97 protein-coding genes (2 of these 97 only partly in view) are annotated in these 115,343 nt (G+C 47.6%); 34 read left to right on the plus strand and 63 right to left on the minus strand.

What is annotated here, in order from left to right; genetic code table 11:
• The 6 genes from nirB to MHB82_RS22180 all read left to right on the plus strand — a co-directional run.
• On the plus strand, nt 1-463 hold the 3' end of the coding sequence (gene nirB / locus MHB82_RS22155) for a nitrite reductase large subunit NirB (RefSeq protein WP_341175824.1). The gene continues 1,967 nt to the left of window position 1, outside the view; the window shows 463 of its 2,430 coding nt (coding positions 1,968-2,430); its start codon lies beyond the left edge, outside the window; the stop codon is at nt 461-463.
• A 106-nt stretch (nt 464-569) separates the two neighbouring features.
• Nucleotides 570-896: a nitrite reductase small subunit NirD gene (gene nirD / locus MHB82_RS22160; RefSeq protein ID WP_341175825.1), complete on the plus strand. Its 327-nt coding sequence runs from the start codon at nt 570-572 to the stop codon at nt 894-896.
• Nucleotides 897-948: 52 nt separating this feature from the next.
• Complete coding sequence (locus MHB82_RS22165) at nt 949-1,731, plus strand: formate/nitrite transporter family protein (protein WP_110821977.1); 783 nt, start codon at nt 949-951, stop codon at nt 1,729-1,731.
• 261 nt (nt 1,732-1,992) lie between these two features.
• Nucleotides 1,993-2,622, plus strand: a complete 630-nt coding sequence (locus MHB82_RS22170) for a YfbR-like 5'-deoxynucleotidase (protein ID WP_341175826.1) — start codon at nt 1,993-1,995, stop codon at nt 2,620-2,622.
• 130 nt (nt 2,623-2,752) lie between these two features.
• Entirely contained in the window at nt 2,753-3,178 is a 426-nt protein-coding gene (locus tag MHB82_RS22175) for an Rrf2 family transcriptional regulator (RefSeq protein ID WP_341175827.1), read from the plus strand.
• A gap of 114 nt (nt 3,179-3,292) precedes the next feature.
• Complete coding sequence (locus MHB82_RS22180; RefSeq protein WP_341175828.1) at nt 3,293-4,150, plus strand: SDR family oxidoreductase; 858 nt, start codon at nt 3,293-3,295, stop codon at nt 4,148-4,150.
• A gap of 153 nt (nt 4,151-4,303) precedes the next feature.
• Here MHB82_RS22180 and MHB82_RS22185 read toward each other — a convergent pair whose 3' ends face one another.
• The 8 genes from MHB82_RS22185 to MHB82_RS22220 all read right to left on the minus strand — a co-directional run bounded on the left by MHB82_RS22185 (nt 4,304) and on the right by MHB82_RS22220 (nt 16,509).
• Nucleotides 4,304-4,840, minus strand: a complete 537-nt coding sequence (locus tag MHB82_RS22185; protein WP_341175829.1) for an RNA 2'-phosphotransferase — start codon at nt 4,838-4,840, stop codon at nt 4,304-4,306.
• A gap of 32 nt (nt 4,841-4,872) precedes the next feature.
• Nucleotides 4,873-5,313: an Imm48 family immunity protein gene (imm48, locus tag MHB82_RS22190; protein ID WP_110821958.1), complete on the minus strand. Its 441-nt coding sequence runs from the start codon at nt 5,311-5,313 to the stop codon at nt 4,873-4,875.
• A gap of 124 nt (nt 5,314-5,437) precedes the next feature.
• Entirely contained in the window at nt 5,438-6,685 is a 1,248-nt protein-coding gene (locus tag MHB82_RS22195; protein WP_095359554.1) for a transcriptional regulator, read from the minus strand.
• Between the two features lie 172 nt (nt 6,686-6,857).
• Nucleotides 6,858-12,506 carry a S8 family serine peptidase gene (locus MHB82_RS22200; protein ID WP_341175830.1) on the minus strand — a complete coding sequence of 1,883 codons (5,649 nt, stop codon included), beginning with the start codon at nt 12,504-12,506 and terminating at the stop codon, nt 6,858-6,860.
• Nucleotides 12,507-13,019: 513 nt separating this feature from the next.
• Entirely contained in the window at nt 13,020-14,009 is a 990-nt protein-coding gene (locus MHB82_RS22205; RefSeq protein WP_095359556.1) for a serine/threonine protein kinase, read from the minus strand.
• A gap of 297 nt (nt 14,010-14,306) precedes the next feature.
• Entirely contained in the window at nt 14,307-15,176 is an 870-nt protein-coding gene (locus MHB82_RS22210; RefSeq protein ID WP_341175831.1) for an alpha/beta fold hydrolase, read from the minus strand.
• Nucleotides 15,177-15,377: 201 nt separating this feature from the next.
• The gene (rnhA, locus tag MHB82_RS22215) at nt 15,378-16,040 is read right to left on the minus strand and encodes a ribonuclease H (RefSeq protein WP_341175832.1); all 663 of its coding nucleotides are present in this window, start codon (nt 16,038-16,040) and stop codon (nt 15,378-15,380) included.
• A 103-nt stretch (nt 16,041-16,143) separates the two neighbouring features.
• Nucleotides 16,144-16,509 (minus strand): hypothetical protein, encoded by a 366-nt coding sequence (locus MHB82_RS22220; RefSeq protein WP_095359559.1) that lies wholly within the window; start codon nt 16,507-16,509, stop codon nt 16,144-16,146.
• A gap of 214 nt (nt 16,510-16,723) precedes the next feature.
• On the opposite strand from MHB82_RS22220, the gene MHB82_RS22225 reads away from it, so the two are divergent.
• Entirely contained in the window at nt 16,724-17,383 is a 660-nt protein-coding gene (locus MHB82_RS22225; protein WP_110821952.1) for a DUF421 domain-containing protein, read from the plus strand.
• Nucleotides 17,384-17,505: 122 nt separating this feature from the next.
• Here MHB82_RS22225 and MHB82_RS22230 read toward each other — a convergent pair whose 3' ends face one another.
• The gene (locus MHB82_RS22230) at nt 17,506-18,273 is read right to left on the minus strand and encodes an ABC transporter ATP-binding protein (protein WP_127537678.1); all 768 of its coding nucleotides are present in this window, start codon (nt 18,271-18,273) and stop codon (nt 17,506-17,508) included.
• A gap of 2 nt (nt 18,274-18,275) precedes the next feature.
• The gene (locus tag MHB82_RS22235) at nt 18,276-19,385 is read right to left on the minus strand and encodes a FecCD family ABC transporter permease (protein WP_341175833.1); all 1,110 of its coding nucleotides are present in this window, start codon (nt 19,383-19,385) and stop codon (nt 18,276-18,278) included.
• 157 nt (nt 19,386-19,542) lie between these two features.
• Here MHB82_RS22235 and MHB82_RS22240 point away from each other — a divergent pair, with 157 nt between their 5' ends.
• Together MHB82_RS22240 and MHB82_RS22245 are read left to right on the plus strand one after the other, a co-directional pair.
• The gene (locus MHB82_RS22240; RefSeq protein WP_341175834.1) at nt 19,543-19,965 is read left to right on the plus strand and encodes a MarR family winged helix-turn-helix transcriptional regulator; all 423 of its coding nucleotides are present in this window, start codon (nt 19,543-19,545) and stop codon (nt 19,963-19,965) included.
• A 57-nt stretch (nt 19,966-20,022) separates the two neighbouring features.
• The gene (locus MHB82_RS22245) at nt 20,023-20,865 is read left to right on the plus strand and encodes an alpha/beta hydrolase (RefSeq protein WP_341175835.1); all 843 of its coding nucleotides are present in this window, start codon (nt 20,023-20,025) and stop codon (nt 20,863-20,865) included.
• A gap of 32 nt (nt 20,866-20,897) precedes the next feature.
• On the opposite strand, the gene MHB82_RS22250 is transcribed toward MHB82_RS22245, so the two are convergent.
• The 7 genes from MHB82_RS22250 to MHB82_RS22280 all read right to left on the minus strand — a co-directional run bounded on the left by MHB82_RS22250 (nt 20,898) and on the right by MHB82_RS22280 (nt 28,148).
• Entirely contained in the window at nt 20,898-21,491 is a 594-nt protein-coding gene (locus tag MHB82_RS22250; protein ID WP_341175836.1) for a GNAT family N-acetyltransferase, read from the minus strand.
• A 277-nt stretch (nt 21,492-21,768) separates the two neighbouring features.
• The gene (locus tag MHB82_RS22255; protein WP_341175837.1) at nt 21,769-23,130 is read right to left on the minus strand and encodes an amino acid permease; all 1,362 of its coding nucleotides are present in this window, start codon (nt 23,128-23,130) and stop codon (nt 21,769-21,771) included.
• 164 nt (nt 23,131-23,294) lie between these two features.
• The gene (gene sigK, locus MHB82_RS22260; protein WP_095289757.1) at nt 23,295-23,993 is read right to left on the minus strand and encodes an RNA polymerase sporulation sigma factor SigK; all 699 of its coding nucleotides are present in this window, start codon (nt 23,991-23,993) and stop codon (nt 23,295-23,297) included.
• A gap of 202 nt (nt 23,994-24,195) precedes the next feature.
• On the minus strand, nt 24,196-24,375 hold the full coding sequence (locus tag MHB82_RS22265; protein WP_341175838.1) for a hypothetical protein: 180 nt from the start codon (nt 24,373-24,375) through the stop codon (nt 24,196-24,198).
• Nucleotides 24,376-24,578: 203 nt separating this feature from the next.
• A complete protein-coding gene (locus MHB82_RS22270) occupies nt 24,579-25,487 on the minus strand; it encodes an RCC1 domain-containing protein (protein WP_341175839.1) in 909 nt (302 codons plus the stop codon).
• A gap of 435 nt (nt 25,488-25,922) precedes the next feature.
• A complete protein-coding gene (locus MHB82_RS22275) occupies nt 25,923-27,158 on the minus strand; it encodes an MFS transporter (RefSeq protein WP_095359574.1) in 1,236 nt (411 codons plus the stop codon).
• Between the two features lie 60 nt (nt 27,159-27,218).
• On the minus strand, nt 27,219-28,148 hold the full coding sequence (locus MHB82_RS22280) for an ADP-ribosylglycohydrolase family protein (protein ID WP_341175840.1): 930 nt from the start codon (nt 28,146-28,148) through the stop codon (nt 27,219-27,221).
• A gap of 521 nt (nt 28,149-28,669) precedes the next feature.
• On the opposite strand from MHB82_RS22280, the gene MHB82_RS22285 reads away from it, so the two are divergent.
• Together MHB82_RS22285 and MHB82_RS22290 are read left to right on the plus strand one after the other, a co-directional pair.
• Nucleotides 28,670-29,338: an HAD family hydrolase gene (locus MHB82_RS22285; RefSeq protein WP_341175841.1), complete on the plus strand. Its 669-nt coding sequence runs from the start codon at nt 28,670-28,672 to the stop codon at nt 29,336-29,338.
• A 46-nt stretch (nt 29,339-29,384) separates the two neighbouring features.
• Nucleotides 29,385-30,557 carry a mannitol-1-phosphate 5-dehydrogenase gene (locus tag MHB82_RS22290; RefSeq protein ID WP_341175842.1) on the plus strand — a complete coding sequence of 391 codons (1,173 nt, stop codon included), beginning with the start codon at nt 29,385-29,387 and terminating at the stop codon, nt 30,555-30,557.
• Nucleotides 30,558-30,658: 101 nt separating this feature from the next.
• Here MHB82_RS22290 and MHB82_RS22295 read toward each other — a convergent pair whose 3' ends face one another.
• The 3 genes from MHB82_RS22295 to MHB82_RS22305 all read right to left on the minus strand — a co-directional run bounded on the left by MHB82_RS22295 (nt 30,659) and on the right by MHB82_RS22305 (nt 33,291).
• Nucleotides 30,659-31,564, minus strand: coding sequence for a hypothetical protein (locus MHB82_RS22295; protein WP_341175843.1), 906 nt, complete (start codon nt 31,562-31,564; stop codon nt 30,659-30,661).
• A gap of 131 nt (nt 31,565-31,695) precedes the next feature.
• Nucleotides 31,696-32,349, minus strand: coding sequence for a YkyA family protein (locus MHB82_RS22300; RefSeq protein WP_110821934.1), 654 nt, complete (start codon nt 32,347-32,349; stop codon nt 31,696-31,698).
• Nucleotides 32,350-32,388: 39 nt separating this feature from the next.
• Nucleotides 32,389-33,291: a polysaccharide deacetylase family protein gene (locus MHB82_RS22305; protein ID WP_341175844.1), complete on the minus strand. Its 903-nt coding sequence runs from the start codon at nt 33,289-33,291 to the stop codon at nt 32,389-32,391.
• A gap of 222 nt (nt 33,292-33,513) precedes the next feature.
• Between MHB82_RS22305 and MHB82_RS22310 the strand changes: the two genes are divergently transcribed.
• A complete protein-coding gene (locus MHB82_RS22310) occupies nt 33,514-34,458 on the plus strand; it encodes a DMT family transporter (protein ID WP_110821933.1) in 945 nt (314 codons plus the stop codon).
• A 98-nt stretch (nt 34,459-34,556) separates the two neighbouring features.
• Nucleotides 34,557-35,393, plus strand: a complete 837-nt coding sequence (locus tag MHB82_RS22315; RefSeq protein WP_341175845.1) for a sulfurtransferase — start codon at nt 34,557-34,559, stop codon at nt 35,391-35,393.
• A 1,008-nt stretch (nt 35,394-36,401) separates the two neighbouring features.
• On the opposite strand, the gene MHB82_RS22320 is transcribed toward MHB82_RS22315, so the two are convergent.
• The 3 genes from MHB82_RS22320 to MHB82_RS22330 all read right to left on the minus strand — a co-directional run bounded on the left by MHB82_RS22320 (nt 36,402) and on the right by MHB82_RS22330 (nt 38,784).
• The gene (locus MHB82_RS22320; RefSeq protein WP_341175846.1) at nt 36,402-36,941 is read right to left on the minus strand and encodes a DJ-1/PfpI family protein; all 540 of its coding nucleotides are present in this window, start codon (nt 36,939-36,941) and stop codon (nt 36,402-36,404) included.
• A 71-nt stretch (nt 36,942-37,012) separates the two neighbouring features.
• Entirely contained in the window at nt 37,013-37,408 is a 396-nt protein-coding gene (locus MHB82_RS22325) for a hypothetical protein (RefSeq protein WP_341175847.1), read from the minus strand.
• A 473-nt stretch (nt 37,409-37,881) separates the two neighbouring features.
• Complete coding sequence (locus MHB82_RS22330) at nt 37,882-38,784, minus strand: CPBP family intramembrane glutamic endopeptidase (protein WP_341175848.1); 903 nt, start codon at nt 38,782-38,784, stop codon at nt 37,882-37,884.
• 166 nt (nt 38,785-38,950) lie between these two features.
• Between MHB82_RS22330 and MHB82_RS22335 the strand changes: the two genes are divergently transcribed.
• A complete protein-coding gene (locus tag MHB82_RS22335; RefSeq protein WP_341175849.1) occupies nt 38,951-39,502 on the plus strand; it encodes a TetR/AcrR family transcriptional regulator in 552 nt (183 codons plus the stop codon).
• Between the two features lie 263 nt (nt 39,503-39,765).
• Here the strand turns inward: MHB82_RS22335 and MHB82_RS22340 are convergent, their stop codons facing one another.
• The 5 genes from MHB82_RS22340 to MHB82_RS22360 all read right to left on the minus strand — a co-directional run bounded on the left by MHB82_RS22340 (nt 39,766) and on the right by MHB82_RS22360 (nt 46,453).
• Nucleotides 39,766-41,322 (minus strand): glycoside hydrolase family 32 protein, encoded by a 1,557-nt coding sequence (locus MHB82_RS22340; protein WP_341175850.1) that lies wholly within the window; start codon nt 41,320-41,322, stop codon nt 39,766-39,768.
• A gap of 81 nt (nt 41,323-41,403) precedes the next feature.
• Entirely contained in the window at nt 41,404-42,855 is a 1,452-nt protein-coding gene (locus MHB82_RS22345) for a glycoside hydrolase family 68 protein (protein ID WP_341175851.1), read from the minus strand.
• A gap of 239 nt (nt 42,856-43,094) precedes the next feature.
• Complete coding sequence (locus tag MHB82_RS22350) at nt 43,095-43,940, minus strand: transcription antiterminator (RefSeq protein ID WP_341175852.1); 846 nt, start codon at nt 43,938-43,940, stop codon at nt 43,095-43,097.
• 9 nt (nt 43,941-43,949) lie between these two features.
• Nucleotides 43,950-45,497 carry a PTS transporter subunit EIIC gene (locus MHB82_RS22355; protein WP_341175853.1) on the minus strand — a complete coding sequence of 516 codons (1,548 nt, stop codon included), beginning with the start codon at nt 45,495-45,497 and terminating at the stop codon, nt 43,950-43,952.
• Between the two features lie 425 nt (nt 45,498-45,922).
• Nucleotides 45,923-46,453: an NAD(P)H-dependent oxidoreductase gene (locus MHB82_RS22360; RefSeq protein WP_341175854.1), complete on the minus strand. Its 531-nt coding sequence runs from the start codon at nt 46,451-46,453 to the stop codon at nt 45,923-45,925.
• 199 nt (nt 46,454-46,652) lie between these two features.
• Here MHB82_RS22360 and MHB82_RS22365 point away from each other — a divergent pair, with 199 nt between their 5' ends.
• Both MHB82_RS22365 and MHB82_RS22370 read left to right on the plus strand, forming a co-directional pair.
• Nucleotides 46,653-47,063, plus strand: coding sequence for a winged helix-turn-helix transcriptional regulator (locus MHB82_RS22365; RefSeq protein WP_341175855.1), 411 nt, complete (start codon nt 46,653-46,655; stop codon nt 47,061-47,063).
• Nucleotides 47,060-47,779 (plus strand): SDR family NAD(P)-dependent oxidoreductase, encoded by a 720-nt coding sequence (locus MHB82_RS22370; protein ID WP_341175856.1) that lies wholly within the window; start codon nt 47,060-47,062, stop codon nt 47,777-47,779. Before MHB82_RS22365 ends, MHB82_RS22370 begins: the two co-directional genes overlap by 4 nt.
• A 156-nt stretch (nt 47,780-47,935) precedes the next feature.
• On the opposite strand, the gene MHB82_RS22375 is transcribed toward MHB82_RS22370, so the two are convergent.
• The 7 genes from MHB82_RS22375 to MHB82_RS22405 form a co-directional block, all read right to left on the minus strand.
• A complete protein-coding gene (locus MHB82_RS22375) occupies nt 47,936-51,379 on the minus strand; it encodes a glycoside hydrolase family 3 N-terminal domain-containing protein (protein ID WP_341175857.1) in 3,444 nt (1,147 codons plus the stop codon).
• 10 nt (nt 51,380-51,389) lie between these two features.
• Nucleotides 51,390-52,553 (minus strand): N-acetylglucosamine-6-phosphate deacetylase, encoded by a 1,164-nt coding sequence (locus tag MHB82_RS22380; RefSeq protein ID WP_341175858.1) that lies wholly within the window; start codon nt 52,551-52,553, stop codon nt 51,390-51,392.
• A complete protein-coding gene (locus MHB82_RS22385) occupies nt 52,550-53,332 on the minus strand; it encodes a glucosamine-6-phosphate deaminase (RefSeq protein WP_341175859.1) in 783 nt (260 codons plus the stop codon). The genes MHB82_RS22380 and MHB82_RS22385 overlap by 4 nt, the downstream gene beginning before the upstream one ends.
• Nucleotides 53,333-53,337: 5 nt before the next feature.
• Complete coding sequence (locus tag MHB82_RS22390; RefSeq protein ID WP_341175860.1) at nt 53,338-55,647, minus strand: Ig-like domain-containing protein; 2,310 nt, start codon at nt 55,645-55,647, stop codon at nt 53,338-53,340.
• Nucleotides 55,648-55,709: 62 nt separating this feature from the next.
• Complete coding sequence (locus MHB82_RS22395; protein WP_341175861.1) at nt 55,710-57,269, minus strand: extracellular solute-binding protein; 1,560 nt, start codon at nt 57,267-57,269, stop codon at nt 55,710-55,712.
• Nucleotides 57,270-57,313: 44 nt separating this feature from the next.
• The gene (locus MHB82_RS22400) at nt 57,314-58,183 is read right to left on the minus strand and encodes a carbohydrate ABC transporter permease (protein ID WP_341175862.1); all 870 of its coding nucleotides are present in this window, start codon (nt 58,181-58,183) and stop codon (nt 57,314-57,316) included.
• 15 nt (nt 58,184-58,198) lie between these two features.
• Complete coding sequence (locus MHB82_RS22405; protein ID WP_255247937.1) at nt 58,199-59,095, minus strand: ABC transporter permease; 897 nt, start codon at nt 59,093-59,095, stop codon at nt 58,199-58,201.
• Nucleotides 59,096-59,431: 336 nt separating this feature from the next.
• On the opposite strand from MHB82_RS22405, the gene MHB82_RS22410 reads away from it, so the two are divergent.
• Nucleotides 59,432-61,717, plus strand: coding sequence for a helix-turn-helix transcriptional regulator (locus tag MHB82_RS22410; protein WP_341175863.1), 2,286 nt, complete (start codon nt 59,432-59,434; stop codon nt 61,715-61,717).
• A 78-nt stretch (nt 61,718-61,795) separates the two neighbouring features.
• On the opposite strand, the gene MHB82_RS22415 is transcribed toward MHB82_RS22410, so the two are convergent.
• Nucleotides 61,796-62,821, minus strand: coding sequence for a hypothetical protein (locus MHB82_RS22415; RefSeq protein ID WP_341175864.1), 1,026 nt, complete (start codon nt 62,819-62,821; stop codon nt 61,796-61,798).
• 164 nt (nt 62,822-62,985) lie between these two features.
• Between MHB82_RS22415 and MHB82_RS22420 the strand changes: the two genes are divergently transcribed.
• Both MHB82_RS22420 and MHB82_RS22425 read left to right on the plus strand, forming a co-directional pair.
• On the plus strand, nt 62,986-64,158 hold the full coding sequence (locus tag MHB82_RS22420; protein ID WP_095359597.1) for an aminotransferase class I/II-fold pyridoxal phosphate-dependent enzyme: 1,173 nt from the start codon (nt 62,986-62,988) through the stop codon (nt 64,156-64,158).
• A 163-nt stretch (nt 64,159-64,321) separates the two neighbouring features.
• On the plus strand, nt 64,322-66,394 hold the full coding sequence (locus tag MHB82_RS22425) for a methyl-accepting chemotaxis protein (protein ID WP_341175865.1): 2,073 nt from the start codon (nt 64,322-64,324) through the stop codon (nt 66,392-66,394).
• 101 nt (nt 66,395-66,495) lie between these two features.
• Here MHB82_RS22425 and MHB82_RS22430 read toward each other — a convergent pair whose 3' ends face one another.
• The 4 genes from MHB82_RS22430 to MHB82_RS22445 all read right to left on the minus strand — a co-directional run bounded on the left by MHB82_RS22430 (nt 66,496) and on the right by MHB82_RS22445 (nt 71,266).
• Nucleotides 66,496-68,547, minus strand: coding sequence for an iron ABC transporter permease (locus MHB82_RS22430; protein WP_341175866.1), 2,052 nt, complete (start codon nt 68,545-68,547; stop codon nt 66,496-66,498).
• Nucleotides 68,544-69,560, minus strand: coding sequence for an ABC transporter substrate-binding protein (locus MHB82_RS22435; RefSeq protein WP_095359600.1), 1,017 nt, complete (start codon nt 69,558-69,560; stop codon nt 68,544-68,546). The genes MHB82_RS22430 and MHB82_RS22435 overlap by 4 nt, the downstream gene beginning before the upstream one ends.
• 293 nt (nt 69,561-69,853) lie before the next feature.
• A complete protein-coding gene (locus MHB82_RS22440; RefSeq protein WP_341175867.1) occupies nt 69,854-70,396 on the minus strand; it encodes a CueP family metal-binding protein in 543 nt (180 codons plus the stop codon).
• A gap of 225 nt (nt 70,397-70,621) precedes the next feature.
• Nucleotides 70,622-71,266, minus strand: a complete 645-nt coding sequence (locus MHB82_RS22445) for a hypothetical protein (RefSeq protein ID WP_095359602.1) — start codon at nt 71,264-71,266, stop codon at nt 70,622-70,624.
• 155 nt (nt 71,267-71,421) lie between these two features.
• On the opposite strand from MHB82_RS22445, the gene uppS reads away from it, so the two are divergent.
• The gene (gene uppS / locus MHB82_RS22450; RefSeq protein WP_095359603.1) at nt 71,422-72,171 is read left to right on the plus strand and encodes a polyprenyl diphosphate synthase; all 750 of its coding nucleotides are present in this window, start codon (nt 71,422-71,424) and stop codon (nt 72,169-72,171) included.
• A gap of 469 nt (nt 72,172-72,640) precedes the next feature.
• Here the strand turns inward: uppS and MHB82_RS22455 are convergent, their stop codons facing one another.
• The 3 genes from MHB82_RS22455 to hcp all read right to left on the minus strand — a co-directional run bounded on the left by MHB82_RS22455 (nt 72,641) and on the right by hcp (nt 76,530).
• The gene (locus MHB82_RS22455; protein WP_255247914.1) at nt 72,641-73,402 is read right to left on the minus strand and encodes a collagen-like protein; all 762 of its coding nucleotides are present in this window, start codon (nt 73,400-73,402) and stop codon (nt 72,641-72,643) included.
• A gap of 217 nt (nt 73,403-73,619) precedes the next feature.
• Complete coding sequence (locus tag MHB82_RS22460; protein ID WP_341175868.1) at nt 73,620-75,011, minus strand: PTS transporter subunit EIIC; 1,392 nt, start codon at nt 75,009-75,011, stop codon at nt 73,620-73,622.
• A 226-nt stretch (nt 75,012-75,237) separates the two neighbouring features.
• A complete protein-coding gene (hcp, locus tag MHB82_RS22465; RefSeq protein WP_341175869.1) occupies nt 75,238-76,530 on the minus strand; it encodes a hydroxylamine reductase in 1,293 nt (430 codons plus the stop codon).
• A 391-nt stretch (nt 76,531-76,921) separates the two neighbouring features.
• Here hcp and MHB82_RS22470 point away from each other — a divergent pair, with 391 nt between their 5' ends.
• Both MHB82_RS22470 and MHB82_RS22475 read left to right on the plus strand, forming a co-directional pair.
• Complete coding sequence (locus MHB82_RS22470; RefSeq protein ID WP_341175870.1) at nt 76,922-79,573, plus strand: cation-translocating P-type ATPase; 2,652 nt, start codon at nt 76,922-76,924, stop codon at nt 79,571-79,573.
• 240 nt (nt 79,574-79,813) lie between these two features.
• The gene (locus MHB82_RS22475; RefSeq protein ID WP_341175871.1) at nt 79,814-81,160 is read left to right on the plus strand and encodes an MFS transporter; all 1,347 of its coding nucleotides are present in this window, start codon (nt 79,814-79,816) and stop codon (nt 81,158-81,160) included.
• Nucleotides 81,161-81,297: 137 nt separating this feature from the next.
• Here the strand turns inward: MHB82_RS22475 and MHB82_RS22480 are convergent, their stop codons facing one another.
• The gene (locus MHB82_RS22480) at nt 81,298-81,954 is read right to left on the minus strand and encodes a DUF2625 family protein (protein WP_341175872.1); all 657 of its coding nucleotides are present in this window, start codon (nt 81,952-81,954) and stop codon (nt 81,298-81,300) included.
• Nucleotides 81,955-82,295: 341 nt separating this feature from the next.
• Here MHB82_RS22480 and MHB82_RS22485 point away from each other — a divergent pair, with 341 nt between their 5' ends.
• The gene (locus tag MHB82_RS22485) at nt 82,296-83,783 is read left to right on the plus strand and encodes a right-handed parallel beta-helix repeat-containing protein (RefSeq protein ID WP_341175873.1); all 1,488 of its coding nucleotides are present in this window, start codon (nt 82,296-82,298) and stop codon (nt 83,781-83,783) included.
• A gap of 115 nt (nt 83,784-83,898) precedes the next feature.
• On the opposite strand, the gene MHB82_RS22490 is transcribed toward MHB82_RS22485, so the two are convergent.
• Nucleotides 83,899-84,882, minus strand: coding sequence for a sensor domain-containing diguanylate cyclase (locus MHB82_RS22490; RefSeq protein ID WP_095359834.1), 984 nt, complete (start codon nt 84,880-84,882; stop codon nt 83,899-83,901).
• 24 nt (nt 84,883-84,906) lie between these two features.
• Nucleotides 84,907-85,713 (minus strand): alpha/beta fold hydrolase, encoded by an 807-nt coding sequence (locus MHB82_RS22495; protein ID WP_341175874.1) that lies wholly within the window; start codon nt 85,711-85,713, stop codon nt 84,907-84,909.
• 216 nt (nt 85,714-85,929) lie between these two features.
• On the opposite strand from MHB82_RS22495, the gene MHB82_RS22500 reads away from it, so the two are divergent.
• Entirely contained in the window at nt 85,930-87,144 is a 1,215-nt protein-coding gene (locus tag MHB82_RS22500; protein WP_341175875.1) for an MFS transporter, read from the plus strand.
• Nucleotides 87,137-87,700, plus strand: a complete 564-nt coding sequence (locus MHB82_RS22505) for a TetR/AcrR family transcriptional regulator (RefSeq protein WP_095359613.1) — start codon at nt 87,137-87,139, stop codon at nt 87,698-87,700. Before MHB82_RS22500 ends, MHB82_RS22505 begins: the two co-directional genes overlap by 8 nt.
• A 102-nt stretch (nt 87,701-87,802) precedes the next feature.
• On the opposite strand, the gene MHB82_RS22510 is transcribed toward MHB82_RS22505, so the two are convergent.
• Nucleotides 87,803-89,437 (minus strand): DUF1593 domain-containing protein, encoded by a 1,635-nt coding sequence (locus MHB82_RS22510; protein WP_341175876.1) that lies wholly within the window; start codon nt 89,435-89,437, stop codon nt 87,803-87,805.
• Nucleotides 89,438-89,917: 480 nt separating this feature from the next.
• Between MHB82_RS22510 and MHB82_RS22515 the strand changes: the two genes are divergently transcribed.
• Both MHB82_RS22515 and MHB82_RS22520 read left to right on the plus strand, forming a co-directional pair.
• Nucleotides 89,918-90,568 (plus strand): hypothetical protein, encoded by a 651-nt coding sequence (locus MHB82_RS22515; RefSeq protein WP_110821902.1) that lies wholly within the window; start codon nt 89,918-89,920, stop codon nt 90,566-90,568.
• A gap of 109 nt (nt 90,569-90,677) precedes the next feature.
• Nucleotides 90,678-91,232, plus strand: a complete 555-nt coding sequence (locus MHB82_RS22520) for a DUF1697 domain-containing protein (RefSeq protein ID WP_341175877.1) — start codon at nt 90,678-90,680, stop codon at nt 91,230-91,232.
• A 117-nt stretch (nt 91,233-91,349) separates the two neighbouring features.
• Here the strand turns inward: MHB82_RS22520 and MHB82_RS22525 are convergent, their stop codons facing one another.
• Complete coding sequence (locus MHB82_RS22525) at nt 91,350-91,793, minus strand: Hsp20/alpha crystallin family protein (protein WP_095359617.1); 444 nt, start codon at nt 91,791-91,793, stop codon at nt 91,350-91,352.
• A gap of 212 nt (nt 91,794-92,005) precedes the next feature.
• Nucleotides 92,006-92,899: a LysR family transcriptional regulator gene (locus tag MHB82_RS22530; protein WP_110821901.1), complete on the minus strand. Its 894-nt coding sequence runs from the start codon at nt 92,897-92,899 to the stop codon at nt 92,006-92,008.
• A gap of 146 nt (nt 92,900-93,045) precedes the next feature.
• On the opposite strand from MHB82_RS22530, the gene MHB82_RS22535 reads away from it, so the two are divergent.
• Both MHB82_RS22535 and MHB82_RS22540 read left to right on the plus strand, forming a co-directional pair.
• A complete protein-coding gene (locus tag MHB82_RS22535; protein WP_341175878.1) occupies nt 93,046-93,828 on the plus strand; it encodes an SDR family NAD(P)-dependent oxidoreductase in 783 nt (260 codons plus the stop codon).
• A 211-nt stretch (nt 93,829-94,039) separates the two neighbouring features.
• Nucleotides 94,040-95,626 (plus strand): choice-of-anchor I domain-containing protein, encoded by a 1,587-nt coding sequence (locus MHB82_RS22540; protein ID WP_341175879.1) that lies wholly within the window; start codon nt 94,040-94,042, stop codon nt 95,624-95,626.
• 132 nt (nt 95,627-95,758) lie between these two features.
• On the opposite strand, the gene MHB82_RS22545 is transcribed toward MHB82_RS22540, so the two are convergent.
• The 3 genes from MHB82_RS22545 to MHB82_RS22555 form a co-directional block, all read right to left on the minus strand.
• On the minus strand, nt 95,759-97,015 hold the full coding sequence (locus MHB82_RS22545) for an amidohydrolase (RefSeq protein ID WP_341175880.1): 1,257 nt from the start codon (nt 97,013-97,015) through the stop codon (nt 95,759-95,761).
• 56 nt (nt 97,016-97,071) lie between these two features.
• A complete protein-coding gene (locus MHB82_RS22550) occupies nt 97,072-98,586 on the minus strand; it encodes an AbgT family transporter (protein WP_341175881.1) in 1,515 nt (504 codons plus the stop codon).
• A gap of 224 nt (nt 98,587-98,810) precedes the next feature.
• Nucleotides 98,811-100,115 carry a hypothetical protein gene (locus tag MHB82_RS22555; protein WP_341175882.1) on the minus strand — a complete coding sequence of 435 codons (1,305 nt, stop codon included), beginning with the start codon at nt 100,113-100,115 and terminating at the stop codon, nt 98,811-98,813.
• A gap of 237 nt (nt 100,116-100,352) precedes the next feature.
• Between MHB82_RS22555 and MHB82_RS22560 the strand changes: the two genes are divergently transcribed.
• Both MHB82_RS22560 and MHB82_RS22565 read left to right on the plus strand, forming a co-directional pair.
• Nucleotides 100,353-102,005: an alkaline phosphatase gene (locus MHB82_RS22560; protein WP_341175883.1), complete on the plus strand. Its 1,653-nt coding sequence runs from the start codon at nt 100,353-100,355 to the stop codon at nt 102,003-102,005.
• 213 nt (nt 102,006-102,218) lie between these two features.
• Nucleotides 102,219-102,584: a VOC family protein gene (locus MHB82_RS22565; protein WP_341175884.1), complete on the plus strand. Its 366-nt coding sequence runs from the start codon at nt 102,219-102,221 to the stop codon at nt 102,582-102,584.
• Nucleotides 102,585-102,715: 131 nt separating this feature from the next.
• Here MHB82_RS22565 and MHB82_RS22570 read toward each other — a convergent pair whose 3' ends face one another.
• The 9 genes from MHB82_RS22570 to MHB82_RS22610 all read right to left on the minus strand — a co-directional run bounded on the left by MHB82_RS22570 (nt 102,716) and on the right by MHB82_RS22610 (nt 111,502).
• Nucleotides 102,716-103,429 (minus strand): DUF4274 domain-containing protein, encoded by a 714-nt coding sequence (locus tag MHB82_RS22570; protein WP_341175885.1) that lies wholly within the window; start codon nt 103,427-103,429, stop codon nt 102,716-102,718.
• A gap of 138 nt (nt 103,430-103,567) precedes the next feature.
• Nucleotides 103,568-105,112: a methyl-accepting chemotaxis protein gene (locus tag MHB82_RS22575; RefSeq protein ID WP_341175886.1), complete on the minus strand. Its 1,545-nt coding sequence runs from the start codon at nt 105,110-105,112 to the stop codon at nt 103,568-103,570.
• A 317-nt stretch (nt 105,113-105,429) separates the two neighbouring features.
• The gene (locus MHB82_RS22580; protein WP_095359627.1) at nt 105,430-106,572 is read right to left on the minus strand and encodes a DUF4179 domain-containing protein; all 1,143 of its coding nucleotides are present in this window, start codon (nt 106,570-106,572) and stop codon (nt 105,430-105,432) included.
• Entirely contained in the window at nt 106,562-107,110 is a 549-nt protein-coding gene (locus tag MHB82_RS22585; RefSeq protein WP_255247918.1) for an RNA polymerase sigma factor, read from the minus strand. The genes MHB82_RS22580 and MHB82_RS22585 overlap by 11 nt, the downstream gene beginning before the upstream one ends.
• A gap of 371 nt (nt 107,111-107,481) precedes the next feature.
• Nucleotides 107,482-108,003 (minus strand): DUF5412 family protein, encoded by a 522-nt coding sequence (locus tag MHB82_RS22590; RefSeq protein WP_341176681.1) that lies wholly within the window; start codon nt 108,001-108,003, stop codon nt 107,482-107,484.
• A 22-nt stretch (nt 108,004-108,025) separates the two neighbouring features.
• Nucleotides 108,026-108,646, minus strand: coding sequence for an SMI1/KNR4 family protein (locus tag MHB82_RS22595; RefSeq protein ID WP_341175887.1), 621 nt, complete (start codon nt 108,644-108,646; stop codon nt 108,026-108,028).
• A gap of 20 nt (nt 108,647-108,666) precedes the next feature.
• Nucleotides 108,667-109,350 carry a hypothetical protein gene (locus tag MHB82_RS22600; RefSeq protein WP_095359629.1) on the minus strand — a complete coding sequence of 228 codons (684 nt, stop codon included), beginning with the start codon at nt 109,348-109,350 and terminating at the stop codon, nt 108,667-108,669.
• A gap of 71 nt (nt 109,351-109,421) precedes the next feature.
• The gene (locus tag MHB82_RS22605) at nt 109,422-109,886 is read right to left on the minus strand and encodes a DUF6386 family protein (RefSeq protein WP_341175888.1); all 465 of its coding nucleotides are present in this window, start codon (nt 109,884-109,886) and stop codon (nt 109,422-109,424) included.
• A gap of 167 nt (nt 109,887-110,053) precedes the next feature.
• Nucleotides 110,054-111,502, minus strand: coding sequence for a HEAT repeat domain-containing protein (locus MHB82_RS22610; protein WP_341175889.1), 1,449 nt, complete (start codon nt 111,500-111,502; stop codon nt 110,054-110,056).
• 151 nt (nt 111,503-111,653) lie between these two features.
• On the opposite strand from MHB82_RS22610, the gene MHB82_RS22615 reads away from it, so the two are divergent.
• Together MHB82_RS22615 and MHB82_RS22620 are read left to right on the plus strand one after the other, a co-directional pair.
• Complete coding sequence (locus tag MHB82_RS22615; RefSeq protein WP_341175890.1) at nt 111,654-112,118, plus strand: hypothetical protein; 465 nt, start codon at nt 111,654-111,656, stop codon at nt 112,116-112,118.
• A 107-nt stretch (nt 112,119-112,225) separates the two neighbouring features.
• The gene (locus MHB82_RS22620; RefSeq protein WP_095359633.1) at nt 112,226-112,603 is read left to right on the plus strand and encodes a PilZ domain-containing protein; all 378 of its coding nucleotides are present in this window, start codon (nt 112,226-112,228) and stop codon (nt 112,601-112,603) included.
• Here MHB82_RS22620 and MHB82_RS22625 read toward each other — a convergent pair.
• Nucleotides 112,590-113,945, minus strand: a complete 1,356-nt coding sequence (locus MHB82_RS22625; protein WP_095359634.1) for a uracil/xanthine transporter — start codon at nt 113,943-113,945, stop codon at nt 112,590-112,592. The two genes, MHB82_RS22620 and MHB82_RS22625, sit on opposite strands and share 14 nt — an antisense overlap.
• A 50-nt stretch (nt 113,946-113,995) precedes the next feature.
• Complete coding sequence (locus MHB82_RS22630) at nt 113,996-114,589, minus strand: ankyrin repeat domain-containing protein (protein WP_255247919.1); 594 nt, start codon at nt 114,587-114,589, stop codon at nt 113,996-113,998.
• A gap of 170 nt (nt 114,590-114,759) precedes the next feature.
• On the opposite strand from MHB82_RS22630, the gene MHB82_RS22635 reads away from it, so the two are divergent.
• Nucleotides 114,760-115,343 carry the 5' portion of a LysR family transcriptional regulator gene (locus MHB82_RS22635; protein WP_341175891.1) on the plus strand. The gene runs 298 nt beyond the window's last position, so the window shows 584 of its 882 coding nt (coding positions 1-584); it begins with the start codon at nt 114,760-114,762; its stop codon lies off the right edge, out of view.

A 115,343-nucleotide genomic window follows, 5' to 3' on the forward strand; every position in this document is an offset into this window, starting at 1 on the left:
TGAACGCAAATTCGAGCGTCTCGATCTGCCTGCTAAATTCAAAATGGCGGTCAATGGCTGCCCTCGGAACTGTGCGGAGTCGTGTACCAAAGATATCGGGATTGTTGGTAACGATGGAGGCTGGGAATTGTTTATTGGCGGTAATGGCGGTATCAAGGCCAGACTGGCAGATTCCTTATGCAAAGTGAAAACAGATGCAGAGCTCATCGAGCTCTGCGGTGCAATTATTCAATACTACCGGGAAACAGGCAACTATCTGGAGCGTACCTCGGAATGGGTGGAACGTATCGGGCTTGAACAGATTCGTTCGGTTGTGGTGGATAATCCGGAGGAACGCAAAGCACTGATGGAACGTATCGAATTTGCTCTGAGCCATGTGGAAGATCCTTGGAAAAAAGCACTGCGTAACGAAGAAGGCCAAACCAAACTGTTCCAGGGAATTGAAGTTTCGGCTCGCCCTTAAGCTTTAATCCTTAAAACAGTAACGTTCTTTACTGGATTACGTTCTTTACTGGATCAATATGATATTAATTTGCAGGTGAACCTGCCATAGAAAAGGAGCAGTCCAAATGACAACCAAACAATCGGGCACCTATTTTCCGGCGGGAGAGATTGAAGAGTTTCTCCCCCGGATCGGGAGAGTGGTAGAAATTGAAGGCCGACAGCTGGCTGTCTTCCGCGCCTCCGACGGTACCGTATTTGCTGCCGATAACCATAATCCCCACCCCAAGGGTGGTCCACTCGCTGAAGGCATCGTATCCGGACATTATCTCTATGATCCGCTGTACGATTGGAAAATCGACTTAAGTTCGGGTCAAGTGCAAGCACCAGATCAGGGCCAGGTTCAGATGTTTCCGGTGAAACTCGAGAACGGGCAGGTCTGGATTGCTGTATAGCTAGCTCCATGAGCAGGAACGAGAAAGTTGCACAATAATGGAGGAGACCAAGATGTTTACACCAGGTGTTGAAGGAATTATTGAAGCTGCGGTTAAAAAGCGGGATCAGATGAATGCCAGCTTGCCGCGTTACATGGTGGCTGCCTTGATGGCAGGAGCTTACGTTGGGCTTGGAATTATTCTGATCTTTAGTATCGGTGCACCATTGCTTGCAGCCAAGTCACCCTTACAAATGATGCTGATGGGCATGTCCTTCGGGCTCGCCCTCACGCTCGTCATTTTTGCAGGCTCGGAATTATTTACAGGCAACAACATGTTTTTTACCATGAGCACGCTGGCAGGCCGGACCACGGTTCGGGAAACCCTGAAAAACTGGGGACTTGTTTTCCTCGGCAATCTGATCGGGGCCATTCTGCTCAGTCTGCTTATTGTAGGCAGTGGTTTGTTTAAAACAGCTGCACCGGAGCACTTACTGTTTGCCGTATCGGCCAAAAAGATGGCTGCACCCGTTACCGAATTGTTCTTCCGCGGTATTCTCTGTAACTGGCTCGTCTGTCTGGCCATCTGGATGGCGGCCCGTTCCAAAGAGGATATTGCCAAACTGGTACTGATCTGGTGGTGTCTGTACGCGTTTATCGCCAGCGGATATGAGCATAGTGTCGCCAACATGACGCTCTTATCCCTGTCCTGGATGCTGCCCAACCACCCCGATACGATCACGCTGGCAGGTTGGCTGCACAATATGATTCCCGTCACACTGGGCAATATTATTGGTGGTGCGTTGTTTGTCGGTATGGCGTATTGGTTTATTTCCCCGGTTCGGAAGAAAGCGTAATCGGACATCGCACACATTTTCATTCGTCGTGAATCATTAAACATCTAAAAAAGCCACCATGAATCAGCTGAATAAAAGTTCAGTCAACATGGTGGTTTTTTGGTTTGGTCCGTGGATATCCCTTTTGTCTCTTTATCCCTATGCTTATGTCTTTCCCTTTCAAGGTTTATTTTTACCTTTCTCGCATACATCGTTAATCCGTGGTTAACATAATTAAAGTATAGTCGGATCATACTCAACCAACAAAGGATGATAGCTTAGATGGGAATTCATACGTACTTTAGGTCACTGAACGATCTTGAACGCATCATTCGGACGCCTGGCAAGTTCAAATTCGAAGAACACTGTGTATCTGCCCATTCCTGGAAAGTAGTACAATATGCCAAGACACTGGCCGATATTGAAGAACAGCACGGAGTAAGCATCGATTGGAAAAAGTTATACGAAATCACCAGCAGCCATGACTATGGCGAAATCTTCATCGGTGATATTAAGACACCCGTCAAACATTACTCGTTGGAGCTGCGTTCCATGCTGCTCCATGTGGAAGAAGCGATGGTAGAGCATTTTATTAATGAAAATATCCCTGAAGAATTTAAGGACATCTTCCGCAGGCAGCTGCGCGAAGGCAAAGATGATTCCGTAGAAGGCCTGATTCTCGAAGTGGCGGATAAAATGGACCAGGTATATGAAGCCTTTGCGGAACTTCAGCGTGGCAATACGGAGAAAGAATTTATCGTCATGTACCGTTATGCACTGATCAAAATCAAAAATATCGACCTTCACTGTGTACGTTATTTCTTAGACAACATTCTGCCTGACATAATTGAAGAAGGCATTCGCTCCCCGTTCGATATCCGCAAAATCACCGAAGAAGCTTTGTCCCAATAATCAGCGCTGGCCATCTTGGTCCAACTGATCCCAGGACATGGCTTCTTTTCGTTATAGGTGGTGATCTGGAACTTGTATTTGACAACCACACAATTTGTAACTATTATAGTTACAACGGTGGTGATCATCCATGAAACAAATCAGCAGCCGCTTTTCCATTGCGGTTCACACCCTGTCCTTGATCGCTGTTGCACCGCATGAGTGCACTGGGGATTTTATTGCTTCCAGCGTAAATACAAATCCCGTGATTATCCGGCGGATCATGTCCAAGCTGAAACAGGCCCGTTTGATCGAGGTCAGACCGGGCGTCGGCGGTGCTTCCTTATTAAAGGATCCGGCAGACATTACCCTACTGGATGTATATCGAGCACTCGAAGTGGTCCAGAATGGGGAGCTATTCAACTTTCATAAACATCCGAATCCGGATTGTCCGGTGGGCAGTATGATCGAACGTACCTTGCGTGCCGAGCTCATTGAGGCTCAGACAGCGATGGAACAGCGTTTGAACAGCGTAACCATACAGCAGATGATGGATCAGGTTCATGTGTCTGAATAAAAGAAGCTCATAACGAGCTTTTTTTAACCCTTTGGTTGTAATCACATCTGTTATAACGGACTTGATTACATCCAAACTTTTTTTAAAATACTTAAACCATTGGAGGAATATCTCATGAAAATTTTGGTAACTGGCGCAACAGGTCATTTGGGTTCACTGGTCGTAGAAGCTTTGTTAAAAACGGTATCGGCCGGGGATCTGGCTGTAAGTATACGAAACCCTGAGAAAGCGGAAGGACTGCGTGCTCAAGGCGTCGACGTTCGTCATGGTGATTTTGATCAACCGGATACACTTGCCAAAGCTTTCGCTGGTGTGGATCGCCTGCTGCTCATCTCCACAGATGGCGACAATGAGACACGTATCCGCCAACATCAAGCTGCGGTTCATGCTGCCAAGAGTGCAGGTGTTGGATTTATCGCTTATACCAGCGTGGTAAATGCCGAGAATAACACCCTTTCCCTGGCTGAAGTGCACCGTGCCACAGAACAGGCGATCCGCGAATCCGGCATTCCTTATTCCTTCCTGCGTAACAACTGGTATCTGGAAAATGAAGCAGGCAGCGTACAAGCTGCTACCCAAGGTGCCCCATGGGTTCATGCGACCAACGACAGTCAAGTAGGCTGGGCTACGCGCAGCGATTATGCACATGCAGCTGCAGCAGTCCTTACAGGTGAGGGACATGAGAATTCGGTATATGAGTTGTCCGGTAAACTCCGCACGCAAGCTGAACTTGCAGCTATCGTTGGCGAAGTGCTCGGACAGAACATCAATGTGCAAAACGTGGACGATGCCGCTTATGCGGACATCATGAAAGGTGCAGGGCTGCCTGACTTTGTGGTCTCCATGCTGGTTGATATGCAGAGTGCTATCCGTGAAGGCGCACTGGCTGTAGAGAGCGACACATTGGAGAAGCTGCTTGGCCGTCCGGCTCAACCACTGAGCGAAGGTGTTAAAGCAATTTTGGGCAAGTAAAACGTCTTCAAATCCATATCTGCTATTAGAACGAAATTCTTTTAGCTGGATATCCAAAAGGGACACACCAACTAATGTTGATGTGCCCCTTTTTCTGTAACATGTGCTTATAAACAAAATAATAATCTATTGGACTCGCGGGCAATATTCTTGTCAGCGGTCGATATAGCGTGCAGGTATGTGATCAGCGAGCCAGATATTTTCATTTCCATGGTAAAAGAGGATACCCTCTTTGGCTGCCAGCGCGGCATTAATTTTCAGAATTACAGGCTGATCATCACGTCTGCGTCCTACCTGTTCGGCCGTATTCATATCTGCGGACAAGTGCACATACTGCCGCTGCCGCGGCTGCAATCCCTGCTCCATAATCGAAGCCACCGCGCGAGCCGGTGTACCATGATACAGCGTTACCGGCGGGTTCGCAGGGATTTTGGATATCTTCTGCGGAGTGGAGTGACCATATAATGCCCGGATGCGGCCGGAACGGATTTCGTGTCGCTTTTTCTCCGAAGCCTCAATCATCTGCTCCAGATCGGCTTCCGTTACTTCTTTCCACTGCGGACTTTCATGTAGTGCCACGAGTAAGTGCGAGATCTCCACCCAGCCCTCTCCATCCAGCTCCAGCTCATATTCCCAGGGGGCATGCCGCAGAGCATAAGAGAGCTCTTTGCTTAGTTTCATCAAATCCATTACGATCATCTCCCGAATCTAGTAACGCTCTTCTATCTCTCCGGTTGTACCGCAGCCAAAATCTCCTGAATATTGCGAGCCAGTCCTTCATCGTCTTCCTGGTTAAATTGACGGTGGCCATCAATCCCACGATGAATAATCGTGTTCATTACTGGATGCGCCTCCCGGTCCGAGGCCACCCGAATCAGATCGTCGGCAAAGTCCACTGCTTGCTGCTCACTGTAGTTAAATGGCTTGATCAACATACGAATACTCAGTGCATGAGCCTGGGGCTCTCCTAGTTGATCCCGATGAGTAATGCCGTATACAGCCCCAAAGCCGAATGCAGCGATAACCTGCCGCTCCAGCTCTGTTGTCTGCCCCAAAGGCGTGCCAATCAATTCGCAAATCCGGTCCACCATCTGCTCCAGCTCAGAGGCAGCCGCTGCCAGAATGACGTCGTTAATATCTTCTGCATTAATAAAATCAGTCATATTGTAGTTCTCCATTTCTCAGCCATATTTGAGCCATTCTCTCAGACTCTCTGACCACATTGTATCGGAGGTATAGCGCTCGTTTCAAATGCCCTATACTGCGACACTTCTCGCATTTTATATATTACCCTGATATAAGCGTTGTCGTCTGCGTTTCAAAACGATTTTTTGCGAGATGAAGTGCCTTATCCTTCTCACCATGATCCATATAGTACTGGAACAATATTTCTTCATAACGCTCAGCTAGATACTTGGAACCCAGTTCACGATAATAAGGGAGCACTCTTTCTTCTATCATTTGATAATATGCCTTCTCCTGGCCTTGTAAAATAACACATTGGAGTTCCAGTTCCATATAGCTCGCATCTTCCACAAGATCAGATTGACGCAGAGCTTCCAGAGATAGATCCAGCAGTTTATTTGCAGGCATGAGGCTCCCCAGTCTACTCGTTTCTATGTAATTATTGAGTACCATCAAGTATAACGGCTGCTCTTCCGGAATGATATCAAGCGCTTCCCTGTACCAGTAGGCTGCATCTTCATATTGGTTTCTCCGGTTGTATTCATAACCAAGATTGTTTAGCAGCTTGGCTTTCCGGTCAGGAAGACCGCAATCATCACAGATCCGAATCAGATTATCATATCTGCGTTTGGTTTCTGGAAAATCATGATATTCACGAGAATTGAGCTGAACGAGCATGATGGTTTCAGTATCAATGATTCGTACCATATTGAGCGTTTTGCGAAAATGCTGAATGGCCTTCTCCGCGTAATAGTAAGACGTGATATTCGAGTATATCGAGTGATATGCGAGAGACAGGTGATAAAAATATTCATGGTTCGTATACTTGGACTGGTCTATCGAAGTTAGTGTCTGGATGGATTTCGCATAATGTCCTGTGAGGAAATAATAAATCCCCATCAAATGGTGGTAAAAATAATACTCATACGAATGCTCCAATTCATCCGGAATCTCGATTTTGTCTATATGCTTTTCGGCCTCATCTATATTATTCATAAACAAGTAAAATCGAATCCGCAGCAAGTCACAAGATAATCGCAGATCAGGTATACCTGTCAATGGTTCTTCTTCGAGCTTGTCTTTGAGGCGAATAGCCTCGGCAGTTCTCTGCATGATTATTGCCTCCTGCCATGTATCCAGAAGCTCCTTCATTTGATGGTATCTTGTTACTTCCCTTACCATATCAATGTGCAGTCGCTCACAGAGCATGTCCATAATTTCCTGTGAATACTCTGTCATGCCCCGCTCAATTTTGCTCAGATGTGTGACTGAACAGATCCCTTTCACCAGTTCTCCTTGAGTTCGTCTTTTTTTCTCCCGGTAAAATTTAATAATCTTCCCTTCAATCATCACTACACCTCTTTTTGTCCTTCGTTTTATCCCTAATTATAGGGAGCGAATGAGGACTCTACCAGCATATATTATAGGTCGAGGTCATTGCGATAGAGTTTCCGAGGATCATGTAAGGTATCATCATACAGAAAAAGAGGCCCGCTAAAGGGACCTCTTTTTCTAATATTTCTTATTGGATTAGCGAAAGTAAATTGTAAATCGTTTGGGCCGTTTCGGCACGTGTTGCATGATCTTTCGGGTTAAATTCACCTTTTGCAGAACCCTTCATTACACCCAGTTCGGAAGCGTTAGCCACAGCTTCCTCTGCCCACGGTGCAATGTCTGCTGCATCTGAATAGCCCTCAGATGTCTGCTTGGTATCCAATGATTGGGTTTGATATTCATATGCTCTCATCATGAGCACAGCCATTTCTTGTCGCGAGATGGTTTCGGTCGGAGCGAACTTATCTTTGGCTATTCCTTGAATCAAACCTGCTTGGTATGCTGCAGCAACGCTCTCTACATACCAGGCATCCTGACTCACATCGCCAAATGGTAATTCGTTTCCTTTGGCCTGTAAACCAAGGGTTCTTACGATTAAAGCGGCAAATTCAGCACGAGTTGTCTGACCCTTAGGATCAAATGCAGTCTCTGTCTTGCCTGTCAGCACATGCTTGGCTGCAAGAGACTTGATGGCTTCACTTGCCCAATGCGTCGGAGTCACGTCTTCAAACGCTTTGTCGTAAACAAAAGGTCCAAATGTACCCAAATGAGACAATGGGGAGGTCACGGTACCATTTTGTCTATCTACATCCCCGCCAACATAGGTCCAGTTGTCCTTGGATGAAGATTCATTGTACATTCCGATCAGGTTGCTATCCAGATCCTTGTCGTAATGAAGTGTCAACGCAATATCTTCCGGAAGCGTGGACAAGGATAACTTTTCACCGGAAGCCTCCAGGTAAAGTTCGAATTCGTAAGCAGCACCTGCAATTGTCCATGTCAGACCTTGTTTGGCGGCTGGCACGTTCACGTCTTTTTCTTTTATCTCCAGCATAATCTTACCATCGGCAGCACCAGGGCCACCTTTGGTTTGCAGTTCTTTGAATAAGCCAGAAGGAATCGTTAGCGATAATAAGCCTTGCTGAGATAGTGTAAGTGTATTGGAACCTAACAAGTCTCCAGCATTGACAGGCAGCTCAATCTTTTGACCAACCGTGATCGCCACAGTCGCTGTACCGTTTGTCGCAGCTTTCAGATCCTTTTCCGTGATGACCTGATTTTGGCTCAGTTCTGTCTCTGGCTTCGGTGCAGGTGTAGGGGCTGGTGCAGGAGCTGCCCCAGATTCCCCTCCACCACCATTATTACCGGAACCGCCACCGTTATTTCCGGAACCACCATTGTTCATTTCCTGAATCTTGTTCAGGAAGTATCCCAAGTCTTTTTCACCAATTTGCATGACAGGCTTTTGGGTGGAATAGTTAGCGGTTTTTCCAAAGTTATTCGTAATGTAATTTACGTCGACGTCTCCTACATAGCCATCCTGGTCAATATCGGCGATTTCATCCGAAGTATGATAATGTTTCGTTACAAGTTCCATATCATAGATATCGATGACTCCATCTCCATTGATATCGCCGGCATACGTAAAGTCAGACGAATTCAGTTGATTGATACCATAATATTCGCCATTAATCGTCTTGCTCAGGACCACTGCCAGCTTGGAAGGTAAATGACCAGGAACTCGTGTGTAGATGGTCGTCATTTCACCTGTTGCGGGAATGCCATCGATGAGGAACTCACCGTATTTTTGCAGCGTCCCCTCATATTTCTTTCCAGAAGCCGTCTCCGCATAAACTTCAATGCCCATTGCCGAATAGTCATTTGCAAAATCCAGATACTCTCCATTGACCATAAAAGCTTCGGGACGTACATAACCATATGTTCTTGAAGATTTGGAGATCACTTCATAGCTGTCTGTGTTAAACGCGGTTAATGTCAACTTCTCTTCGTTCTCATTCATGCCAACCGTAGTGTATTTCACTTCAAGCAATGGTACGTCGTTTTTCTTGAAATAAAATTCATCCTTCGGTACATCAAAGATAACTTGGAACAAATCAAGATCACCTGTGATTCCTTCAAAGGACCCACCTGAGATGGATGCCTCAAAGCTGATTTCTCTTGGGCTCACTACAGGATCACTGAATTTCACTTCAGCGCCTGTGACATCCAGTAATGCCTGCAGCTCAGGCGTTGGCTCAATCCGGTTAAATTGTTTGTAGTCATACATGGATTCCAGGATAAACGAAATACCGTTTAACTTCTCTACATTGTTCAATTGAATAGTCTGGGTAATCGTATCTCCTTTACGTACTTGTTCTTTGTCATATTTACTGGTCACATAAGGTTTGCCTTCGGAAATAAAGCCATAGCGGTGGTCCTTGACGGGATTGGCCGCTGTACCCACATCCATTCCAAAGAGTCGAAGTTCGTAACCATTATCATATTCTTCCTTCGTGATACCAAAAGATATGTTTCCTTCTTTGGAAACAGGTAAATCACCGGAATAGAACGGACTGCCATTCTCGTAGAAAATGATACGATTGGAAGATTGATCATAAGCCGTGATTCCATTATCAACAAAGGTTTGCACTGTTGAATCGATAGCTGTGCCATCGTACCAGACGCCAAGTCCAGCTTCTCTTTCCGTCAACATACTATCATTGAGCTCGTATACACCAGGCTCTATACCCAGGTCAATCTCAGGGGCTGTATTGTCCACAACGACCAATGTCTCGTATGAATACTGCCTGGATTCAGAATCCGTCCCAATGATTTCAAGTGTGTAGCTGCCCTCAGGGACAAATCGTGCAACGCTCGAGATCTCTCCGTTTTCAATCGGAAATGCGTAACCTTTAAACAAATTCAGGATCATATATTCTATTCCGGGGAGCATAGACTGCGTATTCATTGTACCTACAAAACCGATTTCCTCGCCAGTTTCGCGATCCTTCAGCAACACATCCACAGAATAAATGGGACTGCCCAAAAGAATGGTACTCAGTGTCATCCGGTTCAGGAACTGATGGAATGGGGTATCGTTTGTAACGGCTGGCGGAATCAACTCGACAGAAGTAATGCCCTTCTCGCTAATGCGGATGGCGAAAGGGATCTGAATATGATCCGCGGCATTTTCCGTATCTAGATATACATATCCTTCGTAACGACCGCTTGGCGTGCCCTGTGGTACATCAACAGAGACGGTCATCTCTTCCGTACTTCCTCCACTTACTGTAATGGATTCCGGAAGCCGAACATTTAAATTCATCTCGTTCAACAGCTTGCTGGAAGTCCGATAGGTCTTCGCACTGTTTCCTTTATTCTCGATCTTAACGATGCGGCTGTCCGACAGGATTTCCCCGCCTTCATCTTCTAGGTACGCACTGTCAAATACGATTGAACCTGTAATTTCGTCGATCAGGATGGATTCCTCATTTGAGAAATGAATGGTTTTGTCCTGAACTTTGGCAAATACGGATGTGTGGACTGCACGGTATGGATCTACACGACCTGCACCCACTTCATATACGGAATAATTGCCGTTCAGATTCACCGCCGTATTCATCAGAGCTGTCTTCACATCAAAAGGCGTATAATCTGCGTGTTCCTGCAGCATAAGCGCAGCAATTCCTGCCATATGCGGCGTCGCCATGGAAGTACCTGAAATACGTGCATAGGCAATATCATAATTCTCTCCCGTATGATCATTCACAAAAACTGGGTATGTTGAAAATACAGCTACACCCGGAGCTACGATATCCGGTTTGATATCATTGTTGACTGCAGCTGGACCACGGGAACTGAAATCAGCCAGTTTGTTCCCCTCTGTAACGGTTTGGCCCGTTGTGCCAAAGGTAACCATCACGCCATTTGCATCCTTTAGCTTCTCTCCAAGCTCCTTTTCCATTTGGAATGTTGGAATATATCCGTTCATTTCACCCAAATAGTTGGGGATGGTTCCTTCCACGTTATTGTAAATTAACGCCGCTGCCGCTCCTGCTTTTCTTGCATTGACAATTTTGGCGTCCAGTGCAATCTCGCCCCGAGCGATGAGGGCCACGTTACCTTGAACATCAATACCTTCAAAATCAGAAACGTTTCCAATGCCTGCATACACGAGTTCATAGGTTTTACCCTCAAGTGTATTCAGATCGTCCGCAAAATCCTTACCAAACAAAGGCAGCTCCTTGGTATACGTTGGAGCAGGTGTTTCTTCTGCAGCTGTTGGCACCCCTGCATCTGCTTCAGGTGCAGTTTCTGCTGCTGTTGGCACCTCCGCATCTGCTTCAGGTGCAGCTTCTTCTGCTGCTGTTACCTCCGTTTCTGCTTCAGATGCAGCTTCTTCTGCTGCTGCTGGCACATCCGGATCTGCTTCAGGTGCAGCTTCTTCTGCTGCTGCTGGCACCTCCGGATCTGCTTCAGGTGCAGCTTCTTCTGCTGCCTCTTCCTCATTTGAATTACTGTATACATCCATGGTCACGGTAACTGTAGGAATGGTCAACGGGACATCGGAAGCCCCAACCGTAATGGCCAGTGCACTGGCACCCGGCGTGCCTAATGTGCCCTCGCTTGGCCCATCGTTACCTGCTGCAACCATACTCACGACGCCCTGCAGCATCGCATTATTCAGTGCAATGGACGCAGGGTCCAACGGATCATTCGTTGCAGCACCCAGAGAGAGGTTGATCACATCAAGGTCATCTTGAATAGCCTTGTCAATCCCGGCAATAATGCCACTCATCTCACCACTTCCGCCAGGACCTAGCACGCGGTATACATACAAATCTACGTCTGGCGCTACTCCTTTTACTGCATACCCCACATTATTTTTCGCCTGTCCAGCGATAGTTCCCGATACGTGGGTTCCGTGAGAGGTATAGTAGTCTTCTGCGGGTACTCCCAGCTCCTTATAACCCGAATTTTCCCAATCGGCGTATGTTGTCTCCATCGGGTCAGCATCGTTATCGACAAAATCCCAACCTTTGACCGTAGCCGGATCCACTTGTTTGGGATCTTCACCGTCATGGGCTCGATACCCCTTATATGCCCCCGTTAAATCCGGATGATGATAATCAATTCCCGTATCCAGTACGCCGACCTTAACTCCCTTGCCTGTAATGCCCTCTTCATGAAGTGTATCGATCCCGAGGTACGGCACACTATCAGCCATCCGGGGCTGCATTCCGGCTTCGGATGCAAATTCACTCTGTGTGTCTGCCTCCGGCAGATCAAGAGTCACTTCCTGATCAGCCCATACTTTTTTCACTACACCGGATTTCATTAGATCTTCTACCGCAACACCAGGAATCGTTAAAGCTACACCATTTAGCGCAGTATCATACTCCTGAGTAATCTGGATTGCGGAAGCATCATAAGACAGTCCTCTCTTCTGCTGAAGAGACTTAATATGCTGTTTAAATTGCTGATGGTTTTGTTTCACTCTGCTTGTAGCTGTGAGCTCTGATAATTTCTCATTGTTCAAAGCAGCCCGTTTCAAGGCCACTACAGCGGGTTCGCTTTTAAATTGAACAATCACGTTAACCGAGTCTTCACTCTTCGTATTCACCCTGGAGTCAATAACTTCTCCATCCATGATTTGCAGCTGGTTTAGAGCTTGTCTCTCTTCTGGTGTCAGAGATTGCAGAATGGACTTAGCGCTTGCACTCTGCTCTAGAGGACCATAAGAGGGCGCTGCGTAAGCAGGCATAGAGAACACGGAAGACAACATGACTCCTGCCGCTATAAGACCGGATAACCATCGGGCTGATTTTCGTTTCATTTCATACCTCCTGCGGTAATAGATTAGGATTATCGTATTCCGCAGTGTATGGAATGTAAATTGGGGTAATTGAGTATGTTAATAGACTATAAGCTTGTGATATTCTTCTAAAAAATTTACATATGAATAGACCGAATTATCTAATTTAGCGAGTTTACTTTACAAAACCAGGACTCTACCCTTTTATTTACTATGGGATTAAACAATCAAGTATCTCAAGACCTAAAAACACTTTCGAAAATGAAGCGTATTTTGAATAATAATTTACTTTTTATGCTATTTTTCATCGGATTCCTTATCAAAATTTGCAAAAAGAAATGTAAAAAAGCTCACATCACTGTTCTAAATAGAACGAACATGTAAGCTTTTTTGACTTAATATATTCAAATTTTTCCATTATCCATATTTTAAGCAAAGAAAAATAAGCCGGACCTCTCTTTTCAAAGGGCCTAGCTTATTTATGCACTTACGTTTAGGCTTCAAAGATAAAGATAGGGATCATAAGAGTCTCAATCACGCCGTCTCGTGCTTTTTGCCCGTTTCCAGGTCATAGACTTGAGTATGTTCATTCTCTGCGAGTGTCCATTCCAATGTGCCTGGTTTGCGTAATTTCCACATTAGGGCCTGAACCCGGAGAGATCTTCTCACCCAGGCGAGCGAAGCACAGCGTTTCTCGGAGCGGACCGTCAGTCCCCAGTGAATGACACGGGCAAGCCATGGGTTCACATAGGTGTTGTGGCTGCGAACAGATGGCAATTCATCCTGGAACAGCCGCTTTTTTACGTCTAGTGGAGGCTGTCCACATGTCCAATAGTGAAGAAGGGCTGACAGACTATAGATGTCTGACATCGGCCCCTGACTGGATTTTTCGGAATAGAATTCAAGCGGTGAATATCCGGAAGATGTGAAAATGGCCTGTTTATCCCCAGATTGCATCGGCCAGCGAGCAGCCGAACCGAAATCCAGCAGCTTCGGCGTTCCGTCCTCCATAATCATAATGTTGGAAGGCTTCACATCCCGGTGAAGTATTCCTTGTTTATGAATGTAATCCAGCGTATCGACTAGAGGCAGCAGTGTCCCTTGAATAAATGCGGGGTCCAGTGCATGATCGTTCTCGTGCAAATACTCGTTCAACGTGATCCCGCTGCAGTACTCGGTAATCAGATACCCTGTATCATTTTCTTCAAAATGGTCTATGTACGTAATAATATGAGGATGACTGAGACCGGACAACAATTCTCCTTCAACCAGGAAGGAAGCAAGCAGTTCCTGGTACTGCCCGCCGAAACCGCGCGAAGAACAGTACACTCCCCGCTTGTCCGATTGCCGCGAAGCCAGCCTCTGCGGGAAAAATTCCTTAATGGCTATCTTCGCCCCTGTATTTTTGTCTCTACCTGCATATACAATAGCCAGCTCACTGCTGGCGAGTACCTGTCTAACCTGATATGTATCGTTTAGAATGACATTGCGCTGCAGTGCCATTTTGTAATTGTCTTTTCTCATAACAGACCCTCTTTTCAACCTTGTCGATCGGAAGACTTGCCGCATCTTGCATTACTCTGTCCCAATCAGCAGACGTTTCATCGCCAACCATCTATATAAACCAATCATATCAATTTGAAACACACTTATGTGGAAATAATAAAATAAATTACGATACCTACTCCATACTAGTCTATACCTGATAGAATTACAAAATCTTAGTTAAATCAGAGACTACTTATCTCATACTGTTATCAACAGATGGGCGGATTCGTTTAATAGACTTGAAACCTTCGATCCGCCCGTGCCTGTGCTATATTAATAGTTTTTCTGTAAAAACTGGCGAATCTCCCCGTTCATCTGAATGAGCACATCCTGTGAAGGAAAATGACCCGTGTCGTACTTGACGGCTTGTACATTTGGAATAATTTTCTGAGCTCGTTCAATGACCTTATCCCCAGGGAAAAAGACATCCTTCTCTCCGACCAGCAGCAGCGTTGGCGACGTATAGTTCACCAGTTCTTCCCGTTCCGTAAGCTTAGGGTTATCCTGCTCCATGCTGACGTATTTGAAGATTTTGCCCATGATGTTTTTATCCGTTTCCTTCATGCAGTTGCATGACATGGTGCCTGTAATTTTTTGCAAAGAAGATGGCGAAGAAGTCATCCGGTATTTCACTAGTGGAAGCACAATGTCCTGAGCTGTTTTAAATTTCGAACCCACAGCCAGTCCCGCAGGCGATACCAAAACGGAACATGCAATACGCTCCGGAATATAGGTAGCCAGTCTAAGGATAATTCCACCGCCAAAAGAAGGCCCGATAAACGCACTTTTTTCAATCTTGTAGTGGTCCAGCAAATCGGAAACCCACAAGGCCAAACTGTCAAACCTCGCCGAGATTCGTGTCTCTTCACTGTAACCGGGGTGACCGATCGTATCGGGAGCAATAATTCGGTAATCCTTGAATAAGGAAGAAAACCAGGACAACGTCATCGGATTCACACAGTTTCCGCCTTGGAGAATGAACAGCGGTTTCCCGTTCTCAGGCCCCGTCAATAGTACATGCGTTTGTCCAAAACGTGTCTCCACATATTCCCGCTCAACGCCCTCGCCCAGATTTTCCAGATAGGCTTCATAATCCTCCAGAATACTGCTCTTGCCTTCTTCACTTCTATAAATGGAACTCATGTCTGCCTCCTGCAATGTGTACTCTACCCTCTAATTTGACGAAAAAGGGATGGACCAAAAAGATAAAGAGGGCCTGCAGATGACAGGCTCCTCCATATGTGTAACTTATCATATTCAGATGATTATAGAATGGAAACTGGAAATTGTAAATATCGTTTCTAATAGACTACATATAATGGAACATACGTACAGAATATTTGCTTATTTTCGCCCGTAATCCGCCTTGATTTCGCCCCACTGTTTCGTCTGCCATTTCAACACTTTATTGCTGTACGTATTCGTACGCAACCATTGCTCCGCGCGGTCTATCATGAGCCAGATCTCTTCCGTTGACTCATCCCGAGCTAGCGTGGTGGATACTTTCTTTTGCTTCAGCCACTTCATGGCATTCACCGAGTCGGTATATACTGTCTTGCTGCTTCCTTCTTTTTTGAGATGTGCCAGGGCATGGACGATAGCCAAAAACTCACCCAGGTTGTTCGTTCCCTTGGAAATCGGTCCTACGGAGAAAATAATCTCTCCCGTGCGCGTATCCACACCTTTATATTCTACAGGTCCCGGATTTCCGCGTGTGCCCACGTCAACCGAAATACTGTCATAGTCCACTTCCTCCGATGTCTCCATCCCAGCGCTTCTGCCGCTGCTGACCGATTTGCTTTTGGAAGAAGCACCTGCTCCACTCGAGCCCGTCCCCCAGTTCCCTTTCCACCCGGCACGATATGCCTCTTCGGCTGCTGTTCTGGATTCGTATGATTTATATTTTGCTCCGGTAAAATGATCCGTCTGTGCTTTGCATTCCGCCCACGTGTTATACACACCTGGCTTCTTGCCTTCCCAGACGACATAGTATTTCTGTTTCGCCATCGTTACCCGCTCCTTCGTTTGCTGCAATCAATACCCTATTGTAAACGAAAGGAAGGGGTGAATGAAAGCACTCGCTAGACAATCGTTCAGTTCACCGTCATCCTTACTTCCAGCTCCGCACCATGTCCAAGGCTACGACGAGAAGCTTTCTTTCATTATGTCTGATTTGTTGCTCAATGACTTGCTCACATGTAAGTATTTGTTCGTCGGATAGCTTATCCTTTAGCTGCTCCAACAGCATAAATGATTGTGCACACACTTCCAGACTGGTATCACCTATAAACGGAATGATGTGCTCTATATGTAATATGTAATCCAAATGTTCAAGAGCGTATAAGAATATTGCCCTGCTTCCTGATGTTCCGGGGTCCATGATCGCTTGAATCAAAGGCTCGACGGCTATATCATCTTGTATCGGCTCTTCGGAATCTTCCTGGGAAAGAAGTTCCTGTATTATCTTCGTATGCATCGTACGTTGTATCACTCCTCGTTTGTTAGCAGAAAGGAACCTCCTTAATAACATCGGTCGTTTTCTTCATTTGGAACGTAGTATAATGGTCCTTTTGTTTTTGGGACTATTTTCCCCACCGTCAGCGAATCACCAATGAACTGTATAATCCATCCATATCTCGAACAGGCTAAGCAAAGCAGATACACGACTTGGTACAGAAGGGAGGGTAACCATGGACTGGATATGGAAATCGATTTTACTTGTACTGGCTGGCATGGTGTTGCTGCGAATAGCAGGACGCAAATCCATCTCGCAGATGAGTGTGGCCACGACGGTCATCATGATTTCAATCGGGACAACGATTGTGCAGCCTATTGCAAATCATGCACTTGGCAAAGCCATTGGATCAGCAGCTGTTTTTATTGCGACCTTGCTTGTGGTGGAGCTCCTCCAAATGAAATTCAATGTATTTGAACGGATCATGAGCGGGAGTTCCAGGATCATTGTAGAAAATGGACAAGTCATTGTCCCCAACCTGAAACGCATGCGATACACAATGGATCAGCTGGAGATGCACCTCCGGCAAAACGGAATTTCGAGCATCAATGATTTGGAGACCGCGACAGTTGAGCCAAATGGTCAACTCGGCTACGTGTTGAAACGACATGCCCGCCCCGTAACCATCGGAGATTTGGAAGAGCTGCTGAACGGTATAGGGTTGGCCGGTGCTCAGCTGATCGGAAACAATCAATCCGGCATACCAAAGACATCTACAAGCGACCAACAGCAAAACACAAACGGCTTTTCGTCCTCAAGCGGCAACTCCACTGATATATTTGAGGAAGTCAGCAAGGGCTCTCACTCCAAACCGATCGACCCCAAATTACAGTAACTGTGTTCTCGCAGCTCCACAAAAAAGACCGTTCCTGCCAGCATTACAACATTGCTCTTGCAGAATACGGTCTATTTTTTATCCACTCATCTGTAGATCTACTCTTGTTTTATTTTTTGGCATTACCGTGTACTCAGATAGGCTATGCCCAATCCACCCGTAACCGGATTCTCGTAAATTTCACAATCTACCTCAAACACTTCCCCGATCATCTCACGTGTCAATATATCAGCAGGTTTACCATGAACCACGATCTGTCCCCGCTTCACCACATACAGATAGTCGCAGTATTCGGCTGCCAGTTCGAGATCATGGAGTGCTGCGAGGATACCAATATCCAGGCCTCGTACAATATTAAGAATTTGAAGCTGGTATTTGATGTCCAAATGATTGGTCGGCTCGTCCAAAATGAGAAATTCAGGCTGCTGTGCCAGTACACGGGCCAGGATGACACGCTGCTTCTCTCCACCGGACAAAGACACGTAATTGCGGTCCGCATGTCCGGACAGATGTACCTTCTCAAGCGCCTGCTCCACAATCTGGGCATCCTGCTGATTATCGGTTTCCAGCAGCTTTTTGTGTGGTGTCCGTCCCATCATGACCATCTCACGTACCGTAAAATCAAAGCTCAGTTCGTTGAACTGTCCCACAACACCCATATGCCGGGATACGATCTTCGGACTGGATTTCAGAATGTCCTTATCGCCGAGTAATACGCTGCCCTGCTGTGGTTTGATTACTTTATAGATGCTCTTGAGCAGCGTTGACTTGCCGCAACCGTTCGGTCCAATGATTCCAACGAATTGCTTGTCGTTTACCTGTAACGAAATATTTCGGATGATGTCCGTATTCAGCACCGATATGGATACATTTTCTACGTTCAGTTTCATGGTTATTTCCCTCCAAAACCGTAGCCTTTTTTGACCAGCATATACATAAACATCGGCGCACCAATCATCGCGGTAATAATTCCAATCGGCAATTCAACGCTGGATATCAGGGATCTTGCGATAACATCCGTCCAAATGAGGAAAATCGCGCCGAACAACACCGACACGGGCATGACTTTGCGATGGTCTGAACCAACCATGCCTCTTACGATATGCGGAATAATGAGTCCCACAAAACCGATCATCCCGCAGCTCGATACCATAACCCCCGTTACAAGTGCCGTTAACAGCATGTACAGTCTGCGATATACACTAAGATTAATGCCCAGCGTCACAGCAGCTTCATCCCCGAGCAGCATCGTATTCAGCACACGGGACTGCAGCAGGAAGAACAGAATCGCTACCAGAACGACAATACTGATCAGCGGGAGCTTGTTCCAGCCCGAAGCCGCCAGGCTGCCCATCGTCCAGAATGTGACGGTTCGAATGCCTTCAGCATTGTTTGCAAAGTAAATGATAAAGTTCGAGAACGCACTGCATAGTGCGTTAATGACCATCCCGGCAAGTACCAGCTTGACGGATGTCATTTTGCCCCGGATACCTGCAAGTGTAAGCACCAGCAAGGAAGCACCCATGGCACCGGCAAAGGCCCAAAAGGCCACACCCGTTTGACCTAACCAGCTAATGGCACCGAATCCGATCAAAATTGCAAACGTTGCTCCGAGTGAAGCTCCTGAGGATATACCTAATATGTAAGGATCAGCGAGTGGATTCTGCACAGCAGCCTGCATAACGGCACCACAGAGCGCCAGACCTGCCCCGATAAACATCGCCATTAATACACGCGGAAAACGAATCTGCCAGATGATATCGGTAAAGGAACCGGCTTCAATTGGCGCAGCTCCAAGCTGAAATCCCGTTATTTTGTAGAGCAGAATACGATAGGACTCTGCCAGCGGAATATGCACCTGACCTATGGATACCGCTATCCCCACCGATACAAGCATGAATACCACCAGTGCTGCAAGAAGTAATGCGAAACCGGATTTGCTGTGAATCAAAGACTTGGGTTTACCCATGTGCTGCGTCTGCATCTGAACTGTTTGTGCCATTTCTTCCCCCATCACTTCCACGATAATGTAAGATCAAATAAATATAGCTATTTACAACGCTTTTGATCGGATTATAATTGAGAATGATTATCTTTGTCAATTTTAAAAAGATATCGAATCCCTTGACAATGGTTTGATATAAAACTATATTAGGTGTATGAAAACAAGAGACGCCATATCACTTATATCCAAAATTAAAGAGAGTTCCAATCGTTTTATCGTATCCGAGATGACCAAGCACGGGGTGCAGGATATTGCCACTTCGCATGGCGATATTATCTATGCTCTCTATCACCGACCTCAAATGACCATGGCGGAGATCGCCAAAAAAATCGGCAAGGATAAATCTACCGTCACAGCACTTGTCGACAAGCTGGTACGAATGGGATACGTCATCAAGGAGAGAAGTGACGAAGATACACGCGTTGTTCATGTAGCTCTGACATCCAAAGGCGAGGAGCTCAAGCCCGTCTTTGAAGAGATCTCCCAGAACCTGCTGAATGTCTTTTACGCGGATATCACAGAAACAGAGAAAGAGGAACTGCTGCGAATTTTGATGAAAATTCACAGCAACTTCTAAATTTTTTTTGGATAAATAGTTTGATATAAAACTAAAAGTCTCAAGGAGGAATTACAAATGACAGACTACACCAAATCCCTGCCTGACCATACCGTACAGTACATCGGAGAACAGGATTTATATCTGGAGGTATTTGAGGGCGATGAAATTCAAGGAGGAAGTGATCACACACCCCCTCTCCTATTCGTTCACGGTGCCTATACAGGCAGCTGGATGTGGAGCAAATACATCCCTCATTTCGTTCAACAGGGCTGGACTTGCTATGCCATGAATCTGAGAAGTCACTACAAGAGCAGGGTGCAGGACATGACCCGGGTGACCTTCGAAGATTACCTGGAGGATATTCAGGAGATCATCACTGCGTGCGGGGAGCCGCCTATTCTTATCGGATTCAGCATGGGTGGCATTCTTAGTCAAAAGATTGCTGAACACTCTCCACTTCGTGGATTAATCGTGATTGATTCCAGTCTGAGCCAGGAAGTTCTTCGCTCCGTGCCGTATGCTGACGTGGATCGCATAACGCCTGGTCTCGTCGTTCCTGCACCCGTTCACGATGAACTGACCAGCATAGATGAATCGGCGGAGGACATCGCTTTTCAGCGCAAATATTTGGCCATGGAATCATCGCAGGCCTTCAGCACATTCTCCGCGTTCTTTGGCGGTGAGGACGTGGTATCCATTAACGGGGAGTCCATTACATGTCCTAGTCTCGTAATCAAAGCCGTGTCCAGTGAGGAAGATGAGCAGCGAGGCAGATTAACTGCAGAGCAGCTTCACGCAGAATATACCGGACTATGGCACACGACACATACCGGTTTGCTCGTAGGTCAGAGGTATTTTGAAGCAGTCGAGATTATCCTGGAGTGGCTTCAGCGGAGAAAGAGTGATTTCTCCAGTTAACATTGGCGAAATATCGTTCGCCGCAATAGTGATTATGTATACGTTTTGGATAATAAAAACAAAAGTTTCTCTTTTACATCTGCCCATTCATTGTCTATGATGCTGTAAAAAATATTGTCATGAATCGACCCGTCCGCCTTTATTCTGTGCTTACGGAATATGCCTTCTTTCTTGGCTCCGATTCGTTCAATGGCTCGTTGCGATCGGACATTCTGTCCGCTTACGGAGAACTGTACCCGCATTAAATCCAGTTCTTCAAAGCAATATTGAAGCAAAAGGTATTTGCACTCTGTATTTACTCCCGTCCGCCAGTAGTCAGGTGCAAGCCAGGTCCATCCTATCTCAGCATTTCGGTTCCCCATGTCAAGATCGCCTATTCGGGTAGTACCAATGATCGCTCCTGTCGCTTGATCCACAATGGTGAAGGGAAGCTGTGATCCGTTCTCTTTATTGTCCAGTGCAAGCGTCAGTACTTGATCAAGTTCCTCAGGTGTATGGATCGTTCGCCAGGTGAATTCCCACACTTCTGGAGTGAATAAGACACGAATTAATTCCGCCTTGTGGCTGTTTTCCATAGGTACAAGAGTTACCCTTTTCCCTTCCAGAACAACATCGTTTTCTTGCATGATTACTGTCCCCCTTCATCTGGTTTATATAAAACATATTACAGATTAATGAGCTATCGGTACAGACTCCTTTTGGTCCAAAACGTAATCATTTTTACCGGGCAGCCGGAGGTGCTTCTGCTTCCGTTTCAATTGCAAAATATGGCTACTAGCTTCATTCAGATGAGAAACGGTAACTTTAAATACATAAAAAACCGCCCATCAAGGATGGACGGTTTTCGTTTTTTGCTTCTTTCGGAGTACAAGGTATCTCATCCGCATGGAAACCATTAGCGCTTTAACCTTGCGTTGTGGTTGCCCTTCTTTTTTGGAACAGATAGATCCCTGCCATGAGAATAAACCACACCGGCGTAACAAACAGCGCCACCCGCGTATCCTCTGCCAATGCCAGAACAACCAGCACAAACACCAGGAAAGCCAAAATCAAGTAGTTGGAAAATGGATAAAGCGGCAGCTTGAAGTGACTCCGGCTAGCGATCTCCGGCTGGGTACGGCGGTATTTCAGGTGACAGATCACCATAATGCCCCAGACAAAGATAAAGCAAACGGTCGAAACACTTGTGATCAGTGTGAACACGCCCTCTGGCATGACATAATTCAGAATAATGGCAACCAGAATAACCAGCGTTGAGAAAAAGAGTGCATTGGAAGGCACCTTACGGCCATTCAGGCGGGCAAGGGATTCCGGTGCATTCCGATCCTTGGCCATGGAGAAGACCATACGGCTTGTACTGAAAATGGCACTGTTGCACGCCGAAGCTGCAGATGTCAGCACCACGAAATTCACGATCCCGGCGGCAGTCGCAATACCTACAGCAGCAAACACCTGTACAAAGGGACTTTCACTCGGCACAATCGCTTTCCACGGATAGATGCTCATAATAATCAGCAGTGCACCCACATAGAAGAGCAGCACACGGATCGGAATTTGGTTAATGGCCTTCGGTATAACCTTCTCCGGATTCTCTGTCTCCCCTGCGGTCAGTCCGACCAGCTCCATGCCGACAAATGCGAACACCACCATCTGGAACGAAATAATGAAGCCATGCATGCCATTCGGGAACCATCCCCCATGACTCCACAGATTGGTGAAGCTTGCCGTCCCCTGATCTGTGGTAAAACCTTTAAATATCATATATAGACCGACAACAATAAGGGCCAGTATGGCAATCACTTTGATTAAAGCAAACCAAAATTCCATCTCGCCAAACAGCTTCACTGTTGCCAGATTCATGATTAACAAAATGACTAATGCAATTAAACCAGGCATCCATTGCGGTACATTCGGAAACCAGAACTGCGTATACATACCGACAGCCGTAATGTCGGCCATAGCGATGGAAATCCAGCAGAACCAGTAGGTCCAGCCTGTAATAAACGCCGCCATATTTCCCAGGTAATCACGCACGAAATCCACAAAGGAGTGATACTGCAGGTTGCTTAACAACAGTTCCCCCAATGCACGCATGATCAAAAATAAAACCACACCTGTGATGATATACGCCAGCAGGATCGACGGTCCTGTCAGTTGAATCGTCTTGCCCGCTCCCAGAAAGAGGCCTGTCCCAATCGCACCTCCAATCGCCATAAGCTGGACATGCCTGTTCTTTAATCCCCGTGTTAATGTTTCTTGCTGCATGGTAAACCACCACTCTCTTTCTGCACATGCTCTCTAGGTTGCTGAAACTTGTATACAACACATCATATAATAATCTGACCAGAATACATATCCTTCATTTATGATTTTTTTCACGCCAAAGAGGCCACCTCTTCTAACAAGGCGCCCTCTAGTTTGGGTCATCGTTATTTTTGCTTATAGAACTCATGATACAGCTTCATTAACGCCCGTTTCTCGATCCGTGAGACATACGAACGGGAGATGCCGAGTTCCTTGGCAATTTCGCGCTGGGTCCGTTCTTCCCCGCCAGCCTCCAGGCCGAATCGGCCAATGACGACTTCCTTTTCCCGGTCATCGAGAATGTCGAGATTACGGTAAATTTTACTTTTTTCAATCTTAAGCTGCACCTTGTCTACGACATCATCCGCTTCGGTTCCAAGGATATCGATTAACGTAATTTCGTTTCCCTCTTTGTCCGTTCCGATGGGATCATGAAGGGAGACGTCTTTGCGTGTTTTCTTCAGGGACCGCAGGTGCATTAGAATTTCATTCTCTATACAGCGGGCCGCAAATGTGGCGAGTTTGGTTCCTTTGCCTTGCTGAAAACTTTCGATGGCCTTGATCAAGCCGATCGTTCCGATCGAGATCAGATCTTCCAGATCTTCACCCGTATTGTCGAACTTCTTGACGATATGCGCAACAAGGCGCAGATTGTGTTCAATGAGCAAGTTGCGGGAGTGGGCGTTGCCTTCAGCCATGAGGCGCAGGTGTTTGGCTTCTTCGTCCTCAGCCAGGGGCTGGGGAAACGCATTATTTTTGACATACGAGACGAGCAGCGTTAACTCTTTGATGAACAGGGCAATTGCGGTAAACAATCCGGGCACAGATGACACCTCCTGCAGTTTTACAACGATCTGGCCTGAGCACGTGAAGGAACAGGGTCGATCTATTGTATGTAGGCGGGGGCCCAGAAGTGCACGTACACTTGAAAAAGGGAACGTTCCCTCGATGATTTAATGGAGCTTTATGACGGAGAACGCTGCTGCTATATGCTTGCCTGTGTCAGTCTATCCTTCGGCATGAGTATTACATACTCACTTCAACAATGGAGCCAACCTTCTGCAGGAGCAGAAATTCTTTTTGGACACTCTCAATGAAATACGTTTTCTCTCCCAATATCACAACATCATTCTCGGCTAATGTTACATCGCTTTTGAAATAGATAAAGTTATCTGCGCCTCTGAATGCGCCTTTATAGTAGTACAAACCGTCACCTTCTCTTAGAAAAAATGATATTAATGATTATTAAGCTTCTGGATATAAGTCTAATCGGCTCTCCACCAATGACCCAAAATCTACTCTTCATGAGACAGATGGTGGATAAAGTGTTAAGACATCTTTCCAATATCTAATTTTAACTGCTTTATAACATTTCAAAAACCGCTAACGAAAGATAACGTTAGCGGTTTTTACTTTGTTAAACGACTCCCCGGCATACGAATGCCGCGCCATCCACTTACATCACATTGTCCATATGTATTATCACCGACAGCAACCAACGTACCGTCTGATTTAAGCCCTACGGTATGGGCACAACCTGCCGCTACGGCAACAATATTGCGCCAGTCACTTACATTACACTGGCCATACGTATTCCAGCCTGCAGCGGAAACCGTACCGTCTGCTTTCAGGCCAATGGTATGATTACTCCCCACCGCAATCGCCTCCACACCGTGCCAGCTGCCTACATCGCATTGACCATGTTTATTACTACCCACGGCCATTACTGTACCATCTGATTGCAGACCAACGGAATGGAGATAACCCGCAGCGACCATTACAACATGACGCCAGCCAGTGACTTCACATTGGCGATATCGGTTATTCCCTACAGCTAGTACTGTTCCGTCAGCTTTCAGGCCGAGGGTATGCCAGTCTCCTGCAGTTACTGCCACCATATCATTCCAATGGCTTACCTGGCATTGACCTTCTTGATGCCGACCCACGGCGACCACCGTACCATCCGACTGAAGACCGATGGTGTGGCGCCAACCTGCCGCAATCGCTACAATATCGTGCCAGTCGGTTACCTCGCACTGGCCATCCTTATTCCATCCGACAGCCGTCACAGTGCGATCCGATTTTAGTGCGATGGTGTGGATATTGCCTGTATTTGTCGCCATATGTACATTACCTGCTGCGACCGCAATGATATCCCGCCAGCCGCTGACTTCACATTGGCTCATTTTATTATCACCAACAGCCATCACCAGACCGTCCGATGTAAGCCCAACGGTATGACGGCGTCCCGCCGCTATCGGATCTTTGGGAGACTTTCTCACCTGCAACCTCGCTTTATTCAGGGAACCATGTTCCATGCTGAAGTACCTCCCTTGAAGCAAGTTTCTTGCGATAGCCATTTCTCAACTTAACTTCCCTGAACTACTCCTCTTTTCGCCTGAAGCACATCTTGCCCAGAAGAAGTCCTGTGCCCGAGGAACAAATCAGATATCCAAAGAATAAAAAAACCAAGAAAACAGCATGAAGATCTTCAGGAATCTGAAGCACACCTTCAAACCAAGCCAAACGAAAAGGATACAGTAGCGCTACCCAGATGATCAGCAAAACTAGAATAAAATTAATGATTTTCCTCACTGTAATGATCCTTTCAGGGCCTGTATGGTGTCCGTTATGTTATACCAATAATACTTCAATCAGGATGGTTTGTCTTTTTCTAGTTAAAACTGCAAAGAAGCCTCCACTCCACATTACTGCGGAGCAGAGGCTGCATCCTTCCATCTACTTCCCTAAACTCAGCTGAGCGGCGCAGGCTCCACAACGTCCGGGATTTCGGGTAAACGCTGTTTGCGTTCCATCCCCAGACTGATCACAAGCCCAAGCAAACCCAGAGCCGCGATGACTGATGCGTACAATGGTACGGAAATAAGTCCCGTATGCGTAATCGCGAACCCGCCAATATAGGCTCCACCTGCATTCCCCAGGTTAAACGCGGAGTGGCTTGATGTGGTCGCAAGCAGCGGTGCTTCGCGAGTCATATTCATGATTCGAATCTGCAGACCCGGCATAATCCCGAACGCCGCAACACCCCAGCAGAAGATTGTAACGACCGCCAGATATGGATTCTCCAGCGTCAAAGTGAGTGCAGCCAAAAGTACAGCCAGCACGCCGAAGTTGACCATCAGGGACGGCATCAGTTTCCAGTCGGCCAGCCGGCCACCCAACATGTTCCCGAGCGTCACACCAACGCCGAACAGTACCAGTATCCATGTTACACTTTGCTCCGCAAATCCGCTGATATCCACTAACATGGGTGTAATATACGTAAATACCGCGAAGAGGCTTCCACAACCCATGGCACCAATGAGCAATATTAATAACACCTGAGGACGAACAAGATTACGGAACTGCTGTCCGAGGTTCGCAGGCTCCCCTTGCGAAATAACCGGAATGAATCGAATGATACCAATCAGTGAAATGATGCCCAGGATCGTAATGGCCCCGAATGATGATCTCCATCCGAGCTGTTGGCCGATAAATGTACCGAAGGGTACCCCAATAATGTTCGCAATCGTAAGTCCTGCAAGTACAACGGAGACGGCGCCTGCTCTTCTCTCGGGTGCAACCAGGCGGGTTGCCATGAGAGAACCTACACCAAGAAACGTACCATGTGCAAATGCCGTCAAAATGCGTGCCGAAATCAGCAAGCCATACGTTGGTGCAATCACGGATAGTGCGTTACCGATGATAAAAATGCACATCAGCAGGATCAGCAGTTTTTTCTGCGGTATCTTATGGGTAAACACGGTCAGAATGGGTGCGCCAACCGCGACACCCAGGGCATAGCCCGTAATCAACTGCCCTGCTTGAGGAATGCTCACATGCAGATCAGCAGCCACATTCGGGAGCAATCCCATAATGATAAATTCAGTCATCCCAATAGCAAATGCTCCTACCGTCAGGCATAGAAGGGATAACGGAAATGCCCCTCCTTTTCCCGGTTTCGAAGCACGTCGTTCTGTCTTGTTCATATGATGTTCTCTTCTCCTGTCCATCTTCTGTCTCTTTTTTGGTTATTCCTTGTTACGATTTCAGGATGACATTTGGGCTGCTTTTAGCCACATTGCCTCGTTTAAGGCCTCGAACGTTTCCAGCATCGCAAGTTTATTCCGCCAATGTGCCGGGATGCCACTCCGACCATAATAAGCACCAGCAATCTGTCCGTACACCGCACCGGTTGTATCTGCATCATCACCGAGATTAACGGCTAGCAGTGCACCTTCTTCAAATGTGGAAGATTTATGAAACGCCCATAATGCGGCTTCCAACGAACGGACGACATAGCCGCTCCCCTGAATTTCAGGCGGTTCCTTATCGCGATAAGATCCACGGACAACCTCTTCAATGGCTGGGGTAAAAGAAGACTCACTCCTCCACTGACGGCAAGTCTCGGGCAGCATCATCGTATGTTTGTCTGCTCCGCGCAGCCCTGCAACCAGAATAGCCGCAAGCACCTCGCAAGCTTCAAGGCTTTCCGCTGCTGCGTGTGTCGTGCGGGAGCTCAGCTTCGCATAATGCACAGCATCCTGCGGATGGTTGGCATACACCATCGCGACTGGTGCAAGCCGCATAATTGATCCGTTACCAGCCGTCATCGGATCGGTAGATCCGCTGTAGGGCTCTCCGGTCTTCCTGAACCTTTCCAGCGCATTTCGCGTAGCCCCGCCGATATCAAAGCATGTTCCGGTACTGCTCATGTAGCCGACTTCATACCAATTCGTGTATCTGCGCATCTGATCCGCCGGATCAAAATGTTCTTTTCTCACCAGACTTTCGGCCAGACATAGCGCCATTGACGTGTCATCCGTCCACTGTCCGGGAGCCAAGCCAAACACACCGCCCCCCACAATATCGGTTACAGGCTCAAATGTGCCTGGGCTGCTAAACTCCACTGTCGTTCCCAGTGCATCCCCTGCCGCTAGTCCAAGTAAACATCCATTGAAGCGATCCTTATCCAGCATCGCCGGTCCCTCCTCTGCATCCTAACTTTCAACATATCTCTTCCATTCTCCCACAAGGGCTGTTCTGCCGTAAAGAATTTTAAAAAGATGCAGCCTGGCTTCTTTAAATCGTACAAATTCTCAAGGGCTCTCTTCTATTATAAATGTGTCGAAAAAGGTGGAACGCTTGTTATCTCTCCATATCGCAAAAAAAGTTTATTTTTTTTCAACGGAGAAAACCGTTATTTCAGTACACCGCTTACATGCATAGGTCATAACGGTTTGCCACCTTCGCCACTTTCTGAAAACACGTCATTTATATGCAAATTTTCAATGTGAACAATCATGACGTGCTTGACCCCTAAGTTTGTCCCATGTTACGGTTTTATTAGCTTCAACGCTTAAATTTTTCCACATTTATAATTCTCAACAAGCATTCGCGTCAACTAATCTGCCGCAATGCAAAAGTAACAAAGGGGAAATTTGCAATTTTTTCTTTTGTTTTATCCCAAAACAAATTCTGAAACAGGAGGAACAAATTTATGATTAAGGCACTGGTTTTTGATTTCGATGGAACGATTATTGATACGGAGACAGCATGGTATATCGCTTTTCGTGATGCCTACAAGGAACACGGCGTGAACTTGACCCTGGAGATGTATTCGCAATGCATCGGTACCAGTCTGAAAACATTCAATCCCTATGAGTACCTCATCACAGATTTGAATCTTCCGATCGATCGGGAAGCGTTCAGGGAATCGGTTCAGCTGCAGCATGCAGCATTAATGAACAAGGAGCAGGTAAGACCAGGCATCCAGAATTACCTCGAAGCAGCACGGGAGGCTGGATTAAAACTGGCCGTTGCCTCAAGCTCCAAACGGGAGTGGGTCGAACAGCACCTGGAACAACTGAAACTGAAGGATTACTTCGAAGTGATTCGAACAGCCGACGATGTGGCCCTTGTGAAGCCTGACCCTGAATTATATAACCAAGCCCTGGAAGCGCTTGGAGTAACTGCAGACGAAGCCGTAGCCATTGAGGATTCGCCTAACGGCGCGCGTGCAGCTGCAGCGGCTGGTATTCACTGTGTTGTTATCTCCAATACCATTACCGGAACACTGGATTTCGATATGCCTCACCAACGGCTGTCCTGCCTGACCGACCTCGAATTTAACGATTTGATCTCGAAGCCCCTCGTCACCACCGTCTAGGTCTGCACGAATTTCGCATTTCAAATTTTAAAGGGGGAGTTCACACATGAAAGCTGTACATTTTGGAGCGGGCAATATAGGCCGCGGTTTTATCGGTCATATGTTGTCCGCTTCCGATTACGAAGTCTGCTTTGTCGCACGTAACCCGAAGAAGATTTCCATGCTGCAAAAAAGAAAAGAATATCCCATTACCCTCGCTAATGCAGATCAGGACACAACCATGGTCAGCAACGTCACGGCTATCCATGTTGGCAAACAGGATCGCGTGGCTGAGCAGATTGCATCGGCTGATCTCATTACGACAGCGGTCGGTGTGTCCGCACTTGAGGATATCGCCGAACCCATCGCCAAAGGCATATATCTCCGCATGAAAAACAACAATCAGGCTCCTCTCCATATCATCGCTTGCGAGAATGCCATCGGAGGCAGCACTCGCCTAAAGAAACGGGTATATCCGTTTCTGGACGAACAGACTCGTACCAAAGCCGACCGCTATATCTCGTTCCCCAATGCAGCCGTCGACCGGATTGTCCCGGCGCAAGACCACAAGGATCCGCTGCAGGTCACCGTTGAACCTTTTTACGAATGGGTCGTGCATCGTCCGGCGCTACTGGATGGGTTTAAGGAGATTGAAGGCGTACACTACGTCGACTCCCTTGAGCCTTACATTGAGCGCAAGATGTTCACCGTAAACACCGGCCACTGTGTGGCTGCTTACTTCGGGTATCTCGAAGGATTCAAGACCATAAGGCAAGTCATGAGTAACGCAACACTTCGTGCGAAAGTCAAACATGTCATGGAGGAAACCGGAGCCATGCTTGTGAAGAAACACGGGTTTAATCCTCAGAAACACAGCCAATATATCGATACGATTCTCGAACGCTTTGCCAACCCCAACCTGACAGATCAGGTTACCCGGGTCGGACGCTCACCCCTTCGCAAGCTATCGCCTTATGACCGGCTTGTTCGCCCTGCGATGCAGGCCAGCGAATTTGGAATTGAAATTTCCCATCTTACTTCCGCTATGGCAGCCGCAATGCTCTTTGATCACGAGCAGGACGAGGAAGCCATGAAGCTCCAACACATGATTCGTGAAGATGGCGTCTCCGCCTTCATTCGTGAACGCATGGGAATTCCCGACGCACATCTCATTCATCAGCATGTTGTCGCCCGATATGAGGAACTCAAAGGGCACAAGGGATCGACCATTTTAACCTGACACCTCAGGTAAGACGGTAGGTTATGCACAACTGAATAGAGACGGCAAAAAAGCCGGGAGGAACCCATGCCCAAGCATCGTTCCTTCCGGCTCTTTTCATGTTATTTTGTAATGTTCGCTTCATTCATAATGGAATTCAGGGATACATACGCCATCGGCAGGAATCCCTCAGATGGTTCGCCCACAGGTGCATCAATGTGGAAAATGAAACCATTTCCGTCCAGTTCTTTTATGATGAAATACTGGGTCTTTTTATCGTTTTGGGCCATCATATACAGTCTTGCATCCTTCATAGGGCCTTTACTGAGCTCTTCCTTGCTGAGTTCCTTGACCTCTCCCGTTTCGCTCAGCTCTTCCTTGGCATCCATCTTTAGCGCATCCAGATTGAAGTCCAAAGGAAGCTTTTCGATCTCCACTTTGTAGTCAGGATCAATCTTCATGGTCAATTCGTCGTCATCTGCATCAAAGGCCATGGGTTCGAACACATAAAGCGAGTATCCCTCACCTTGAGCAAGTTCAGCCGGACGTTTCTCCGTCATGCCTTCCACCGTTACTTCCAGCTCTGTTGTTTTGGGACGATCCGATGTCACGTTATCGCCTGCATTGGAACCGTTCGGTTCATCCGCTTCGATCTTCGCGATTTCCGTAAGCACCAGCTGCTTGGTTGTATTGTCGCCGGTCTCAATCGTTCTCTCTACATATTTGAATTGTACTGAATCTTCATCATCAATGTCATCGAAGGACTTCTGCACATTCTCTTCAACCTGGAAAGCCATCGGAACCTCCTTGACACGGATCTCTACCGTGTGAGGATCTGCCCAGCCCGTCAATATGCCCTCTGCTTCAATCACCGCACTGTCATTCGGCTGCTGTTCCGGTGCAGGTGTCTGTTCTCCTGTATTATTGGTGGGTGGCTGTGCTGCAGGACTGCTGTTACCACAGGCCACAAGTGAGAATCCCATGAGTAAAACGAGTAGTGATGCACTAACATTCAATTTATTTCGCATATGAACACCTCCGTTAGCTTATACGCAATGATGCTTGTCCATGTTGCTTCAGGCTGCTTACTAGTACTTACACGGCTGAATGCCAGCTCAATCAGATAGATAAATAGACGAGGTGGAAATCGAGCACATCTCTAACTAGCTTGTTCCATTTGAACAAGCCTCTCGTTGGCCCCGTTAAACGCTTTTGTCTGCTTGTTGAATTGCTTTCTGATCTCGGCAAGCTGTGCATATTGGATGTTGCGTTCCCGGATGGCGCGCTTAATTTTCACCAGATTCGGATCCACACTGCCTCTCATTAAGGAATAGAGCCGTTCATCGGCATCCAGACTTTGCTGATACGAGGTTACAAATTTCTCAAATGTCTGGGCTCTTACTTCATACTGGTCCAAAACGGCTCGTGCCTGAACCAGCGTCTCTTCTTTTTCAAAAGACAATCTTCCCAGGGAATCCCGTACAGCAGGTGTCTGTTCCTGTGTCTGCTTCATCAAGGTCTCCGCCTGCTCCAGCAATTTTCTCCGCTCGGCGATATGTTCTTCTGCCTGATCCAGCAGTGATTCCAGGTCACTGTTTTTGTTTTTTCCCTTATTCAAAATCGACGTGTACAGTTCCATTTCCTCCCGTTCATGACGGGCAAGCTCCTTCAGATTCTGAGCCATCTCCTGATCATTCCGGATCAATTTGTTTACCTGATTCGCAGCCGGTTCCTGCGGCTGGCCACAGGCACTGGTGAGCACCGCCAGCGTCAGGCCGACGGCAGCCAGTGCTGATTTTTTCCACGTACGCACTCGGTCGTCTCCTCTCCGTTTGTATTTATCATCTCTAAGTTACAAGCGGGTATCTCCGCTAAAATTGGCAGTCCAATGTGCATTCGGGTCATAGACCTCGAACTCATAACCCCGATCTTCAAGCAATTTCAGAATACGCGGCAACGCCTGCACCGTCTGCTCCCGCTCATGCATCAGGATCACTTCCTTGTCCCGGTGGACACTTTTTTTGACACGCGCCACGATTTTGTCCGGCTGACCCGGAAGGTTCCAATCCAGAGAGTCTGTAGTCCAATCCCACATTTTGAACCCGGCTGCGGCAATATCACCCCTGAACGATTCACCGATCTGTGGACTGCTGCCGTAAGGAGCACGGATCAGATGAGGCGTATAGCCAATCAAATCCTGGACCATCTTCTGCTCCTTCTTGAATTCCTTTACGAAATTCGCAGAGCTGCCGCTTTTGTACAGGGTGTTATAGTTATGTGTCATGCTGTGGAGCCCCGGGTAGCTACCCTCCTGAACCAGCCGCTCTACCGCGGACTTATGCTGATTCAACTGACGTCCAATCATGAAAAAGGTTGCCTTGGCCTCATGCTCTTTCAAAATATCCAGCAGTTGTTCCGTATATTCACTCGGTCCATCATCAAACGTTATGTATGCCAGCTTGCGAACCTGTCCCTGAAAGCGTGCAGGCTCTTCCTTCACATCTGGAGTCATTTCAATCATGCCCAGCTTGGTTGGCTGTTCAATGACAGCTACCGGGGGCGGGGCTACATAGCCCTTAATCCAGTGGGTCATTCCAATCAATGCATATGTTAAACCGGTAATGATCAGTGCAATCAGCATCAGAGCTGCACTCAATCTTCCGTACCGGATTCTTCTTCGTTTGTGTGTCTTCGTTCGGCTGGTTCTGCTCGCAATGCTGCCGTTTTCTCCTGCTGTCTGTTGTTGAACTCTCACTTTCCATGCCACTTCCTTAATTTCCCGATTATTGGTATATTATATCGTTTCATGTCTCTATATAGAAGATTAATAGAAAAGCGGCCTTGGTGAATGACAGAATAGTTACAAGCCCGGTTACAATCTGCTTATCAATTTTACTTTCATCGCTTTTCGAACAGCTGGGTTCTCCTGTATAATGAATTGATTTACGCCATTTGACTTCAAGAAGGAGCTACATCCATGACAAGCTTGTTTCGTGCCGGCAGATCCATTGAACTTCTGTTCGTTGTCGGCATTATTGCCATCTCGTTTTCTTCCATTTTCGTGCGCTGGTCCAGTGCAGATGTGGCTGTTATCGCCATGTATCGGCTATTTCTCACCAATCTGCTGATGCTTCCGTTTGTCTGGAAATACCGACATGAGATGATGCGCCTTAATTTCAGGCAGTGGGGGCTGCTGCTTGCATCCGGTGTGATGCTGGCACTTCATTTCCTGCTGTGGATGGGTTCGCTCAGACTTACGAGTGTGGCCAGCTCCACGGTCATTCTCGCACTTGAGCCCATATTAATTCTCGCCGGTTCCGTCTGGCTGTTCAAAGCCAAGATTAACCGTATGATGATTATCGGCATGGGCATCGCCCTGCTTGGATCCATAGCGATCGGAGCTGGGGATTTTCAGTTAGCCGGTACGGCACTGCAAGGCGATCTTCTATCTCTGCTGGGAACGATTGCGGTAGCCATCCATATGCTGCTTGGACAATTTCTACGTTCCGGACTCAGTGCCTTCTCTTATAACTTCTGGGTATTTTTCGTCGCTGCCTGTACGCTGGCGGTATATAATTTGGCCATGGGGCATCCGTTCGGGGGTTATGCCGCTTCGGAGTGGGGAATTTTCCTGCTGCTCGCCATCGTGCCGACGATCTTCGGGCACTATCTCTTCAACTGGCTGCTTCAGTATATGAATGCCACCACGGTATCCATGGGCGTGCTCGGTGAACCCGTATTCTCCTCCCTGCTGGCCTGGATGCTGCTTGGTGAATCTCTCAGTGCCATGCAGATGATTGCCGGCGTCGTCATTATCTTTGGGGTATGGATTTTCATTCGGTACGGCAAAACCAAACCGGAACCCATTCCCGCTGACGCGCCTGTCGGCGGTCAAGGACCTGCTGAACCTACGGCGGTGTAATTCTACCGCAGCATATGGCATGGCAAAAAAAACGATTGGAGTCTGATACAACAGACTTCAATCGGAACTCAATACTCTTCATAAGGCGGTGTATTTTCATGAAAAACATTGTATCCATGCGCTGGCTGCTCGCCAGAATGTACGAACCCGATGTGGTCATTGCCGACTGCAGGTTCCTGCTCGGTCAACCGGACGCAGGAAGACAAGCTTATGAGGCTGGCCATATTCCAGGTGCCGTTTATCTGGATCTCGAACAGGATCTATCCTCTCCTGTGTCAGCCCATGGCGGACGTCATCCGCTCCCTGACCCGGCAGAACTGGCAAAGCGTCTTTCAAAAGCGGGAATCGGTTCAAATGCTCGTATTGTTGCCTATGATGATCAGGGTGGTATGAACGCTTCGCGTCTATGGTGGCTGCTTCGTTATCTGGGCCATGAACAGGTGTATGTGATGGACGAGGGCTTCTCCGCCTGGCAAAACGCCAAGTTCCCGGTAACCACGGATGTGCCTGTACGGATTCCCTCCACGTTCGAAGCGAACGTACAGCCGCACATGCTCGCCACTGTGCAGGATGCACAGCACGCTTCAGCGAACAGCTCAGCCGTGCTGATCGACTCACGTGATGCCCGCCGCTATGCGGGGCTGGAGGAACCGATTGATGCCAAGGCTGGACATATTCCGGGGGGCGTGAATTATTTTTGGAAAGACGTACTGAATGCAGAAGGCCGGTGGTCTGACGTGAGTACATTGGAGGTACGTTTTGGGAAGCTGGCGAAGGACGAGCCCATCATCGTGTACTGCGGCTCAGGCGTCTCGGCCTGCCCGAACGTGATTGCGCTGGAGGAAGCCGGATATACCAATGTGAAGCTGTACGCCGGTAGCTGGAGCGACTGGATTAGTTATGAGGAGAATGCAGTGGCGACTGGGGAAGAATAAGGGCAAAGTGCCCGCCTACGGGGCGGGTTCTTTATATTTGGACTATAATGATGTAAAGTTCATGATGTACCTGCTGATGTTAAAACAGTGTACGATGCAGTTGTGAAATCAATCGGAGCTTCTTCTGCCTACAAAGGCTATGAATTGAAGAACATCACCAAATAAGTAAGATTTACGACGCTGACGGTTATGCTTTCGTTAGTTACATGGTTTCGCAAAGTTCTGGTGGAGGTAGCAAATATCATTTTCAATGCGAGTAGCAACGCCTCACTCAAATTGGCTACTGACATGTTGAAAGCTGCTGGAGTACTTGTAACAGATAGCTTCATAAGCAAAATTGTCTGCAGCCGTGGAATCTCGTTATTCTTCCAATACGACGTATGGTGGCTACAAAGTTACCATCGCGCCACATGCAATAGCATATGACATTGTAGTAATCCTATTCTCCAAGTAATATCATCAAGAGCCTACAAATTTTGTGGGCTCTTTTTATATGTATGCACTAAAAAGCCCCTCGTGAATTTCAACGACGTAGAGACTTTTCGCCTGCTTGCATAACAATAAATGCCAATCCTCAGAGGACAGTTAAATTATTGACACAAAAATATCGTCCAATTTTCTATGGAAATAATAGGGCCGATTCATTGTGTCACTATAACAAAGTTTTACTGAAGCTTGCCAAAACAACGATATTGTAAAATACACTATTCACAAGAACCCATGGAAACGAAAAGTTCCAAGAGCCTTCATTCATTCTTTAAATGTGTGGCTCTTGGAGATGAACAAATGCTTCAATGTTAAATAACGGACTGAATCCAAGTATATGCAATTATGAAGGAATCAGACTGTTACACCTGTGTTGGCAACTTGATAACAACGTAAAAGTAAGTATTATCTTCGACTATGGTTCAGATCCGAAGCAATTAAATATTTATGGTCAAACACCACTAATAACTGAATTAAAAGTTCAAAATGATCAATGATAGATAACAATAATTATTTTTGGTACTAATTGCTCTCAAAATATTTAAAATATCTAACTGTTTCATTATAATCCTCTTCGTCGGAATAAATATTCAACATTTTCCCTAACTCAATCGCAAAATCTACATATCCGTTAGCTTTTGCAGTTATTATGTTCCGACTAACTTTATATGTTTCAGCATTGTTTGTACGATTGCTAGTAAACTCTCTTGCTTCTAAAACCCCTGCTTGCTTAACAACTTCGACTCCTGAACATATAGCACCAATATACTTCTGGTTAATGTCTAGCCTCTTAATAAGTGAAGTAAGCTGCTGATTCCCTTCTATTGCGCTAATATCTCCTCCTGGAATAAGTAGTACTTCAACATCGTCACAATCAATTTCTTTTATATTCTGATGGGGTTTAACAGTAAAACCTTCGTAAGAATTGACCATCTCGGAACTTAAACCCACTGTTATGATTTCCCCCTGAGTTTTCATTAAATAGGTTGCCAACATTATTTCAAAATTTACAAATCCATCGTAGATTAAGACATGAGTATTAATGTTTACACCTGCTTTCATTTATTTTAAGTTCAAACTGCTTTTTTAACTCTTTAGAACGGTTGAATGCATCAATAATCCATAGAGCCAAATTAAAGAAAGCCAACGCTATCACAATTGTCCCATCCCAAAAGTACAAGAAATGCCATAAAATTGACTGGTACCCCAAGTGATACTGCTGCAAAATAATGGGCAGATTCATACAGAATCGTTAAACTCCATGATATTAGAAATAGAATAAGCAAACTTAAACCAACTGACTCATTGAAAATAAAATAATCTTGATAAGACGGAAGAAATTCAGGATTATATGTAAAAATAATTATAGATGCATCAAAAGAAATTAAATAAACAAAAACTGTAAATTTGTTAAAGAACAATCTACCCACCTTTTCTCTTATCCCCCCTTCATCCTTACTGGCCTTAAGAGTAACCAAGACTTCAACATTAAATTTTTGAATTAGGTTTAACTCTAGTAAAGTTTCCACAAAATCAATAATATCTACATCAACATCGTGATTCTTTTTAATAAATTAGATATTTCATCCAGTGTATTTATACCGTCCAATAGTTTTATAGCTAGAACACCTTCAATGGGGATTCGAATGTTTCTGGGTCAGCAATTGTGTACTCCTCTTCGTCTTTTTGTACCGTCAAGTGATTAGCACAGATCTTCGATGTCAAATTGATAGGAATCATATATGTACCTCACTATGAGCAATATCAATCAATCTTTCATAACTTACTAGTTCTTCGCAGTTCCCTTTAACACCTCAAGTTGGACATTCACTTTAATATATATTACTAGGCTGAAGGCAGACACTGTACGAGATTGAACGACTGAATCGAAAATCAACATTATCCTGGGGACAATCAACTTATAGTCAATTTCGTTTTACAGAATAGCATCACGGGATCGGAAAAAATGAAAGAAAAAGCTACATATCCAGCTCCTTTCCCCTCAGTGAAATAAAATCTGCAACAGAACATGAGGGGAAGCATTTATGAGTCCGTGAACCAAGATAATCACCCATACTCTACGATAGCGGGCCCATAAATAACCAAGAAACAGACCCGTAACCCCATGATTTGCAATCACTGTTGCCACATCAATATCCCACTGACCATATCCTTGAATGGCAACATGCCAGATGGACCATAGTATTGAAACTAGTAGTATGGCAGGCCATCTTCCAAGCAATGCCTCCAACCGGGTTTGCAGCCATACCCGATAGAAAACTTCCTCCAATACGCTATTGATAATAAAACCAATCAACACCAAGAGAAATAATTCTGTCAAATCCGTTGCTTCGATTACTCCTTCTGGTTGTGCAATTGGGGAATAGAACTTTAGATAACCCCAGACCACAATAATGATTAGTGGTGCAATGACGTTTCTGCGAGAGCGAGGCTTTGCCGAGATAATTTCTTGTTGCGCGCCAGTCGTTTTGCGATAAATTAGCAAGAAAATCAGCGGAATGCACAACAGTGTCGTCAACTTGAACGCTAAATAATATAGCTCGAAATGTAATCCTTGGGGATCTATCGTTACAAGAGCAGCCGTAAACAAAACACCTGACATCAATAACACAATCGATTGGACAACCAAGTGATGTCTCTCCCTTTGTTGGAAAGACGGATGATTTTGACTTTTATAAGGAATCAGACGGATTAGTAAAATACCAAGGAATGCCGGTAACCAACTATGCCATATTGGAATCACTCCCTCATGATCGGCCGTGTACCTTATACTCAAGTTTCCGGTCCACACTAACCACAATACAGCAGCAAACATAATGATCATGCACAATAAGCCGATTGCCTTTCTCCATGTAGAAAACATTACTTTGAATAGCTGGTTCATTCCAATTGCACTCCTTTAAGTTGCATGCCGCATTTGCCTCATTCTTTTTTAATTCAGTTGAGTTAAATAAATTCTAGCACATTCCATCTTCATCGTCTATTTAATTCAGTTGAGTTAAATAATATGATATCCTTTGTGTATGCCAAAAATCGTAGACCATGAGAAAATGAAGAATATTATCGCTGAAGCAACTTGGAAAATCATTAGTGAGAAAGGAATTCATCAAGCAACGTCAAGAACAATTGCGAAGGAGGCCGGATTATCACAAGGAGCTTTAAGACATTACTTTGCAAAACAAGAGAGCCTATTAGCGTTTGCGATGGAGTTAGTTAAGGAAAAGGTACTTATTCGGCTAAGAAATCTGAATGCAAGAGAACTTGAGCCTCAAGAAAGAATTGTTGAATACTTGCTTGAGCTAGTCCCGACTGATGAACAAACATTATTGGAAATGGAGGTTTGGTTTGCATTTGTAACCTATGGAAAAACGCAAAAAGGGTTCGATACCAATTATGAGGACCTCCAAAACGCAATCAAGAATTGCATTATATACTTGAAAAATGAAGGTCTTCTGAGCACAACCGATGAAGAGAAGGAACAAGAAAAACTGTATGCCTTTATGAATGGAATGGCTCTCAATTTGTATCTAGAGCCGGATAAGATAAATCGAACACGAAGCAAAGAAATGATACAAGACTATATCCATTCGATTATACGTTAAAGGGAAGCTTGACACATAAATCTGGGAGTTAAGCAGCCGGCCAGAGCCAAGCAGAATACACTTTCCTTGCCTGTGCCAATTCGGGCGTGCATGGATTGATATTCTATTGGAAACTGTGGAAAAATAAATGAAAGAAGCCCACATCTAACAATGCGGGCTTTTCGTCTTCAAACTTGATGACAATGGAGGAGAGGCTAGCCTTCATCCGATTTGACTGATAATTAGACGTATTATTATAGAAACAGTCCGACCCATGCCACCAATTAATCGAAATATTTTATCTGCAGGTTGCTAAATACTGCCGTCCCCCCTTCAGCATACAATGTGATCCCGCGGTCATTCCATTTTGGAAAAATGATATTGGATAACACCAAAGAACCATCATCAACGAAGACCTCGATACTGGTCTTGTCTACCAGAATCTTGAGATGAACCTTGTTCTTCTCCGGAGCGAATGCCGCTTGACTCTCCAAGTCTCGGCCACTCTTGTCAGGATTCCCGGTATAGGTCCGGTTCACATAGACATAGCCACCTTCTACATTGACGCCTGTATCCACATGTCGGCTCTGGTCGTTGGATTCACGAAGCCTTAATCCAATATTCTTGATCTTGGTCCACGATATATCGGCCTCAAGCTGATACGAATCTCCCGTCGCATGAAGTGTATGAGATCCTTTCACTGTAATCGGTTTAAAGGCAGTCTTCGAGACCACTGCCCGTTCCAGAGACTCAATCGGTCTTGAGATCAGTCGATACTGACCCGTTTTCGATGTAATAAGTTTAATTTCACGAACAATCGAATCCATGCCGTTGTAACCTTCCTGCAGTGTCGGCGTATTGTTGGCATAGCTCCAATTATTCATCCAGGCGAATGCGTAACGGTGACCGGTTTTGTCAGTGCTTGCCCCATCTTCAAATGTAACTCCTCCATACCAGTCAAAGCCATAGTCCAGCCATTGTGGATCATGAAGGTCGGAAACAAATTCTTTGCCATTAAAGCTTCCGGTCCAGTAAGCGTAGGTATTGGGTTGTCCGGATGATCTGCCGTTGGCGCTTACGCCGAGCACCCATTTATAGGTTCCGTTATCTGCCCGCATCACAAATAGATCAGGACATTCCACCAACCCCACGTTTTCCGTGAAGAAGCCGCCAGTATATCGCCAATTTTTCAAATTAACCGACTCATAGAACCCAATCTTCGTCCCTTCAGCCAGAGCCATAACCCATTTTTTGGAGTGCTCATCCCAGATGATTTTAGGGTCTCTAAAATCCTTTTGTCCCGGATTCTTTATCACCGGTCGATCTCCATAAGGCTTAAATGTTTTCCCTTGATTGGTGCTGTACCATAAATATTGTTCCTGCTGTCCGCTGCTGGCAGAGGGCTGTGTCATGATCGCAACAATTGCCCCCTTGCCGAAGCAAGCTGTACCTGACTCATCCACAACCAATGAGCCAGACCATGGATCACCGTTTCGGTTTGTGTATTTGGGTATTGCCACGCCTTCATCCTTCCAATGAAGCAGATCGACCGATGTGGCAAGCCGCCATTCCGTACCATTGCCTGTGGGGTAATCACCATTATACAGATAATAATAGTGGTACTTCCCGTCCAGATATATCGGCCTTTGAGGATCATTCTTCCACTTGTCTGGCGTTGTAAAATGAAAGCTCGCTCGCAGGCTAGCAGAAGGAGAGGCTGCTCCCGTATCCGCTGTAGGCCATGGGTTGTTGGCCAGGATCGGAATAACAGTGAAGGCAAGCGTGATCACACCACAGACAGCAGACCAAATGATTATTTTCCTTCTGATTTTGTTATTCATAACAGATACCTCATTTGTAAAAAAAGAAAATGCCAATAGTTATCGACATTTTCTTTCTTTTAGATTCTCTGCGGAATTGGTTTATTCCACTGTCAATTGTCCTTGTGCCAGAATGCTGTCCTTCACTACGGATGTTTTGGATCCTTTGATATTCACCAGGAAACTTGGTGCGAAGGTAGAATGATGATCTTCAAACATTCCTCGGTTGGTCATATAACTAGTGATCACTACGTTGTTGCCTTGAACCTGCGGAATAGCAAAATGTGCGTAAGTCCAGGTAACATCCTTAGGGTCCAGATCTTGATGCAATACAAGTCCAGTACCATTCAATGGTTTGTAAGGTCCTGTCAGAGAACCAGATACATATCCCAACATGTAGATATCTTCAGCATCAACGCCATCCAGAACCATTTTGGATCCTCTTGTATCCGTGAACAAATACCATTTTCCATTCAATTTAAAAATATTTGCGCGTTCAATTTCATCTGTTACCGTATTGGATGCAATCAGCGGCTTCATCACTTGTTTTAAGGTATAGTCGTCATTCAGTTCAATGATCCCCAAAGCGCCATTGGCTAAGGAAGCAAGCTTTTTATTAGGGCTTTGCAGCAATTTCTCCCTCTCGGCCTGGAAGAACTTCTTGCTTCCTTCGTAGAAGGCTCTGTTATTGAAAGCATCCTCGCCCTGGTAACCCGTCTCTGTTCCAGTATTGGCTTCAAAAACAAGGTATTTGTGACCCTTATCTTCAACGTAATGAGGATCTCTCAGCGTATGATTGTCGGAATAATCCCCACCGCTGAAAGCCTGCTCCACAGTTTGATACATTTTGCCGTCACCATCAAAGATCGACTTGAAATCTTCAACACCGTCCACCTTGAGCGTGTCCTCTGCATGTTCAGAGACATTGATTTGAGCAGTCGTCAGGGTTTGCTTGCCATAAAATCCGTTAGCCGGGTCCCAGCCATGACGATTGGTATAGAAGAGACGAATATGACCATCCGTAGTCAACGTAGAAGAGCCGGACCATTCCTCTTCCTGGTGGTTCAGAATGGGATCGTTCGGAACGTCCTTATCGGTGTTTTTGAACACTCTGCCTGCATTTTTCCAGGCATCAATGGATGTGTCTCCTGCTTTTTTGTAGAACATGTAGATGAATGTGTCTGAACCTCGATCCGGGTCCCCCGCCAGACCAAAAACGATTTGATAACCATGATAGTCAGCTACGGTACCATCCGCATTTTGCAGCGGCCAGGTATCCCACACATCCATGTCGATGACGTTACCCTTTTCATCATATCCTTTTGCAGAAGGAAGATTTTGAATCGTAGATGCGTCAAACTGAGGAACCTTGAATTGTGCTTTAATTTGTTCCGCAGGGATTTTCAGGGCGTCTGTGCGTGTAATATGCGAGAAACCATAACTCTCTTTGTAGTCTGTACTTTCTTTTGCAAAAGCCGAAACTGCCCCACCTGCCAATAGTGTTGTTGCAAACGTTACTGCTGTCACTCTTCTCACAATCTTCTGGAAATTCATTAGATGTATCCCTCTCTCTTGTCATTTTTTCCGGAAAACAGAAAAAGACCTAAAAATCGTTAGGGTATGGTGGATACACCGATCCCAACGGACTTTTAGGTCTTGCCTGCTTACCAGTAACAATCCCGACATATTCAACTGTCGATAACTATTCTATATGGTCGGATCAAAATTTGGCTATAGATCGAAACTCCCGATTCGGATCAAGGACCAGGGACTCAGTTTATCAAGCATCATAATCAATCCGAGGATGGATGAAGTCGATGATCTATCCGAATGATTTCCATGGCGATCACAACCAGCTGACTTTCGGTAAACGCATATCCATAATCCTCTTCAACCATTTCACCGATCTCGCGGGCCTGTGTATACGCTTCGGTAAAATTCATCTTTGCCATCGCCACAAGCTCAGGGTTAAGTTCATTGCGGAGTCTGCCTGATTCATCCGTTTGCAGCATATTCTCAAGCTGGGTCAAAAGTCGCTCATAGTTCGCAGACCGTCGATCCAGTACACCGGCAACTTGTCCTACACCTTCCGCGATATCCCTGATCATGGCCGTCTTTTCCGGAGCCTTATGGCGCATGCCCGCATTCTTCCAGGCCGTATGGATATGCATGGCAATATAACCAACCTCATCTTCCGGGATGACCACCTGCAATTTCTCGTAGATCAAACGCTTGGCATGAAGCCCAAGATGGAACTCTCTTGGATAGAGGATACGAATCTCCTCAAGCAGCGTATTCCGAATTTCGATTCCCTTGCCAATCCGCTCCAAGGCAAACGAGAGATGGTCTGCAAGAGCGATATGGATGTGCTCATGAAACGTAACACCCAATGCTTTCTCGGCGAAAGTAATGATCTGCTGGGTGACTGCAATTTCTTCTTCAGGCAGGGTCCCCAGCATTTCCTGAAGGTGGTTGTACTGCTTCGGATCAGTCATCACAAACACTTTTTCAACAAGGCTTGGGTCTACAACATCATTTTTTCCTTTTTGAAAAACAACACCCGGCCCCATGACAATTTTCTCTTCTCCATGATCGTTAACCACAGCGGCGTTATTGTTGAGTATTTTTTTGATCTTCATGTTAGTCTCCTATGCCTGTTCGTTAAGTTTATGAGCTTCTGATCGACCAACGCGATCCACACCGAGCAGCAAGGTAACGGTAAAAGCCGTAGCCAGAGCAAGCACAAAACCTATGAGATAATGCACAAGATTCATCAACCCGGGCTGTACGATAAAAGCGATCATCGGCAATCCGGTTAGCCCCAATGAATTGGCCACAACCTGATGAAAAGCGACATATGCTCCTCCGGCGGCTCCTCCGGCAGCAGCACCCAGAAAGGGACGCCCAAGTTTAAGATTAACACCATAGGTGACTGGCTCGGTGATACCGAACAGCGCCGTGATCGAAGCAGGCAATGCTATTTTCCTCAATGCTTCGTCCCGGGTTCTGACATATACCGCAAGACCGGCTCCTGCTTGCCCGATATTCGCCATGGACCAGATTGGAAGCAAGAAATTGAAGCCGATATCCGGATTGGAAATCAGTCCAACTTCTATAGCCTGAATCCCGTGATGAAGACCGGTGATCACAACGGAGCTGTAGATCCCTCCAAGCAGTAGCCCAAATAGCAAGCTCCCGTAGTTGAAGACGTGCTCCAGAATACTTCCCAGCGAGCGGCCCAGACCAAGGGCAAGGGGTTCAATAACCAGTACCGCAAGGCTGCCAGCAAGGCTAAAGCTTAAAAAGGGAACGAGAAGAACAGCTCCGGATGACGGGATCCATCGGCGTAGTCCTTTCTCTATTATCGTTAGCATAAACGCCGCTAGAACGGTTGGGATGATGGCTCCCTGATACCCGAATTGCGGTGATATGGGCACAGCTTGAGCAAAGGCTGGATTTCCACTAATATCGGTGAACGGGAGAATACCCGGATGAGTCATGACAATCCCCACAGCGGCACCAAGCGCAGGGGTTCCACCGAACCGCTTGGCCGTGTTGTATCCGAAGAGAACCGCCATCAACTGGAACGCAGAGCCCGTCAGCAGTGACAGAATCCGGAACCACGTTTGCCCTGGATCATCCCAGCCGAATGCCCTCGCAAGTCCCAAGAGACCCAGCAGCAGCCCTGACACGACGAAGAGCGGAATAATGGGCACAACGATATCAGAAAAAAATTGGAATGCGTCCATCAACCTGTGCAACAATGCTCGTGAATGAAGCCCCTTATCATTGGATGGTCTGCTGGTGGTAGACACGAACGGCAGTGGATAGGAATCCATATGATTTTCTTCGTGCAGCCGTGGTGTTATGGGTCCAATCGGGTCGTCTTCTTTCGGTATGGACGAAGCAGCTGACTGAAGCATGACATTCACCTGGCGATTAACCTTCGATACAAGAGCGGGACCCAGGATAATCTGCAGTTGTCCAGCACGAACGTGCACCCCTTGAATTTCCTGCATACCGTCAAGACGTTCTTGTTCCACCAGATCACTGTTCTGCAATCGGAGTCGAAGTCGTGTCGTACAATGGGTGCTTTCGATAATATTGTCCGTTCCTCCAGACCATTCAATAAGTTGCGTGGCCAATGCCCTTGCGGAACTACGCCCCTTTGTGACACTCAGGTCATCCTGCTGCATGGATGCTCCTCCCTGTTACTTAGCATTAAAAGGACATCGAAGGATCGATGTCTATCGTTGAAAGTTGATCTTCTACAAAAATAACAATTCCGTCATTTTTGGCAATATTACTATTGTGACCACTTCACTTTCCAAAATCAATGGTCAGTAAATACCACTACTCTGAGGACAATGGCTCATCTTGGCTTTGCAGTCAGTTCTAACAGATCGCCCCTTTTCTCCAAAATTCGAATATCCTCTAATGGAATCAATAGGTTATTTTTCAATAAAATCCTGATCGTTACGGGGAAGAGTAAGCAAAAAGAGCCCGCTTCGGAAGCAGACTCTTGATTTTGTAGCGATGATGGTGTACGTGGACTTGGGTACATGGACGCTAAGGTGCTCCGTTGAGGGAAACCCCTTCATATCAACGCCAATTTCGGCAATCAAGCATACTTACGGATATAACGAATGTAATCTTCAGCACTTTGGTTAATCTCTTCATCTGTAGCCTGAAATGATGCACCGAAGACGGCAAAATACGGTAATGCTATCCCACCCACATGATTGATGCTGGCTTTGAAAGGTGCAATCACCTCATCTACCGTAAAAGAGACGGAACCTTCTGGCGTGTAATTTTCTTTTTTATCACCAATGGACATGGCGAGGCTCAGCTTTTTCCCGTGCAGTTTATTGCCTGATGATCCATACGCCCACCCGTAGGTAAAAACATCATCAAACCACTTTTTGAGCAAAGGCGGATAGCTGTACCAATATAGCGGAAACTGCAGGATGATATGATCATATGCTTCGAGCAGCTTCTGTTCGCTGGAAACATCGATATTCCAATCAGGATATGCTTGGTAGATCTCATGAATTGTAATATCAGTTGCATGCTGTTCAAGCTCTTCTTTCCATCGCCGATTGACTCTTGAGCCGTCAATATTCGGATGTGCCAGGATCACGAGTGTTTTCATTGTTGTACTTCCTTTCTTGGTTCAGGCTAACCCTTTTGTTTGAATAACGCCATTATCATATAGGCCTGACAAAAAGAAAATACACACAATAAAGTAAGATGGTTACATCGAGGTGTGTATGGACTTCATCAGCAAAGTTGTGAGAAAATGAACAGTTATACCGCATCAACAAGATGTAACCTGAACGAGGTGAACGGTCATGAAACAATATAATCTGGGAATTGAAGCAACACTCGAGATTATCGGTGGCAAGTGGAAAGCGCTAATTGTATGCTTATTAATGTCAGGTGTGAAAAGGACAAGCGAGCTGCAGCGCAGTATCGACGGCATTTCACAGAAGGTCCTGATCCAACAATTACGTGAGCTGGAGAGGGACGGCCTTGTCAGAAGACATGTGTATCAACAGATGCCGCCAAAAGTCGAATACAGTCTTACGGAATATGGAGTTACTGCCAACAAGATTGTGGATGTGATGTGTGCATGGGGACGGGAAAATATAGCATTAAGACAGCAGCAGGGAGAAGAAATTATACTTATGGAAAATAAAGAGTCTGTTCTTGACTCGCTACCCCTTGATTCGATAATTGAAAAGAAGGAGAACTTGAAATGAAAAACTATCTCGTATTTGGCGCAAGCAAAGGACTTGGAGATGCCTTCGTCAGAGGTGTCCCCGAGCAGGGAGACAAGGTCTGGGTCATCTCTCGCAGCAGACCTGACAATTTGAACCTGAATGACGGCGTTGAACGCATATGGATACAGGCGGATCTGTCTGATCTCCATGCAGCCCAAGTGATCACAGACGCCCTCCAGCACGAAACACTGGATGTTCTCATATACAATGTAGGCATTTGGGAAAAGGAAGGGTTCGAGGATCACTACACGTTTGACCAGGACACTCCGGCTGATATCTCGAATCTGATTCATGTAAATATAACTTCGGCGATTGTATGTATCCAGGCATTACTGCCCCATCTCCGGCAATCGACAGCCGGCAAAATCATTCTGATTGGCTCGACAGCAGGTCTGAACAATTCGAATAACACTCAAGTTTCATTTGTAGCTTCCAAGTTCGCCATTCGTGGAATTACGGAGGCCTTGCGGGAGCACACGAGACACGATGGCATTGCCGTAACATGCATTAACCCGGGGGAGCTTGCAGGTGAAATACCTTATGAAGAGGGAAGTGAGCGTGCACTAGCTGAATATAATGGCACACGTATCCCCCTCCAGGATATGGTTTCCATCGTCAAATGCATTGTGAACCTGTCCAAGGCAGCCTGCGTAAAAGAAATCAATATCCCAGCGATAACGGATACAAATGCATAATAGATACTTGATGGAATACTTTGTTGGAGTCCCCATCTAACTATGGAGGATCCCTTAACGAACAGGTAATAACAAACGGATTCAATACAGTAAAAAGCCCGTTATTTAACGGGCTTTTTACCTTTTTATTATGAAATACAATTTCGATCTGACAAATCACTTCGAAGCTGCCATCGTCAGCTGCTCCACCAGTGCCCGCAGCGAATAATCGGAGGTTGAACACAGCTGTATGCTCCCGGCCTGCTGCGGCAGAGCGAGGTCATCATACGGATTGCGCAGTACCAGATTCAGTAGGGGCTTAACTGAAGCCAGTGCCTGGGCGAGCACCAGCTGACCTGTGAACAGATGAGCATTAAGCGTGCCCTGGATCACAACATCCGCACCAGCAGTCTGCTGTACGAGTGACGTGATCTCGTCCGCATCCGGCCTCATAGAACAGTGGTGCGTCACCACCGTTATTCCTGCATCCTTCAAAAGTGATGCCAGTCTGATCTCGGCTGCACCGCTATTATCGGCCTGCGTCAGCTGCTCCTGCTTCGGCAGAATCAGCAAATAATTCAGCGAAGTCCTGAGCGGAAGCAATCGTTGTGGATCTCGGGTGACTTTCACGGTTTTACGAGCCAGATTCAGTGCCTCCTCATCCCACTCCTCTCTCGGAATAGGCTGGGCAGACGCTTGGTATTGTTGGAATTTACCGTATAGCTGCTGGATCCGATGAACAGACTCATCAATTCGCGCCTCGTCGATCCGCCCGTCCTGCACGGCTGCCAGAATACCCGCAATAACCCGGCTCTGATACTCAGGGGTGTGACACATTAGAATCATATCGTTTCCCGCCTGTACGGCAAGGACGCCTACTTCATCCGGACTGAAATGATTACGGATCGCTCCCATCTCAATATCATCAGTGCAGATTACACCTTCAAATCCCAGCTTGGTACGCAGCAGTTCTGAGGCAAAAAAAGAACTGAGCGAAGCTGGGAGCCCAGCGGATTCCGGAATGTTGGGAAACACCAGATGTCCCATCATGATTGAATCTGCTCCAGCATCGATTGCCTCCATGAAGGGGAGCAGCGGCCCCTCCATCAATTGCTCAAGCGTTAGCTCACACGCGGGCAGGACCACATGCGAATCCCCGCTTACTTGGCCGTGACCCGGAAAGTGCTTTGCCGTCACAGCCACACCTGCTTCATGCATCCCCTGGATGTAGGCCCGGCCAAATTGAGCTACCAGCCCTGGATCCTCTCCGAAAGAACGGACACCGACGACGGGATTATCCACATTGGTGTTCACATCCAGTACAGGTGCCCAGTTCATCGGAATCCCCAGCGCATTCAACTGACTGCCGATGAATTTACCGAGCAGATAGGCTGTTTCGGGGACTTCGCTTAACCCCACTGCCCGGTTACCCGGGATATAGGGAAAGAAGGTTTTGAACTTGGACAGGGTGCCTCCTTCTTCATCTACCGAAATATAATAAGGCAACGAGCTGCCAAACTCTCCGGCTATCTTCTGCACTTCTTCGAGTAGTGCCAGCGTCTGCTGCTCACTCTCAACATTATGGGGAAAGATGCCGATTCCGCCAAACCGCTGCTGCGACATTCTCTCCCGAAATTCCGGTTCGGCACAGATCGATGGCGTACCAACCACACACATCATGGCTATTTTATCTTCCAGACTCATCGCCTTCGGTTCAGATTCCGCATAGGTCGCATCCAGTCCCAATTCATGATAAAGTGTACGCTCCAGATAGTCGTGCAGATAGAACCTCGACTTCACAAAATGCTCCGCCATATCTGAAGGCTGGTAACGTTCCAGCGCTGCCTTCATGCGAGGCAGAACCTTCTCGCGTCCGCGGCGGTTTCTCGTGTAATTATTCTGCAGGGAGCGCCACTCTGCATCATCTCCAGGATACAGCTCCCAGCGATAGGCATACTTGTGGATCGCTCGCGAACGGTCTGTCGCTACCTCAAAATCATGCATGATGGCCACCAGTTCGGCTTCTTCCTTATGCTCCTGCACCTCGTCCAGCAGCTTCCAGATGATCTCATAATAGTCCTCCAACTGATAAAGGCCGAGGCACGTATGCCCGGTAACCGGATCAATGCCATGAAACCGTTCCAGGAATCGGTCTATAAAGGTGGAGGCATCTGCCTTACGATTCCAGGCCAGGTCCGCATGCAGCAGCATGGGGTACCACGTCGTTTCAAAAATGCCATACGGAACACCGAGGCTGAACGGCCCCGTCCAGTTGGTAGCAACAATACAGTCAAGATCCAGCTTGCCGGCTGTTTCAGCCCACTGAAGCAAGTTGTCCGTGCGGTTCGATAATACCGGATAGTTCTGATGTTCGGCCCAGTCAAAGCTTCGAACGGCCGGAGCTCCCATGACTTCAATGCCCAGCGATCTGAATTTGTCCGTATGCGAAGTCACCTCTGCCTCAATATTGCGTCCATTATAAATCCAGATCATAGCTGCACTTCGCTGATCCAGCTTAGCGAGTTCTTCCGGCGAACATTTGTCGAGCATGTCATGCCAGAAAATTGGCTGTTTCCCCCGCTCTGCCGTATAGGCGATTAACTGGTTCAAAAAGGCGATAAAGGCTCGTTCCCGTACACCTTCATATTCAACTTGACAGCGTACACATTCACATAGGCTGTAGACCTCGTCACAACCCAGATGGATATATCGCGATTCCGGGTGGGCGTCGATCATCTCCCCAAGCAGTGTGGTAATCAACCCGAAGGACTCCGGGTGCGACGGACAAATTTCCCCGGTGGACTGCTCTGTTTCGCGGAGGTGCCGCCAGGCTTCGTGGCGCAGTACATACTCCAGGTGTCCGAAGCTCTGCTGAAGCGGAATAATCTCGATAAAATGTTCATGAGCAGTACGCTTCAGTTCTTCAAGCTGCGACAGGCTTAGTGCATGTTTGGGATGTGCAAGCTCTGGGTGTGTTCGAAATGGAAATTTATCCTCATATTCAATCAGCACGGCATTCGTCTTATATTTTGCAAACTCTCCCAAATATTCGATCAGCAGCTCCGGCTTCGAGAACGTCTGGCGTAAATCCAGATTCATTGCCCGCACAGCCGTATCCGGCCAGTCGGATATCAACACGGAAGGGATGTCTCCATCTGAGCCACGCAGTTGAACCAAGGTCTGCAATCCGTAAAATAGACCCGCAGCATCCAGCGCCCAGACCTCCGCTCTACGGCTCGAAACCTCTACCGTGTAACTTTGCGGCCTCCCCGCGAGATAAGCCCATTTTTCTTCCCTTTTTGCATTGTCTGAATGGACATCAGGGAGAAGTGAGCTCTTCTCCTGTTCTCCCTTGACTTCATCAATAGTCTGCTCGTTGATCTTAGGGTCATGGTCTAGCTGCTGTGGTTCTTGCCCTACGTAACGTTCTACAACAAGCCAATAACCTTGATCTATTTTTGAGGACGTATATTGAAGTCCCGGAAATGCCTGGCGGCAATGAATTGCGAGCCGAGGATCCTCCAGCTCCATATACATGCTTATCCTCGCCTTGTCATCCAGCCGTAAGGGGCCTTCCTGAATTGCTGTAAACTGCTTCGGTTGCGGTATCAAGCTCTGCATCGCTCTCCTCCTATTCGTTACCCTGTGGCCGCAGTCGGCCATTCTTCCAGCATTGCAGCATGCTCAGCTTCCCATCGTTCATGTTGAAGCTGACCAGATCCGCAGGGGCTCCTGCCTCAAGTCCGGCAGCCTGTTGAAGACCAAGCAGCTTCGCCGGATGCGCCGAAGCACAGTCCCAGGCATCGGCAAGTCCGGCAAGTCCTTTTTCCACGAGATAGCTCACCTGATCCAGCAGCATCCTTGCCGAGCCGGCCAGCAGCTGCGGCTGCCCGGCAAGGTGCAGCCGCCCTTCTGCTGTCAACACCACGTCGCCGCCGATGTGCAGACGGTAAGAACCTGGTGGCATGCCGCTCAGTGAGACGGCATCGCTAACGAGAATGGCCCGTTTGCGCTTCATTCGGAGAATGACAGACAGCACGGATGGCGGAAGATGATGGCCATCTGCAATCATGCAGCCATACAGCTCATCTGCTGCGAGCTGCTCCCACAGGTAGTTGGGATGGCGCGGAAGCATCAGATGCGCACCATTGCCAAGATGGGTGGACATGACAGCCCCCGCCTGGACAGCTTCCCGAATCTGCTCAGGCGAAGCCGCCGTATGCCCAATCGAGACAAGAATGCCAGATTCACAGCACCGGGCGATAAATGAAGCTGCACCCGGCCATTCCGGGGAAAGGGTCACGATACGGATTAGCCCGCCTGCTGCCTCCTGCCAGCGGCACAAGGCATCCCAGTCCGGGGGAACGATATGCTGCCGCGGATGTGCACCGCGCGGTCCGTCCTCCGGTGACAGGAACGGGCCTTCCAGATGAATGCCCGCTATGCCCGCGGCCGCATCCGCGTTTACCCGAACAGCTTCTGCAATAGCGGATGCAGATTCAGCGAGGCGATCATAACGGTTTGTAATCAGTGTAGGGCAATAACTCGTGACTCCTTGACTCCGCAGCAGCGTGGTCAGCTTCAGCACCGTATCCGGGCACAGCGGAGCCGCATTCAGATCCAGACCCCAGCCGCCGTTCACCTGCAAATCAACCAGACCGGGGGCAAGCCAGGGAAGATGTTCCGGGGAAGATGTCAGAGCAAGATCAGTAACGGCAGCAATCTTCCCCTCTCTGACTCGGACCTCAATGGGCAGCCCCGTCCGGTAGTGTCTACCAACAATGGGCACGCTCACAGGCCGAAGGCTTCCCGGTCCGTAAACATCGTAATACCGGGATGTGTACGCAGGATCGTAGCCGGACATGCCGTGCTTATCGGATCATGTAAAGCCGACTTGAGCGCCCGACGTTTCGACGCGCCTGGAACAATGGCGAACAGTTTCTTGCCTGCCATCAACGCCGGCACCGTCAGAGTCAGAGCCTCTTCAGGTACATCATCCAACTGGGCAAAACAGCCATCGTTTACCTGCTGACGGCGGCAGGCCTCATCCAGCTTCGCCACTTTTACAGGCACCGGGTCATTAAAATCCGCAACAGGTGGATCATTAAAGGCAATATGTCCATTCTCTCCGATCCCAAGACAGATGATATCAATAGGAGCAGTATGGAGCAGCTCTCCATATCTTCTGCACTCCTGCTCCACATCGCCCAGTCCGTTCAGCAGTTCCACCCGCCCCGGATGAATTCGGCTGAACAGACGTTCCGTCAGATATCGGCCGAAACGCTGCGGAGCCTCATCCGGTAAACCAATGTACTCATCCATGTGAAAAGCACAAACCCTTGACCAGTCAATGTCCTGCTCCCGCACCAGTCCCTCATATAATTCGTTCTGTGAAGGCGCTGCAGCGAAGACGATACGGACCTGGCGCTCGGAATCCTGCAGCAGCTGTCTTAATTGATGCCCAACCGCGGCTGCTGCAGCTGCCCCCATCTGGTCCCGATTGGCATAGATCTGTACAGACATTCGATCGACGACTTGAGTTTCCAGTGGCAGTATTAAGCCATTTGCTTTCATGCTTCTTATCCTCCTTCAGACGGCTGCTCACCCGATTCTTCATGACCCGAATTCTGCATCAGCAGTGTCGCATGAGACAGATCATGCCTGCTTGCATAGTAATAACCGTTATAACGGATTCGGCGAGGTTCAAAACCAACCTGTCTTCCCGGGATCACCGCTTCCGAGCCAAGCGTGACATTTCCATCTGCTCCAGTGATGCCGCTGGTATACCGTCCTGCTGAATACGTAAACCTTCCCTCTACCTTCGCACCCGTTAGTACCGCACCAGTAACGTAATCCCTGACCTTCAGGGTGACGGATACTGCTGATCCGCTATACACCAGATTCATGTCAGAGACAATTAGAGGCTTCAGCGTGGTGCTTGCCGTCGTAGCCGAGACTTCATCCGTGAGTGGTCCGATGTTGCCCTGCAAGTCGCGGGCTGCAATGCGGTAGTAATACGTCGTATCCGGCAGCAGTCCCTTATCCTGGTAGTTCAGGCCCCGGGCGAGTCCGGCGATATCTGAAGCAGCAGGCATGAAGCCTTGAACCGTACTCCGATAGATCAAATAGCGCTCCACTTCCATGTTATCCGAAGCCATTCCATAATTCAGTTGTATGGTCTGATAACTGGTGGCTTCGATGGAGGGGATTCCAGCAAGGGCCGAAGGGGCCTCCTGATCATCCGGAGCTATCCAATGTGTGCCGCCAGGTCCCCAGTACGAAGGCAGCGCCCGGTAGGAATCATAGTGATGGACGGCAATGCCGCCGAAGGCGCTGTTCTGCCCGTATGCTGTATAGACCTTATCCAGTTCGGCTTCCATATGGCTCCGGCCTTCTTCCCAGAACGTGATTGTCTCGGGATCGCCGCTATTCGCGATATCCAGCGTCTCCACCCCAATCACCACCGAATTCGGCTTGTCGATCTGGTCTGCGTAAGCTAGTTCTCCAGCAGCCCCGGCAATAATGCCAGCGGAGCCATCCGCCGTATCCCGGTAATCCATGATGGAGATGTAGTCAGAGATATCCTGAACATGCTCGGAGAGCCACTTGCTGGAGCCATTCCAGACAATATTTGCACCCTGATCAGACGTGTCATACCACTTGGGCACAGCTGGGCCGAACGGCAGCCGGATACCCGCCATATCCCGGCGATCAATCATTTTTTGCAAGACATCCAGGTATTCCTGCTGCAGGAATCGGCTCGGATCTCTGAAGTCGGGGGAAATGTAAGGCTCAATATCCACATTGATGCCGTCGAACTTCTCCGCATCAGCTGCTGCAAGATTGTAATTGATGACCTGCTCCATTTCCCTTACTGCATGACTATGATATTTCTCGTATGCGCCCATGTAGGCGGGAGAAGTGCCTCCAGCAATGAGAGCATGCACCTGCAGATTTTTGCTATGAGCCCAGCTCAGGAACGAACGCAGTTCATCCACCTGTTCTTCCAGCGCATTGTACCCCGCATATTTGCCCACAGCGAGATACAGCGTCTGGACTGGCTCTTGCCCGAATGTCTGTGTATCCGTAATGAATGACTCCAGCACCTGGCGCGAACCGGGATTCAAAAGCAGCTTGTAGCTTTCCGGTTCCCATATCCACATGGCCCGGTCCTGATTGGGCAGAGGGACAGCCGGTTCGTTCGTCCCGTTTCCAACCTGTGCATATATGGTTGGACTATAGCCGTATCGTTCCGGTGCATTGGTTGCTCTGGCTTCCAGACTGACGGTTCGATCGCCCATTCCCGCTGTGTCCCACACGAATACGTACGCCGTACCTTGCTCGGTTGCCTGCTGCCAAGGCCCTCGATCTACCCTCACCTCTACCATTGAGACTGGAATGGGCGAGCTGGTCTCGATGGTAACCTCTACCTGACCGCTTAAAGGCACACCTTCGGATGGTCCTGTGATTGTGACGACTGGGACAGCCCCTGCCGGATTATCAACCGTAAGGGTGGCGGGAGCGCCCCATACCCCGTAACGGGTGGACGTATCCAGCCCGCGGACCACCAGTTCAACTGTCCCGTTATAGCTTGAGGTATCCAGCATGTAAGACCAAGTGCCGCTGTCATCCCCATCGGGATCATTCAACAGCACTTCGTATTGGGACGTACCGTTGACATAGAGCCGAATGTCATACAGGTCGGTATAACTGCCTCCAATCTCTACCATCCCTCCGGCCGACACATAACCACCTCCAGGTACGTCCAGCGAGATGGAACCGGCTGCTCCCGCCTTACCAGGGAAGGGTAATCCAACGAACACCATACCTATCAACAAAACCATGGCTAGCCTGAATCCGGAGTACACACGCAGGTGCTGCTTTTTCATAAGCGAAGCCTCCTTTTGCCATTCTGTACTAATGGTCTAGGATTCCTGGGCCGTATATTCGCTCATTTCGCGCTCAACTGAATATTCAGAACGCGGTCATACGCTTCCTTATAGGTGCTCAGCAGCTGATCTACACCAAGATTGTTAATCTCCTCTACATACTTCTCCCAATCCGCCAGACTGCGAGAGCCGGTCACGAATTTGGCAAAGCTCTCATCGCGGTGCTTTTTGATCGCCTGCCCAGTAATGGAGATGATTTCATTTTCACCCTCAGTAAACGCAGGTCTTGGCTGCATGGCAGAAGGATCATACTTCACCGCTTCTTCATAAGCGTTCTTCAGGGCATCCGAGAACAGAGACAGATGAGCATTAAAATCAATCCAGGTATAGGTTCCGCTGGTCTGCAGCCCTGTCTGCTTACGCATTTCAATGACATCGTTATACTCCGGCTTGAACTTGATCGTATCTCCTTCCTTTACATATGTCTCGCCCTCTACTCCCCAGCTGCTGAACGTTCGCCCTTCCTCGGAATAGAAGAAGTCCATGTACTTCATGATATCGTCAATGTTTTTGGAGGTGGACGCTACTGTTAACCCGCCCTCCATATAATGAAAATACGGATTCAGCTGCTTGCCCCCGGCAATGCCGGCTGGTGGTGCCATGAACTGCATATTGAACTCGGGATTCTCCGGCTGCATGGCATTGTTAAAGAAATCAATTCGGCTGATATAATCGATGGTCACGAACGATTTGCCTGTGGAGACCATATCCTGCCACTGCTTCGTTTGCAGCGATAAGAAATCAGGGGGAACCAGTCCTTCGTCGTAGAAACTTTTCCACATGCCTACCATGGATTTATAATTGTCTTCGGTCGGTCCATAACGCCATTCTTTCTGGTCAAAATCGTAGTAGGCGCCTTCTCCTGTCCCATAATTCACCGTCATATTGGCATTCATCTCATCCGGAATCTGTCCGTAGCGGATGGAGAGAGGATAACTGTCCGGATATTTCTCCTTCAGCTTCTTCAGGGCTGCATGCAGCTCTTCATAGGTCGTTGGAACCTGAATGCCTTCCTTGTCGAAAACGTCCTTGCGATACATCCAGATCATGCGGTTTGTCTCACCGAAGCCCTGATTGGGGAACATATACATCTTGCCGTCGGCAGAGAGTGCCGCCTTCGCTTCCTCGGGATATTGTTTCATCCATGCCTGCAGGTTCGGCATGTTGTCCATATGCTCCATCAGATCAACCAGTGCGCCCTGCTGTCCAAACTTGTTTGATTCTTTGCGATTGGGCATATACATCAGATCAGGCAGCGTTTTGGAGGCAATCGCCAGATTCAGGCTTTCATCCAGCTTGCCGGAGGGTGTCTGCACTTCAAGTGTGACACCGGTCTTCTCCTTCAACCAATCCCAAACGGGCCAGCTCTTGGAGTAAGGGAACGTGGCATTGTTATCCAGGAGTGCGGTAAACGTCTTTCCCGTTCCTGTAGGATTATTCTTTACACCGTCTCCCCCCTGAGCATCCGGCTGCGAGCCGGAACCATTGCCGCCTCCACTGCACCCCGCTACCATCGTTACAGCAATCAACAGCGGAAGAATTACCGATTTCCATTTGCCCATACACTTCTCTCCCTTAATTGAATTTGCGGTGGTTTTCATGCCGATTAGCCTTTGACTGCCCCAACCATGGCTCCCTTCACAAAATACTTCTGTACAAACGGATAAATGATTAGAATTGGCAAAGTGGACACCATGATGGTCGCATACTTGAGTGATTCCTCCACGACCATATTATCCCCGCCGATCGACGTAACGTCGCCTGAACTTGCACTGCCGGCCAGCACCAGATTACGGAGCAACACCTGCAGTGGAAACAAATCAGGAGATCTTAGATAGAGCAGCGGGAAGATAAAGTTATTCCACATGCCCACGGCATAGAACAGGGCAATCGTAGCGAAGGACGCCTTGGACAACGGCACGACAATACGAATGAAAATGCCGATATCGTTCAGGCCGTCCATGCGGCCTGATTCCTCCAGCTCTTTGGGTATGCCTGAGAAGAACGTTCGCATCAGGATCAGGTTCCATGTGCTGACTGCCCCTGGAAGAACCATGCCCCAGACGGTGTCCACCAGATTCAGGGAACGGACCACAAGGAAGGTCGGAATCATGCCTCCGCTGAAGAACATCGTGATGACAATCAGGACGGTGAAGCTATTGCGCAGCGCCATGTCTTTCCTGGACAATGCATACGCTCCGGTTGAAGTAACCACCAGCGAGATCAGTGTACCAAGCACAGTATAGATAATGGTATTTCGGTAAGCCGTCCAGATTTGCGGATCTCCCAGCACCAGCTTATACATGCTCAGATTGAAGCCCTTGGGCCAGAAGGAAATATTGTTCTGGATGACGTTGGCATTGCTGCTGAGGGAAACGGCCAGCATATGAAGGAACGGATAGAGTGTGACCACCACAACAAGCAGCAGGACTAATGATGCCAGGAGATTAAACCAGGAGAACCGGAGGGATTTCACATTCACACCTCTTTTCTACCATAGACTGGTTTCACTTAACCGGCGACTGAGCAAGTTGGCCGTATAGATGAAGATCAGGCTGATGACTCCCATGAACAGGTCAATGGAGGCGCCATAACTGAAGTTTCCCTGGACCATCCCTACCCTGTAGACATATGTGCTGATAATATCCGCTGTATCGTAGATCGCCGGGTTCTGCATCAGGAATACTTTCTCGAAACCAATTTCAAGCACCTTGCCGATATTCAAAATCAGCGTGATGACGATCGCAGGAGATATGCCGGGCAGCGTAACATGCCAGATTTTGCGCAATCGGCTTGCTCCGTCCATATCAGCAGCCTCATACAGCTGCGGGTCAATGGCTGTTAGTGCGGCCAGATAAATGATGGTCTCCCAGCCAATATGCTGCCATATCTCCGACAGGACATAGATCCCCCGAAATAGCCCAGGTTCATTCATGAAATTAATCGGTCCCACGCCAATCCATTCGAGCAGATTATTAATCAGCCCTCCGGTGGGGGAGAGGAACATAATGACCATACTTGCCACAATCACATTCGAGATAAAATGCGGCAGATAACTGACCGTCTGCACAAAACGCTTAAACGCTGCCTTACGTACCTCATTGAGCAAAATGGCCAGCAGAATCGGGGCCGGGAAGCCAAACACCAACTTATACATTCCCAGCAGGAACGTATTTTTCATGAGCGGCCAAAAATCGGGATTCTCCAGAAACATCCGGTAGTATTTGAGCCCTACCCAATCACTGGCCCATATTCCCTTAAACAGGTTGTAGTCTTTGAAGGTAATGACCAGTCCGAACATCGGTGCATAGCGGAAGATTAAATAATACAGGAGGCATGGCAGGAAGAGCAGCCATAGCGCCTTATTTTTGTTCCAAATCCGGGTCATCCGCACCTTCCGCCGAGATGAATGATTTAATTTTTTTCGCAGTTTGTCTTCCATTAAGCCAGCATCAGCCATCGGCATGCCCCCTCTTGCTACATGTTTGCAGCTCAACAAGATGTGAGCTAACTTCCCCTGTTTCACCGGGGTTTGTAACCAAATTATAGCGAGTTTTTATCTGTAAGCGCTATCTACATGTTATATAACATTTCGCCTGTAATGCTATTTTCCAGATATCCGCGTATAAATCAGTAAAAGTGTATATTGTTTGTGTCAGCTTTATGCCGCTATGATTAGATTAGACCATTGATCTGCGGCTGTATTCGAGGGGGGAATGTCATAATGAAGGAACTGCTTACAAACCGATTTGCGCTGAACGGCCTGTTTGTTAAGCTAATGCTGAGCTTCCTCAGTGTCATCCTGATTTTGGCTTCATTTAATCTGTTCTCCCATCTGTACCTGAGCAACAAAGTATATCAGGAGATGGTAAGACAAAATGAACTGGGCCTCGCACAGACCGTCGAAGGATATGAGAATCACTTCCGGCTGACCCAGAACATGATTCTGGCCCTCACTCAATCGGATACCTGGACAGCCAACTTGGGCATATTGAGCCGCCTTAAGGACAATCGTCGTTACGATATTCCCGCTGAAGTGAAGGCCGACCTCTCTACCCTGTATACCAATCCTTTTTTGCATATCGACAATTTCATTCTTTATTTCAAGCAGGAGGACTATGTGCTGGAGAAGGAAGGACTTAGCAGCGCAGCCGACATGTTTGGCAAATATTATTACAGTGAAGCGTATTCGCCGGACTACTGGAAAACCCAAACAATGAACAACCAGTTCTTGAAGGTGATGCCCGCAACAGCTTTTACGGAAAAAACGGTCCATTCTTCCCGCTCTCTGGGAGAGCTGATGCCTGTTATGATGAAAGCCATCCCCTATGAGGAAGTGTACGGAATTGTGATGCTGAATCCGCAGCGTATGCAGGATACGTATGGAGATGGCAGCCATAATCCGTTCTACATCATGGATAGTGAGGGGCGTTTATTGTTCACAACCACAGAACAGGAACTTCATAATCCTCCGCTGCCTATAGAGGGAAGCAGGCATGAACGCATTGGAGATCAGTATTACTTCTATGAAAAAGGCAAGCAGACCGGGTTCACCTATGTGAGGGTCACCCAGGCCTCAGTGATTGCGGCAGAGATGCGCGGCATGCAACTGCTGCTTACTGTACTGCTGGGCGCTGCCATTTTGATCAGTGTACTCTCCTCCCTGCTGTTCAGTCTGAGGTTAAACCAGCCGCTGCAGCATCTTATTGCCGCTCTTGACCGAAATTCCGGAAGCGGGACAGACAAGTTGAGCAGAGTGAAGGAATTCGCCATGATCGGTGACCGTCTGAGTAGCATTCTGGAGAGCAATCGATTCATTCAAAGCGATCTTGCGCAGAAGAACTCTCTGGTACGGCAGTTCGCTTATACGCATAAAGTCAAGAACATCCCGCTCAGCTCCCATCTGGCAGATCTTGAGGAGGTTCGGCAGCCCGAACATCCCTACGTGGCCATTTTATTCAAGGTTGGCTTCAAGGACCGGCCTGATGAATTGGAACAGCATACTCTCCTATTGTGGAAATTAATTCAGAGCCTGTTCACCAGCAATCCGAATAACAGCGTTGCACTTCAGCCTGAACAGGATCAATTACTCCTGCTTCTATTCGATCCCGGTCCGCAGAGCGGCATCCTGCAGGCGCTCGATACGCTGAAGGAATTGCTTGCTGCTGAAGAATGCCTGTACCTGACCATCGCGGTAAGCCCAGTATACTCGGGGGATATCCCGTTTACCGATGCGTATGGGAATCTGTCCACTCTGCTGAAGGAACGAAGACTAAACGGAGAAACCCAGATTATTGTGGAGCCACGAGCCTCTTCATCCAGCTCGTTCCATGTCAAGGTGACTTACGGGGAGGAACTGCATGATTTACTGCAATCAGGCAAGGAGCAGGCTGTGTTTGCCTGGCTGGATCGCCAGCTGGATCAGCTGAGACACAAGGACGCAGCCGCAGAGGATTTTCGGACATTTGCTCTTGGTGCAGTGGAGCAGGTCGGTAAGACGGTGATGAAGCTGAATTTAACAAGCATTGAAGGCGGACTTCACTCCTCTCCTTCTGGTGATCCGCTTGCTGGATTTTATTCCATAGAGCAATACAGGACATGGCTTCAGTCGCAGATTCAACCGATTCTCTCCGCGATCAGCAGCCAATTGGAAACGAAAGATCCCGTTATCAGCTTTGTGCTCGATTATCTGAACCGTCATTATGGCGAGGATATTAATCTGAATCTTGTTGCCGACAAGCTGAATCTCACGCCAGGGTATCTCTCCAGCATTTTCAAGGAAAAGACCAACATCAACTTCAGCGAGTATCTCAATAATCTTCGCGTTGAGCGGGCCAAGGAACTGCTGGTAAATGTGGATCTGCGAATTCAGGATATCGCCATGCAGGTCGGTTATCAGAACGTAAACTCGTTCATCCGCATGTTTAAGCGTCGATACGGACTGACCCCGGGAGAGTATCGCAAGCGTCATGCGGGTGATGACCCGTTCATCTCCTCGAATCATGGATAGCCAGGTGTGAGGGCGGAGAAACCCTCTAGATCCTATATAAGCAAACACCCGCGCAGAAAGCGGGCGTTTGCTTATATATCACATGAGAATTTTGGACAGGTGCACAAGAGCCGTGGAGGAAATGCGTTGTTCTTCAGGAATATTCTCATAGAGAAGATGTTCTTTTCCTGCATCAATCATGTGTTTGCGCATGGCTGCAATCCGGCCTTTGCCCTGATCAATGAAGCGAAAATCCACCTGCCGCAGACTTGGCATGTCGGTCAAACGCTCGAAAGCTTCTGCCTTTATTCCCTTATGTATTTCTTTCAGCACCAGCACCTCCAAGTGCTCCGTAGTCCATAGGTTGTCTATATACTGTAGTGATTTCATAAAATCCAATTCCAGCTGTCGCAGGTTCTTCATACCTGAAAAATCGCAGAGCCGCTCGACTTTGGGCAGTGACAGGTGCAAAAACTCCAGATGATGCAATGCGCTCAGTTCATCAATATGAGTCAGATTCCGTACAGAGGACAGTCTCAGCATACGAATGTTGGAGTCAGCAAGTACATCCAGAGGACCATTTAAGGCACCATTATCAATGGCCAGATATTCGATGAACGGCAGGTCCACGACAAAATCCAGTGTCTCGATGGTACAGTTTAACACCAATGTGCTCAACCGAATACAGTCCTCAATCGGAGCCAATTCATCAAATTTTCCGCTGAGAGAAAGATACTGCAGCTGCTTGTACTGTCGGATGAACTCCAGATTTTGCGTTTTGGCTGCCCGTATATTCAGAAACTCCAATCGCTGCAGCGCACCAAGTACATTCAAATCCTGTTTCTGTTTCAGGTCCAATTCCAAAGCCTTTACATATTTTAATTCCGCAATGATCTTCAAAAACTCTTCCGTGTACTGTCCCTTCTCCTCCACATTCGTAATCTTCAGGATCAGATCAGGCCGTTTGGAAAACACTCGTTTGTCTAATTCCGCAACATCTTCCATCACGTCTGCTCCGACTACAAAAGAAATGGTAGCCCGATTCCGCAGCTGCTTTACCGCATTATCCATTTTCGCTGCGTTCCAGGGAACCCCGCTCATGGATGCAGTCCAAGGTTCACTCATTCCAGATCCCCTCCCTCTATTTTCCTGTAATTGTAAATGAAGAAGCCCCCCTTGAGAAGTGCAATTTAGCCTGTATAGATAGAGTTCACCCACGTCTCTTCTCATTTGCCTCTCGCCCATCTATTATAGAAATAAGCGTTTGAACAGACTGGAGGAACCACAGCATGCAATTTGCCAAACGAATGAACCACTTTAATGAAGGAATATTTACACGATTATCTGAAATTAAGCGACAACGTCTGGAACAGGGGCTCGGCGTCATTGATCTTAGTGTAGGCGCACCCAACACCCCGCCAGCGCAACATATTATCCAGGCTCTATGTGAAGCGGCAGCTGATGTGCAGAATTACACCTATGCCATCAATGACCAGAGTGAGCTGCTGAAGGCTGTCAGTGAGTGGTACAAGCGCAGGTATCAGGTCAATCTGGACCCCAAAACCGAAGTTTGCTCTCTGCTTGGCTCACAAGAGGGCCTGGCACATATCTCATTATCCATCGTGGATGAAGGCGATCTTGTTCTTGTTCCGGATCCCTGCTATCCAGTATTTGCGGACGGGCCGCTTCTAGCGGGAGCTGAGCTGTACTACATGCCGCAAAAGGAAGAACATCAATATGTCATTCAGCTGGAAGAGATCCCGGAAGAGATCGCGCAGAGAGCCAAATTCATGCTGGTATCCTATCCTAACAATCCAACAACAGCCATGGCACCGGAGCAGTTCTATCTGGACCTGATCGCATTTGCCAAAAAACATGATATCATTGTCCTCCATGACAATGCGTATAGTGAACTTGTGTTTGACGGGAAATCATGTGGAAGTTTTCTTGCCTTCCCTGGAGCCATGGATGTCGGCATTGAATTCAATTCCCTGTCCAAAACCTACGGGCTTGCTGGGGCTCGAATCGGATTTTGCTTAGGTAATGCAGCCGTCGTCTCCATGTTGAAAAAGCTGAAATCCAATATGGATTACGGCATGTTCCTTCCCATTCAGAAGGCAGCAATTGCCGCAATTACCGGTGATCAGAGTGACGTAGACCGGGTACGGGCCATCTATGAGGAACGTCGGGACATTCTCTGCGAAGGATTCAGCAGACTCGGATGGGAAATCGCAAAGCCCGATGCCACCATGTTTATCTGGACGCGGATTCCAGCTCATTATGACAACTCCGAGCAATTCGCCATGGATCTGGTCAGCCGGGCGGGCGTTATCGTGACACCTGGTAGTGCTTTTGGTCCTTCAGGGGAAGGATATGTCCGTCTTGCGCTTGTCCAGGATCGGGAACAACTGGAGCAGGCACTGCAAGCTGTGGAACACAGCGGCCTGTTGATTTCAAACTAATCTGCAGCAAAGAGCACCAATTCCTATTAGGGAACTGGTGCTTTTTTATGCTGTCATGCGGAGATGTACTGTATTTCCCTATCCTCTATCGAAACGGAATCGAAATACCGAAATAAAAAATAAGAGCGGATCAGCTCAATATCAATCTTGGGGAGTTGGCAGCATGGTACAGTTATTTAGAAAAAGAGGGACACGGACATCAAGCATCGCCAATACACTGTCTATCATGTTGTTGGCCATCATTGTTGTCGTCTTTTCCGTCCTGGGAACATTTATATTTACCAGCACCCGAAGCATCCTTGTTAAACAGCAGGAATTGATGCTGCAAACGAAAACGCAGGCCATTGTAGCCCAGTTTGATGCTTTATTTAAGGAAAAAGGATCTCTGGTTAAGCAGATGTCCACCAATAATTTATTCAGGCAGTATATTCAAAGCACCGAATCTGCTTCTACTGCCACAACATCACCTTATGCTGCCGAAACCCAAGCTACACTTGCAGCCATAGTGAAGGAAGAGCCTTCTTTTGTAGATGCTTGGATTGCGGGCATAGATGGAAAAGGTTTCTGGCTCCAACACGATGGTGCAGCGTCCGACTCTGAATTTGTGATTCAGGATCGTCCGTATTATAAACCGGCTGTTGAAGCCGATGGCTTATATTTCTCCGAACCCTATGCCGATATTGCTACAGGTAATATCCTTATGGGCATATTTTATCCGATTAAGGATGACAACAACGAGTTGATCGGTTTCGCGGCGGCAGATATTGCATTCAAGGATATTCCCTCCATTATGGAGAGCTACTCACTTGGAAGCACAGGCTACTCCATTCTGGCCTCCAAGACCGGTGACATTTTATATCACCCTGACCAGGCCAAGGTGCTCAAGGAAAAGATTAACGAAAGTCCGGGAGATTTGGGTGAGATCGGCAAGAAAATGATGGCCGGTGAATCCGGAATCCAACTGATTGATGACAACGGTGAAGGCCGTTATGTCGGGTATGCCACCAGCGCAGATACCGGATGGTCTGTAGGTTTGACCATTTCGGAGCATGAAGTGCTCGAAGAATTAAAAGCCTTTACGTGGATCACCATTATAGGGTTTGCTGTAGCCGCCATCGTGCTTGTGCTCATCAGTTATATCACCCTACGATATCTACTGAGATCCATTCCGAAACTGCTCCAAAAAATCAAACTTGTGGAACAAGGAGATCTGACCGTCCAGTTTGATACAGCATCCCGCAACGAGATTGGTCAAATCTCACAAGGTATGCTCAACATGGTACAGAGAATTCAGAGCATGATTCAGATGGTAGGGGCAACTGCCCAAGTTTTAGGCCAATCCTCCAAGGATCTGCAATCCATTTCCGCTCGGACAGCCGTAACAATGAATGATACGGCAACAGCAATTAACGAAATTGCCAATGCAACCAATTATCAGTCCATTGAATCCGAGAACATTTTGCAAAAAACCGGATCATTATCAGGTCAAATCGACGATATTTCAAGTGATGTCAACACGATGGAGACCAAAGTTCAAGCTTCCGCAGAACAAAGCGAACGAGGATTGGAAGTGTTGAATCAGTTATCCAAATGGGCAGAAGAGAACCACCATTCAACCCAGGCCATGTCAACCATTATCCATGATATTGATCTAAGCCGTCATGAAATCTCCGGTATCGTGGACACCGTCCATCAGATCGCAACCCAAACCAACCTGCTAGCACTCAACGCTTCCATTGAAGCTGCACGTGCAGGAGAACAGGGACGAGGTTTTGCCGTGGTCGCAGGAGAAGTTCGCAAACTGGCTGAGCAGACTGCGATGGCAACCGAGGAAATCAGCAAAAAGGTTCGTCAAATCGAAGATAAGACGAAGACATCCGTAGAACACACGGCCCACGGCCTCCTGATTGCAGAGGAAAATGCCAAGTCCGTCGAGGGCACCAAGCAGGTGTTCTACAGCATCAATAAAGATCTGGAGGAATTGAGATTGCGCATGCTGCAGATCAGCAATAACACCTCCAGTGTCCATAAACACAAGGATGAGATTGTCCAGGCACTCGAAATTATCTCCTCCACCACCGAAGAAAATTCAGCCTCTACCGAAGAGGTCAGTGCAAGCACACAGGAACAACTAGACAGTATCCAACAGGTTGCGGACTTATCCCAGCAATTGAGTCAGTTGTCGAACAAGCTTGAGGAAGAATTAAGCCAGTTCCAGGTTGATCAGAAATCATAGTGCGCACATGATCGCAATGAACAATAAACAAACAACAAAAGCCCGCTGCGTGAGCGGGCTTTCTAGCGTTCCAAATCCTATTTCGCTTTAGAATATGTGCTTTATTTCATTGGTCTGTGCCAGTTGGAACGGTACATCAGGTAAAGGAAGTACGGTGTTCCAATCAGGGCAATAAGGATTCCGGATGGAATCTCTGTCGGCGCCATGACGGTTCTGCCGATCGTATCAGCGAGCACCAGCATCACTGCACCCGCGAGTGCGGATAAAAACATGGACCGTCTTAACTTATGTCCTGTCAGCAGCCGCACCATATGCGGGGCAATCAGACCGATGAACCCGACGGTTCCTACACAAGCAACAGCACCTGCTGCCAGCAGTACCCCTGTCGTCATGGCGAGCAATCTTGTTCGGCGCACTCCCAGTCCAAGTCCTGATGCACTGTTGTCGTCGAATACCAACAGTTCGAATCGACGGGCGAGCCACCAGGCCAGCGGAACCAGAATAACCAAAAATAAACCGATAACCTTCACCTGATCCCATGTACGGGCATAGGTACTACCTGTCAGCCAGATATATCCGCTGCTGCCGTATACGGCGCCACGAACAATCAGGATCTGAATTCCTGCTCCAGCAATGGCCGACATGGCGATCCCCAGCAGTACAACCGCAGACGGATTCAGTCCTTTCTTCCAGGAGAGGGAGAATACAACCACTGCCGCAATAGCTGCTCCGATGATGGCTGCGATGGGCAGCAGATATATTGGAAGACCCGGCCATAAAATAATGACCATCATGGCTCCGAGCCCTGCCCCGGAGGACACACCGACGATGGAAGCATCCGCCAGTGGATTACGCACGGCCATCTGAATGAGCACACCACTGATCGCCAGTGCAGCTCCAGCACCTGCAGCAACAAGCGTACGCGGAATTCGAAGCTGAATCACCGCCGAGAACAGTCCATCCGATTGGAATAAACTCGGCAGCAGATCCGCCAGCGGAATTCGCAAACCACCAAACATGGTACTAAGCAATATAAGCGCTATAGTTACGACCGAGAACAATACTGCCATTGGCCCAAACGCGAAGCGGCGTGAAGGTGCACCTGTGCTCATGGAAGAGGACATCCCTGAACCGTTCGCTGCTTTCATGCGTGTGAGTACCAGCCAGATCAGCCATGGTGCACCAATAATCGCCATGACAGCCCCTGTCGGCAGCTCCATGCTGGAGTTATGTACCATCTTGGCGAGCACGTCTGCGCCAACGAGGAGAGCCGCTCCCCATATAAACACACCGGGCAGCAGTAATCGGTTGGAGCGCACTCCACTCAACCGAACCAAATGAGGTGCTACCAGACCCACAAATCCGATCGGCCCAATTACGCTGACGATTACCGCAGCCAGCAAAACCGCGATAATCAATCCACCGGCACGAGCTAGGCCAACCCTTTGCCCCAAAGAGGACGCCGTTGATTCATCCAGCTCCAGCATATCCCACTGTCTGGACAATATTAGTGCCAGAATGGTTATGCCCACAACCCAGGGCCAAGCATAAGTGACACCGCTCCAGTCATTCTGGACGAGTGTTCCTGAACCCCATAGGAATAGTCCTTGCGTTTCCATGGAGAAGAAAATATGCAGCGCACTAGTAAATGAACCAAGCACCATCGACACGATCATACCGGACAACGCAAGTCGAACCGGACTTGATCGTCGTCCCCCGCCCATGAAATAAGCTGCGAAAGCCGCAATCAGACCACCAAGAGCTGCGAACAGAAAAGGCGACTGACTGAGCACACCCGGAAAGAGAATAGCTCCCAGCACGACGATAAAGTAGGCCCCTGCATTAATGCCCAGCGTGTCTGACGCTGCCAGCGGATTACGGGTGATCGTCTGCAGCAGCGCTCCGGCCACAGCTAACGCACCGCCTGCGATAATGCCGATAACCGTACGCGGCATACGCAAATCCCAGATCATATTGTGCTCCAATGTGTTCTGTCTGCCTGTAAGAGCTTCCCAGACCGTACTCAATGGAATGGAAGCCTCTCCATAACAAAGACTTACAAAAAAAAGCACGATGAGAGCGGTTAGACCGCCCCCATATATGCTTATTGTGCGCCAGTTCATAGCAGGCCTAGCTCCCTGAACTGAACTCATTTGGTAATCGCCTCAACAACCCCGTCAACCAACACTTTGGAGGAAATGGGTCCACCAAATGTCCATGTTGTGCTATCCAGTTGATATAGGCGGTTTTCCTTCACAAAATTCAGTCCGTTCCAAACCGAGTTATCTTTCATAGCTGTGCCAAAGACGTCATCATCCGGCTGTGTAATATAAATGAAGTTACTGTCCTGCACATCAGATAAGGATTCAATTCCTACTGTGGAGAAGCCATAGCCTTCGAGCTTTTCAGGCTGCCAGTCGTTTACCAAACCGATTTTGTCCAATGTACCAATAACGACCGAGTTGTCCGTGAACATACGCAGACTAGCTGCATTTTGATACGTGAAAGCCTGTGTCAGAGCAAAGTGGAAATCTTCTTTGCCTGCAGCAGCCAGTTTCTCTTTGGCTTCTACATAATGTTGATCAAGTTCATCCAGTACTTGTTTCGCTTTGTCCTCTTTGCCAAGAGCAATGGCAATGTTATTGAAGATGTCTGTCATTTTGTCATAGTTATAGCCATCGCCATCATAAGGGTCGAATTCCATCGTTGGTGCGATTGCATTAAGCTGATCGTAGACTGCATTATTGTTATCTGCATTGGCAATGATGAGGTCTGGTTTCAATGCAGCAATAGCTTCCAGGTTCGGCTCACTCCGTGTACCAATATCTGTCACGCTGTCATCCAGGGCTGCTTCGGAAGTGACATAGACTTTGTAGTTGGCGTTGTCCGCATTACCTACTGGCTGAACGCCCAGTGCAACCACATCTTCCGTATATGTCCATTCTAGTGTAACCACGCGCTCTGCCGGCTTGTCCAGCGTAAGTTCTCCGCGTTTATGTTTAACGGTAACCGGGCCGGAAGCCGCTTCCGTCTGCGTGTTGTCAGAAGCATTACCTTCACCTGCATCCGCAGCTGATCCGTTCGAGCTAGTGCTTGCAGAACCGCATCCTGCTAATGTAAGAGCAAAAACCAACAATAATAGTAGTCCGTTCAAGCTTTTTTTCATGTACTGTAATCTCCCCTGTTTATATGTATTATCTCTGATAATAATTATCATTATCACATATTGGATTATGCGACAGAAATCACATTTTGTCAATAAAAAAGCGATAACGCGGCTGACTATAGATTCTGCTATTGTGCCTATTTATGAGAATAAAAAGAAGAAAAAGAGCCCTTGGTTACCCATGGACTCTTCTCAACCAGCATCATGACATGCCAGATTTGCAGTATTATTCAACTACGGTGCACGCCTTCCATCGTGTATAATCGTACCCCAATAGTAACGGAATGCGAATGTTAGTTCAGTTCCATTGTAGTAATGCAGGTATTGTCCTGCTCATATGTGGAAAGCTGGGATTCTGCGACCTTCCCGTCATGTACAATACGAATCAAGTATGTTCTGTTTCTCGGTACCCACAAGTCCATAAAGCCATTCTTTCCTGTTTTTATCGGTTCTTCTTTCATAAACGTATTACCTTCAGAGTCATGAATCGTGACCAGGAACTCTTTGTTCTTCATTTCCCCCTGACAACCAGTCAAGCTATGAACGGCACATGGATGAGTCTGCTCGATGTACGGCGCAATCGAAAGGAAAAACTCCTCTTCAGGCAGATTATAGGTTTTCGTTTGATCATCCTTGCCGGTGACGACCAACTGGGTAGCATTAATGGAGGCCGATTTTGTTTCGACTTTGCCCGTACTGATATCGTATACCAATTCCTTAACATTGGTTGATTCAGGAGGACCTGCTTCTTTTTTTAGCATATTATCAGCGATAAGATATATTCCTAAGCCAACGACCGTAATAAATAAGACTGCAATAAGTATTCCTTTTCTCAACTGGAGCTCATCTCCCCGCTCGTTTTTGGTTTATTATAATGGAGAATTCCATGCCAGTGCTGAATACAACACCGAAGTCACCAGATATTCACATATTTGTCTTGTAAGTCATGGAATTCATTCTCTTGTAACCAATATCATAGATAACTGGATACGGGCATGTCATGTCTACTTCCGCATCCTAATATGACCGGGATCGAAAAATTTATAACCCTTTATCCCAAACTACGAATACTGCCAAAAACCTGCAATGGGATCGCTCCATTTCCCGTCATCAAATTTGGCGAACAAGTACAATGCCCCATAACCAAAGAGATACTCTTCCACCATCCCATCCGCATACCCCTCTTCGTCAATTTGGATGAAAAAGTCGTATCCGTCCTGATGCAAAGCTGTGAAGTAACTGTCCTCCTGCTGAATGAACCTCGGCGTGCCTCCAATTCTGACCAAGCACGGCTCATCTGTTACAGTTCCATCTTCAACCCCTGTCCACTCGGTTAGGCTGTGCTTAACCAATCCAGGATTGGTGTAGGTCTCCAGTGCACTTTCAGGGGAAGCAGGATGCTGAAACACCTGGATATCACAGGATGGATATATATTGTTTTCAAGGTATCTCTCATATTCTGCTGGTACAAATACAGAGATCATCTCCTGGCCTAGTACAGGTTCCTTAGAGTTTGTATCAGGAAGAGTCACACTGAGATAAAACAGATAATTCTGCTCACGCAGAAATGCGAATGCGGCGTTATCATCAAAAAAAGCAGGTGCATTCCCCCCAATCCAACTCGACGATGAATAGTCGTCTATAGAATGTGGATACATAACGAGCGAATGTGTTCTATTCTCAAAAAGATCAGTCCATGCGGACATACGGGCACGTTCCTTTCTTACGATTTTCGTTTGAACTTCCAATCCATTCCTATATAATAATTATAAATTCTGGAAACCTTGGTGGACAACAGACTTATTACTCATTAGCCCAGACAGAATTGTTCTCCAAGCAGACGATGTAGGAGGAATATACATTGAAATGGCTCCGTGTACATAAGGCAGATCATGATATCAGGAATAAGATAGACTGGAACGGTAACCTCCCTAAACATATTGCAATGATGATGGACGGAAATGGACGCTGGGCCACGAGAAGAGGGCTCCCGAGAAGTGCCGGCCATTATGCCGGAATGCAGACGATGCGTGAAACGATAGGTATGTGCCACCGAAACGGGATCGCCTCTCTCACCCTTTATGCATTTTCCACGGAAAATTGGAAAAGACCAAAAGAAGAAGTCGATTATATCATTAGCCTGGTCGTCGAATTTGTACAAGATACTACCGTTCAGGAACTGAATCAACATGGCATTAAAATCAATTTCATTGGTGATATATCCAGATTCCCCTTTGAAACACAGGAGGCCATGCGCAAGGTAGTTGAGCTGACCGAGGCCAATAGCGGGATGAATGTATACTTCGCCATGAACTATGGTGGGAAAAGCGATATTGTCCAAGCCGTTAAATTATGTATTGAAGAAAACAAAAACGTACCGGACATCTCTGAACAGGACCTCGAGAAGTTTCTCTATACCGGGCAAAATCCGGCACCGGATCTATTGATTCGCACAAGCGGTGAGAAACGACTGAGCAACTTTTTATTATGGCAGGTTGCCTACGCTGAGCTGTGGTTTACGGATGTCATGTGGCCCGACTTTAATGAGCAATTGTTATACGAAGCCATGCTTGATTATCAACAGCGCAAGTTGCGAGCATTAGAGGTTTAATGTCGCGAGGGTTCATCCATTCCCGGCGATTATAAAATCAATGAAGCATTCGCTCTCTAGCCCTATGTACCGTAACATTCCAAACTCTGCACCATATACTATGATATCTTACAACACGATTTTGTTCGAACCTGATCACTGTTTTCCTTCCGTAGGCTGACCAATGGATGTCTTTGTATCAGTTGTTCAAGCCCCATTGAGCTTGTCTCTCATACACCAATTACAGGATCTGAGGTTTATTAAGAAATCCCCTTCAATAACAATTCTCCCAATTTAGAGTCCATTCCCTCACTTAGGTCTCGGCTACGAAAAGGAAAAGAGCAGCGGTCATGTCTATTGAATAACAGCATCCCGCCGCTCCTGAGCCCCTAGCCATCCATACAATCTTCTCAATAAATAGACTTATGGACTGGACAAAAGGCATATACTTTAATTTTTATGCTGACATAAGCTATATTGTGAATCGACATTAAGGAGTCAGTTTCAGAATAGTCACCGTGGTATTCAGATTGTTATGCAACTGTGCAGGAGTTGCATTCGCATTGACCAGTTGGATCGTTGTCGGAACTGTTGTCACCGTAACGATAACTTCAGCAGATATGGGACCTCCTCCATCACCTGTGAAAGGCACAGGTGTGATGGGCGTCCCATTCACTGTGAGGTTGAAATCGGCATCGCCCTGATTATGAATGGAGAAAGAGATAAAGTAACTTCCTGTTTCATTGATGGTTATCGTTGAAGATGGTGGCACGAAGGTAAAAGCACCACCCACATTAGCCAAAACACCAGTCAACGTAATTGGCGAGTTTCCTGGAACGGTGTCCGTACCTGTGCCGGGATCAGCCCGGAAAACACTCAGGAAATCGGAGATTCCAGCCCCCGTTGGACCGGCAGGACCTGTTGCTCCAGTTGCGCCTGCAGGGCCGACAGGACCAGCTGGGCCAACCGGGCCTACGGGGCCTGCTGGGCCCACTGCTCCGACCGCACCCGCCGGACCCACGGGTCCTTGTATACCAGGGATTCCTTGTAATCCGACTGGCCCCGGTATCCCTTGAGCACCAGTGGCCCCTTTGGGACCTATCGGTCCTATTGGGCCCGGAATCCCTGGTACGCCTTGTGGTGCATTAACAATAACCTTAGGTTTAACCTTCACAACCTTAACTTTCACACCGCAATGTACATGTTTTTTGAATTTACGTCTACAAATCCGTTTCCCATGATGATTGATCAATGAACTCACCTCCGTGATATTTCTCCACATACTATGTGCAGTAATCACTGGGGGCGTAGACAACTAACCATAATTCAGAAAATTACAGGGCCCATTATGGGGAAAGTTGTCTATCTCATGGAGTAATATTTAGACGTTAAGCTTCTATTACATATTGAAAAGGCCTCTTACCAAACAGCCAAGAATACAATGCAAAGCATATTAAAAATTTTACACGTTACACATGTTTGGTATGTGATGCTCTAACCGCAAGCCAGTATGTGAGTGTACCTGATACGGCGAAGGCTAAGAGCAAGCCAATGCAGGTATGCAGCAAGTTCAGCGTGCCATCTTCCATGAATGACGTTATTCCCAGCAGGCTTGCTGATTCGCTTAAAGCAAAGGATTTTACGGACACGATGCCGAAATAGAGTCCGCCCACAGCTCCACCAATTAGTGCTGCACCAAAAGAAGCCATTCTTCTCATGTTGACGGCATAGATCGCAGGCTCCGGAACGCCCAATAGAGCCGTTCCTGTCGCCCAGAATGCGAGCTTTCTGAACCCAGGCTGTCTGCTGCGCAGACCTGCAGCCAGTGCAGCTCCCGCCTGAGCAGTAAAGGCAACAAACATTGCAGGAATGATTACGGAGAATCCGTTGGTCATCAGTTCATTAAGCATTAGCGGAACAAGCCAATAATGCAATCCGGCAAACAGCATGAATGCAAATGCTGCTCCCAGCAGCATCACAGCCACGACAGGCGCATCCATGAGCAAGGAATCAACACCAGCGGGCATCCGCTTGTCAATCCACGAACCTAGTGGACCCAGCAACAGCAGAACCAGCGGGACCAAAATTCCAAGGGTTAATGCCGGAGCCAGAATGCCCTGCAGCATCTTGGGACTGAATCGTTCAACTGCCTTTTCTACATAGGACGCCGCAGAGATCGTCAGAATCATCCAGAGGGTCGCTGAGAAAAAGGCTGCCTGCGACACCATCGGCACACCCATAAAATGAACTTCTTCCTGACCTGACAGTAAATAACTCATTTGTGGGTAAAACATCAATCCGCCGATAGCTGCTGCAACGTAGATATTACTCTTTAACTGCCGGGCAGTACTGATGGCTGTCAGTATCGGCAGCAGATAAAAGGCGCTCTCCCCAATGGATTTCAATATCATAAATGTCTGACTCTGTAGGAACGATGAGGGTTCCGAAAAACCGTACGTACTAATCAGCGTTATGACTGCAAGCACAATCTTGAAGACCGCTGCTCCCAAAATGGCAGGCATTATGGGCCTAAACACATCAGATATAAATTCTAATATTGAAAACGATTTGCGGGATGTATGCCTCTCTTTCCGTTCTGGACGATCGTGTATGCTCTCTGGCGTACCCATGTCTCTTAACAAACCGTAATAAGAGGAGGATTCATCTCTAATCACCAAGAAGCATTCTGCACCTGTTATCCGAATTGTTGCTTCAAGATCGGCTGCATCAAGCGCTGACATATCCACTTTGCTGTGATCCTCCAACATAAGTATTGTCGATTGCTCTTCCCGCTTGACCTGCCTTATATTCCCCTGTCCACCTGCAAGTTTCAAGATCTCTTCGAATTGCCTGTCATTCATATGTACCTTCTCCTTATGCTGCGGTAAACCCGAGTTTTATGATGTGCCCTTATCTATATACCCATTTCCATGATCAAACTTCAATAGGATATTAAAACTAATTTCCCTTTCATTTCATTACTAATCAAGCAGGGTACATGGACCTAAACCTCACCTTAAGACAGCAAAAAGCCTGCTTCCGCAGGCTCTTCCAAAATCTTCTATGATTGATTCATTTTTTGGCACCCTATGACAATGACAGCATGGCGTTCATATCTTCCTCTGCTGTTGTGATCAGCTTCAAGCCAAACATGTCAACAAGCACATCCAATACTCCAGCCGAGATAAATTCTGGGGGTTTGGGTCCAATTCGAATGTCCTGAATACCTAAACTGAACAGCCCCAGTAGGATCGCCACCGCTTTTTGCTCAAACCAGGACAGGACAATGCTGACTGGCAGCTCATTGACCGAACAGCCAAAAGCGTCCGCAAGAGCCATTGCAATCTTCACAGTTGAACCGGAGTTGTTGCACTGCCCCAGATCGATATAACGGGGAATACCTGTATCCCCGACCGTACCGTAATCTACATCATTGAAGCGGAATTTACCGCATGATGTGGTTAGAATTACGGTATCGTTAGGCAATGAAGTGGCCAGCTCGCGATAATAGTTTCCACCTTTTCCAGGTGCATCACAGCCTGCAATGACGAAGAAACGACGGATATGACCATCTTTGACTGCCTGAATAATCTCTGGAGCGAGTCCAATTACCGTCTCATGATGGTATCCTGTTGTTAGTACCTGCTCAGACTTAATGTCTGCTGCCGGCAGGGAGAGTGCGCGTTCAATTAGAGGAGTGAAATCGTCATTTATAATTTTGACTACACCCTCGAGACCCGCGACTTCATAAGAAAAGAATCGGTCGGCATATGTACCTTTGATAGGCATAACACAGTTTGTGGTCGCAAGGATGGCACCCGGAAACTGTTCAAATAATCTGCGCTGATCGTACCAGGCTTTGCCGATATTGCCTTTCAGATGGGCATATTTTTTAAGTGCCGGGTACCCGTGAGCAGGCAGCATCTCGGAATGTGTATAAATGTTGATGCCTTTCCCTTCGGTCTGGCGAAGGAGCTCTTCCAGCGCATACAAGTTATGTCCGGTCACTACAATGCATTGTCCCTCAATCTGATTCTGCGAAACGGTGATCGGCTGCGGAATGCCGAATCTCTCCGTGTGCGCACGATCCAGCACGTCCATGATTCGGATCGCCGCGTTTCCTACTTGCATGGCCATATCAAGATGTTCCTGCACATTGAAATTGGAATTGGTCAACGTCATATACAGGGCTTCATGTGTAATCCGATCCACTTCCGGATCATGATATCCCAGCTGCCGAGCATGTGTCGCATAAGCCGCTATGCCTTTCAACGCAAAAATCATGGTATCCTGCAGACTGGCTATCGTTTCATTTTTGCCACAGACCCCAACTACTGTACATCCACCACTCGGTGTCTGCTCACACTGATAACAAAACATGTCTGTTCCCTCCAACGTGATTCGATTTCATTCACTGGTAACAGCGTAACAAACCCTCAGGGGACCAAGTGTGATGGCGGACACAGTTTACCATTCGACACCTTATAGTCAAAATTGGCATCTATAGAACCTATTGTTTCCCCTCCAAGACGGAGAACTACCTCCCGGCTACCGCCTAATCTGACCTGTCCTTTTCGCTGGTGCATGTTATATCAATGCAGTGGTACACGTAACCGTGCATCACTGCAAATAAATAAATTGGACAAGAGGCATATCTTGGCTGCTTATGAAAAATACTGTGAACATAAAAAAGTTGGAAATGAAACGATTCTATATTTTGCTCGTAAGGGTAATACACAGAAGAAATCCATTTAATCAAGGAGCTGGTCAATTGCAACATTATAGACACAGTGCTGAGGAGACACTTCAAGACTTGGATAGTTCCCCCAAGGGGCTCACTGCCTCCGAAGCTGCAAAAAGACTTGAGACAGAAGGATATAATGAGTTAAAAGCCAAAAATGCAACACCTGTCTGGAAACTGTTTCTTGAAAATTTCAAAGACCCCATGGTCATCGTGCTGCTCATTGCGGCAGGTGTACAGGTTGTGCTCGGACATCTTATTGAATCACTGATTATCTTTTTGGTTATCCTGCTGAATGCCGTAATTAGTGTCGTGCAGACCAAAAAAGCGGAAAGCTCCCTTGATGCCCTAAGACAAATGTCTGCTCCAGAAGCCAAAGTTATCCGTGATGGTGAGAAAAAGACCATTCCAGCCAGGGAACTCGTCCCCGGCGATATCGTTTTATTAGATGCGGGTGATTATGTGCCGGCAGACGGTCGCATTTTGGAATCCGGTAGTCTGAGAATTAATGAGGGCATGCTGACCGGAGAATCAGAAGCAGCAGAGAAACATGCAGATGCCATCCCGGAAGAGGCTCCCATTGGTGATCGGCGCAACATGGCCTTCAGCGGCTCGCTGGTCGTATACGGCCGCGGCACGCTGGTGATTACCGGAACTGCGTTAAAAACCGAGATCGGCAAGATTGCCGAATTGATTGAAAATGCTGAAGCCAAAGAAACTCCGCTGCAGCGCAAATTGGAAGCCTTCAGCAAAAAACTGGGCTTTTTCATTCTGGGACTGTCCATTCTTATATTCGCCATCGAGGCAGGGCGTGTCTGGTTAACCGAAGGCACGGACAATCTGGGTCCTTCAATTATCAATGCATTGATGTTTGCCGTTGCTGTCGCCGTCGCCGCCATTCCTGAAGCACTCTCTTCCATCGTGACGATTGTATTGTCGCTGGGAACAAATAAGATGGCCAAGCAGCATGCGATCATTCGCCGTCTCCCTGCCGTGGAAGCGCTCGGTTCAGCCAGCATTATCTGTACAGATAAGACAGGCACGCTTACCCAAAACAAGATGACGGTTGTAGATTACTACATCCCTCATGGCACCAAAGAGGAATTCCCGGACGATCCCGATCAGTGGTCTGAAGAGGAACGACGCTTGTTACATATTGCAGTACTCTGCAATGATTCGAATATTAACCAGGAGGGCAAGGAGCTGGGTGATCCCACAGAGGTAGCCCTCATTGCCTTCAGTAACCGTGTGAACAAGGACTATAACGAAATTCGGGACCAGTTCCCGCGGGAAGCAGAGCTTCCTTTTGACTCGGATCGGAAACTGATGAGCACCGTACATACCTTCGAAGGACAGACGGCCTTATTAACCAAAGGTGGTCCGGATGTGCTATTCAGCAGGTGTACTCATGTGTTCATGAACGGGGAGGTTCAGCCGCTTACCGCTGAGATTCGCACACAATTCGAGGAGAAAAACGAAGCTTTCTCCAAACGTGCCTTCCGTGTACTGGCTTATGCTTACAAGAAATTCGATGACAAAACGCAGGTTACACCTGAAGACGAATATGATCTGACGCTTGTTGGACTGACAGCCATGATTGATCCACCGCGTGAAGCCGTGTACGGCTCCATTGAAGAGTCCATGAAGGCGGGTATCCGCACAATCATGATCACAGGCGACCACAAAACGACAGCTCAGGCCATTGGACGGGATATTGGACTTGCTGGCCCGGATGACCTCGCCATCACTGGCGCTGAGCTGGACAAAATGTCGGATGAAGAACTGGATCGCCAGCTTGAACATATTTCGGTCTATGCACGGGTATCCCCTGAAAACAAAATCCGCATTGTGCGCGCATGGCAGCGCAAAGGCAAAATTGCAGCCATGACCGGAGACGGCGTCAATGATGCTCCCGCTTTGAAACAAGCCGACATCGGTGTAGCCATGGGCAGCGGTACGGATGTTGCCAAGGATGCGGCTGCCATGATTTTGACCGATGATAACTTTGTATCCATCGTGAATGCAGTGAGTGTCGGACGTATGGTATTTGATAATATCAAAAAAGCCATTGCTTACCTGTTTGCGGGTAACCTTGGGGCCATTATCGCCATATTGTTCGCTCTTATCGTTGGATGGGTGAACCCGTTTACGGCCCTGCAGCTTCTCTTCATCAACCTGGTGAATGACTCCCTGCCTGCCATTGCACTGGGGACGGAAAAAGCTGAACCTGATGTGATGCGGCGCAAACCGCGTGATATTAATGAAGGCATCTTTGCCGGCGGTACGCTTCAAGCCGTGATTACACGTGGTGTATTGATCGGTGCAGCTGTTATTGTGTCCCAGTATATCGGGCTTGGCATCTCTGAAGAAATGAGCGTGGCGATGGCCTTTACGACCCTGATTCTGGCACGGAGTCTGCAAACATTTGCAGCCCGTTCCAACACACAAACCATCTTCCAGGTGGGCTTCACGTCAAATAAGCTTGTCCTTGGCTCCATTCTGGTATGTCTCTGTCTTTACGGAATCACCTTGATTCCAGGTGTACGCAGCATCTTCGCCATTCCGGATGCGTTTGGTTGGAACGAGTTCCTGATTGCAGGCGGCCTTGCCCTGCTTGCCGTCATTCTGATGGATGTCATCAAGTGGATTCGCAACCGTGGCAGAGCGGTCAGTCCAGCATAAGAAATACTTCACCCCTTCAAGGCGCCCTCAGACGGGCGTCTTTTTGCTGCCGGGAATCAACCTTTTCAACACAAGGCATTTCCTATGTTTTTTGTTTGATTCAATCTGGTTCATCTCATTTCTAACCGATGCGAAGCCATATAAGTTTTTATGACATTATTGCCATATATGCAGATTGGGCGTAAAATGATTTATTGATTTTCAATATAGGTTGACTCAATCATAGACAGGAATGGTAATGTGAAAGATAAAATTGTAATGCCTCTCTGGACATGCTGTCTGTTCATTGTTGTGATGAACACCACCATGTTTAATGTATCCTTACCCGTTATTATTAACGATCTCCAAATTACATCTGACCTGGGCTCATGGGTCATCTCCAGCTATTCTATTGGTTACGCATTATCGACCGTCATTTTCAGCCGGCTATCCGATCGGGTCCCGGTGCGCAAACTGCTAACGATCGGATTGCTGATTCTGGGCTTATCTTCGTTACTTGGATTATTCGCACATAACTTCGCCGTCCTGCTGCTGACGCGCATTCTGCAATCCGCAGGTGCAGGGGTTATGGCCGGGCTGGGTCTTGTGATTGCCAGCCGCTACATTCCGCTGGAACGCCGCGGAGCCGCCATTGCCCTCATCTCTTCAGGCAGTGCCATGGCTTTTGGGCTGGGTCCCATTGTGGGCGGACTCATTAGCGAATACTGGGGATGGAATGGTCTTTTTGCAATAACTGTGCTGGTCCTGCTTGCACTACCTGTATTGCTCTACTTCCTGCCGCGTGAAACACCAAGCCCAGACAACCCTTTCGATATGATCGGGGCAGTGTTAACGGTCATTAACGCCATCACGCTTCTGGTCGCGATTACCCAGCAGTCCTGGATCTGGTTTGCCATCGGTGTTCTGTCTCTGGTGGCTCATATTTGGTACATCCGCCAAGCAAGCCTTCCGTTTGTCAATCCGGATGTATTCCGAACGCCAGGATATACACGTTTGATTCTCATTGGCTTCTGCATTTTGGTCGTTAATCTGGGTAATCTGTTTTTAATGCCGCTTGTCCTTGCCGACCTGTTCGGGCGTTCATCGCTCACGATTGGTTTACTCATTGCTCCGGGAGCCATTGTCGCGGCCTTTTGCACCCGTTTTGTAGGACGCTGGATCGACCGTTACGGCAACATGCGCTTTCTGATGATTGGACATGTGCTGCTTGCAGCTGTACTTGCCCTGTTTATGCTCGGACTGAATCAGTCCGCCTTTATTATTACCGCAGGCTATCTCTTTTTCTCGCCCGCACTCTCCGCCTCCATGGCTTCACTGAATAACGAAACGTCCCGCATTCTGCCCAAGACGCAGATCGGAGCAGGTATGGGCATGCTTCAGCTGATTCAATTTTTCGGTGGTTCGATGTCTGTGGCGGTCTGCGGACTGCTGTTACACAGCATTCCGGGCGTTTCGGTAGAGAAAGCCTATCACGTTGTTTATGGATGTCTGCTCTTCATCTGTCTTGTCTCGCTTGTTATCGTTGTGTGGCATCACAGAGCCTCTCATTCCGGAGTTGTACAGAGTCAGAGTAGTACAGCTAAATAATGGAATGCTTTAGAATGATATTTTATAAAATGAATATCACAAACAGCCCGCACGGTATGCGGGCTGTTTGTTTGTTTCGATAAGCTTTCAGTACGGAGTCATTCGTATCGATTCAAACTCTGGGTTCAAGTTCCTTATTAATTTCCATCCTGCGCTGCCTTCCAGGCTTCCTCCACCGATACAGGAGCTTTGCTGCTGCCCTCTCCACTTCCTTCTTTCGTCCACAGAGGCGGGTAATAGGCAAATACTTGTCCCCTCTGAAGCTGACCAAGATCACTTTGCCATCCGTCCCAGCGGAAGGTTTGGTAGAACTGCTGCAAATCACCATCTGCCAGCCAGTTCAGAAATTCCGAATAAACAAGCTCCGTCGATTCCCATTCCAGGGCATCCGGCGCATAATAGTATATCTCTCCAGTGCCACCGAATTTGCCGGTATCCAGCGCAAAAAATCCACCTGCCACATCATAGGCAACCACCATCATGCCCTCCAGTGCCTTTACGCAGGGCTCGTCGCTCACACCGTTCCAACTCGTCAGACTTCCAAATACGCTCTCACCGCCTGCACCCAGCAGTGTGATCCACCCGTGATCAATCACCATTCCTTCCGTCTCGTAAGCAACAGCACCCAAATAGGATTTGGTGCTCACCTGAAGACGATAGATTGTATCTGCTCCATCCTCTGGTCGTGCGGAAACATACTCATATGTATTTTGCCCGTTATCCAGTAGTTCCTTGAGTTCCTCCCACGCGTGATTGTCCCGATCCAATAGTTCATCTGCAGATAATGTTTGCATATCTTTACTCCTTCCAAGTATCGATTCATCGTTCATACTAGCTTTCTTTCATCCATTTTCCGTGACCAAATCCGTCTAACACTTCACTATTCTCGCTGTCCAGTCTACCCTACTCGCGTAAAGTCGGACTCATCATTCAATCTCATCGGTTCCCCTACACAACTCAGGCAATGAATCGGCCACATGTACGCAATCCTCGTACCCCAAATTTCCAGAATGAGCAATAAGGATCGGATATTCCCCACTCACATTCTACCTTTCTATCAGCATAACATGGCATATTTCACCATTCAAATCTGCTATAATCAAAACTTCACAGCTACTCATAAGGAGGAAATACTTTGTTTCGTGCAGTTCACATTTGCTTTCTGGCTCTGATGCTGCTGTCAGCGGGTTGTCAGGAGCAGGCTTCGTCTATTCCAACTCCTGCTCCTACTGACGGATCCGGCCAACAGGAATTCTATTACATATCACCTTCAGGTAACGATGCAAACAGCGGTACTATTCAATCCCCTTGGAAAACAATGCAGCATGCTTCTGAACATGCCACGCCAGGGAGTACGGTCTATTTGCGAGAGGGCGTGTATCAGCAGAAAGTCAAAATCACCCGGAGCGGCCATTCCTCCACTAAGCCTACCACCTTTTCCAGCTATCCTAATGAGAAAGCCATTATTGACGGAAAAGGTCTGTCTGTAAATGGACTTGAAGGCTTGATTGAAGTGGAGAATGCCAGCTTCATCACAATTCAGAATTTTGAGATTCGCAACTTCACCACAGCACGTGCAGACCAAGTACCCGTCGGAATTTATGTGCATGGAGCTGGAGAACACATCCAAATTTCAGGAAATACCGTACACGCTATCGCCAGCAACGTGCAGCCCGAAGGACCAGACTTAACAGGTAGAGATGCACACGGCATTGCTATCTATGGCACAGAACACCCCGAAGCATTGAAGGATATTCTAATCCAGGATAATGAATTGTATGATCTCGTGCTAGGTTCAAGCGAGTCACTCGCTGTTAACGGAAATGTAGACACTTTTTCCATACTGGACAACACCATCCATGACACGGATAACATCGGCATCGATCTGATTGGATATGAAAAGATTTCTGCAGATGACAAGTATGATCGGGCCCGAAATGGAATTGTAAGAGGTAACGAAGTATACGATATTACGTCCAATTACAATCCTTCCTACGGCACCAACCTTCCGAATGACAGCCATTCGGCCGGGGGCATCTATGTCGATGGGGGTACAGATCATATGATCGACCAGAATCGGGTTTACCGTAACGATATTGGCATCGAAATCGCATCCGAACATGCCGGGCGTTCCACAAGCCATATTACCGTGCAGGATAACCTGATCTATCACAACAGACTGACGGGCATTGCCATGGGAGGATATGACGAGGAGCGGGGGTCTACCGAAAACAGCACGGTGATGTACAATACCCTGTTTCAAAATGACACCTTGGGCGCAGGCAATGGGCAGCTGTTCGTGCAAGCCATGACGAAGAACAACACATTTAAACGCAACATTGTCGTGTCAGGCAGCTCCGGTGTGCTCATCTACAATGAATACAGCAGTAATTCAGGGAATCTGCTAGATGAAAATATATACTACACCCCGATTGCAGAGGAAGATGCCCTGTGGGTTTGGAAAAATGAAGGGTATTCCGGTTTTCCAGCCTACATGAAGGACTCCGGCAATGACACACACTCACGTTATATAAACCCGGCATTCATGAACGAAACCAGCGAAGACTTCAATCTCCAGTCCGGATCACCGGCAGAAGGTTATGGTTACCTTGCAACCAGGTAACAGAAGAGACTAAGAGAAGGATAGAAAATCAAAAACCGGATCGGGTATAGGGGTGTCCCTATCCTGTCCGGTTATTTTCTACTTTTACTGCATCATTAGTTATAAGAATAAGAATTTAGCTTTGGGTTAAACCAGCTGCATGGGTCACCCGATTGCGCCCTCCGGTTTTGGAGGCATACAGGGCCATATCCGCTTTTTGGAACAAGGACTGATCCGTATCCTCCTCTGCAACCGTCGCTGCACCAATACTTATGGTGATGTTATAGACTCCCCAATCCGCAGAAGCCACCTGAGTACGGTATCGTTCGGCTGTAATCACTGCTTGCTCTGCCGAACAATCCGTGAGAATAATCACAAATTCTTCCCCACCATAACGAGCCACAACGTCCGTACTTCTGGATACTGACTGCAGCAGACCTGCCAGATTGCCAAGTACGAGGTCCCCCACCGGATGTCCATAAGTATCGTTAATGCTTTTGAAATGATCAATATCTACGACCAGCAGCGAGAACTCACGCTGGGTGGCACGGTAGCCTTCCAAACTTTCAAGCATTTTCAGCTGGAAAAATCTGCGGTTTTTGAGTCCAGTGAGCAGATCGGTAGAAGCCATCGTCTCCAGCTGGTCATTCACTTTAATTAATGCCTGCTGCTTCACTTCATATTCCTCGTGCAGCCGTTCAAGCTCCTTGTTTGCTTCATGCGTGGCTTGATAGAGCTCCTGCAGCTTCGTCTTCGTGTTCAAAATATCCTTCTCATGTTCGATCCGTTTACGCATGACCACAACCACACAGTCTACAACACTTTCTCCGTCACGAGTCTGGCGAATCCCATTAAGCAGAACCGGAACATCCTGCTGATTACTGGTGCGAAACGTAAAGTACATCTCGTCCACACGGCCGTACAGCTGAATGTACGGATAGAAATAGGTGTGGAAAAAAAGCTTGTTGGTGACCGACATGGTGGACTCAATATGTCGTCCCATTAGCTCGCTGCGTTCATAACCCAGCATCGTCAGCAGGGTTTGATTGACTGATTGTATGACCCCCGAGTCAGAAATGGAGAAGTACCCGCAGGGAGCAAAATCTAATTGTGCATCCATCAATAACAGCCTTTCTTCTGAGTTTTATGCGCTCGTCAGATAGTTCTTAATCAACCGAATGGTCTCTTCCGGTTGACTTAAGTGAGGGTAATGTCCTTTGGCGGTCATCTGCAGCAGCATGCTGTTCTTCAGATGAGCATGCAGATAATCGCCCACTTCAACCGGGGCAATGCTATCATCGGAGCATTGAAGAATCAAAGTAGGTACAGATACCTGTTCCAGCTCCTGACGGCAGTCGGACAAAAATGTCACCTCGGCAAATTGCCTAGCAATATGCGGATCTCTGGAGCAAAAGCTCTTCTCCAGCTCTTCCGTAAGCTCTTTCCGTTCTGCATTCTGCATCACGATCGGTGCCAAATAACTTGCCCAGCCTATGAAATTCAACTGCATCATTTCGAGCAATTCATCAATGTCACGGCGATCGAAGCCCCCATAATAATTCGGCAAGTCATTCACATATCGCGGAGATGGCCCCAGCATCACGATGCTTTTAAAATATTGGGGCGCTTGAATCGATGCCAGCAAACCAATCATGCTGCTGACAGAATGCCCAACGAATATAGCCTCTTTCAATTGGAGCGCTTCCATGATATCCAGAACATCCGTAGCATATCCACGCAAATCACTGTATTTATGCGCATCGTAATAATTGATTTGCGACTGGCCTGAACCTACATAGTCAAACAAAACAATTTGATAGTTTTCAATAAAACCCGGAACGATATAGCGCCACATGTCCTGATCACATCCAAACCCATGAGCAAAGACAATCGTTCTGCTGCCCGAACCAAGCACTTTTACATTGTTGCGTACAAGGACATCAACTGTCATTACACTCACCTCTCTGAGGTATTTTCCATTCACTTCACATGTGGTTATTATATCGGAAAATGTTGGAATATGAATTAAAAATATTAATTCACTTGATGAAATCGTGAACTAGATTCACATTTCTGCAAATTATAAAACTCTTTACAATCTGACCATCGTCAGGTAATATCAGTTCAACATGTCGCGCGGCAAAGATAAAAAAGTGGAGGAAGATGGATGACTACCCTTGGAATTGCAAATACGCCTCAGAGATTGTGGGGAAGATCTTTTATTTTCATCATGCTGGCTAACGCTTTATTGTTCATGGCCTTTGAAATGCTGTTACCCACCTTACCTCTATTCGTTTCAACGCTTGGTGGGGATGCTTCTCAGATTGGTCTGGTGACAGGCATATTCATGTTTTCAGCCATCCTGGTTCGCCCTTTCACGTCGGTACTTGCATCACAGATGGACAAAAAGTTTCTCTTGCTCATCGGTATAATCATATGTGCATTAACTACTGGCTCATACTACCTATCGTCAGGTATTTGGATGATTTTAATATTACGGGTTATCCACGGGTTTGGTTTTGGTCTGGCAACGACATATTTTGCAACGATTGCTACAGAAAACATACCCAAAGATCGCAGAGGCGAAGGTATGGGGTATTTTGGTGTAGGAGAGACCGTGGCCATTTCCATTGGTCCATTGATCGGAACCAGTCTTCTGTACAAATACAATTATCAAAGTCTGTTCATGGGTGGGATGTGCATCCTGCTTCTCGCTCTGATCATGGCGATATTTGTATCGAGAAAACCCAAAACAGCATCAGGTGCAGACCCAGCGGGTTCCCATACACCTAAGGTGAAGCTAATCGAAAGAAAGGTACTCTTTCCTTCTTTACTGATTATGTTAGTCGGTGTGGCTGCCGGTTCGATCATGTCTTTTGTAGCCTTGTTTGCGTCAGAGAGAGGATTTGATAACGTAGCCTGGTTTTTCTTCATCGTGGCTATTGCGAGTTTTGTGGTCCGATTGTTCTCGGGGAAAATGTTCGATCGATTGGGTCCGGGTTCCGTATTGCTGCCATCTGCCGTATTTGCGATCGCGGGACTGTTCGTACTGACCATCGCTCAAAATGACATGCACTTCCTCATTGCCGGTGCCTTGTATGGATTCGGATTCGGTGCCATTTTCCCAGCGATTCAGACCTGGTGCGTCAATCTGGTGGACGAGCATGAACATGAGAATGCCATGGCTTCCTTCTTCAATTTCTTCGACTTGGGTATTGGCGGCGGTTCACTGCTGCTTGGTATGATTGCTTCAGCATTTTCCTATACAGTGGTGTATGATATTGCCATAGGCATTTTTGTGGTATATATCCTGTTATATCTGGTATACTCCCGTAAACAACGGAGAGCTGAAGATTATTCATTGGAGGTAGACATTGAGTAAACAACGGATCAAGGACATTGCCATCCAACATTTCAATCGTCTGGGTTACGAGGGAACCAAGATGGCGCAGATTGCCGAAGAGGCCGGCATTCGCAAGCAATCCCTTGCTTATCATTATCCGACCAAAAAGGCGCTGCTGCTTGAACTCTATGAGGAAGTGGTTCAGGAGGAACAGCAATTTGTCAAAAATTTCTTCCTGGAAGCAAATGAACTGCCCTTGGAGCAGCAATTGTACAACTTTTTGCTTGACCATAAAAACAGATTCCTGACACATCCGAATGTGGCTTTTATGTACATTCTGTCCTTTATCACTCCGCTTGAGGTGCATGATTTTGTCCTCGCGCAGTATCGAACATATCTTGGCACGCTCAAAGCCGAGCTCGCCGCCGTGTTTGCCAAACATGAGGACATCCGTCTGAACCCTGACGAAGCTACGGTGGCTTATGTCACACTATTGGATGGACTGGATGTACAGCTCGTATATGAGACCAGACAATCTTATGAACACGCGCTCGCCATTGCCTGGAATGTGTTCTGGACAGGCATACGCCGCTAGTAAAGTTGGTCTATTTTGCAAGCAAAGAGGAGCGCATCTCCATGTCTATACTATGGAGACCGCTCCTCTTTGTGATGTTCTTTTGACGCGAGCTTGTCTTCGTTATTTCACAGTCAAAATGACACGTTGATAATGCTTCAGCTGATGCTCGCCATCATCCTGTACCTCGGCCACGATATGAATCGTGTCTCCGGATTTGGCATCCTCCGGGACGGTAAATGTCACCGTGCTCGTGTCACTGCCTTCCAGTTTGATTGTATCTACCTGTTCATCCTTCGCAAGCTCCCGATGCAATCCAAGCAGCAGGTCTCCTACAACTTCCTTCTGCACTTGGTTCTGCTCTAGTTTGGCATCCTCATACGTGTCTGCTTCAAAATATCTCCACCATTTATAGGTCAATTGATCGCCATCCGGGTCCTTCGCTTCGGCATTCAGACTCACACGTTCACCCGGACTAACGGACAGATCAAGTCCTTCCTTAATGGTCAGCGTCGGGTTATGGTTGGCTCCTTCATAGGTATCTGCAACAGCCCAGTCTGCACGAGCCGCAAAATCGTCCTGAATATCATCAAACCATCTCATCAGGGAATACTCGGCCTCATATCGTTTCGTATACGGATCATAATCGAGCACATTGTTTCTGAACAGCTTGTCATTCACTGCGCCGAATCGTCCGCCCCAACCGCCGTAGGAAGGATCCTCCATACTGCGAAGTCCGTTATCAATCAGATAGAAAAACGAAGGGGAATCCCCCTCGGAGATAAAGTCGTATTTATCATATTGCGGATTGTTTTTAAGATACGCGTCACTTCCGCGCTGTTCTTCGTCCAGCTCGCCTTCAATCATTTTGCCATCACCCATGGAAGCATACATATCCAGCAGCTTGCCATGTCCATCCAGAATGTTTTTGATCATCCAGTCCCCATGCAGCTTGCTGTTTACTTCTTCGGCATGCATCTTCCACGCATACGCGAAATGCCAGAAGTTCGACTGGTCATTCAGAATGCGGATGTCCGGCCAGTTCTTCGCAATATATTCGTTATAACTGTCATCCTGGTCGAGGATGATGTACAGCACCAGTTTATCACTGACCTTTTTGCGGATGGTTTCCCAGTCTGCCGTACCTTTGTACTGTTCTTCAATAGATTTGAGCGCTCTTGCCGTTGTATTGGTGCCACCCCAGGTTTGAACAATCAGATCACGAGGATCATCATCAAGGAAAAGGGACTGAAGAAATTCGGAGCCTTCCGTTTCCTTCTCCATCTCGCCTTTATCGGAGATATTCCCGATTTTCGTCATGGCACGAAGCTGCTCGGGTTCCGGATAACCATCCGAGTGTTTGGACAAGTTCGGATAAATCTCACCATAAGCATCGATCATATCGTATACCCACTGTGTACCTGTCCAACGGAATGGTTCAATTCCCGCTTCTTTATCACCTGCGTAATGATAAACCGAACTGGTCAGCACAATGCCGGCCAGATCCATTTCATTGGAATACAGCAAAAAACGGATGACCGAGTTCATATCATCAACTTCACCATCGGTCGTAATAACGGTCCTTCCTTTAGCTGTTTCACTCTTTGTCGTTTCCTGATTATTGCTTTCTTCCTGTTCTGCTGCCTGGTTCGGTGTCTCACTTGCCGCTTGAGGTGTTTTGGATGCGCATCCACTAATCACCAGAATACTACTGATAAAACCTGCAGCGAATACATTCAGCCATTTTCTCTTGTTCATGATGTTCCCCTTTCTTTCGTTTAGCATGATGTGTGTGGGAATGACCAGCGCGCGCTTTCCTATTCCTTAATATGGACCGTAGAATGCAAAAAAACCCAAACATGAATACGCCATGGACAGAGTCCACGCATATTGATGTTCAGGTTTTGCCTGCCGAAACAGTAACAATCCTTATTTGAAAAAAAGTATAGCATGTTGATTTATTGATGTAAACGTATTCAATGATCTTTTTCTGGATTTCATACCAAAATGGATCTTAAGTAGTCCGCTTTAATATCCCTTCTGCTCCGTTACACCCAAGCTGTTTTCCCCATTAAAATATTTAGCCGCTGGCCCTGTCCTAGTTATGGGACATTCCACCGACTCCCACCATAACAGGTTGTAAGCTTTTCCCATTTTGATATAGTATAATTTCTATGATGACTGGATCCTATACATCGTACTAGCGCGACATTTATAACATCAGGAGGAATTAAAACCATGCAAAAACTGGATGCTGCCTTACAACAGTTTGTTGAACAGCAGGATTTATACAATGAAGCTTATGGACTTTTCAAACAACATGATCTGCGCCCTCGTGAACAACCTAACCAGCCAGAAGTGGACAAGCGTATACCTCTCTCACCTGAGCTTGTGTATTTGTACACCCATTATGAGATGAGAGATACAAAAGCTGAAGGAACACTCAAAATGAAAAGTGCGGCCGTGGAAATTGGCGATGCAGCCCTGTTATCTTTTGTTGCCCCCGAACATCTGCACCGCCAGCAGCAGGGTTACCGATGGATTGGCATGAATGAGCCGTATGTGGAGTCACCCTCCTGGAAAGCAAATCATGTCGTTATTGCCAACTTCAATGATGATCCATTGATTGTGGATACAAGCGAAGCAAACTCACCGGTGTATGCTGCCTTTGAAGGCGGAGAGCCCCGGCGTATTGCTGATTCATTGTCTGCTCTGTTCACTGCACTCGCCATCCTGATTGAAGCGGCACGCGCTTACGGCGGAGAAGTGAAGGATGAAGAGACCTATGAAACCAAACCTGAATATTTGGAGCATATAGAACCTTTATTGATTGCTCTGCTCGGCCCAGAGTACACTGCACATCTGGTTGAATATTTATCACTTCGTTAAACCTTAGGAATGAGAATAACCGAGATTGAAAATCGCTTCGCTAACGAATTAATAATATGTGTTGGAATTTGCATACAGAATTTATCTCTGATGAACAAGGGGGAAGACCATGATTTATGTTGCTTTGCTTCGGGGGATTAATGTAGGCGGTAACAATAAGATCAATATGAAGCAGCTGAAAGAAACATTTGAGCAAGCAGGCATGCAGGATGTTGTAACTTACATTAATACGGGCAACATTATCTTCGCCGATCATCAGGAACGCATTCAAGCTAACGCTGAGATATCCAGGATACTGGAGCAGGCCATTACTGCTGAGTTCGGCTTGGAGATCCGTGTCGTGGTACGCAATATGGAAGAAATGCAGACCGTGCTTCAGGCGCTGCCGGAGGAATGGACGAATGACGAGCAGGCGAAGAGTGACGTGATGTTTCTGTGGGATGAAGTCAATGACGTCTCCGTATTGGACAAGCTGCCCCTCAAACCGGAAGTGGGCACATTGATATACGTTACCGGTGCCATCTTGTATTCAGTAAGCAGAGAAGATGCCGCGCGCAGCGGGATGAACAAGCTTGTCGGCTCCTCTATCTATAAATATATGACGGTCAGGAACGTCAACACGACACGCCAAATTTATAAGCTCATGCTGGCTGCGGCTGAGTGATAATACGAACTTCGGCATAGAAAAAATCCCCCAAGGGATGGCATGGAGGAATATCTTGACGGATGTCTCTCCATGCTGTCTGCCTTAAGGGATACCAAGCTGCTGCATGTAAAATCATTAATCGATCTGAATACGTCTGTGCGTATGATCGTCTCCTGAACGTTTCGGAATTTCAAGCTTCAGCACGCCATCTTCCAATCGGGCTTTAATGTTCTCCTCATCGATATGTTCCACATAGAAACGCCGGAGGAATTCACCAGAGCGGCGCTCCTGCCGAATAATTCGATTCGAATCATCCTTCTGTTCATGGAACTCATTACGTTTCGCACGGATCATCAGTTCATTGCCCTGCACCTGAATATCGATATCCTGCTTGGCGATACCAGGCAGATCAGCTTCAATCAAATATTTCCCATCTTCTTCACGGATATCCGTCCGGAATGGCTGGCTGCCGGTTCCAAAGGGAGAAAGCCACGGGCTGTCAACCATATCATTGAAGGATTTCAGCATGTGTCCGAACAGGTCTTCATTTCGTTTACGAAACGGCATCAGATCAAACATGAACATCATCTCCTTATATGTGATTGGTTTGTTGTTGCTTACATGGATTATTATAATCCTCACGTGGATGATGCTCAAAATACGCAAGAGGCGAAAAAAAATGATTTTTCTTCAATATGAACCGCTGCCTGAAAATAGATCCATTTTTCTTATAATTTGACCTTTTTTGACCTTCCTGCTTTTTTGGACTCATTCCAGAGAATGATTAGACGCTATCCTTCATACTGGAAACGATCCAGAAACCGCTTGACGATGAGGCTGGACGATTTGCTCTCACGCATAACCCATCCAATGGAAATCGCACGCTGAACACCTTCAATTTCCAGGATGGAGAAGTCATGATGCAGGACACTTCTGTCATGTGTGAATGAATATTCATGACCGATCGTCACCGCATCCAACTGGGCAAGGGCGGCATTGACCACTTCGGAATTGTTTGTTCGGAACAATACATTCACCTCTCCCACCGCCTGTGAAAGCTCCCCTACAAACAAATCTACCAATTCGTCATTAAATAACACCAGTGTCTCATTTTTCAATTCATGCATGGTGATCGACTTCTTGCCTGCCAAGCGATTGGTATGATTCACACAGGCACGCATCACCCCTTCATCAATCGGAACAAAGCGCAATCCTTCCAGATGCTGCTCCATATCATCTGTATATAGAGCGATGAGACCAAGATCGACCTGCTTGTTCCGTACATCTCTGATAATGTTGCGGGCAGCACTTTCGGATAGCTCAAATTTCAGATCCGGATATCGTTTCTTCATACTCGCAATGGTAGGTATGATCCCCGGAATTCCTCCAGGGATGGCTGACAATCGCAGTTCTCCATGGATCGACTCCCCCATATACTGGGCATCCTCCTTGATGTTTTGGACCGTATCGACAACCGTTTTCATTTTGTCCAAAATAGGCTTGGCCTGTTCCAATACATACGCACCGTTACGGGATCGGCTGAACAATTGCATGCCCAGCTCATGCTCCAGACGTGTGATCGCCTGACTGATCGTGGACTGCGTAACCGATAATGCAGCAGCAGCAACGGTAATAGATTTGGTCTTTTCAACTTCAAGCACATATACCATTTGTTCCAGGTTCATCGTTTAACTCCCAACCCCTACATTAATTTAATTTAAGTTAAGTGAATTTTTGTTAAATATACATGAATCATAAAATTAAGTATACTTGGATTGAAGATGAATGTAAGCGAAATCATTTTATTTTAACCGACAGAGGAGTGCTACATATGAATACATTTGAGAATCGATTTGCAGGTAAAGTTGCGGTTGTTACAGGTGCAGCATCCGGTATCGGATATGCCATTGCGAGACGCCTTGTCCAAGAAGGAGCTTCCGTCCTTGCCGCTGATCTGAATACAGAACGTCTGGACGCCATCCAAGGTGAACTTGGGGAACGGTTCTTCGGTGTTAAAGCCAATGTGACCGTTGAAACCGATATTGAAGAAATGGTGAGTGCCGCTGTCAAACAATTTGGCAAACTCGATCTGGCCTTTAATGTTGCAGGTGCCTCCCGTGCAGGCGTCATTACTGAACTATCGGAGAAAGATTGGGACTTCACGGTGGATCTGTGTATGAAAGGTGTCTTCCTGAGCATGAAGCATGAAGCCCTTGAGATGGCTAAGCATGGTGGCGGAGCCATCGTAAACGTGGCTTCCCTCAACTCCCACGTACCCATGTATGCCGGATCGGCCTATGCCTCTGCCAAAGCTGGCGTCGAAATGCTTACCAAGAATGGAGCACTCGAAATGGCGCATAACGGCATTCGTGTCAATGCCATTCTACCGGGTCTCATCGATACACCTTTAACTGCAGAACTGCTCTCCAATGCAGATATCAAAGAAGCCTACATGGAACGGATTCCGATGAAACGTGCTGCACAGCCGGAAGAAATGACGGGACCTGCCCTGTTCCTTGCGAGCGACGATGCAGGATATGTGTCCGGTTCCAGCCTCATCGTGGATGGAGCTTGGGCAACGACCGGCTATCCGGACCTGAGCCGCTGGTTCTAAAGTCTGTACATTTTCACATGGTTCCCATAGATCAAGTAAAGCCTATTGGACAGAGCTCAGCTCTGCCAGTAGGCTTCTTTCACTTGGATGTAAATACTCGATATTTTTACACAAATACTTTATTTCGCTAACTTCGGCTTAACAATTCGCCCCTATACTAAAGCAATTATACATACTATCAACCATGAAACGGTAAAGGGGATCTGGAACTGTGAAAAAGAGAAATCAATGGCTCGCCGTTTTGTCCATGACAGCTATACTTGGCGCAGGCACAACCAGCTACGCATCGATGGTTCATGCGGCAAGCGCATCCGAATCTGCTAATAATCATGTCGCACTACGAACAGCCATCCAAAATATGCAGGGAACCATCACATGGGATAGCAGCAGTCGCAGTGCCGACATCCAGTTGGGTGATGTCCAAGTACAGCTCCCGGTCGAAACAAATACAGCTACTATTAACGGTGTGCAAACGCAGCTGGACAGCAAAAGTTATGTTACGAAAGGAACGACATACGTTTCCCCACAAACGTTGAAACGGATTACGGATCAGGTGATCCTGAGCCAAAATAAAACCGGATTTGAACAGACAGCGGACTTCCAGATGCCAAGTGGCAAAGCCGAAATCGCTGCCTCTACCCCGGACGGTCAGCGCCTGCTCGTAACTGAAGCAGACAATGGTAGCATTTCCGTCCTGGATATTGCTGATCTGAACAACGTGAACGTTCTAAAAACAATCAACTTCCATGATCTCTCTGACAAAGCAGAGGTAACTAGTGTAACCGTATCCAAGGACGGCAAATATGGTCTGGCCGTTATTCGTACCGGCGATACTGATACCGAGGCGAACAAGGGACTACTGGCCATTGTTGATCTTGCAAGCTACAAAACCGTGAAGACATATGAGCTTGGCATCGGACCAGACTCCATTGCATTGTCCCCGGATGGATTGCACGCCGTAATTGCAATTGAAGATGAGGAACTGAACAAAGCTGCGGACGAGATCGATTACCCTAATGCCAAACGTCCTGGCAGCATCATGATTGTATCCTTTACGGGCGGAAACGTCCTTGAAGGAGAGGTAACCAACCTGCCTGTGTCTCTGGAAGAGGTGAGGGGAGCAAGCTATCCGCATGACCCGCAGCCAGAGTATGTTGCCATTAGCCCAGACAGCAAAACCGCTGCTGTTACATTGCAGGAGAACAATGTCATCGCCATCATCGACCTGCAAACGAAACAGATCAGCTCGATCTTCTCGCTCGGTACCACCTCACATCAAGCTGATCTGAACGATGACGGTGTCGTTAAGTTCACCGAGAGCCTGACAGCTCGCTATGAGCCAGACGGTATTGCGTTCTCTGCCGATGGCAAATACGTGCTGACAGCCAATGAAGGCGACCTGGGCAAAGATGAGTTTGACGATGGTGTCAAAGCAGGCGGACGTAATATTGCCGTCTGGAATTTGCAGGGCAAGCGGGTATATGACAGCCAAAACCTGATCGATGAAGCAACCGCGAGGGTTGGTTTGTACCCGGATGATCGCAGTCCCAACAAAGGCAGTGAGGTCGAGAATCTGACGGTATCCACTGTAGACGGCACAACTTATGCTGCCGTAGCCTCTGAACGGGCCGATGCCATTTTGTTCTTCGATCTGGCTGACCCGGTGAACCCGGCCTACCTCGGTCTGATTCCGACAGCTGGTGAGTCACCGGAAGGAATCCACCGGGTTAACGGCCGCAGCATATTTGTAAGTGCGGATGAGAGCACGGGGACACTTAGCTTCTTCGAGAAAAAATAGTCCAGCTTGCATCAGGCAGTGGTTCCAGCAGCTGCCTGATACATATCGAGTCCACGAAATCTCAAAAGGACATGAGAGCATCACGCTCCCATGTCCTTTTTTGCTGCCTGTTAACGTGCCATCCCTGCTGCTTTATACACTGCGAGCCAATCGTTCCAGCCATTCCACCGCCGGAGCGAGTACCGCTTCATCGATATCGAATTCAGGATGGTGGTGGGGTGCAGGCAGGTTGCTGCCCACAATCATATACGTGGCAAGTCCACCCTGCTCCTGTACGCGTTTGATCATATAGCTGGCATCCTCGCTTCCCAGGGCAGCACCATCCGAGATCGCTTCAGCATGTTTTATTCCGGATATTCCTTCTGCCTTCTTCACGGCAAGCTCCGCAAGTTCCATATCACACCTTATCGGAATAGCTCCGCCTACAATCTCAACGGTAACCCTTAACTCATGCATGGCTGCACTATGCTCCAGAATCTGACGCACGCGCCGCTCCAGTTCAAGATTCGTTTCTTCCTTCGTGGAACGCGTCTCAATCACCATGCGAGCGTGCTCGGCAATGATGTTCGCGCCAGTTCCTCCTTCCAAAATGCCCACATTGATGCGTGTATCGGCTGTGCTGAATCTTGGCAGGGCATGAATGTTAAGCATGGCAGTTGCTGCACCAAGCAGCGCATTCCGCCCTTCTTCAGGTGAAGCTCCCGCATGAGAGGATACCCCCGTAAAGTACGCTTCCAGCTTCGTCGTTGCCAGGAAACCGGCGGAAGCCCCTTGGACATGACCGGATGGTACGTCAGTGCCGAGATGCATGCAGAACAGGCGATCCACCTGATCCAGCATGCCTTTTTCCACCATGGCGTACGCACCGCGTACTCCCTCTTCTGCAGGCTGGAATAACAGCCGAACTTTCCCGGCAAACTGTCTGTCGCTTAACCGTTCTGCCAGCGCAAGACCGATACTGGTATGACCATCGTGTGCACATGCATGCATAATGCCTTCATGGGTTGAGCGGAACTGCCCGGACTGCGGTACGTGCTTGTCCTGTCCGCTTTCACGAATGGGCAGTGCATCCATGTCGAAGCGAAATGCCGTTGTCTGCCCTTCCTGAATTCCATCCAGCTCGGCGACAACAGCGGTAAATCCGCCGCGCATCTGTTCCACTATAGCGGGCTCTGCTCCTTCCTGGAGAGCACGCTGATAGGCGTCTTCCAGCACTTCCGGTTTGGGCAGCCCCCGCCGGGACGTGTCATCAATGGCATCTTTTCCATACGTCACACGATAGCCTAACGCTGTTAACATCTGTACAACTTTGGTAGCGGTACGAAATTCAGTGAATCCCAATTCGGGATATTGATGGAGCTCTCTGCGAAGCGCAATAATGTCGATCATATCGGTTCCCCTCTCTTAACTCTCTCAACTCTCTTATTTCCGAATCAGTCGATCTTCTATAATCTGGGGTGAACTCCCGGGCCAAGTGGCAGATTGAAGACGTACCAGAGAATGACCATGACGACCCAGACGGAGAAGAATGCAATGGAATATGGCAAAATCAAGGAATAATACGTTCCGAGCTTGGCATCCTTGCGGTACTCCTGCAAAAATCCGACGAACAAGGGCACAAAAGGCGATACCGGGGCGAGTGGAATAATAACCGAATCGGATACCCGGAAAATGACTTGAGTGAACGCCGGATGGAATCCAAGCAGCATCATCATCGGGATAAACACCGGAGCCAGAATGGACCAGATCGCAGATCCACTTGCGATAAACATCGTTAGTAACGCAGACAGGAAGATTAATCCGATCACCACCGGGATACCGTTAATGCCTGTTTTTTCAAGCAAATCCGTGATGGTGAGTGCCAGAAACTTACCCATGTTGCTCCAGTTGAACATCGCCACGAATTGGGATAGCGGGAAGACCATCACAATGAAACCTGCCATCGTTTTGATCGGTTCAATCAGCAATTTCGGCAGATCATTCTGGTTCCGAATCACTTTCAGTTTAATGCCGTAAGTCAGTGCTACGGTGAAGAAGAACAGTAAAATGACAGGCACAATCCCTGCAAGAAAAGGCGAACCCATCACACTGCCTGTTTCCGGGTTGCGAAGAATGCCATTCGAAGGTACCACCATAAACGCGATGACAGCAATAAAAAGAAGGGCGGCAATACCAGCTGCACGCAGTGCCCGGTTTTCTTCAGGTGTTGGAGCTTCCAGCTTGTACACACGTTCCCCTTCATATTTGCCCAGTCGTGGTTCCAAGAATTTGTCGGTCATAAAACCTGCGACCAGTGTCAACACAATGACAGAAGCGGACATAAAGTACCAGTTATCCAAGACCGTAACACCCACACTCGGATCTACCGAGGCGGCAATTTCGGTACTAATGCCTGACAGCAATACATCCGTAGTCACAATCAGCATATTTGCGGTGAAACCAGCACCAACTCCGGCAATGGCTGCGATCAATCCAGCAACCGGATGTCTGCCTACAGCGAGAAAAATTAATGCTCCGAGCGGAGGCATGATGACAAGCGCTGCATCTGATGACACATGACTGAAGAATGCAATGAAAATGACAAGGTAGCTGGCATAGCGGGCGGGTACCCGAACAGCCATTTTGCGCATGACCACTTCCAGAAGACCGACTTTCTCAGCCAAACCAATACCAAGTACCAATGCCAGAATCGAAGCAAGCGGTTTAAAATCAGCAAAGTTCTTTACCACATTCGGCAGCAGCCACTGTATTCCCTCTCGGCTCAGCAGGTTTTTGACCTGAACCTTCTCTCCGTCAATCGGGTTATGTGCTGTCGCGTTAAAGAACGACAGTACAAGGGTAGCAATCATCAGGGCAACAATGAGATAGATAAACAATAAAAACGGATTGGGAAGCTTGTTCCCCACTTTCTCTACCCAACCAAAAAGTCCTGTACTCTCCTGCCTTTCCGCTTTCACCATGCAAATACCCCCTGACTGTTATTAACGTACATTTAACGAAAATGTCGTAATTTTAGGACATTATATAATTAACTCCATACAAAACTCAATACTTATGTTATGTATTTTGACACTAAACATAAAAAATACCGATCTGCATCCAGGTTCAACATGTCCGCCAGGAGTGGACATGAGAACTAAGGTTGCATCATCGGTATCCTTATTTCGATTCTATGTTCGTAAATCTAACGCAGCAGCCGATATCGGTTACTTGGCCGTCCTCTGCGGGTATTGAGCTCATTTCCCGTGATTTCAGCCAAGGAGAATGCCGTAAGACTGCCGAGAATCCGCTGTACGTGCCTGATGGTCATTGATAATCCTGATGCCAGCTCACTGGCCGTGAATTCTTCTCTGCCCATTCGGCGTATGTATGCCTTTAATTTCTGAAAGGTACGGATGCTTACCCCTGCCTTGTTCAACTGTTCTAGCAATTCGGTGTCACTTGAATACATCTCATAGGATAATTCCTGATCCTCACCCGCTGCCTCCACAATCGTCCCATCCGTCTCATAGACAATCACACGTCCAGCTTCATCGTCCTTGGCATACTGGATCGCCTTCCGGGCGTGACGCTCTGCATCAAATGCTGTCTCACCAAACCCGATCCCCGCAAAGGATAGCAGATCCGTATCCAGCTCAAGCTGGTGCATCGCTGTATGCAGCGATTCCATGTTGCGGGCCATTCCGCCCCTGGAACCATACATCAGATATCGCCCTGTACCATCCTGGTGGAGGGAACCGTCGATTTGCTCACAATGACGCAGCAGGATGCCTTTGATCTTGAGCTCCATATGCTGCAGCTGATACCGTTCCGTCGATTGTTCACCGACTGCATGCCACCCTTCAATCTCGACCATTAACACGCCAATCTGGCTATCTTTGAATGCAGAACTGCGAATCTGCTCAATCAGTATTCGTACCGCTTGCACTGTCTCCAGCTTGGTGGAATCGATCTTGAAGACAGGGACCCCTCTCTGAAGTAAGCCTTCATATACAGCGTACAGACAGGTAATAGCCGCCTTGGTCCGCCTTTCCTCCCAGTGACGAACGTGGAATTGGATCATGTCTTCGACATCATAATCGGTGGAAAAAACGTATTTTCGCAGCTGCTCATCCGAGACATTCAATTCCTCCAGACTGTCCATCAGCCCCCAGCTTTCATTCCCCGTCATATCAATGGAGATTTCCTTGACCGGATTATCCAGTGTATAAATGGCTTGCAGCATGGCTTTGTACAGGCTTGCCCCGGTAGGCGGGCAGTAGATGGCATGTTCTTTTTCATGCAAGACGTCCTGGGCTGTCAGATAAGGAATGGGACCCGTAAACACCCACCCGTGTACTTTCTCGCGATTCCTCGTAATAATCTCGCCAGTCTCGCGTGCGTGTTCATAGGGATACAGCTCAAAATGAGCTTCCAGATCCTGCCCCTCCACCGCACGCATGGTCCGCTCAATGGACGGCTTCGGCCCCACAATTCCGATTCGGTACATGCACTCACATCCCCTTGTCCAACGCAGCATTGTTTAATACAAAAATCATACCGAACTGAGGTTCCGCTGTAAACCTCTTCATTTCAGCCATTGCTTACACCCTCTCATTCCTGATTATGCATCATAATCGTAAATTTTACATTTAGTTAACCCATTCCTTACGTTCGTTTAGCAATTGTTGTATACACTGGTTTTGGGATACCAAACTATACATATCTATTTTAGGAGGATGTATTCATGTTAAACCGGTTCAATGCCCGTGCGGCCAAAATGATGCTCGCGGTTACGACAGTTGTTACAGCTACGCTGGGAGGAAGCAGCGCAGCGTGGGCTGCGGAGGACACTGCTGCACCCGCATCATCATCACCGATCAAAAATGTCATTATCCTGATTCCGGACGGCATGGCTAACGACGCCACTGCACTGGCCCGCTGGTACAAAGGGTCTTCCCTGACTCTGGATTCCATGGCAAGCGGTATGGTTCGCACACACTCCGCGGATGCTCCGATTGCGGACTCGGCTCCTGCGGGAACGGCTTTTGCTACAGGTTATAAATCACATACAGGATATGTTGGCGTACTGCCAGACAAGGCAACCATGCCTGGACAGAAGGCGATCGCGCCTGGAGATGCCAAGAAACCGATTGCTTCCGTGCTGGAGGCATCCAAATTGGCAGGAAAGGCAACCGGCATTGTAGCCACCTCCGAGATTATGCACGCTACACCGGCAGACTTCTCTGCCCACTATCCGGATCGTAAAAATTACGATGCACTCAGCAAACAGCAAGTATATAACGGCCTCGATGTCGTTTTGGGTGGCGGAAGTCGCTACCTTGAGCCGGCTGGCCGCAAAGACGGTGAGAATCTGGTCTCTTCCATCAAAGCACTCGGTTACGATTACGTGACCACACCGGCTGGCATGAAAGCCTCAAACTCCGGCAAGCTGTGGGGAATGTTCGCACCTGCAGGCATGGCTTATGATATGGACCGTGACCCTGCCAAGCAGCCAAGCCTTGCTGAAATGACATCCAAAGCCATTGATGTTCTGTCCAAAGACGAAGACGGTTTCTTCCTCATGGTTGAAGGCAGCAAAGTAGACTGGGCAGCTCATGCCAATGATCCGATCGGAATTATCAGTGACGTACTGGCATTTGACGATGCCGTAAAAGTAGCCATGGATTTTGCCAAAGCAGATGGAGAGACAGCTGTTGTGGCAGTAACAGACCACGGTAACGGCGGTCTCACGATCGGTAACAATGCAACAACGGGCACCTATGACAAAGAACCATTGTCCACATTTATTGGACCTTTGAAAAAGGCCAAGCTGACAGGTGAAGGCGTGGAAGCGAAGCTGAATGCCAAACGAACCAATATCAAAGCGGTCATGAAACAATACTACGGTATTTCCGACCTGACATCCGAGGAGATCGCTACCATTAAGGCAGCCGAGCCAGGCAGTCTGAACTACGCCATCGGACCAATGATCAGCAAACGTGCAGGCATTGGCTGGACGACGGGTGGTCACACAGGCGGAGACGTTGTGCTGTACACGTACGCTCCGAACAATGACCGTCCATTCGGCGTAATCGACAATACGGATGTGGCTAAATATATGGCGCGCGTATTGAATCTGGATCTGGATAGCGTGAGCAAACAGCTATTTGTTCCCGCCAAACAAGCATTCACAGCCAAAGGCGCAACGTACAAGCTGGACCTGACGGATGCCAAAAACCCTAAGATTCTGGTTACCAAAGGCAGCACTAAAGTCGAACTGCAAATCTACAAAAACATTGCGCTGGTTAACGGCAAAAAGACTGCTCTGGAAGGCGTAATCGTGTACAACGGGGTAGATGCCTTTGTACCACAAGGTGCAGTCAATCTGATTCAGTAAGTTTGAAAGATGGTATACGCTTATAAACCAAACACACATAAAAGAAGAGCGTAGCGGTTTACAAAGTTTCAACCGGAATTGTATCATTGGGCTGCCGAATATATCGGCAGCTATTTTTGTTTTTCACAGACAAGGATGGGTTCCTCCTCCTTGCTTGTCGTATAATGGACGTAACATATTGATAAATAGGAGACAAAAAGGAGAGATTCACCCATGTTGATCAAATTAAACTGGATCACGCTTCGGGTGCGCAATCTGGAAGCCTCGCTTGGGTTCTACCACGGCATGCTCGGGCTTCCAATCCAGCGTCAATTCGAAAGTCGTGGGCGGCAAATTGCCATGTTGGGTACTGAAAATGAAACCATGCTGGAGCTGATTGAGGGAAGTGAATCCGTCCTCAAAAAAGAATCTGGCGTGTCCATCGGCTACGAGGTGAGTTCACTGGAAGAAGCTATGGAACGACTGGCAGCACTGAATATTCCCATTGTTCGCGGGCCCGTTCAGCCGAATCCACATCTTCGCTTCCTTTACATCGCCGACCCGGACGGCTTCGAGGTGCAGCTCGCCGAGCATGAGTGACCGTGCTCGACCACTCATGGGGCAGCGTCAGCAATGGTATTGTGTTATACATGCCTAGCATCACCATTTTTTAGCACTATACAAAGCAAGAGCATCTCTAGTTGTGCCTAGAACATACTCTTGTTTTGTATTCACAATTTATTTGAGGAATTTGTTGGGCACTTCACTCTTAGTAGCTCGGCAAGTCGGCGATAACCCGGTCCATCCTCATTTTGGTTCACTTCGTCTGCGTCCATCTCCAGCCAGTAATCGGCGTCCAGCAGCTCAGCCATGTCGAGCAGCGTGATCTCCGCACAGGCAGGATGCTCACAAGCAGCCAGCATAGGCTCGGGACTGTCATCCCAGTTGTACCCGTCCACGACAGCATGCAGAAGTACAGCTGAGTCCAGATCACGGATCTTCGCGGCTGCCCTCTCTGAAGATTCTTCGTACAAAATCTCATCGACGATTGCTTGTTCCGCTTGGGTCAGCCGAAGTCTCACCGAGCCCGTGGTACCAAGCAGCATATCTGCAATAGCCGGGTCCCTTCTGGCTGCATTCCAGGCCGTCGCCTGAATTCCATATGTAGAGTCCAGCTTCACCCCCTGCTCAAGCATGAGCTGGATGGCTTCGATCTGCTTGAACTTCACAGCTTTTTTCAGAGCGGTATCGCCGAGTTTGTCTTCCGCGTCCAAGTCTGCTTGCTGTTCCAACAGACATTTAATAGCCTCAGCTGGCATGCGATACGTCAAGAAAAGCATTAAGGGCGTACGTCCCCGTTCATCCCGCTCATTGATATCCAGGCTATGTACTGCTGCGCAAGCTTGTTCCACATCTTTGGACTTACTGATTTCAAGCCAATTCATTAACCATTCTCCCCCTTGCAACTCTCATTCTACATTACACTGTAAAGGAGATATACATGGGTTTCAAGTCACCACTTGGCAGCAAAAAAACCGCCCCACGATGAACGTAAGGGCGGTCTCAATATTTTCTTCTAAAAGCTAAACTGCCTTCTTAGCTGACAGCGTATCGATCGGTACGACACTCGGTGAAGGGCGATCATCCGCCTTCTCTTCCGTGACAGGAGAGGACAACTGATGATCCGACACCAGTTCATTCAGGTTCAGAATCAATTGCTCCAGCTCACCGAAGCTGTCCACCATCTTCTGAGTCAGGTTGCGCTGCTCCTCCATACTGGCGAGAATCTCTTCCGTAGCTGCACTGGATTGCTGAGTCACACTTGAAATCTCGGAAACCTCATTCACGACTTTGGTGGAGGATTCCTTCATCGTGGCTGAACTGCTCTCAATATCCATGGCCTGATTTAACACTTCCTGGGAATTGCTATTAATCGTACGGAAAACAACTTCTGCAGTCTGCACGCTGTCTCTTCCCTCTTGAAGTGCAAGTCGAATGCGTTCAAAGCGATCCGTCAACCCCTGCGTTTGCCCTTTTAACCGGGTCAAAATGGTGCCAATGTCATTTGCCGACTGACCAGAGTGCTCCGCCAGCTTGCGAACTTCCTCCGAAACCACCGCAAATCCACGTCCATGTTCCCCTGCACGAGCGGCTTCGATCGCTGCATTGAGTGCAAGCAAGTTGGTCTGGTTCGCAATATCCGAGATACTGTTCAACATCAGGGACATCGCTTCACTTTCTTCATTGAACTTTCTCATATCCGAAGCCGTGGTATCAATCGTCTCATAGAGTTCCTGCATCTGCACATTCAGATGGTCCATCTGTGCACTTCCCGTTTCCGTACTGGATGCCATACTGGCGGACAGTTCTTTCATCTGAGACGAGTAGGAAGCAACATCACGGATATGATGATCCGACAGGGAGAGGGATTCCGAAATTTCTGCCACACTCGTAGCCTGGAACTCCACGCCTTTGGCCACTTCACTGAATCCAAGCGTCACTTCATGCGTGATGGACCCGGTCGCGTCCACCTTTTGTTTCAGTTGATCCGTATAAAGAGACAAGCCTTCCACCGAAGCTTTGACACGTTCCATCATGGTCTCTACTCTTTGTTTGGATTGTTCTACTTCCTGCCAGCGGACTTCGCTGTTCAGGAAAAGTCTTTGATTCAAATGGGAGACTAACATCAGGATTGCTCCGGTAAGAGCGAACAGTCCAACGTTAACGATATTCTCTATAAGTTCATCAGCATGAGCTGTGTTTATAACAAATAGCTGGAGCACACTGTGGGCTAGCAAAACAAAAAAACCAATCATAAAAAACTTCTTGTTCGGAATGAGCAGCAAAACAGCGGTTATTACCAGACTCATCGTAAGGTTAACCGTACCCCAACCGACATAGACCCCACATAAGGTAATCAAAATGGTAAACAGCCAAGGAATTAAATGAATATGTTTTCTTTTCACATTAGCGTATGTAACCCAAGCTGCAAACAAAATGGCAATCCCATTGGAAACAAGCAGCTTAGGGAGCATGAAGCTCAGACTCACACCAATCGCAAGAATAACCCACAAAATGATACTGATCAGCTTGTTCCTTTTCCAAATAATCTCATCATACCGATTCATCCGTTCCCCGTCCTTTATCTAGGTAAATGTGGTGTTGTAGGGCAACTCTGTACTACATTCCATTGGTCTATGGTCCTGCATATCCACCATTCGCAAATACCTCACGCTGTAGCATAGTACAAATTAACTTCATAAACATGAAATGAGCGCTACATTATGTATATCGGTAAACTAAATGTAAATTTTATATGCATCTGCAAAATAAAATGCTTCTTTATCCATTGAGAGATCAGACAAAAAGCCCGCCTTGAACGCTTTCGCGTACAGGCAGGCCAATCAAATCTAATTCAGCTCAATGCTATTGATGGTAGAACATCCTATTTAATTTTTAACTTAATCATATCGCGCTCTGCTTCCTGAAGATCATCGTATACTTTGCCAGGCACACCATGCAGCTTTAATACTAACGATTGTGGATCATCCAGCAGGTTGCTGCCGAATGAAAAGTTCATGCCGTCTTCTGTTCCACTACCCGATACCATATTTAGCTTTGTCTCTTTCCCCTCTTTAGTTGTGGATATCATCTGAGTAGGTCGAACAACATCGTTAATGGACATTCTGGATTCAAAGTCAATATCTTTTTCAGGTTCGTAGATGAATCTCGCACTAATCACTAGAGGTGATAATTCTACTTCAGATAACATCACTTCATGTCCGTCAATGGTAAGCAGCTGTTTGAGTTCTAAGACTTCCGTCTGTGGAACCGAGAATTTAGGGTCCAGATTGAAGGTGATGTCCATTTTTTTCGAAAATTGATATTTCCGTTCCTTGTTGACTGCATCTGAATTCGTGCCTTTATTCGGAACAACCGATGAAATCTGTACATTCATCATAACTTGTTCAGGTAAAGGCTGATTTTTTCTAAGCTCTATCGCGCTTTGACCATAAATGGTGTGCTCATCATCTGGAGTATGCATCCCCCTCGAATTTCCGTCGCCCAAAACATTATTCGTTATCGCGTTTGTCATCTTGGCATTCACAACCGAATAGATTTCTTGAGTATCGTCTGTCTTGGCTGTATATAACACAATTAACTTGTTCTCATCTGCCATTACTGCATTAACCGTAAATTGATATATTCCCGATTTCACCGTACGGTCGACAAGTTGATAATAGCCATTATTGATTGCGGATTCGATCGTGCTCCCGTTAACGTCCTGATCAGCTAATTTACGAAAAGGCTCCAGCACTCCCCAATCCTGGATGGGTTCAACAGCTGTGGTCTGGGGGATCATAATCCCTCGGTATGGTCCGAGTAGGAGACACACGGCAGTGATTGCTGTTATGAGCACAGCAGTGACCCATTTTAATGGAAGACCGCTTGTCGTTCGCCTTGCTCTTGCTTTTGCAAGCCCTCGCTGGATGGCAAATGCCGTATCTGCCGGGTTCAAATGCTGTTTCTCCAGTTCGACCTGATATGCGTCTGCGAGCAGTGCCTTTTCCTCCGGACTAGTTCTCATGCCAATCCCCCCTGTTCTTCATCAGCTTGCGTAAGTGCTCCAGCCCCTTGTGCTGCCATGTTTTGATGGTGCCATTTGGTTTCCCGAGGATCGAGGCAATCTCGCTTAGTGTCATGTCGTTATAATATTTCAGCAATAATACATGGCGGTATTTCGGTTTTATCTTCTGCAACAATGACCACATGGCGATTCGATTATCCTCCAGACTTGCACCAGTGAAATCTGCAACCACTTCCTCCAAACCGTCATTAGACAGCGGTGTAGTCCGCTTGCGGCGTCTCTGTTCATCAATACAGACATAGATCAGAATTCGAATGATCCAGGATTTGAACGCTTTTTCATTTTTCAAACTCCGACGCTTCGTCCAGGCCCGGCATGTCATCTCCTGTACGGCTTCCAGAGCATCATGACGATTGCGGAGATAGCTGTAGGCAATGGAAATCAGCGTATCCTGATGCTCCATGATGGACTGGACAAACACCGTCTCATCTTCGGTTTGCACGAATATCATCTTCTTCATCTCGGCTTTGGTCTCCACCCCGGTTCCCCTCCTTCTCTCTCTTTCTGTGGTATAAGACGGGTAACTGCGCCAAACGGTTTTTATTATTTTCCCATATGCCAATGAGCCGGATTGTAAAATAGATTAAAACTGACCCCATTAGCTCAGGGCTGTCTGGAGATATTCTGAGTTCAACGATAAAAAGAATGACCCCTGTTTAAGACAGAGATCATTCATTAATCCGTGCTGTTCTTTATTAAAATGTGCTTTACAGATCATCGTACGTTTTTATAAACTCTATTTATTTATGTAATGTCGAATGGGCGATTTTCTCTCACGTTAAAGGGTTATTACAGATCTACATGAGTTATAACGGGGTCCCTAGAAAGCTTGGTTTTCTCCATAGATTATTATTGTGGAATCCAGGATTTCTCAAGCAATAAATTCACTTGGTGCTCATTAATGACAACGGTGTGGTTATTGCTCCATTCCAACTGGACTTGATCCGTCTTTCGCTCCGAATACACCACTTTTCGAAACCAAAGCGGTCCCTGCAATTCCCCCACAATGCCGAATGTCCCCATTGCACCCGCATCCGTTTTATAAAATTTCAGTGTATAGTGCTGATCTGGCGAGTGTGTCGTCGTGAGTAATACTTTTGATCCGGAGAACATCGCAGTAAAGGATGTGAGAGCAAGTAGTAGGAAAATGAGGACTGAAGAGAGTATCACCGAAATCCAGCTTCTCAGCTTCGCAAAGTTGTTCGATCGATCTTGAATACCAAGTATAGCTAGAACAAGAACGAATATAGAAAAAACGAGCATCATATAGGCAGGCGGAGCGATCAACCATTGATTATTCATATTGGCATATAATGAGTAAAACGAAATGAAATATAAAATGAGCACGAGCAGCAATGCAATCCTGTTCATTTTTTTCACCATCAAGAATCCCCTACTCTTCATTCAATTCATGGATGGAACGATCCAGCCATAACTCATACCAATCCAGAAAATGCAGACGTTCCGTATTGCCGAAATAATGATCCGGATAGATGCCGCTGCGATTCGCCCGATCATCGGTCCAGATCTCCCCGCTGCATGGTCCATTCAAGACCAGATTCATGGAAATGCCGCAGCCAAAATCACTGATGCGCAGCAGGCCTGCCGACCGTTTAGGATCATGATAATCATGGTCCAGTGCATCCCACTCCTCTTCTTCCTTGCTGTCATCATACCAGTCAACTTCCCAGTTCCAAGCTTCTACATAGGGAAATGGATCCGAGATAGCATTCAGCTCATCGTCATATCCAATGACGGCATACACCCCATCTTCCGGCTTCTCCAGTCCGTAATATGGACCTGCTCCTCCCGATCCGATATGCAGCAGAAAAGCCCGATACTCCTCTGGCAAAGTAATCTTCCATTTCTGTTCGAACCCTGTGATCTCTTCCGGTGTCCATACCCGCTCCATCTCATACTCGTGGTTCTCTGCTCCAAACAAGCTCATATTCGCATCCATACGTTGAAGTTTCTTCAACTTCTCTCTTATGCGTTCCAGCTGCTTCTTATACACGATTACTGTCCCCTCACCCTCTACCCCATTCGTTCTATGACATAACCACGTTGCTGCAGCTCATCCAGTGCTGCTTCTACATCACGTTCAGGACATAGCCTCCTGATTAAACCGGGCGTTACTGGTTTTCCTTCGTATACTTCAGCTATCGCAGACAGCGGCAGTTCATGTGACTCGTAATAACCCTCTGCCCAATCAGCGAACGCCTCTGGCGTTTCCTCAATATAGCCCAGCAAAAAATCGGCACCGCCTGTGGCGTCGTCTTCGCTTTCTTCGATTAACGCCTGCTGAATCCAGCTTCCTGTCTTCCACTCCGGATCGTTTCCTTCCTGCCAAATACAAAAGGTAACATCCTCGGGTTCCATTCTCTCTTCCTGATCCTTTAAGATTGCTCTCAATACCTTCGGCACTTCATCATACATGCCCGGATAGACTTCCCCATCGTCACGAGCATGGGGACTTAAGGGAGATTCATGATCAAACCCCTTGATTAACGTACCCGATGGGGTAAACAACACATGCAGGTGATCTCCTGCCCCGTTATCGATACTCCCCCATGCCACACCAGGCTGCAGCTCTGCTTCATAGCGGTGTACACGAAGCCATTCTTCCTCCGACAGGATGATATCCAGTGCAGCAAGTATCCGCATCTGTTGGTGCAGCTTATCTGAATCTGTGATCGATGTGAAATTCCAATTCGGCATGGGTATTCCTCCGCTTCAGCTTTCTTCATTACCTGAGTTCTATGAGACTTGTTAGCCTTATAAAAAACACTTCAAATCCGGATCAGACGATCCAGCTCATTGTGTCCTTGAGCACTTGATTGAATCGTCAGTGAAATCTGTTTGCCTTCTCTTGAGACGATGCAAGCCACATTTCCCGGCTGCAGCGATAGGATGATTCCATCGCATGACTCATCCGGCTCCAGTTCTCCCCCACTGACATCTTCAGCTGCACCCAGAAATACGTTACCGGTTGGGACTTGCAGATAGAATACCTGCACACCTTCCGTTTCTTGCACTGCGCTAGCTGTATCCGAGATGTTCACACGCCATGACACCTCGTACAATCCATCGGCTCCCAGATTGAAAAAGAGACAATGACCCGCATTCACCTCAGCCAGTTCATCTTCCGGAATGGACCACCAGTCGGGTGATTCTTCTATACGATGTTTTAACGAAGCCAGATCGAACAGGCACATGGTTGCCGTTCCCGTCACGAATTGAAATGTCCCACGCATTCTTATCTTCCTCTCTGATTGATCGTCATGATTTATTGCATTAGCCACTCCAATCGATGCAGCAGATCACAGTCCAGTTCCTGCCCGCATAACGACAGCAGCTTATGAAGGCGTTCCCGCTCTGCCGTGGACAATCGCCCGCCGTACCTACGGTTCGGGTATCTGGCCTAGTTATACAACTGGCGATGAATGGCTTGTTTCACCAATCCGTGCCTTGCCGCTGGAAGCTGCTGCAGCAGCAGTCCAACCTGATTCCACTTGCTCATGGAAGAAATAATGCGCAGCACATTGCGAACGACATGAGGAAGGGCATCAGGGTCCGACAACAGACCAGCCACTTCATCAGGCTGTATAAGATAGGGATGCTGCATAAGTGCACGGCAGGCCTCCCTGGAGATGCCAGGCTGCTCGCTTGTTAGCGAATGTACAAAATGCATTCCGTATGAAGAAGCGTCCAGCCGCATTAATCCGCGGATAACGGCTTTTCGTACGGCAATCGATGGATGCTTCGCATATTCATACAGCACTTCTGCGTCCGCCTTGTCCCCCGTCTCTCCCAGTCCTGAAATGGCTGCAGCGAGATGATGTTGATCATCGCCCCAGATGACATCAAGATACCACTCCGCATAACTCACGTTCATCCACTGTTTGGCATACCTCCGTGCTGTATCCCGCACAGGCAGGTTTGAATCCAGAAGCCGATCCATTATAATGGCCTTTGCATCATCGGGATACATCGTGGCAAGTACAGCCAGACCTTCCCGGCGGATTGAAGGTACACTGTCCAGCTGCATGCCAAGTAGGGCCTCTCTCAGCTTCTGACCGGACAACATACGATCTACTCGCTGTGCTGCCCATCGCCGGATAGCAGGGTTCTCATCCCGTAATGCCTGCTCCATAATCATGCCTGTATCCGTTCCCTCTGCTTCGAGTGAAATCCGAAAAGCGAACTGACGAATGCTGGGTTCAGGGGATACCCGTGCGTTATGAAGGACAAACCTGCATTCCTTCTGACGCAGTAGGTGATGTACGGATTCGATAAAAGACTCGAATTGATCCCGTCCACAGATCCGAAGTCGCTCCACAAGCATGATATTTTCCATCCACAGCTTGGCATGCTCGGGCTTCAGTTTAAGTTCCAGTGCCGCTCTCGCCAAATGGCGAATTTCGGGCACCCAGTCATTCAACCGAAGCAGCAGATAAGCAAAGCTATAGGACTCATCCTCCCGAATCATTCTTCTAACTGCAGCTTCTCTGACGTAGCCGCTCCAGTGCATCGTCAACATGGACAAACGGATTGTACTGGCCTGATCTATCTTATGTACCTCACGTTCCACGACCCGCTTCCACATGACTGGGGAAGGACGCCATTCCCTTACATGTTCGTTTAGCCACACCAGCTCGAATACTGGACACGCTTCTATTAAACGAGCTACCGCCTGCTCCGCAGCCTGACGGATAACAAGACTGTCGTCATCCATCAGTCGCAGTAGGCTCGGGATCAACATATACTCTCCGGATTGACCAAGATGACGGAGCTGCTCGGCGGTTTCCTGAACCGTTCCCGTCCCGAGCTGATCCAGTCTAAGCCGGAATTCCGAAGTTAATTGCCGCATTTCATCCGCTCCTTCCCATCTGATTCAGGTGAGGAATCAGAACCATATCCAACCATTATATCAAGCCAGACACCGGGGTTAAAGGAACTCAGGGGCTATATCTGTGTATGCTATACTTGTGAGAAAATGCAATGAGGGAGGGACTGTAATTATGGATGGATGGGAAAGCGGCGTCATTCGGGTTCACGATAGCATGAAATTGTACTCTGGACTTACGGAGGAGGAATTGAAGGCAAGTTGGTTTTATCGGGAGAATAGCACGGAGGTTCAGAAACTTACTACGGGATATACGTGGTACAAATTCAAATCAGATGCCTCTGCAGATGTTAAAGCATTTTACCTCGCCTTGTGTTTCCATCAGTCCAGGCTGGTTCAGGCCAGTTTGGCACTGGACGGCGAAGAATTCCCCTCTTCATGGGATGACTGGACCGAGGCAGGTGAGATGAAGCGCAAACTGGCCCATGATGAGTGGCTTCGTGAGCAGATTGCCGCTGCACCGCAAATTAACCGCTCCAAACCCTATCCCTATATGGAATACAGCTTCCCATGGGGATCAATATTTTCCAGCTATGATCCACGGTCTGCGAGTGCGAGCATTGGGCTCACTTTTACCTAAATGGTGTTGGATCCCCTCAATGCAAACAAGGCCGTATCTCTTCATTTTTGGGTACAAATTGACGATATATCCATAACATGAATCTTTTGAACTTTGTGGAGGAAACTATGTCAATCAACCTTAGAAGAGAGCCTTTTCGTTATACATTGAAGGAACCCATCATGTTTGAAATTTACATTATCAGCATTAACGGAGTCTCTGCTCCGCACAAACCTATTCAGGCCGAATTGATCGATATCAGCCGATCGGGGTGCCAGCTTTCCTTTCCGCTAAGCCTGCATGTCGAGTCCAACGAAATCCGGATTGGAATGAATCTGCTTCTTTTTGAAGACCCTTTAGATCTGGAAGGAACACTGCGCTGGGGCAACGAGGAGAACGAAACCTGGCACTACGGCGTACAGCTTGAAATACAAGACGGGAACCATGATCGCCTGTCCAGAGAACTGCGCATGCTTGCGGGACAGGGAAGAATCATGGTGAAGTAACGGTTTTGCTCGCGGTAGAAGCACTCTCCATTTTGGACCAGTTCACACTTTTCTCCAGAATCAGCGAGACCATAACTCCGATCACGAGACCATTGCTAATAATCGGAATAAGGTAAATCGGTAATGCCTGAAAAGCTTCAGCAGGGATGTTCATCACGGCAACTCCGGTTAGCACGGGCAGAGCCACGCGGTAGATCGTCTTGGAATTAAACGCAGTACCTTCAATGGTGCGGAGAGCCGTTCCAAACATTTGCAGATAAGCTACAAACAGCACGGCACTGCCCACACTCGGTGGTATTTGCGCAAAAAAGGCAGTCACCGAAGGGGTGAGTCCCAAAATACATAACATGGCGGCCCCGATAATAAAGGCAGCACGCCGCAAAATCCGAGTACTTTCCAGAAAACCGATGGACGAAGCAAATAAACCAAATGGCAGCACACCCACACATGCAGATAGCATGCTGAACAATCCGGTTAGTACATAGGAGCGTTTATATTGCTGATCTGTCGTCTGTGTTTCATATATTTTCTCGACCGTGCTTAATGTCGTAATTGAATTCGTCATATTGACCAAACCCACGAAGAACGCCGTTACAACAATGCCCGGCTCCCACGTCGGTACTCCCCATGGAAACAGTGTAAACAAACTCCCCCCAGAATTGCCTGACAAGCCTGCATGCTGACCTGGAAACACAAAACTGTAGGCAATCCAGCCTGTCACAATGCCAATGAGGATGGAATAGTTGCCCAGTTTGCCTCTTCCCTTCAGTTGGATCAGGGCCACCAGAAAGGCAATAGCTACAGATAAAGCTGCAACCGGCAGGTTAAATGTACCGAATTCGGTATACCCAATCATGCCTTTGAAGAAATTCATGGTCAGCTGAATCGTCATGAGAAACAACATGGCGCTCTTAACCATGGGTGTAAACAGCTTCTGCAGCAGATGGGCTGCGCCCAATCGGCCAAGAACGGCCATCGTTAGTCCTGCGAGCAGGAAGCCGGCAGCAAGTCCGCCTCCGATCCGCTCCAGACTCATGCCGGCGGAAGATGCCGAGACGGTCAGGCTGAGGGTCAATCCCCACCAGAGACCGGACGGTCCATCCATGACTGCATAGCGATGCCCAAACACAGCCTGCAGAATACACACGGCTCCGGTGAGCAGAAAAGCGTGCTGCATGGATGCAGCGATGGCATCCGGTGACATGTGAAAATTATGACCAATGGATAATGGTACCACGACCGTGTTGGTAAACAGGAAGAAGAACCATTGAATCCCTGCCAAAACCAGAGATGATGTCTGACTTATATATTTTGTGATGAAATGCTCTTGGTGTCTGTTCATAATTTAATTCGTGTCCTTTCGAGCCTCAATATGGAATTAGGCACCTTGATTCAGCTATTCGATAACATTCGTTCCATTTCGGTATAACGGTTCCGTCTGGCATGAGCTAGCGGGGTAACGCCATCCCGATCGGCTATCTCTCTATCGGCACCATATTGCAGAAGCAATGCCACGATCTGCTGATGCCGGAGTCCACCGTCTCCCAGAATGACAGCCTCCAGCAGAGCTGTCCAGCCCAGATTGTTGACATGGTTCACATCCACATCCGTACAAGTCAGGAGGAATTCCACAATGTTCACATGGCCCCGGTCTGCTGCAGGGATAAGTGCGGTTCCGCCAAAGCGATTCGTTAATCTTGTATTTGCCCCAGCTGCGACGGCCATTTCAACAATTTCCTTGAGGCCCTCAGCACTGGCATATAACAATGGATTATCCAATCGATTATCCTGAATGTTAATATCTGCTCCGGCATCAATCAACATGCTAACGGTCTGTACCTTATTTCCATGCACAGCAGCCATTAACGGAGTCCGCCCAAGCGCATCCCGTTCATTCAATCCGGCACCTTGTGTAATAAACCGGATCACCTCATCTGTATGTCCAGCTTCAGCAGCGGCATGTATCGCATTTACCAATACGTTCATCCTCCAATTCGTTGTTAATCTTGTGGATCAGCGTTCCAATGGAGATCGAATCTTGCCATTTAGGTGCGTAAATCTAATGTATGGTACCATAGGAGGATAGTATATTAAAAATACATGTTTTGTTGGCTAACTATACGAAATACATATACTTGCAACGAGGGTGAAAACAGGTGGATATCAAACAATGTCGCTACTTTATTGCCATTGCCGAAGAGAAACAAATTACCGCAGCTGCCCGTAGACTGCACATGGCTCAGCCTCCACTCAGCCAGCAATTAAAACTGATGGAAGAAGAGCTTGGTGTAGCGTTATTTGAACGCAAAGGACGCTTGATGGAATTGACGCAAGCAGGCCGCAGCTTCTATGATTATGCCGTCACGATGACCAAATACATGGAGGAAGCCGTCATGGAGATGCAGAGCTTCCGTTACGGAATCCGGGGCAAGCTATCCCTTGGCATGAATACCATTTCCGATAGTCTGATCCCGAAGGCGCTCCAGCAGTTTCGCACAAGCCATCCTCAAGTAACATACAAAATTCAGCAGAATGAATCCGCACAACTATGCAGCATGCTGGATGATGGACTGATTGAGCTGGCCTGCGTACGTATGCCGGTGAAAACAAAACACTATGAAGTGCTGCATCTGCCGCAGGAGCCGCTCTACTATATATCCCCGGAGCCCCTGGAGACCAATGGAGAAAACGGCACCTACTTTGATCAGTTAGCCGAAGTTCCACTCCTGCTTCCCAGTAC

It is taken from the genome of Paenibacillus sp. FSL K6-2862, from assembly GCF_038005125.1.
GTDB classification, from domain to species: Bacteria; Bacillota; Bacilli; order Paenibacillales; family Paenibacillaceae; genus Paenibacillus; species Paenibacillus illinoisensis_A.

Bases quoted from the DNA above. Each gene is read 5' to 3' on its own strand.
- MHB82_RS22345 (WP_341175851.1), bottom strand. From the start codon at position 42,855: ATGAATTTCCAGAAGATTGTGAGAAGAGTGACAGCAGTAACGTTTGCA.
- MHB82_RS22335 (WP_341175849.1), top strand. From the start codon at position 38,951: ATGAAGAATATTATCGCTGAAGCAACTTGGAAAATCATTAGTGAGAAA.
- MHB82_RS22280 (WP_341175840.1), bottom strand. From the start codon at position 28,148: ATGCTGGATAAGGATCGCTTCAATGGATGTTTACTTGGACTAGCGGCA.
- MHB82_RS22495 (WP_341175874.1), bottom strand. From the start codon at position 85,713: ATGACAGTTGATGTCCTTGTACGCAACAATGTAAAAGTGCTTGGTTCG.
- hcp (WP_341175869.1), bottom strand. From the start codon at position 76,530: ATGTTTTGTTATCAGTGTGAGCAGACACCGAGTGGTGGATGTACAGTA.
- MHB82_RS22310 (WP_110821933.1), top strand. From the start codon at position 33,514: ATGACAAGCTTGTTTCGTGCCGGCAGATCCATTGAACTTCTGTTCGTT.
- MHB82_RS22330 (WP_341175848.1), bottom strand. From the start codon at position 38,784: ATGAACCAGCTATTCAAAGTAATGTTTTCTACATGGAGAAAGGCAATC.
- MHB82_RS22235 (WP_341175833.1), bottom strand. From the start codon at position 19,385: ATGGCACAAACAGTTCAGATGCAGACGCAGCACATGGGTAAACCCAAG.
- MHB82_RS22210 (WP_341175831.1), bottom strand. From the start codon at position 15,176: ATGAGTTCCATTTATAGAAGTGAAGAAGGCAAGAGCAGTATTCTGGAG.
- MHB82_RS22320 (WP_341175846.1), bottom strand. From the start codon at position 36,941: ATGAAAGCAGGTGTAAACATTAATACTCATGTCTTAATCTACGATGGA.
- MHB82_RS22270 (WP_341175839.1), bottom strand. From the start codon at position 25,487: ATGGAACATGGTTCCCTGAATAAAGCGAGGTTGCAGGTGAGAAAGTCT.
- MHB82_RS22530 (WP_110821901.1), bottom strand. From the start codon at position 92,899: ATGAACCTGGAACAAATGGTATATGTGCTTGAAGTTGAAAAGACCAAA.
- MHB82_RS22490 (WP_095359834.1), bottom strand. From the start codon at position 84,882: ATGGATGCACAATTAGATTTTGCTCCCTGCGGGTACTTCTCCATTTCT.
- MHB82_RS22255 (WP_341175837.1), bottom strand. From the start codon at position 23,130: ATGCAGCAAGAAACATTAACACGGGGATTAAAGAACAGGCATGTCCAG.
- MHB82_RS22600 (WP_095359629.1), bottom strand. From the start codon at position 109,350: ATGCCGAATTGGAATTTCACATCGATCACAGATTCAGATAAGCTGCAC.
- MHB82_RS22610 (WP_341175889.1), bottom strand. From the start codon at position 111,502: ATGCGGCAATTAACTTCGGAATTCCGGCTTAGACTGGATCAGCTCGGG.
- MHB82_RS22425 (WP_341175865.1), top strand. From the start codon at position 64,322: ATGGTACAGTTATTTAGAAAAAGAGGGACACGGACATCAAGCATCGCC.
- MHB82_RS22410 (WP_341175863.1), top strand. From the start codon at position 59,432: ATGAAGGAACTGCTTACAAACCGATTTGCGCTGAACGGCCTGTTTGTT.
- MHB82_RS22625 (WP_095359634.1), bottom strand. From the start codon at position 113,945: ATGAACAGACACCAAGAGCATTTCATCACAAAATATATAAGTCAGACA.
- MHB82_RS22570 (WP_341175885.1), bottom strand. From the start codon at position 103,429: ATGAATTGGCTTGAAATCAGTAAGTCCAAAGATGTGGAACAAGCTTGC.
- MHB82_RS22580 (WP_095359627.1), bottom strand. From the start codon at position 106,572: ATGAGAACTAGTCCGGAGGAAAAGGCACTGCTCGCAGACGCATATCAG.
- MHB82_RS22430 (WP_341175866.1), bottom strand. From the start codon at position 68,547: ATGAGTTCAGTTCAGGGAGCTAGGCCTGCTATGAACTGGCGCACAATA.
- MHB82_RS22550 (WP_341175881.1), bottom strand. From the start codon at position 98,586: ATGGTGAAAGCGGAAAGGCAGGAGAGTACAGGACTTTTTGGTTGGGTA.
- MHB82_RS22395 (WP_341175861.1), bottom strand. From the start codon at position 57,269: ATGGGCAAATGGAAATCGGTAATTCTTCCGCTGTTGATTGCTGTAACG.
- MHB82_RS22170 (WP_341175826.1), top strand. From the start codon at position 1,993: ATGGGAATTCATACGTACTTTAGGTCACTGAACGATCTTGAACGCATC.
- MHB82_RS22525 (WP_095359617.1), bottom strand. From the start codon at position 91,793: ATGTTTGATCTGATGCCGTTTCGTAAACGAAATGAAGACCTGTTCGGA.
- MHB82_RS22315 (WP_341175845.1), top strand. From the start codon at position 34,557: ATGAAAAACATTGTATCCATGCGCTGGCTGCTCGCCAGAATGTACGAA.
- MHB82_RS22175 (WP_341175827.1), top strand. From the start codon at position 2,753: ATGAAACAAATCAGCAGCCGCTTTTCCATTGCGGTTCACACCCTGTCC.
- MHB82_RS22205 (WP_095359556.1), bottom strand. From the start codon at position 14,009: ATGAGAAAAGACAATTACAAAATGGCACTGCAGCGCAATGTCATTCTA.
- MHB82_RS22520 (WP_341175877.1), top strand. From the start codon at position 90,678: ATGATTTATGTTGCTTTGCTTCGGGGGATTAATGTAGGCGGTAACAAT.
- MHB82_RS22200 (WP_341175830.1), bottom strand. From the start codon at position 12,506: ATGAAACGAAAATCAGCCCGATGGTTATCCGGTCTTATAGCGGCAGGA.
- MHB82_RS22620 (WP_095359633.1), top strand. From the start codon at position 112,226: ATGTCAATCAACCTTAGAAGAGAGCCTTTTCGTTATACATTGAAGGAA.
- MHB82_RS22560 (WP_341175883.1), top strand. From the start codon at position 100,353: ATGTTAAACCGGTTCAATGCCCGTGCGGCCAAAATGATGCTCGCGGTT.
- MHB82_RS22195 (WP_095359554.1), bottom strand. From the start codon at position 6,685: ATGATTGAAGGGAAGATTATTAAATTTTACCGGGAGAAAAAAAGACGA.
- MHB82_RS22415 (WP_341175864.1), bottom strand. From the start codon at position 62,821: ATGAGTGAACCTTGGACTGCATCCATGAGCGGGGTTCCCTGGAACGCA.
- MHB82_RS22275 (WP_095359574.1), bottom strand. From the start codon at position 27,158: ATGAACAAGACAGAACGACGTGCTTCGAAACCGGGAAAAGGAGGGGCA.
- MHB82_RS22220 (WP_095359559.1), bottom strand. From the start codon at position 16,509: ATGCATACGAAGATAATACAGGAACTTCTTTCCCAGGAAGATTCCGAA.
- MHB82_RS22230 (WP_127537678.1), bottom strand. From the start codon at position 18,273: ATGAAACTGAACGTAGAAAATGTATCCATATCGGTGCTGAATACGGAC.
- MHB82_RS22405 (WP_255247937.1), bottom strand. From the start codon at position 59,095: ATGACCCGGATTTGGAACAAAAATAAGGCGCTATGGCTGCTCTTCCTG.
- MHB82_RS22500 (WP_341175875.1), top strand. From the start codon at position 85,930: ATGACTACCCTTGGAATTGCAAATACGCCTCAGAGATTGTGGGGAAGA.
- MHB82_RS22535 (WP_341175878.1), top strand. From the start codon at position 93,046: ATGAATACATTTGAGAATCGATTTGCAGGTAAAGTTGCGGTTGTTACA.
- MHB82_RS22180 (WP_341175828.1), top strand. From the start codon at position 3,293: ATGAAAATTTTGGTAACTGGCGCAACAGGTCATTTGGGTTCACTGGTC.
- MHB82_RS22605 (WP_341175888.1), bottom strand. From the start codon at position 109,886: ATGCGTGGGACATTTCAATTCGTGACGGGAACGGCAACCATGTGCCTG.
- MHB82_RS22545 (WP_341175880.1), bottom strand. From the start codon at position 97,015: ATGATCGACATTATTGCGCTTCGCAGAGAGCTCCATCAATATCCCGAA.
- MHB82_RS22250 (WP_341175836.1), bottom strand. From the start codon at position 21,491: ATGCAAGAAAACGATGTTGTTCTGGAAGGGAAAAGGGTAACTCTTGTA.
- MHB82_RS22445 (WP_095359602.1), bottom strand. From the start codon at position 71,266: ATGTCCGCATGGACTGATCTTTTTGAGAATAGAACACATTCGCTCGTT.
- MHB82_RS22365 (WP_341175855.1), top strand. From the start codon at position 46,653: ATGAAACAATATAATCTGGGAATTGAAGCAACACTCGAGATTATCGGT.
- MHB82_RS22240 (WP_341175834.1), top strand. From the start codon at position 19,543: ATGAAAACAAGAGACGCCATATCACTTATATCCAAAATTAAAGAGAGT.
- imm48 (WP_110821958.1), bottom strand. From the start codon at position 5,313: ATGACTGATTTTATTAATGCAGAAGATATTAACGACGTCATTCTGGCA.
- MHB82_RS22245 (WP_341175835.1), top strand. From the start codon at position 20,023: ATGACAGACTACACCAAATCCCTGCCTGACCATACCGTACAGTACATC.
- MHB82_RS22435 (WP_095359600.1), bottom strand. From the start codon at position 69,560: ATGAAAAAAAGCTTGAACGGACTACTATTATTGTTGGTTTTTGCTCTT.
- MHB82_RS22370 (WP_341175856.1), top strand. From the start codon at position 47,060: ATGAAAAACTATCTCGTATTTGGCGCAAGCAAAGGACTTGGAGATGCC.
- MHB82_RS22355 (WP_341175853.1), bottom strand. From the start codon at position 45,497: ATGCAGCAGGATGACCTGAGTGTCACAAAGGGGCGTAGTTCCGCAAGG.
- MHB82_RS22225 (WP_110821952.1), top strand. From the start codon at position 16,724: ATGGACTGGATATGGAAATCGATTTTACTTGTACTGGCTGGCATGGTG.
- MHB82_RS22630 (WP_255247919.1), bottom strand. From the start codon at position 114,589: ATGAACGTATTGGTAAATGCGATACATGCCGCTGCTGAAGCTGGACAT.
- MHB82_RS22480 (WP_341175872.1), bottom strand. From the start codon at position 81,954: ATGCAAACATTATCTGCAGATGAACTATTGGATCGGGACAATCACGCG.
- MHB82_RS22290 (WP_341175842.1), top strand. From the start codon at position 29,385: ATGAAAGCTGTACATTTTGGAGCGGGCAATATAGGCCGCGGTTTTATC.
- MHB82_RS22165 (WP_110821977.1), top strand. From the start codon at position 949: ATGTTTACACCAGGTGTTGAAGGAATTATTGAAGCTGCGGTTAAAAAG.
- MHB82_RS22360 (WP_341175854.1), bottom strand. From the start codon at position 46,453: ATGAAAACACTCGTGATCCTGGCACATCCGAATATTGACGGCTCAAGA.
- MHB82_RS22390 (WP_341175860.1), bottom strand. From the start codon at position 55,647: ATGAAAAAGCAGCACCTGCGTGTGTACTCCGGATTCAGGCTAGCCATG.
- MHB82_RS22590 (WP_341176681.1), bottom strand. From the start codon at position 108,003: ATGAACAGGATTGCATTGCTGCTCGTGCTCATTTTATATTTCATTTCG.
- MHB82_RS22575 (WP_341175886.1), bottom strand. From the start codon at position 105,112: ATGAATCGGTATGATGAGATTATTTGGAAAAGGAACAAGCTGATCAGT.
- rnhA (WP_341175832.1), bottom strand. From the start codon at position 16,040: ATGGCGAAACAGAAATACTATGTCGTCTGGGAAGGCAAGAAGCCAGGT.
- MHB82_RS22510 (WP_341175876.1), bottom strand. From the start codon at position 89,437: ATGAACAAGAGAAAATGGCTGAATGTATTCGCTGCAGGTTTTATCAGT.
- MHB82_RS22350 (WP_341175852.1), bottom strand. From the start codon at position 43,940: ATGAAGATCAAAAAAATACTCAACAATAACGCCGCTGTGGTTAACGAT.
- MHB82_RS22285 (WP_341175841.1), top strand. From the start codon at position 28,670: ATGATTAAGGCACTGGTTTTTGATTTCGATGGAACGATTATTGATACG.
- nirD (WP_341175825.1), top strand. From the start codon at position 570: ATGACAACCAAACAATCGGGCACCTATTTTCCGGCGGGAGAGATTGAA.
- MHB82_RS22565 (WP_341175884.1), top strand. From the start codon at position 102,219: ATGTTGATCAAATTAAACTGGATCACGCTTCGGGTGCGCAATCTGGAA.
- MHB82_RS22515 (WP_110821902.1), top strand. From the start codon at position 89,918: ATGCAAAAACTGGATGCTGCCTTACAACAGTTTGTTGAACAGCAGGAT.
- MHB82_RS22420 (WP_095359597.1), top strand. From the start codon at position 62,986: ATGCAATTTGCCAAACGAATGAACCACTTTAATGAAGGAATATTTACA.
- MHB82_RS22295 (WP_341175843.1), bottom strand. From the start codon at position 31,564: ATGCGAAATAAATTGAATGTTAGTGCATCACTACTCGTTTTACTCATG.
- MHB82_RS22615 (WP_341175890.1), top strand. From the start codon at position 111,654: ATGGATGGATGGGAAAGCGGCGTCATTCGGGTTCACGATAGCATGAAA.
- MHB82_RS22375 (WP_341175857.1), bottom strand. From the start codon at position 51,379: ATGCAGAGCTTGATACCGCAACCGAAGCAGTTTACAGCAATTCAGGAA.
- MHB82_RS22185 (WP_341175829.1), bottom strand. From the start codon at position 4,840: ATGGATTTGATGAAACTAAGCAAAGAGCTCTCTTATGCTCTGCGGCAT.
- MHB82_RS22460 (WP_341175868.1), bottom strand. From the start codon at position 75,011: ATGAATGACAGGCAATTCGAAGAGATCTTGAAACTTGCAGGTGGACAG.
- MHB82_RS22385 (WP_341175859.1), bottom strand. From the start codon at position 53,332: ATGAAAGCAAATGGCTTAATACTGCCACTGGAAACTCAAGTCGTCGAT.
- MHB82_RS22340 (WP_341175850.1), bottom strand. From the start codon at position 41,322: ATGAATAACAAAATCAGAAGGAAAATAATCATTTGGTCTGCTGTCTGT.
- MHB82_RS22555 (WP_341175882.1), bottom strand. From the start codon at position 100,115: ATGTACCGAATCGGAATTGTGGGGCCGAAGCCGTCCATTGAGCGGACC.